Genomic DNA, 112,104 nt, shown 5'->3' on the forward strand with positions numbered 1-112,104 from the left:
TTCCAGCAGATCGTTTATCGCCTGCTGGGCGATCTGTTCAAGGCGATCGACGATCTCGACATCACGCCCGATGAAATCTGGGCCGGCGTCAATTACCTGAACAAGCTGGGCCAGGATGGCGAAGCGGCGCTGCTTGCAGCGGGCCTCGGTCTGGAAAAATACCTCGATATCCGCATGGATGCGGAAGACAAGGCCGTGGGTCTGGACGGCGGCACGCCGCGTACCATCGAAGGCCCGTTGTACGTGGCGGGCGCGCCCGTGCGCGAAGGCGTGAGTAAAATCGACATCAACGCCGATGCAGATGCTGGCCCGCTCGTGATTCACGGCACCGTGACAGGGGCGGACGGAAAACCCGTTGCGAATGCCGTGGTCGAATGCTGGCACGCCAATTCGAAAGGCTTTTATTCGCACTTCGATCCAACCGGTGCGCAAACCGATTTCAACCTGCGCGGCGCGGTCAAGACGGGTGCTGACGGCACCTACGAATTCCGTACGCTCATGCCCGTGGGCTACGGCTGCCCGCCGCATGGCGCGACGCAGCAACTGCTCAACAGCCTGGGCCGTCACGGCAATCGCCCGGCGCATGTACACTTCTTCGTCACCAGTGACAGCCATCGCAAGCTCACGACGCAGTTCAATATCGAAGGCGATCCGCTGATCTGGGATGATTTTGCCTACGCCACGCGCGAGGAACTGATCCCGCACGTCGTCGAGAAAACCGGCGGCGCGGAGCTCGGCCTCAAGGACGATGCATACAGGTCGATCGAATTCAATGTCACGCTCACGCCGTTCGTTCAAGGCAAGGACAATCAGATCGTCAATCGTCTGCGCGCTGCGGCTACGGCTTGACGCTTGAAGAGACGGCGGCGTGCGCATGACACGCCGTCGTTCGAACATGAGGAGACAATGGTGTCCAGCGACCTGCGCGGGCAAGCCGCGCGCGAGATTCATGCTGTACTGCCCGATCGCGCCGACGATCTGGCGCGGCTGCAACTGATCGCCGATGGCGGCGTGCCCGTCGTCACGGTGGTCGGCAAATACAATCACGGCAAAAGCAGCCTGCTGAACGAATTGCTCGGTCAGCAGGCCTTTGCCGTTTCGGACAAGCGCGAAACCGTGGTGCTTGCGCACAGCGTTCAACAGGGCGTGCGCTGGCTCGACGCGCCGGGCCTCGATGCCGATGTGGGCAGCGAGGATGACCGTCATGCGTTCGAAGCCGTATGGCTGCACGCGGATATCCGCCTGTTCGTGCACGCAGCGAAGGAGGGCGAACTCGATGCACGTGAGCGTGCATTGCTTGCCGATCTGCTCGACGATGACGAACGCAGTGCACGGCAGACTTTCTTCGTGCTCACGCAAGCCGATCAACTTGCTGATGACGAAGAACTTGATTGGGTTCACGCGGCACTGGCGGCACAATGCAAGGAAGTGGTGTGGCGTGCCGTTTCCTCCACGCGCCATCGTAAGGGACAGGAAGGCGGCAAGTCGCTGCTCGTGGAAAGAAGCGGTATTCCCGCTCTGCTGGCGTCGGTGCGCAACGCGCTCGATCGTGTGCCTCAGGCGCGGGCGCATGAAGCTGCGCGACTGTCGGATGGAATCCGTGCGGCGTTGAGCGAGCATCGCGCCGCACAAGCGGCATTGCTGGACACGCTGCGCGCGTCTCAACAGCGACAGCGTGCGGATTTCGATCGCGGCCTGAAAGTCGTAATCGGGAAGGCGGGCGTCGATATCGAAGCCATGTTGAACGCGCTCGGCACCGATCACGCCATCGTGCCGGACAGCGCGAAAGACCGATATGCGAGCACGGCGGGCAAGCGCGAACGCGCACACCTCCAGATCGCGTATTCGCGCGCCTGCATTGCCATAGACGGCTTTCTGGCGGGTCACGGCATCATCGAATTGCCGTCGGAACAACGCACCGCCGCGAGCAGCATCAATTCAGTGATGATTGCCGTGCTGGGAATTTCGGTGAAATTTCGCAAGGACCTGCGCAGAATGTTTTGCGAAGCGCCGGGCCGTGAGCGCATGCAGCGCGACTTTACCCACTACTACGAGTTATCCGTTGGCCGCAAGGCACTCTCGCAACGCATTATCGATGTGGACGCGGCGTTATCGGCAGCGGACAGCGCCCTTGATGCACTCAATACTCTGATTGCCAGTACATGAAAATGGACGTGAGCGACGAACAGCGCTTCATTGCTGAAATCGATGCGTTCGAATTTGGCGAGCGAAATGTCGGAGACGTGCTGGAAGCGCTTGAGGTGTGGCTCGATAATCTGCGCGGAAGTCTCCAGTCGCACCGATTCTGTACGGACGGTTTGCACGGTCACAGCACGCTTGCGCGTGAGGCTGTGGGGATCGACGCCGTGCTGCACACTCATGCGCGCGCGTGCGCGCAACCTTGGGCGTCGCTCGAAGCGGTGCAGTTTCTCTCGGACCTATTCGACCAGCGAGTCATGTTGCTCGTGTTCGGCAAGTTCAACGCGGGAAAAAGCGCATTCTGCAATTTCATCGCCGGGCGTTTTGTAGCGCAAGGCAAGACGGTGCGTTATTTTCACGTCGAAGCCGGACGCGTCGTGGAGACATCGGCAGCCTTCGAGGAAGGCGCGACGGAAACGACGGCTCGTTTGCAAGGCGTGTGTCTCGGCGACAAGCTCGTGCTGATCGATACGCCGGGACTGCATTCGGTCGTGCCGGAGAACGCCGCGCTTACCCAGCGCTTCATCGAAAGCGCCGATGGGGTGATCTGGCTGACGAGTTCGACCTCGCCGGGCCAGGTGCAGGAACTCGACGATCTAAGCCGCGAGCTTCATCGTAACAAGCCTCTGCTGCCGGTCGTGACGCGCAGCGACGAATACGAGGAAGATGAAGTCGATGGCGAGTTTGTCAGGCGCTTGTGCAACAAGTCCGAAGCACGACGCGCGCTACAGGAAGCCGATGTGCAGACGCGCGCACAGCAGAAGCTCGCCGCGATGGGCGTAACTGGCGCGTTGTTAAAGCCGCCGGTATCCGTGTCAGTGCATATGGCGCGTGTGAAGGGAGCGACGCCGCCCGGTATGCGCGAGGCGGGTTTTGAGCGCCTCTTCACGGCACTGCTTGAGATATCCGGCCCGGCGCTCGACTACAAGCGGCGCAAGCGCGCGGAAATCGCCCTGCATCATCTGGAGGAAAATGTGCTGGATACGCTGCATGCCAGCGTGTTTCCTTTGCTGGCGAAAACGCGTGCGTCCGCACAGCATACCGTAAATAAAATTGAAGCGCAGCAGACGCTATTGATCGACGCTATCTGCCAGCGTGTTTTGGCGGTTTTGCCGGAAATTCTCGATTCGCACGCAAGTGAACGCGATGTGACTGGAGTCACTCGCGCCGTCACTGGCGCGATTGATGAGGCTTTTCCTTGTTGCGTGCGCGAGTTCTTCTCCGACTACGATGTCTCTCACGAAAAAGGGCTGACGGTTCTGGATCTGGACGTCAGCGCTGGCTTCGAGGATATCGCGATTGAAATGGGCGACTCGGAGACTTGCGCGCGTGAAGTCGTTGGCGTGGGCTATCGGCGGCTTCATGGCGCTTTGAAACAAGCCGTTCACGCGGCCGTACGCAAGCTCTCACGCGAAGTGGCGAGTCAGGCGCGTGCTTCGATCAATCAATTGATCGTGCAGGCGGATCAGTTGCACGACACCTTGATCCAGCCGAAGGCGCAACTGACAGAACTAAAAATCCAGATACGTACGCGCGTGATGTAAGCGCTAATCCCTGTTTGATGCACAAAAAAGCGCCGTCAAAACACGGCGCTTTCCTTTCTGAATTGTCGACTTACTGCGTTATTGCACCGAGCTTCGCGGTGTCGACAACTCGATCCTTGGCTCTATCCGCTCCGGTTTGCTCGCGCGCAAGCGAGTTACGGTAATGCCGGCAGCCGACACCGAGCAGCACGACTGCCAGCGACGCCGCGCAGCCATTCACGATCGACACCGAATGTCCAACGGCAAGCGGTGAAGCAAAAACCTTATCGGTGAACAGTGCAACGATCGTTGTGCCCAGTCCCAGAGCGAGCAGATTTTGAACCAGCAGGAACAGCGCTGAAATCTGCGCACGAAGCTGATTCGGCGCGAGTGTCTGCATCGCGGCGGTGGAAGTCGGCATCGGGAACGACGCGAAGAACATCGCAACGACCAGCACGGCAAGCGAGCCGTGAAGATCGGGGATCTGCGTGAACAGTGCAGCCGGCACGAGCATGCACGCAGCGCCAATGCAACTTGCGCGCATCGGCGCGTCCTGATAGCCGCGCCTCAGCAACCAGTCGTTGAACCAGCCGCCACAAAACACCCCGGCGGTATTCGCCACCAGCAGCACCGTGCCGAGCGTGTAACCCGCCTGGACGGGCGTAAGGCCGAAATGGCGAATATAGAACGCGGGCGTCCAGCTCATCAGCGAGAACAAGGTCATCGCGTAGAAAGAGAAACCGAAGTAGTGACAGCCGAACGTGGCGCGATGCCGGAACACAAAGCGCAGGGCATCCGCAGTCGTCATCCGCGCGGCGGTGCCGCTGCCATCCTGCGCGAGTCCCTTGCGTTGCGGATCGCGCACGGTGAGCAGCACCAGCAGCGCGACGACAAGGCCGGGCAGGCCTACGATGAAGAACGTCATTTGCCACGGATGAATCTGCCCGAACAGCGGCACTGCGAACGCGGACGCGTGCTTGAGTAGCGCAATCACATAACCGCCGACGAGAAACGCCACACCGCCGCCGATAAACGAGCCGAGCGAATACACCGCAATCGCGCGCCCCAGTTTTTCCTTCGAGAAATAGTCCGCGAGCATCGAATAGGCGGCGGGTGAAAGCGCGGCCTCGCCGACACCCACGGCCATGCGCGAAACAAACATCTGCACGAAGTTCTGGCTGACCCCGCATGCAGCCGTTGCGACGCTCCAGATCGCGATGCCCACGGAAATCAGGCGCGGCCGTGCATGGCGATCGGCGAGAAAGGCAATCGGCAGTCCCATGAAGGCATAAAACAAAGAGAATGCGAAGCCGCTAAGCAGGCTGAATTGCGTATCGCTAAGCATCAGGTCGCGTTTGATCGGTTCGATCATGAGCACGAGCACCTGGCGATCGATAAAGGAAAACACATACGCGAGCATGCAGACGATCACGACATACCACGCGTAGGCGTTGGCTCGGCCGGGACGAGCGGCGGCCGCAGTAGTGTTCATACGATTTCTCCAAGGGGACTTTAAGGTGTCCGCTGCGGCGAGGCACGCGAACGGTATAGGCAAACGACAGCAATGTATCCAGCCAAAATCCCATTACAAATGGGGAGTGCCACTCGATCGATAGTGAGTTTCCCCCGGCAGGGTAAAGAAAACACCCATAGGAGCATCAATGAAACGCGTGCAAGTGCTTGTGGGAAAGGGATTCGCGTCAATCTGCGTATGGTGTCTATAAGCGTTATAGAGAGCGTTTAATCGACCCGGTAATTTGGTCTTCTTAGACTCGCTACGCAATGCAGATAAATGCCAGCCGGTTCGGTGGCGATGATTTCGGATCATTCAATAAAGACACAGATGAAACCTCACTCTCTCCAACGCATTTCGCGCGTGGCATGCGGCGCAGCTTTTCTTCTTCCAGCCGTCGCCCTCGCGCAATCGAGCATTACCCTGTATGGTCGCATCGACACCTCGCTCGAATATACGAACTTCGGCCCGAACCATGTTGTACGCATGGGAACTGGCAATCTGTTCGCGACCGAATGGGGCATGAAGGGGATCGAAGATCTCGGCGGTGGCTACGCGGCGATTTTCAAGCTCGAGAATGGATTTAACTCGGCGAATGGTGCTTTTTCGAACAACGGCGCAATGTTTGGCCGCGAGGCTTGGGTGGGCCTCACGAGCCCTTACGGAGGGATGCAGCTTGGCGAGCTTTATACGATTCTGCACACCGTGCTGGTCACCTACGCGCTGCCGGGTTATGGCGCGGGTCTCGAATGGGGCAATGCAACCAATAACTTCGTCGGGCCCGCTTATCTGCGCGTACACAACGCCGTGCGTCTGACTTCGGCGCAATGGAATGGCTTCATGCTGCGCGCCATCGCGGCGCGTGGCGCCAACGGCGCGAATGGTCAGCCGGCGACGCTCGGCGACAGTTATGGCGCGGGCCTCAATTACGCGCGTGGCCCGGTGTCGTTGGACGTCGCGTGGATGGAACAGAAATTCAGCCCGGTCGCGGCGGCCTCTCTGAATACGGAAAGTCCCACGGCGCAGGGAAATTATCTGGTGGCGGGTGCGTCGTATGATTTTGGCTGGGCCAAACTCGCAGGATTGTATTTGCGTCACCGCGGCGGCCCTGACGTACAGACGGCTGTCGATTCGCTGAGCGCCTATCCGCATCACGACGTCTACGAAATCGACGCCACGGTGCCGCTCGGGCGTGCGAAGCTGCTCGCCAGCTACGGCCACTATCGCAAGACCGGCGACAGCGACGGCAACGCCGACTCTTACGCGCTGCGCTTAGACTATCCGCTATCGAAGCGCACGGTGCTCTACGCGGGCGCGGCGATGGTGCGTAACGGCAGCCAGGCAGCTTTCACGATCAACGGTGCGGGCGGCGGCGGCGTGGCGGTGGCGAAGGCCGGCGCCACGGCGAGTTCGCTCGTGGCGGGCATGCTCGTATCGTTCTAGTCGTCCAGGTCGCTCACGTCGCCAGCATCGCCAACATTGGTGCACGGCGACGCGAGCCACGTATCGAATGGCTCGCGCTCGCCGATGCCGAATAGTTCCACCAGCAGCGCGCGCAGCCAGCGATGGCCCGGATCGACATCGAAACGCCTGTGCCAGTAGGCGTTCACGCTCCAGCTTGGCGCATCGGCGATTTCGTGGATCGCGCAGGGGTGCTGCGCCGCGAAGCTGAGCGCGATGGTGCGCGGCACGATGGCCGCATAATCGGCGCCTCGCAGAAGCGAAGGCAGCACAAGAAAATCCGGCAGCGACGCACGCACACGAGGCATGAGTTCGTGGCGCTCCAGCAGCGTCATTGACTGCGGATGTGACATCACGGCGACAAGACGCAGGCCAGCGGGCGCCCGCGCGTCGAGCACGAAGTCGTGTACCAGACCGAGCCGGCGATTCGCGGCTTCGGAGAGAATCAGCACGCAGCGTTCGCTCAGCAATTCCGTACGCTGAAAATGTTCGGAGGCCTGATTGAAATGGCCGATTGCGAAATCGATTTTTCCCGCTTCCAATGCGATATTGAGCTGTTGCTCATCCAGATGCAGCGTTTCCACGACGGCGCCAGGAGCACGCGCGTCCAGCGCCCCCAGTAACGTGGGCAAGCAGGCGCTCGCCGCGAAATCGTTCATATGCAGGCGAAACACGCGCTGGGTCGTCTCGGGCGTGAAGCTCGCGCCATCGTCCAGCACGTCCTGAAGGATCGCGAGCGCCTTGTCGACCGAGGCCGCGAGACGCCGAGCGCGCGGTGTCGGCTCCACGCCAAGTCCCGTTCGCACGAACAATGCGTCGCGAAACATGAGGCGCAGCCGCCCCAATGCGTAGCTGACCGAAGGCTGCGTCACGCCCAGGCTCAACGCCGCGCGTCCCACATGTTTTTCCTGATATACGGCGCGGAACGTCTTCAGCAGATTGAGGTCGAGATCCTGCACGCGTAGCGCGGCGGAATGCGACGGCGATACGCCCGATACGCCCGATGGGCTGGATGCAGATGTGGCCTCGTTGGTAGCGTGGCTCATGCGATGCGTCCGCGCGTGACCGAAGGTGCGTGACCGTAGCGGCGCACATAGGCCTTGGTGAAATGCCCAAAGCTCTGCACGCCGCAGGCAAGCATCGTTTGCGCGACGCTGGCCTGTGGTTCCCGCGTGAGCCTGGCGTGCACGGCTTCGAGCCGCCGTTCGCGTACATAGGCAGCGGGCGACTGGCCGACGAATTGTGCAAAGCCATTCTGCAAGGTGCGTGGCGAGACGCCCGCCACGCGCGCTAGAACGGCGAGCGTGAGCGGTGTGTCGAGATGCGCGTCGATATGGTCGCGCGCGCGGCGCACATGGGCGGGCAAGGGCGTGCGCGTGTCGCAGCGCATGAGCGCGTCGCTATACGAGTGCGGAAGCTGCGTGAGCAGCATCGTCATGAGCCATTGCGTGAGATCGCCGCCAAACAGCGTTGCGGTGCTCGCACCATCGCATTGTGCGTGCATCCGATGCAGATGGCCTAGCGTCTCGCGCACGACGCCGGCGCCGCGATGCGCGGCATTCACGCTCATTTCAAAGCGCAATGGCGCGCGCGGCGTCGCTTGCAGCAGGTCCGCGAGCTTGTGTTCCAGTGCGTTGCGCTCGATGCGCAGCAACAGGCTGCGGCAGTCGCTGCTCGTTTCAATGCGACTCGCTCGAGCGGGCGATGAGACGCTGATCGCGCCCCGCGTGACCGCCGCATGTTCCCGACCGGAACTTAATTCGCACGCGCCCGCGAGCGTGAGGCGAAACAGGAATTGCCCCGCATTACCCGCGAAATCGATACGCGTTGCACGTCCATAGCTCAGTTCCGCGAGGCCGCCATGTGCGAGGGCGACGTCGTAAAGCTCGGCGTTTAGCGGCTCACGTCCCTGCGCTTGCATGCTGTGCGGGCCAAGCAGACGCGCGACCGTGCGTTCGACATCGGCGCGCGCATGCGTGGCGTGAAGCAGATTGGCGTTCATGCGGGATATCGCGGAAGTCATGGACTGGTCTCTTCGATTCGTTGTGCTAGTGGGTTCAATGATCGGCGAGAAAAAAAGCGTTCGCAACCAGGGCTTGCCGGATTTTTACCGAAGTTGCGCGAATTGAAGCGACATGGCAGCGAGTGGCGCGTAATTTCATTCCCGTCAGCGCGCGAATTGGGACGGTTGTATTTCCCCGGTTCGCGTGCCCCATTCATGCAATCGAGGCGCTGGATGCGCGAAACAGGAGAAATAACAATGAAAGTCTGCGTTCTGGGTGGTGGGCATGGATGCCACGCTGCGGCTATCGACATGCTTGAAAAAGGGCATGAAGTGAGCTGGTGGCGGCGCGATCGCGAAGCCGCGAAAAAGCTGGGCGCGCTCGGTGAGCTGGAAGTGCACGATTGGCGCGGCACCCGCCGCGTGCCGCTTGCGTCGGCGCGTACGCCCGGCGCGATTTGTATCGTCGATGATCTCGCTCACGCGGTGGACGGTGCGCAATTGATCGTGATTCCGCTGCCTGCCATCACGCACGCGCCGCTTGCCGCGCAACTGGCGCCGCTGTTGACGGACGGCCAGGTGCTCTACCTGCCGCCCGGCACTTTCGGCAGCATGGTGTTTGCCGATGCGCTCGCTGCCGCAGGCAATCGCAGCCGTGTAGCGATCGCCGAAACCGGCACACTTCCCTATCTGGTGCGTACGCACGGTGCGAATCGCGTCGTGATTAGCGCCTACGCAACGCGCCTGCCGACAGGGATATTTCCCGCGAACGCAGGAAACTGGGCTTTCGACATTCTCGAAAGCGCTTATCCGGCGATCGAGCCTATCGAGGATGCACTGTCCGGTGCGTTGATGAACGCCGGTCCCGTTATTCACCCGCCGCTTATTCTGATGAACGCAGGGCCGCTCGAACACTTCGAGAGCTGGGATATTCATAACGAAGGCACGCAGCCGTCGATTCGCCGCGTGACGAATGCGCTCGACGCCGAGCGTATGGGGGTACGCGAGGCGCTGGGTTATGGCGCGCCGCATTTCCCGCTCGCCGATCATTATGCGAGCGAAGGCGACGAATGGATGTATGGACGCGGCGCGCACGGCAAACTCACCGATAGCGGCGACTGGCGCGAAAAGATCGATTTGCAGACTCATCGCTATATGCTGGAGGACACGCGGCTCGGACTCTCTTTCATCGTTTCGTGTGGGCGTTATGCGGGTGTGCCGACGCCGGTTGCGCAGGGCCTGCTTTCTCTGGGAAGCGTGGTGACGGGACGAGACCTGTACGCGCAGGGCCGCACGCTGGAAGCCTTGGGGCTTGCGTCATTGCCGCGAACGGAATTGCGCGCGCTGCTCCATAGCGGGGTGCGCACGTGAGCGCGGCACACGTGGCGCACGTGGCACAAGGCATCGAACGCGTACATACAGTGGGCGCGGGACGTATGGGCCAGGGCATCGCGCTGGCCCTCGCGTTCGCGGGGTTGCGCGCGACGCTGGTGGATTTCAAGGTGCGAACGAGCGCGGAGCACGATGCGTTTGTGCAGAAGTCGCGCGAGTCGATCGCGGATCAATTGAAATCGCTCACCGCGTTGGGACGTTTGACTGCCGATCAGGCGGGGCGAGTGCTGGCGCGCATCGAATTCGTCAGCCGTGAAAATGGCGCGGCGGCATTGCGCGAGGCGACGCTGGTATTCGAGGCCGTGCCCGAAGTGCTGGACGTCAAAGCCGAAGCATTGCGGTGGATGGAAAGCACGATCGGCGAGCGCGCCGTCATTGCTTCGACTACCTCGACATTCCTGGTCACGCAATTGCAGGCGTTCAGCGCGCGCCCAGGGCGAATCATCAACGCGCATTGGCTCAATCCCGCGCACCTGATTCCGCTCGTTGAAGTCAGCCGCAGCGACGCGACTGACGCCGATGCCGTCGCGCTCACGACGGAATTGCTCATGCGCATCGGGAAGCGGCCGATTGTCTGCACGCCATCCGCGGGCTATATCGTGCCGCGCATTCAGGCGCTCGCGATGAACGAAGCGGCGCGCATGGTCGAAGAGGGCGTGGCAAGCGCGGAGGACATCGACACGGCAATACGCACGGGATTCGGGCTGCGCTTCGCGGTGCTGGGGCTGCTCGAATTCATCGATTGGGGCGGTTGCGATATTCTCTTCTACGCTTCGCACTATCTCGCGCGGGAAATTGCGCCGCGCTTCGAACCGGCGCAGGCCGTCATCGACAATATGGAGCAAGGCCGCGACGGTCTGCGGACACGCAAGGGATTCTACGATTACGCCGATGTCGATGTGGCCGATTACGTGCATCGGAGGGTGCAATCGTTCGGCGCGCTGCTCGATCATCTGGGTCTTGCACCGGAATTCGACGGTGCATTACACAAGCGCGCTTGACACCCTGAAGCGCGCGACAGGAAAGCGCCCGTATGGGCGCTTTTTTCGTGCCGTCTATCGAGCAATCAAGCCGCCGCCGGGCGCGCAATCCGATGGAAATTCCGGCTGAAGTAAACCAGCCCGTCTCCGTCGCTACGCACGCGTATGCGGGTGGCTTCCACAAACATAACCGAATGCGACCCGACTTCCTTCATCTCCACGATGTTGCCCTCGATGCTCGCAAGCGCGTCGCGCAGAACGGGCACATCGGAATCTCCCTCGGCCCAGCCCGGCAGGGCGAAGCGCTCATCCATCGGCAGCTTCGTGATGCCCGCAAAATGTTTCGCCAGGTCTTCGTGCTCGCCGGGCAGCACGTTAATGCAGACGCGCCGGTTGCCCTCGAACGTCGAATGCATCGCGCTCGATCTGTTCAGGCAAACCAGCACCGTGGGCGGCGTGTCGGTGACGGAGCAGACTGCGCTGGCCGTGATACCGCAGCGGCCGAAAGGTCCATCTGTCGTGATCACATTGACAGCCGCCGGGAGGTGCGCCATGGCTTGCCGGAAGTTGGCGCGTGGGTCATCGTCGGGCGTGGGTACGTTGCGGGATGTTTGGGGCATACGTCGGTTCCGGAAACAGGTGTGAGCGATGCATTCAGATTAGGGCACGCGAATTTTGAAATGTATCGGCACGAATGCCTGCGCCATAAGCGCTTGCACGCATCGATCTAAAGATTTCTTCAGCGTGGCGCGCCGCTCATGGCAAGCATCACCTAAGCGCAATACCTGGTTTGCTGGCAGATTTTGATCGGATACGATAGTGCAGCAGCGGGAGGTATTTTCTACGCCTGCAACGCAATTGTCGGATGTGTCAGTCACGCGGGTCGAAGCCGCATTAAATTTTTGTGGAGAGAGCGGATGACGGTCCCTGCTCAGGTCGTTTATATCGTGGACGACGATAGTGGCATGCGTACCTCGCTGGCGTGGCTGCTCGACTCGGTGGGAATTCAATCGCAGGGGTTCGGCAGCGCGGCGGAATTTCTCGCCGCATTCGATGCAAAGATCCCGGCGTGTTTGATTCTCGACGTTCGCATGCCCGAGCGTAGTGGCTTTGATGTCCAGTTCGAATTGAACCGTCGCGGTGCAACGTTGCCGATTATTTTTGTGAGTGGACACGGCGATATCCCTATGTCGGTTCGCGCGATGCAGAACGGCGCGATCGATTTCGTGGAAAAGCCCTATAACTCACAGCAGATGCTGGACCGGGTCCAGCGCGCGCTCAAGATTGCGGGCCAGCGTCATGTTGTCGGGATGAAGCGCAGTGAACTGCGGCAGAGAATCGAGTCGTTGACGGCTCGCGAGAAAGAGGTATTGCACGGCGTGATCGATGGAAAGGGCAGCAAGCGGATCGCCGCCGATCTGTCGATCAGTGTGAAGACGGTCGATGTGCATCGCGCGAGCATCAAGGATAAACTCGGGGCCGAGTCGATTGCGATGCTCGTGCGCGACGTGGTCGCTGTGTGGAATCCGGACGAAGGCGATCAGAAGGTTTAATCGAAGGCGTTTGGCGAAATAATTAGCGCATGTAAAGGCCGCCGTTCACGTCCCAGCACGCGCCATTTGCAAAATAAGCTTGCCCGGATGCCAGCAGAATCGCCACATCGGCGACATATTCCGCGTTGCCCAGCCGCCCGACCGGAATGCCCGCAATCACCTTGTCGAGCTTGTCCGCAGGCACGCTCTCATGAACGATGGGCAAATCCAGCGGGCCTGGCGAGATGGCATTCACGGTCACGCCTTTGGCGGCGAGGTCGCGCGCGAACACTTTGGTCAGTGTCAGCGTGCCGCCCTTGGCAGCAGCGTAGTGCGCGCCGGTTGCGGAGCCGCCATTTTGCCCCGCCAGAGAAGCGATATTCACGATGCGCCCTTCGCCTCGATCGGCAAAATACTGGCCGAAAACCTGGCAGCCGAACAGCACGCTTTTCAGGTTGACGTTGATGACCTGATCGAATTGTTCGCCCGTGATTTCCATCACGGGGACGACTTTGGACGCACCGGCGTTGTTGATGAGCGCGTCTACCTGGCCCCAACGGGCAACGACGGTTTTCAGCGCGCTGTCGAAGTCCGATTTAGAGGTGACATCGAGCGGCACCGCAAATGCGCTCGTTCCATCGGGACTAAGCGACGCGGCGACTTCGCGCGCCGCGTCGAGCGCGAGGTCGGCCAATACGACGCGGTAGCCTGCCGCATGGAATTTCGCGGCAATGGTGGCGCCTAGCCCTCGGGCTGCGCCCGTCACGACGGCGACTCTTGTTGTCATACGGATTGACTCCAGAAAATTTTAGGCGTCGTTGTTCATGCAACGACTATACGGACAATGCCGCTTCGATGCGGGAGGCTACGGCACAGACGAGTTCGTCCGCTCCATGGCGGCCGATAATTTGCAGACCCGCTTTCAACGTCGTCCCACGAACGGGGACCGGCAGCGACAACGCCGGATGTCCGCTCAGATTGAATGGCCGGATAAGCGACGACATGGCAATAACCGATGTCCCGTTGCGCGCCTGTTCGAGCGTGATCGGAAAGTCCGGCAGCGTTGGCATTACCAGAACGTCCACGGCCTCCAGCGCTTGATCCACCGCCTGGGTAAAGCGCGTTCTCACACGCTCCGCGTTTTCTACGTCCAGATCGCTGGTATTGGCCGCCGCGCGCAATCGTGCTTCGAGATCGGGTTGAAGGTGGCCCGTTTCGACTAGCTGTCCAAACGCGGCCGAAGTTTCGCGATTGATAATCGACAGGCCGGCGGTGAATGCGTCGGTAAGTCCGGGCAGGTCGAGGAATGCCGGTGTGAAGTCCGCTTTGCGCACGGCCAGTTCAATGGCTTCCGAAATGTCTCGCCGAGCCTCGGCCCGCACGATGCCAACGCGCGCTACACTAACTGCGCCTTCGGCGATATGGTGATCGAAATCCCTGCAGATAGCAGACATGACCAGCACAATCGTGCGGATGTCGCGTGCGAACGGCCCGACGCAATCCAGCGTGCTGTGCGCGGGGGCCGCGCCGATTCGCGACACGCGCCCGAAAGTAGGCTTCAGCCCGATGACGCCGCAACATGCGGCCGGGCCACGTATCGATCCGCCCGTGTCAGTGCCAAGCGCGGCATCGGCCATATGATCGCCGACCGCTGCGGCGGAGCCGCTGGAAGAACCACCAGGAATACGCGTAGCGTCCTGCGGGTTAATCGGCGTTCCGGTGTATGCGTTGAGCCCCGTCATGCCGAAAGCCAGTTCGTGCATATTGGCTTTGCCAACGATATGCCAGCCGTGATCGAGCAGGCGTTGAACCACTTCGGCGTGGCGCGGTGCCGGGGCGACATCGGCCAGCGCGCGGCTCGCGGCGGTGGTTCGGAAGCCTGCGATATCGATCGAGTCCTTGATGACGATAGTGGGACTCGTGGCGCCATGGCCGCCCAATGAAAATTGCTGAAGCAAAGCGCTCATGCTGACAGTTCCTGATCTGGCGGAAGAAGGGCGGCGCGTGGATTGACCGACCACGGTGCATCGAACAGGCGCTCGGTGCGGAAATGCGCAATCAGCCAGTCGTGGCCGTTTGTCGATGGCACGAAATCGATCACGAGTCGCGCGCCGATCAACTCCGCGCTGCCATCGACATAGCCGGACGCCTGCATCATGATCCAGCGCCCCGTCGCGTGTTTGCCATCTATGCGAATGGTTTCGGAGGTGACGAAATGAACGTTGGTTGTGAAATGTGGCGTAGGCGGCAAATAGCGTGAAAGCATGGCGACGATCTGCATACGGCCAATCAATCGTCCAAAGGTGTGCGCATAGTGCGTGCCGACGCCTTCCCAGATTGCGTCTTCAGTGAAAAGCGCGTCCAGCGATTCGCCATCGAGCATGGTCGCGGGCACGTCGCACAGCGCCATGTAGCGCATGAACGTGTAGCGCACGGCGCGTTCCGCTTCGAGATCGGCCAGTCGTGTTTCAAGTGCTGCGATGCGCGCGTCAGAGTCGCTCATTTCATTGGCTCTCACGGTCTCACACGTTGGCAGCGGGCGGCACGACCAGTTCGCGCCCGACGCGCGCTTCGATCTTGCCGTAACGCCAGAGGTTGTATTCGCCGACTGCTGTTGTGCGATAGAGATTGCACACGGCGGTGACGGTGTCGAAGTCCACCACGTCGGCCATGATATAGAAGGTCCACGGCGCGCCGTCCGACTGGCCGACAGTGAGGCGGTCGTCGTCCATGATGCCGAGCACGCGTACGCCTTCCATTGCTTCGATGGCGGACAGCATTCTGCCGTAGGCCTGCCATACCGTACCGATCTGCTCGCGCGGCAGGTCGAAGAAGTTCTGCGTGACGCCGCAGCAAAAGAGTACGCGCAGGGGAAGTCTGGTCGCAGTGTTCATTGAATATGTCCTTGGTAGTTCGAAGTAAATTGGCGATGTGATTAATGCGCGCGTTATAGATAGCCCGGAATCGGCGGCACGCCGACGAATACCGCACCCGCGCCGTCGTAATTGCCTTCCGCAAGAAACGCGTGTTGCGTGACGACGATCGCATCGCGCAGAATGCGCTGGAGCGGGTGCGTGCGATAGATCGCCATCGTGCCGCCCAGGCGATAGGCGCGCATGACGACGTCGGCGCCTTCGCGTGCGACCTGGGTGGCCGCAAGACGCAGCAGGCTCACCTGGTCGGGCGTAGCGTTGTTGCCAGCGGCAATCGATTCCCACACGCTTTCCGTGGCCTCGTAGAAAAACGCGCGCGCGGAGCGCAACTGCGCTTCCGCCTTGGCCAGTTCGATGCGGTAATACGCGCGGTCCGCGAGTTGCGGCGCGCCGGTCGTCGTGCGGCGGCCGCCCGACATCTGGTTGGCAACGTCGAGTGCGGCGCGCGCGAGTCCCAGGTTCACGACAGCCAGCACCTGCGCCGCGTAAGCGACGGTCGGATAGCGGTAAAGCGGTTCATCGACGGTTGCCGGACCGCCGCGCACGAAGGTCCATTCGTCGGAGACCACATTGCCTTTGAGGCGCAGATCGTGACTGCCGGTGCCCTGCATGCCCACGACGCTCCAGTTCTCGACAATTTCGATGTCGGCTGCGCGAAAGACGGCCGTGCGAGGTTTGCCCGGCGCGCCGCCGTCTTTTGCGCCGGTATCGATGCCCACGCCCAGCCAGTCCGCGCCCTTGCAACCGCTCGCGAACTTCCACGTGCCTTCGACGAGCCAGCCGCCGCCTTCGGCGGGCTGCACTTTCTGGACCGGGAAGAGACCGGCGCCGAACGCCTGATCGGGGCCGCTTGCGTAAATTTTCGCCTGCGTTTCAAGGGGCAGCGCGGCGAGGTAGATATTCGCCGAGCCGAAACTCGCGACCCACGCGGCGGAGCCGTCGGCGGTCGCGATGCGCTCGATCATGCGCAGAAATTCGGCGGGCGGCCGGGCGTCGCCGCCGAAGCGTTTCGGCGTGGCGGCCCGGTAGATTCCCGCGCGCTTGAACATGTCGATCACATCGCGCGGCACATGCGAGAGCCGTTCGAATTCGTCACGGCGCGCAACGATGACCTCGACAAGCTCGTCCAACGTCAGATCGTCGTTGGAATCGGCCTGCAGCGAAGCCGGGTGATGGCCGGTCTGCGGCGCAATAGCGGTCGCGGTAGCACGCATGAAGTGTCTCCTGAAGGGTAGGGCGCCAGGTGGCTGGATTTGTAGCTCAGTCTAGAAACACCAAAAAAGGCCAGCAATTGGGGCGCAGACTCGAAAAATGGGTGAAATCCTGTGGCTCTCTAAAGAAATCTTCAGGTTCCAACGACGAAGGGCCGGTGATATCGTTTCGAATGAGCGATGCGGCTCTTTTAAGAGAACTGTGCATATGACGTCCCTGGTAGAAGCCGATTTCCATCGTCTGCTCGATGCGTTGACCCTTTGCGTACTGCTGCATGACGCGCAAAGCAAAGCCATCGTCTGGGCCAACCGGGCCGCATGTGAAGCGCTAGGCTTTAGCGTGGACGAATTGATTCCGCTGAAGGCGGGCGACATGACGCGGCCCGAGCCCAAATACGATCGCGCATTGGCGATTGCGGCGATGAACCGCTCGGCGACGGAAGGCCCGCAGGTCTATGAATGGTGTTACCGATCGAGGACCGGCAGCGACATGCTTTCCGAGGCGATTGCCACCACGGTTCACCTGGAAGAGCGCGATGTCGTGATGGTTCAGTTTCGCGACATCAGTGCGGAAGAAGGCATCAAACGCAAGCTGCGCGCGCACGAAACGCGGCTGCGCGAATTCATGCAGGATCTTGGCGAAGGCGTCGCGCTGCTCAACGAAGCCGCTGAAATCCAGTACATCAGCGAGTCGGGCAGGCGTCTGCTGGATCTCGCTGCGGGCGACGCGCCAGGCGCAATCGTCGATCACATCGGCGATGAGGAGGCGCAGCGCCTCTTGCAGCAACTCGCGCAGGCGCCCACCGATGGACCGTCCATCCCATGCCGTTATCGAAGCGCCGATGGCGAGCACTGGTTGCGCCTGACGTGCAGGCACATCGAACTCGAAGACGATTTGCGCGGCGTGCTGATTCACTTTCGCGATGTCACCGACGTGGTGCGAACCGAAGAGGCGCGTCGTGCCGAAGCCCGCTTGCTTGAATACGCAGGTCGTTACAACGCCATGGGCGAAATGGCCATGGCGATTGCGCACGAACTGAGTCAGCCGGTGGCGGCAATCCGCAATTTTGTGGAAGGGGCGATCCAGCGGCTTTCGAACGCGGCCCCGCTTGAATCGGTGATCTGGGGTTTGCGCGCGGCGGATCGCCAGGCCGAGCACGCCGCGACGATTATAAAAAGCGTTCGGGAATATGTCGCGCGGCGCGACCCGAATATTGCGGTCGTGGATTTGCGCACGATTCTTTCCGAAGCCGCATGGTTCGTGCAATTGCGTGCGCGCGAGGCCAATGTGAACGTTCATGTCGAACTATCCGACGCACCGCTTTTGATCGAATGCGAGCGCGTACTGATCGGCCAGGTCGTGCTGAATCTGGCATTCAACGCGATCGACGCGCTGGCTTCGGCGGAAAGCGCGCAAAAGGCATTGACCATCGGCGCTTGCATGAATGAAGGCCAGGCACTCGTTTTCGTACGCGATAACGGTCCGGGTATTTCGGAAGGGCACGAGCGCCTCTTCGACGGATTTTCTTCGTCGAAGGAGACGGGAAACGGCATTGGCTTGTCGCTCTGCAAAAGCATCATCGCGCGGCACGGTGGCGTGATTCGTGCGCTTCCGGTGACGGCGGGCGGGCTCGAATGCCGCTTCTGGTTACCGCTTGCTGGCGTCACGGCAGCGAATTGACGTGTCGGCGGAATTCAGCGGCCCAGCGATTTCGCCGTTTTTCCGCCAAGACCAAAATCCGTATTCGGAATGTCCTTGATCATCACGCGTGTGCAGTCGATCGGCGTATCCAGAACGCTGGCGCTCGTTTCGGATAGCGCTTGAATAAGCGCACGTTTCTGTTCATCGGTGCGGCCCGCTATCAGGACGGCGATGATGACGGGCAGCGAGGGCGGTGTGCCTTCGGATGCAGCCCGACCGCCAATGCCGTAATCGCTGGCGGGAAGCTCGCTCAACAGGATGCGGACCGATTCCGCCGGCGCGCCGATGGCGCCGACCGTGGCTTGCGTGAGCTGGCCGATCAGCGCAGCTTTGCACGCCTCGGCGTGACCCGAAGGCAAATACACTTCAAGCGTGGGCATAAGATAAACCGGAAGTGAGAGGGTCCCAATGCGGGATCGGGACCATTAGGGTTTAAACAGGGCTTTAAAGCAGGAAGCCAATAGCGTTCAGTGCATCCGTCGAATCGATCAACCGGATGACTTTCTGCGCGAGGCGCGGCTCGTCGCCGTCGAAGCGGATTCGATGCGTCAAATCCGCGGCGAAAATCGTCGGCACGGAGCGCTTGTAGGCCACGATGATCTGCGCCGATTGCACTTCGACGACATTCGCTTCGTCGCTCGCCAGCGTAAAGCGCGACACCGTGCGCACCGTGCGCGCCGCGTCCGACGCGGAAGCGGAGTAGCCCGATGTCATGCGCTCCACGCGCTTCTCGCGCATTTCCTGATCGTCATAGGCGTAGTTCAGCGTCGCGGCGAAATCGGTCGTGGCCGGGTCGATCGGCACGACGTAAAAGCCTTTGGTGTCCCACAACTGGAGCCACTCGCGATATTCGCGGCGATCGAGCATTTCGGCCTCGCGCCAGATGAAGCGAACCGCGCGTGAAAACGTATCCTGCGACATCAGCTTGTTGCGGTCGTCCATCATGCCTCCATCATCTTGCGCCATTGCGCATAAGCTTCGCGCATGCCGGTCTCGTCGGTTGCGTGCGCGGTTTTTTCGCCATTGGGTGCGGTGGTTTCGCGATTCAGGCCGCGATTGACGAGAATCGGTGTATTGGCACCCGCATGGGAGCCGCGCTGCACGCGCTCCCACGCTTCCGCATCATCGGGGCTGCCGAAACCGAACGGGCCCTGGAAGTGTTCGTGGATACGCAGGCGCACGCGATTGGCTTCTTCGGGACCGCCATTCATGGCGAGCGCAACGTGACGAATTTCAGTCTCGTCGGCAGAGATCGGCCGCAGGACGCGAAAGAACGCCATCGACAGCGCGAGATTGGGGAACAGGTTGAGATTGAAGCCCACGCCCATGAGCGAGCGCACGATACGGCGCACCTCTTCGGGCGAGTGCTTTTCGGCGAGTTGCGCGGCGAGATCGTCGAAACGCTCGGGCAGCGGCGCACCGTCATCCTGATCGAGATCGACGAGTTCGGGCACGAGCACGGCGAGGCTATGGCCGTTGCCAAGCGAGCGGCAGAAAGCCTGATCGCTGGTCATGAAGCTCGTGATGACCGCCGTGGTTTCTTCGTCGATCGACTTGAGCCACGACTTGTGCACGACCGGGAAGTGATAGAGATCGGTCGTGTTTTCGAGCTGGATCTTCCAGTTACCCTTGAAGCGGAATTTATGTTCGCCGTTCGCCTTGACCGGATAACCCGCGCCTTGTTTCATGAACAGATCGATCCATGGCTTCGCACCGCCGAGGAAGTCTTCGAGCGGTTCGATTTCCGCATTGAAGCTCGCGAAAATCAGGCCCTGATAAACGCCGACACGCAGCTTTTCCAGCGGCAGATCGCCCTTTTCGCAAACGCCTTCGTAGCCGTCGCCATAGGGCAGCGCGCGCAGCGTCCCGTCGAGCGCGTAGGACCAACTGTGATAGGGACACGTGAAGCCTTTCGCGTTGCCCTTGTGCTCTTCACATACCGTCGCGCCGCGATGGCGGCAGCGGTTTTGCAGGACATTGATGGCGCCCGTCTTGTCACGCACGACGATCACCGGCTGGCGGCCGATGGTGGTGGTGCGGAAATCGCCGGGATTAGGCAGCTCGCTTTCGTGCGCCACCCAGATCCACGTCTTGTAGAAGATGCGTTCGAGTTCGGCTTCGAACAGCGCCGGATCGTAGTAGAGAGACGGCGCGATGCGGTCGGCCTCTGCGAGGCCGTGCAGCGAGCTCGTGTCGATGCTTTGCCAGGTTTCGCTCATGATTGTGAGGGTATCGAGGTAAATGCGGGGTTGTATGCGGGGTTATATGCGTAAGTCGCGCGGATGAAGAGCACGTACTGGGAGTGTCGTCGCGCTCGTGTCATGCGTCAAATTGATCTAAAATTAGTCGATACATAAATCAGATGGATATCACATGCAAACGCTCGATGGCGTCGACCTGAACCTGCTGCGGGTCTTCCTCGCAATCGTCGAAGAGCAGAGCCTGACGAAGGCGGGCGAACGGCTCGCGCTTTCGCAGCCCGCGATGAGTTATTCGCTAGCGCGTCTGCGCGCCTTATTCGACGACCCGTTGTTTGTCAGAACGCGGCACGGCATGCAACCCACGCCGATCTCGCAGGAACTGGCCGTGATCGTTGCGCGCGCACTCGATTCGGTGCGCGAGGCGCTTAGGTATGCGGAGCGTTTCGAGCCGCAGGTGAGCACGCGGGCGTTCAGGCTGTCCTTATCCGATGCCGGCGAAATGGCCTATTTGCCGTCGATCTGCGAGGAGGTGAAGCGGCTCGCGCCGCGCATCAAGATTTGTATCGAGCCGCAACCGGTCGGCCAGATCGAGGAGGCGCTGCGATCGCGCAAGCTCGACTTCGCGATTGGCAATCTGCCGGAATTGACGTCGCGCACGCGCCATCAAGTGCTGTTCGAGGAGGGCTATGTCTGCGTGCGCCGACGTCGGCCCGAAATGGCGAAGCGCCACAAGCTCACGCTCGCGGAGTTCGTGGAAGGCTCGCACGTCCTGATCCGCTCGGTCGAGCATAGCCATCACGCCATCGACGACGCGCTGCGATCGAAGGGCGTGGCGCGCAACATCGGGCTGGAAGTGCCACACTTCGTCGCGCTACCGGGCGTGCTGGCCGTGACGGACCTCATTGCGACCTTGCCGCGCCGTCTGGCCGAACTGCTGGCGCGAGGCGGCGGGTTTGAGATTTTCGAATTGCCCGTACCCATCCCCTCGGCTGCGGTGACGATGCACTGGCACGAGCACTTTCACGAGGATGAAGGGATTGCCTGGATGCGCGACCTGCTGATGAATATCATGCGTCGCTTTGCTGGGCCGGCGGGCGCTGGCGTTAGCACGAGCGCCACTGCCAGAAAGAAACCTGCCGTCAAACGTCCAGGATCAGCACGGGCGAGCGCGAGCGAGAAACGCAGCAGCAAATAACCTTGTTTCCGGCGCGTTCGGCCTTGCTCAGGCAGTGGTCGCGATGGTCTGGATCGCCTTCGACCACGTCGATCATGCAGGTGCCGCACACACCTTCGCCGCACGACGTATCGATTTCGATGCCGATGGCGGCGAGCGCATCGACAATCGTCTGATCTTTTCCGACGCGCACGACCTGGCCGCTGCTCGCCACTTTGACGTCGAATTCGCCTTGCGCCGCGCCCATATCCACGGCGGCGGGATCGGCGCCGAAACGCTCCAGATGCACTTGCGTGACGGCGGGCATGGACTCGCCGACGGCCACGACTTCGTCCATGAACGGAGCCGGGCCGCAGGTATAGATGTGGGTGCCGTCTTGCACGCCATCCAGACATTCGCGCAACGCGGCCCCCAGATCGCCGCTGCCGACGCCGAAATGAAATCGCACATGAGACGCGAACGGCGCCTGCGAGAGCACGGGGAGAAAGGCCGCATGCGCTTCGCTACGCGCGAAGTAATGCAGTACGAACGGTTCGGAGCGCGCTGCCAGCCGGTATGCCATCGACAGCAGCGGCGTGATGCCGATGCCTGCACCAACCAGCACATGCGCGCGTGCTTCGGTGTCCAGGCGAAAGAGATTGCGCGGCTGTCCGACCAGCAGTTCGCAGCCGATGCCTACGTCGTCGTGCAGTGAGCGGGAGCCGCCGCGCGATTCGGGTTCCCGTTTGACGGCGAAGAGCTGGAAATCGCTGAACGCCGGGTCGCCGCACAGCGAATATTGTCGGGTGACGCCGGACGGCGCGGTGACGTCGATATGCGCACCAGGCTCATAAATCTCGAATGGCTTTCCATCGACGCGTGCGATGCGAAACGAACGAATACCGTGAGCTTCGTCGCGAATGCTATCGACGCGGACCTTGAACGTGTTGGCTTGCATGATGACACCGGCTGGGGAGGACGTTGACTGTGATGCCACGAAGGGCAGTGTGTGGACGCAGCTTATCGATTCCCCATCGATCCGGCAAATTGATGAAAATTAGGTTTATGAATTCATTCCATGGATATCTGGCGGACTGGCTGACACCCATCCGGCGCTGACCGGCGCTAGACGGTACGAAGATTTTGATTCATCCAGTCTCCCATCCCCTGAACGACAAGGCCGCGCTGCGCATTGAACGTACTCTCTTTGTCCCATGCCACGCCGCGTCCTTCGGCAAAGACGACCCGGTATTTGCGGATCGGGGCGTCTGGCGCTTCAGCCAACTCCTGTTTCAACGCCGGTACGCTCCATTCCGTGCGATGCAGTTTGACGTTCAACAGCGTGTCGAGCGCATCCGCAAGTCGGCGATAAGTCACCGTATCGCCCGCTACGTGCACGACCTGATTCACGATTCGCGGCTCCGAGAGCAGAATCTCTGCCGTCAATGCCCCGATGTCCTCCGACGTCGTCACCGTTACCGCATTTTCCCAGCTACCCAGGGCGTGCACGCTGTTTTCCTTTAGATTCACGACACCAAAAATCGGTTCGAACAGGAAGCTCATAAACATCCCCGTCGACACGATGACCCATTCGGTCTTCTCCTGCGAGCGCAGGAGCGCCCGCACGTCCAGTTGCTCGTCGAACAGATCCTGCGCGCTGCCTTTGCCAATCACGTCGTAGTCCACGCCGAATTGCCACGGGAAGTACCGTTGAACACCCGCTTCCAATACAGCCCGTGCGATCTTCATCTGTACGCCCGGACCGCCCACGAAACCGGTGCACGAAACGACGGTATCGAAGCGGGCGAAGATATCGGCTAGTGCAGCAACGGACTGCGCGGCGAGATCGCCTGGCACGATATCAACGCCGAGTTCGCGCAATGATTCGATATCCTTATGTTTGTCGGGATTCGCGGATGCGATAGTCGACGGACGCAGCAGTACCGAAATGGCAACGCCCGGCACTTTGCCCACGCGTCGAACGAGATTGCGCAGCACAGCCATGCCGAGTTCGCCTGCGCCTAAAACGAGAATTGCCTTGTCGTGATGCATGTGTGCCCCTGCAGGAAAACAGAATGTCGAAGGAAGAGTCGTTCGAACCCGGTTGCCGTTGCACCGGAAAGAACATCTCATGAACGATCCGCAGTGTAGTGGCACACACTCGTCACATTGTTCGCCGTGCCTGAATACTGAATGCAGAGTGGGGCAGTAACATAGCGGTTCTGCAAACGTCTGCCCTCAAACTCGCTACGTGGTCTGCTTATGGACAAACTTCAGGCAATGACAGTATTCGTCAGGGTCGTTGAGGCGCAGAGCTTCAGCAAAGCGGCCGAGACCTTGTCGATGCCCCGTTCGTCGGTCACGGCGATCATCAAGAACCTGGAGGCTCACCTGGGGACGCCTCTGCTCAGGCGGAGCACGCGAACACTGAGTCTGACCGATGCGGGCGCGCGTTACTTTGCGTCGTGTCAGGCCATTCTGTCCGAGATTGCGAGGGCTGAAAACGATCTATCGGTTGAAGTGGCGCAGCTACGCGGACGCGTGCGGGTCGATATGCCCGGACTGATCGGCCGGTCCATCGTGTTGCCGCGCTTGCGGGAATTCGAGGCGCGCTTCCCGGATATCGATCTGGTGCTCGGTCTAAGCGATCGTCCGGCCGATCTGATCTATGACGGGATAGATTGCGTCATCCGCACCGGCGAACTGATCGACTCGACACTCGTTGCGCGTCGACTCGGCCAGTTGAACTGGATCACCTGTGCATCGCCGCGTTATCTCAGTCTGCACGGCGAACCCGAGTCCGTTAGCGCGCTACAGGGTCATCGCGTCGTCAACTACATTGCGAATGCGACGGGTCGTCCTCTGGACTGGCGTTTTAGCGTCGATGGCGAAACAGTCGTCATGACGATGACCAGCCGGTTCGCGGTCAACGAAACCGAAGCCTATCTGCAGTGCGGGCTTGAAGGGCTAGGCCTGATCCAGTTATCGGAGTTCGCGGCCTTTCCCTATCTTCAAAGCGGGCGCTTGAAGGAAGTGCTGACGAACGCGAGATGTTTGCCCGTGCCGGTCTCCATTCTTTATCCGGATGGCCGAAACGCAACCGCTGCGCTCAAGGCGTTTGTCGGCTGGATCATCGAGATCACCGGGCCCGCCCTGTCGCGCTAAACCTCAGCGATGCCTCGCAGGCATACCTCCCAGCCAACAAGGTCTTTCTATTTCCCGGCCTGAATCGCTAGATTGCCTATCAGACGGCGCGGCGACGAACAGTCGCCTCCAAGGTCTCCGGGACATTGAGTGTTGCCCATGCCTTGAGCTGATCCCCGCGGATCGCGCGCTCCCTGTTGCGAAACTCTCAAGGAAAGACCATGGCACACTTGTTCACCCCGACGACGGTTGGCGCCTATTCCCTTTCGCACCGCGTCGTTCTGGCACCCATGACCCGCCTGCGCACGATTCAGCCCGGCGACATTCCCAGCCCGATGATGGCGGACTTCTACGGCCAGCGTGCGTCAGAAGGCGGCCTCGAAATCGTCGAAGGCGTCAGTATTTCCATGACGGCCCGCTCGTACCTCGGCGCGGCAAGCTTCTTTCACGACGGCCAGGTCGAGGGCTGGAAGGCGATTGCCAATGCGGTTCACGCCAAGGGTGGCCGCGTGTTCATGCAACTGATTCACGGCGGACGTCAAAGCCATGTCGACATGACGGGCGGCGTCGCGCCGGTCGCGCCCTCGGTCGTGCCGTTCGACGGCGTGGCGTTGACGAAGGAGGGTTTCGTGCCGGCTTCGCCGCACCGTGCGCTCGGCATCGAAGAGATTCCCGGCATCATCGAGGAGTTCCGCGTCGCCGCGCAGCGCGCGTTGGACGCGGGTTTTGACGGCGTCGAATTGCACGGCGCGAATGGCTATCTCGTGGACCAGTTCATCCAGGACGGCACCAACAAGCGTACCGACGCCTACGGCGGCCCGATCGAAAACCGCGTGCGCTTCCTGCGCGAAGCGGTCGAAGCGCTGATTTCCGTGTGGGGCGCGGACCGCGTGGGCGTGCGCATTTCCCCGTCGGGTGAATGGGGCGGCATCTCCGATAGCAATCCGGAGGCGACGTTCAGCCACGTGGCGAAGGTGCTCGACGAATACAGAATCGCCTACCTGCATGTTATCGAACCGCGCATCAAGGGAGACGACACGCTTCACGAAGGGCAGGCGCCCGTTGCAACGAAGTATCTGCGCGCGCACTTCTCGGGCCCCATCATCGCCGCCGGCGGTTTTGACGGCGACAGCGCGCAAGCCATCGTGGCGTCCGGCGACGCCGACCTCGTCGCGTTCGGGCGGCACTTCTCGTCGAATCCCGATTTGCCGTATCGTCTCAAGCACAACTTGCCGCTCACGCCGTATGTTCGCGAAGCATTCTGGGGCGGCGACGAAAAGCATTACTCGGATTTCCCCGCTTATCACCCGGTTCCGGAAGCCGTCGCAACGGTCTAGGCCGGACGTTGTCCCATCCTCAATCAACGCAGGAGTGTGTTATGTCACGGACTGTCAAGTTTGCCAAGGCCGGTGGACCGGAAGTGCTGGAATTCGTGGAAGCAGCGGTACCCGCACCGGGGCCGGGCGAAGTGCGCATCAAGGTGAAAGCCATCGGCATCAACCGCGCGGAAGCGATGTGGCGCGCTGACGCCTATATCGAACCCGTCAAGTTCCCGGCTGGGTTGGGGTACGAGGCCGCAGGCATTGTCGATGCCGTGGGCGCGGATGTCGCCGGCATTGCACCGGGCGATGCGGTCAACGTGATCCCGTCGTTCTCGATGAATCAGTACTTCACCTACGGTGAAACGATCATCGTGCCCGGATACGCGGTGGTCAGGCATCCCGCATCGCTGTCGTTCGCTGAAGCCGCTTCGGTCTGGATGATGTTCGTCACGGCCTACGGCGCGCTGATCGAAGACGCGAAAGTGACCCACGGCGACTTCGTCGTGGTGCCGGCAGCGTCGAGCAGCGTCGGTCTCGCGGCGATCCAGATCGCCAACTACGCGGGCGCGACGTCCATTGCGGTAACGCGTCACGCCAGCAAGAAACAGGCGTTGCTCGACGCCGGCGCCGCGCATGTGGTGGTCACCGACGAGACCGATCTCGTCGAGGAAATCATGCGGATCACGAATGGTCAGGGCGCGCGCGTGGCGTTCGATCCAGTGGGCGGGCCGAACTTCGCGAAGTTGATCTCGGCGCTGTCCTTCAAGGGGATAGCGTTCATTTACGGCGCGCTCGACGAGCGGGAAACGACGCTGCCCGTGCTGGAGATGATCGCCAAAGTCATCACGGTGAAGGCTCACAATATCTGGCTCACGAGCGGCGATGAAACGCGCCGCAAGGCGGCTGTCGAGTTCGTGCTTGGCGGCCTCGAAAGTGGCGCGCTGAAGCCGGTCATCGACCGTACCTTCGGGTTCGATGAGATCGTGGATGTGCACCGCTACCTGGAAACCAACGGGCAGTTCGGAAAGATCGTGGTGACCGTGTAGCCGCCAGCGAGTGCGTTTGGGGAAGCGTCGCGTTAGCCGCTGAAGCCCGGCAGCGCGACGCCAAACGTCTGAAGCAGCAGAACGCCGTTCAGCAGCAGAATGAGGACCGTCGCGGCAATCGCTGCGAGATCGGTCATCGGTCCGTTCGCAAACTCGCCCATGATGTCGCGGCGGCGCGTGAATCGCACGAGGGCCACCATCGGCACGGGCAGCGCGAACGACAGCACCACCTGACTGACGATCAGCGCCTGCGTTGCGTTCACGCCGAGCGCTACGACGACGAACGCGGGCGCCATCGTGACGAGTCTGCGCAGCCAGACCGGAATGCGCAAACCGATGAAGCCCTGCATGATCATCTGGCCCGCCATCGTGCCTACGACCGAGCTGGAGATGCCGGAACTGAGCAGCGAAACCAGAAAGAGCGTGGCGGCGCCCGCGCCGAGCAGCGGCGTAAGCGTTTGATACGCAGTGCTGATTTCCGTGATGTCCTTGTGGCCCGTATGAAACGCAGCGCTCGCCATGATCACCATGGCCATGTTCACGAGTCCGGCGATGGAGAGTGCGACGATCACTTCCAGATTCGAAAAGCGGATCAACATGCGGCGCTCGCGCGCATTGCCGATGGCTATGCGGTCCTGGGTCAGCCCCGAGTGCAGGTAAATCGCGTGCGGCATCACGGTTGCGCCGACGATTCCGGCGGCAAGGATCAATGCGCCGCCACCAGGCATCGACGGCACGATCGTATGCCGGGCCACTTCGGGCCACGCGACCGGAGCGATGAACATTTCGGCGAGATAGCAGAGACTGATTACGCCGACGAGCGCGCCGATCACGATTTCCATCGGGCGGAAGCCGTTTTTCTCGAAGAGCAGGATTGCGTAGGTGACGGTTGCCGTGATCGCCATGCCCGCGATCAACGGCAGCTTGCAGAGCAGCGCAAGCGCAATCGCGCCACCGAGAAATTCGGCGAGATCGGTCGCCATTGCCGCCACTTCGCTCACGCCCCACATCGTGTACACCGCTGGACGCGAAAACTGCTCGCGGCACAGTTCGGCGAGATTGCGGCCGGTGACGATTCCCAGTTTCGCGGACAGCGCCTGGAGCAGCATCGCAACGAGATTGGCGGCGAGCACGACCCACAGCAGCGCGTAGCCGAACCCGGCACCGGCCTGGATGTTGGTCGCGAAATTGCCGGGGTCCATGTACGCGATCGACGCAATGACCGCGGGGCCTGCAAACAGTAGCAGTGAGCGCGGCCCGCGCGGGCCGCCAGCGAGCACTTCGCGGATCGCTGTCGTCGCGCGTCCGGTGAGCGTAGCTCTGTCTGTCACCGTGTTCATCGAAACCTCCCGCGCGACTCAAGGTGTCATGCGATCAATGCTTGATTCGTAGTCCAGATCATAAAATCGATCCGATTGTCTGATAGCCGCTTGTGTTACCCGCGTGCGGCTATGTATCGGCGGGCGACTTCCTGCCAGTCAACTACGTTGTAGAAGGCGCCGATGTATTCGGGCCGGCGGTTCTGGTACTTCAGGTAATAGGCATGCTCCCAGACGTCCAGCCCGAGAACCGGGGTATTGCCCGACATAAGACCCGCCATCAGCGGACTGTCCTGATTGCCCGTGCTTTCCACGACCAGCTTGCCCTGGGCGTTCACGCTCAACCACGCCCAGCCGCTGCCGAACCGCGTGAGCGCGGCCTTCGTGAAGGCATCCTTGAACGCCTCGAAACCACCCAGATCGGCGTCGATCGCGGCACCGAGCACGCCATCAGGCTGGCCACCGCCGCGTGGCGACATCACGGTCCAGAACAGGCTGTGATTGGCATGGCCACCGCCATTATTACGGACTGCCAGGCGCAGGGTTTCGGGAAGCGCCTCAATTCTGGCGATCAGGGTTTCGACCGGCAGATCCTGATATTCAGTGCCCTCCAGCGCGGCGTTCAGATTGTTGACGTAGGTCTGGTGGTGCTTCGAATGATGAATCTCCATCGTGCGGGTATCGATGTGCGGTTCGAGCGCATCGAGCGCGTATGGCAGGTCCGGTAAGACATGGGGCATCGGGAGGCTCCTTGCGGGTTGATTAGTGATGCGTTGGGCCGTCGACGTTGAGCACCAGGCAGCCCATGCGCATGACACGGGTGATGAGCGGATGCGGCCCGTGGGCCGCCACATGCGAGACCAGTGCGAGGTGCGTTGCCCGGCTCTGGCGCAACGCTGCCTGTCGTAGCGAGGCGGTCCGATCGGCGTCGAGGATGAGCGAGATCAGCGTCTCATGCGCCCGGCAAAGATAGCTGGCGGCGGCGTCCGCGTCGCCGTGCTCGATGTGCAGGTCGGTGAGGTTGTGGCAGGAGACGACCAGCGCGGCCACGCAATCCTCCGCGCGGCCAGGTGGCGGGGCGACGAACAACTGGCGCGCGATCGACAGCGCCTGTTCGTAGCCCGCGAGGGCCGCGCCGACCCCGGTTTCGCGCGCGACGGCAATCGCCTGGCGCGTGACAGTCTCCCACTGGGACAAGCTTGGATTTCTGACCGGCGAGCCGCCAGTAGCGAGCGTGGCAGGGTAATGCATGATCGAGCCTCCTGTTTGCGCCCTTTACGGCGATGAAGTGTCTACGTCATCTTACTCTGTAAATGATAACCATTATCATTTGATAGTGTTGGAATAACCGGAACGACAGTCGGGGCAAAGACTTGCGGGACGTCCTTGCCAGATATGAAGTTAGACTTTGCAGTTTAACTTCACATTATCTAGAATGGGCGCATGACTTCCCTCATCCCACACCCCGAGGCCGAACCCGTTTCCGCTCAAGCCGATGCGCTCGCGGGCGATCTGCGCGCGCTGGTCGGCAAGCTCAAGCGGCGTCTGCGCGAGCAGGCGAGCGCCGGCGATTTCACGCCTTCGCAACTGGCTGTCCTGCAACGCCTGGAACGCGATGGTCCCGCCACGGTATCGAGCCTCGCGCGCGCCGAAGGCATGCGCCCGCAGTCGATGGGCACGGTGGTGGCGGCACTCGAATCGGCCGGGCTGCTGACCGGCGCGCCGGACCCCGCCGATGGCCGCCAGACGCTCTGGTCGCTAACGGATGCCTTCGCAAACTGGATGCGCGAAAGCCGCGCAGCGCGCCAGGACTGGCTCGCGCGCACGATCGAAGCACGCCTGACCGGCGTCGAGCAGCAGGAACTCGCGCACGCCATCAAGCTGCTCCAGCGGCTCGTGCAGCCATAAGGACGAGAGGCCAGGCATGAGCGATTCCGCCACCGGTATGTTCCGTTCGCTGCGCAGCTTCAACTATCGCGTGTGGTCAGCGGGCGCGTTGGTGTCCAATGTCGGCACGTGGATGCAGCGCACCGCTCAGGACTGGCTTGTCCTGACGGGCCTCACCCACCATAGCGCGGCGGCGGTGGGCGTCGTGATGGGCTTGCAGTTCGGGCCGCAGTTGCTGTTTCTGCCGTGGTCGGGCTATGCGGCGGATCACTTCGATCAGCGCCGTCTGCTGATGTTCACGCAAGCCATGCTCGGCGTGCTCGCACTGATGCTGGGCCTGCTCACGATCACGGGCGTCGTGCAGCTCTGGCACGTCTATCTGTTCGCGTTTCTGTTCGGCTCCACGACGGCGTTCGATTCGCCGGTGCGCCAGACCTTCGTTTCCGAACTGGTCGGCGATGGCGATCTCGCCAATGCCGTCGCGCTCAACTCGACTTCGTTCAATGCCGCGCGCATGGTCGGGCCGGCCGTGGCGGGCATTGTGATCGCCTCGGTGGGCGTGGGTTGGGCATTCGTCCTCAACGGGCTGTCGTTTGTCGCCGTGCTGGTGTCGCTCACGCGGCTGCGCTCGCACGAGTTGCGTATGCGAGCGCGGGCCAAGCCCGCCAAGGGCAACCTGGTGGCGGGCTTTCGCTACGTGTGGTCGCGCCCGGACCTGAAGGCGATCGTGGTCATGCTGTTCCTGATCGGCACCTTCGGCCTGAATTTTCCGATCTTCATCTCGACGATGGCCGTGCGCGTCTTTCACGCCGACGCAGGCGGCTTTGGTCTGCTTTCGTCGCTGATGGCGGTGGGCACGGTGTCGGGGGCGTTGTTCGGGGCGCATCGCAGTAACCCGCGATTTGCTTCGTTGCTGATTGCTTCGGCGCTGTTCGGCGTGGGCTGCCTGCTGGCCGCGATTGCGCCCAGCTATGGCTGGTTCGGCGCGGCGCTGGTGGTGATCGGCGTGGCGTCGCTTACGGTCATGACGGAAACCAACAGTCTGATGCAGCTTTCCACCGAGCCTTCAATGCGCGGACGCGTGCTGGCGATCCGGCTGGCCGTGGCGCTGGGCGGCACGCCCATTGGTGCGCCGATCGTCGGCTGGATCGCCGACCATTGGGGGCCGCGCTGGGCGCTGCTGGTGGGCGCGTCGTCAGGATTCGCGGCCGCCGCGGTCGCGATCTGGGTGATGACGCGCGGGCGACTGAACCGCGCGGAGTGATTACGCGCAGAGCTTCGCGCTAACCAGACGGTTGAGGCTCACGCCTTCTTCCGTGGCCTGGATCACCAGAGTGCGATGCGCAGCCGGCGGAATGCGCACCTTGAAGATGCCGCTATAGCTGCGGTCCGCGATGGGATCGGGCACTTTCTCGCCGCTGGCGGTCATTTCCTGCACGACTTCGGCGACCAGCCGACGGATACCGGCCAGCGCGCCCTCCGGCGACTTGTCGAGCCACGACAGCGAGGGAAACTCCGCGCACAGCCCAACATGCTCCCCATCTTCCGGGGACCACGAGATGCGATACGTAAAGTGGTCGTGCTTCATGATTGCCGCTCCTTGAGCTTGTCGATCGCTTCGAGAACCTGGCGTACCTGGTACACCTTGGCCTTGCCGTGATCGTTCTGGATGTTCACGCGCGGGTCGCCCGGCCAGGGCATTTTGAAAACCGCATGGCTGGAGCCGGACTGACGGGCTGTGCCGAAGTACGTCTCGCAGACCTTGAACAAGTCGTTGAATCGCACATTGGCGGGCTCGCCGCGCATCTGTTCGATGATTTTTTGTTCGTGTCTCATGGTGTCACTATTGGCACCAATCGTCAAGCGATGCACGCCGGTCGTGTGACGCGGGTTTGCGCCTTGTCATGCCTGGCGCTTGCACGGCGGAGTGTCGAATGGTGGCGAAGCGGGAAAGGACTGCAGGCTCGAGTCCGACGCTGAAATCTTAAGAAGGCGCACGGGCGCGCAACACCTGGCCGGATGGCCAGCAATGAGGCCGTGGGACGGGTCCGCTACGCTTTGCTTCACTTCACTGGCGAGTGAGATCTTCTGGAGCCTGCTCACGTTCTTCGACCCGCCGGCCGCGCTGATAACGAAGCGAAACCAGCCAATTGGCCCCCGTCATGCAATATTTTGTGTCGCCGGGACAGGCGGATACGTTGGGATACAAAGCGTCGTTGGCTTCGCGCTATAAAGCTTCCATCGCAATCGAATCCATCGAGGAGAGCGTCCATGAACGCCGAGGTCCTGCACGGATCGTGTCACTGTGGCGCCGTGCGCTTCGAAGTCCGCACCGCGCTCACGCCCGCTTCGCGCTGCAACTGCAGCCTGTGCCGCCGCAAGGGCGCGCTGATGTCGCCGCCGTTCGCGGCCAGCGCACTCACCGTCACGAGCGGCGATGGGGACCTCACGCTCTATCAGTTCAACACCCGCGCGGCGAAGCATTATTTCTGCCGACACTGCGGCATTTATCCGTTTCATCAGACACGCAAAGATCCCAAACTCTGGCGCGTGAATCTCGGCTGTCTCGACGGCGTGGACATCTACGAACTCGAAGCCGGCCTGAACGACGGCGCACGCCTTTCCGTGGTGGCGCACGCATGAAGCGGCTCTTTGCGATGCTTGCGCTGCTCGCAGGCGGTCTCGCGAACGAGACGGTGCATCCGCTTGTCTGCACGCTGACCACAGCCGAGCGCCGCGAGCGCTTCGAACCTGACGACGAACCAGACGACGGACGACGCCACGGCGCGCGTCGGCCGGCACAGCGCGGAGTATGATCGGCGCATGGAAAAAATCGACCACATCCTGATCGTCGACGACGATCGTGGCATCCGCGAACTCATCGCGGATTACCTCGAAAAGAACGGCATCCGCGTGTCGCTCGCCGCCAATGGCCGCGAGATGCGCGCGGCGCTTGAGAACGGCGCGCCGGACCTGATCGTGCTCGACCTGATGATGCCCGGCGAGGACGGCCTCGTGCTGTGCCGCGACCTGCGCGCAAGCCGTTTTCGCGCAGTGCCGGTGCTCATGCTCACGGCGCGCAGCGAGGAAACCGATCGTATCGTCGGCCTCGAAATGGGCGCCGACGACTATCTTTCCAAACCCTTCGCCGTGCGCGAACTGCTCGCGCGCATCCGCTCGGTGCTGCGTCGCACGCGCATGCTGCCGCCCGGCATGCAGGTCACGGAAACGGCGCCGATGCTCGGCTTCGGCGAATGGCGCCTGGACACCACGGCGCGTCATCTGCTCGACGAGGAAGGCACGCTCGTGGCCCTCTCCGGCGCGGAATACCGCCTGCTGCGCGTGTTTCTCGACAACCCGCAGCGCGTGCTCACGCGCGATCAGTTGCTCAACCTCACGCAGGGGCGCCAGGCGGATGCGTTCGACCGCTCCATCGACCTGCTGGTGAGCCGCCTGCGCCAGCGACTGCGCGACGGCGCACGCGAGCCGCGCTATATCAAGACGCTGCGCAACGAGGGCTATGTGTTTTCGGCGACGGTGAGCGCGGTCGAGGGTGCGCCATGAATGCCGCGACTCACGCTGCGCCGACGGCTGCCATGAGCGAAGGCGCGGCGCGTCATCTATTGCGCTGGCCTCGCACGCTATTCGCACGGCTCGCGTTGATCCTCTGCATTGGCCTCGCGCTTGCGCAGACCCTGTCGGTCTGGCTCACGCTTACCGAGCGCGACGAAACCACGGCCAACATGATGATGGATTACGTTGAACGCGAAGTGGCCAGCTCCGTGGCGCTGCTCGACAATCTGCCGCCCGCCGAACGCGCTGCCTGGCTGCCCAGACTCGCGCGGCGCAGCTACATGTTCGTGCTGGGCGAGGGCGTGCGCGGCGTCGCGCCCGACGCGCAATTGTCGATGCGCTACGAGGCGGCGATTTCGAAGGGCATCGGCAAGCATTACGCGATGACGGCCAACGCGATTCCTGGCAATAGTGAGCACTTCCAGGTGCATCTGCGCCTGAGCGACGGCACGCCGCTCACGATCGACGTGCGGCCGCAGCATGCGCTGCCGCTCTCGCGCTGGCTGCCGCTGGTGCTGGCCGGGCAACTGATCGTGCTGGCGGTCTGCTGCTGGCTTGCGGTGCGCGTGGCGACGCGGCCGCTGAAGGTGCTTGCCAAGGCCGCCGATACCCTGGGCCCGGACCTCAAGGCCGAGCATCTGGACGAAAGTGGCCCGTCCGAAGTCGCGCGCGCCGCCCGCGCATTCAACGCGATGCAGGCGCGTATCGCCGGTTATATGGCCGAGCGCATGCAGATTCTCGCGTCGATCTCGCACGACCTGCAGACGCCGATCACGCGTATGCGCCTGCGTGTCGATGTGATGGACGACGACACTCAGGGCGCGCGGCTGCGGCAGGACTTGCAGGAGATGGAGCAACTCGTGAAGGAGGGCGTCGCCTACGCGCGCACGCTGCATGGCGCGGCCGAAGTGCCGGTTCGGCTCGACCTGGACTCGATGCTCGACAGCATCGTGTGCGATTACATCGATGCGGGCAGCGACGTGCGCTACGACACGCGCGCGCCGCTGGCCGTGGTGACGCGCGCCCAGGCGCTCAAGCGCATCGTCGGCAACTTTGTCGATAACGCGCTGAAGTTCGCGGGGGCGGCGGAGATCGCCGTGGTCAAGGGACCGGGCGATGGCGAGGTGACGATTTCGGTGATGGATCGCGGGCCCGGCATTCCCGAAGAATCGCTCGAAGCCGTGTTCGAGCCGTTCTACCGGCTCGAAACGTCGCGCAATCGCGGCACGGGCGGCACGGGCCTTGGACTGGCGATCGCGCGGCAACTGGCCGTGGCGATGGGCGCGCGGCTGTCGCTGCACAACCGTCCCGGCGGCGGCCTGGAAGCGCGACTCGTGCTGCAGCGCGCTTAAGCCGTCGATCACCGCCGACCGGCTTTCTTAAGCCGGGGTCGTCACGCAGGCCCAGATCAATCCTTCTCGCTCGCACGCCGGATAAACCGTGGCGTCGTTGGCGCTCATGCAGCGCGGCGACGCCACCGTCAGCATCCGCACCTGCTGGCCGTTCACATCGAAGCGCCAGCCGTGCGAGGGGCAGGTGAGCAGACCGCCGTTCACGCTGCCGCCCGAAAGCGGATCGCCGCGATGTGGACAGCGGTCGTCCCAGACGTGGATGTCGCCTTCGCCGTCGCGCCAGACGACCAGTCGCGCGGCGCCGAGCGTCACGGCGCGCGTCGTGCAGGCAGCCACCTCGTCGCTCGCGCAGATCGCCGACCAGTCCATCGCGTCTTCTTCAAACTGCCGTACAGCGCTCGCGCTCCGTCCCGAAAGTGGCATACCTGTCGATCCATTCAGAAAGCATCAAAAAAACCTATCTTACGGCATCGACGGACGATCTGGGGACAGCGCTGGGTTTAGGTCGCCGGCACCCGCACGGCGGGATCGGCGAGCAGCTTGCCGAGCGTGCGCATCGCGGCCTCGATGGTTTCACTCCATGGATGGCCGAAGTTCAGGCGAATGCAGTTGCGAAAGCCGTGTTCCGGCGAAAAGATCGGGCCCGGCGCGAGACTCACGCCGCTTGCGATGGCGAGCCGGTGCAAGGCCATCGCGTCGATCGCCTCGGGCAATTCGAGCCATACGAAATAGCCGCCGCCCGGCCGCGCGTAGCGCACGCCGCGCGGCAACCAGCGCCGGATGGCGCGCTCCATTTCGCCGAGTTGCGCGCGTAGCGCCGCGCGCACCTTGCGCAGATGGCGGTCGTAGCTGCCGTGCTGCAGGTAATCGGCCATGCCCGCCTGCACGGGAATGCTCGCCGAGAGCGTGGACATGAGCTTGAGCCGCTGCACCTTCTGCGCGTAGCGTCCCGCTGCGGTCCAGCCGATGCGGTAACCCGGCGCCAGCGTCTTCGAAAACGAACTGCAGTGCATGACGAGCCCATGCGTATCGAAGGCGAGCGCGGGCAGCGGATAGTCGGACTCGAAATGCAGCTCGCCATAGACATCGTCTTCGATGAGCGGCACGCCGTGACGTGCGAGCAGATCGACGAGCGCACGCTTTTTCTCGACGCTGAGCGTCACGCCGGTGGGATTCTGGAAATTGGTCATGAACCAGCAGGCGCGAATCGGATGACGCTCCAGCGCAGCGGCGAGTGCATCGAGATCGAGGCCCGTGACGGGATCGACGCGAATCGGCACTGCGCGCAGATCGAGCCGTTCGATGGCCTGCAAGGCCGCATAAAAGCCCGGCGATTCCACGGCCACGCAGTCGCCGGGCCGCGTGACGGCCATCAGGCAGAGATTGAGCGCTTCCAGCGCGCCATTGGTCACGACGATTTCGTCCATGGGCTGGGCAATGCCCATTCCCATGTAACGCAGCGCGATCTGCTGACGCAGTGCCTCGTTGCCGGGCGGCAGATCGACGACCGTGCTCCATGGATTGAGATTGCGCGACGCGGTGGCCAGCGATTTCGCAAGCCTCTCCAGCGGGAAAAGTTGTGGCGAGGGAAATGCGGAGCCGAGCGGCACGATATCGGGTTCGCGCGCGGCATCGAGCACCGAAAACACGAGATCGCTGATATCGACCTTGCCCGCGCTGGCGAGCAGCGTGCGCTCCACTGCCGTGCCAACTGTTTGACCGGCGGTTACACCCGCGCCAGGCGCGACGTAATAGCCCGAACGCTCCTGCGCGCGCACGAGCCCCCATTCTTCGAGCAGGTAATAGGCGCGCGTGGCCGTGGCCTGGCTTACGCCGTGTTGCGCGATCACGTGGCGCAAGGACGGCATGCGCGCGCCCACGGGAATGCTGCCGGAGCGGATCTCTTCGGCCATGGTGTGCGCGAGGGTTTCGTAGCGATGCATCGTTGGCGAGGCGATAAAACCTGCATCCTACGATGGTGCGTGCAAATCTGCTATGGAATCCTCATGTCCGGACCATGTCTGGATTCCTTGAACGTGCGACATTTTGCGCGCTGCTGCGATGGCGGTGCGTGCAACTGCTTCTATACGTTGCATCGGCCAGCTTGAATAATGACGCCAGTGCCCGATGCTTCTTACATCCAATTCGACGACATCGGGCATCAGGATTACTGCGCGAGTGCCTGGGTCATCACCCCTTAAAACCCGCAGAGCTTGCAGCCCTTTCTTTTGCCTGTGGCGTGGCAAGCACTCAGCCCCGGCGTGTCGACGCGCCGGGGCTTTTTTACGTCGATTTGAAGCGGAATTCGCATTGGGACGCTTCATTCCGGTGCGCCGGCCGTTCTGGTCGAAGGCTTCCGGCCGCGCGTGGCGGTTGTGGGCGCGGTTTGCGGGGATCGCGCCGCCTCGCGCGGCGATATCATTTGTCGCCCGCGATGGCGAATTTCCTTGCTGAATTCGAGGCAAGTCTGCGTCATGAGATCGGTCGAGCGATAGACCATATAGACGTCGTAATCCGGTAACTCTTCGCGGATCGGCAGCGGTTTGAGCGCATTGGGATTGAGTGCGAGCGGGCCCACGTCGCCATAAAACACGAAATCCGACCAGACGCTGATGAGATCCGTACGCGTGGCCAGTTGCAGACCGAGCAGATTCGAGCTGCTTTGCACGACGTCGCGTGGCATTTCCAGGCGATGCAAGCGCATCAGGCTTGCGAGCGGACTGCCGGGATCGTCGAGCGGATCCAGCGTGAGCCATTGCGCCTCGGCTAGCGCACGGACGCGCGTGACGCCTCCAAGCGGGTGGCCCGGACGCGCCGCCACGATCATGCCCACGGAAAAGAGCGGTTCCCACTGGAACGCGCTGGTGCCGGGGCCGCTATTGGTGGAAATGAGCGCGACATCAAGATGGCCTTCGCGTAGCCCTTCGAGAATTTGTTGCGGACGCAACTCATACGCGCGGATCGCGACGGACGGAAAGCGCATGCGAAACGCGGCGATGGCTTCGGGCAGCGGGCCGCTGGAGGCCACGGCCGAAAAGCCGATGTTCAGTTGCGCCTCGGCGTGACCACGCATCGACTCGATGTCTTCCAGCGCGTGACGCAATTCGTGTTCGACGACGCTCGCGCGTTTGACGAGTGCGCGCCCGTAGTTCGTGAGGCTCACGCCGCGTACGGAGCGCGAGATCAGCGTGACGCCCAGCTCGCGCTCGAGTTCGGCGACCGCCTTGGAAAGCGCGGGCTGCGAGACGTGCATGCTGCGCGACGCCTCATGCATGCTGCCGTGCTGCGCGAGCGCGAGCAGCACACGCAACTGGTGGAGTTTCATCGGATCGGGTCCTCGAGGCGGGGAAGCGACGATGATTCTACCGGGCAGCGTGCGAAAAACGTGAGCGGCAGCCGCGCATACCCAACCTCCCTCCAAACAAACCCTGGTTTGACCCGTCCGGTGTTGCGTGTTGCCGATTTGTGCTGCCGGTGCGCATTTTTGGCCTTCTACATTGCCCTCGAAGCGCGATGCCGCGCTGACGCACCGATCCGCCGGGTCTCGCGCGCATGCGACAGATAGGTACAGGCATGTCGTGGACTTCCACTCACGCTAAATTCGATTCAAAAAACGATGAACAATAAATTGACCGGCCAGGCATTAGCCATTCTTTTCATGGGCATATCGGGTGGCGCGTGGGCGCAAAGCAGCGTCACGCTCTACGGCACCGTGGATGCGGGCCTGATCTATTCGACCAACCAGCAGACGACGAATGCCGACGGCTCCGTTCACGGCGGCCACGCCGTGCAGATGAGCGGCGGCAATCTCGTGCCGTCGCGCTGGGGCTTGATGGGCAGCGAAGATCTGGGCGGCGGCCTCAAGGCGAGTTTCGACCTGGAAAACCAGTTCCTCACCGGCACGGGCGCGATGCTGCAAAGCGGCTCGCTGTTCAATCGTCAGGCGTGGGTCGCGCTGGGCGACGAGCGTTACGGCACGCTCTCCGCTGGGCGCCAGTACGATTCGTATTCGGATTTTCTCGGCGTCTACGCTTCGAGCAACAATTGGGCGACGCTGTACGGCTCGCATTTCGGTGACATCGACAACCTGAACGAAGCGTTCAACTTCAATAACGCGCTCAAGTTCACCAGTGCGAATTTCGGCGGCTTTACATTTGGCGGCACGTTCAGCTTTGGCGGCCAGGCCGGCGACTTCGCGGCGAAGCGTGGCTATGCGCTTGCCGCGGCCTTCAATCAGGGACCGTTCTCGCTGAGCGCCGGTTATCTGTCGCTGAACCAGCCGCTCGATGCGGCGTTGGGCAGTTCGAGCGGTTATATCGGCGATCTGGCTTGCTCCAATACGGATGCCTCCTATTGCCAGTTGCAGAACGCGTCCTCGATGAAGGCGTGGGGCGCTGGTGGCTCCGTCGTCATCGACAAGGCGACGGTGGCCGTGGTCTATACGCACACGCGCCTGGAAAACAGCCAGTATTTTGCGAGCGGCGCGAATCCTGCCGGGTCCGACGTGTCGTTCGATATCGCCGAACTGAACGCCGTGTACACGGTGACGCCCGCATGGACCATTGGCGCAGCCTATATCTTCAACGATGCGAAAGTCAGCGGGGGCAGCTCGACGCGCTTTCATCAGATCAACCTCGGCACGAACTATTCGCTCTCGAAGCAAACGGCGCTCTATGCGGTGGCGATTGCGCAGAAGTCCTCGGGCGCGGGGCTTGGCATCGATGCGCAAACCGGCGCGAGCGTGAATTACGCGCAGATTCCGAATCTCGTCAACAGCAATTCCGATCGACAACTGGCCATCATGGCCGGTATCCGGATGAACTTTTAACGCCGCCGTTTCGAAAGCATGCACGCAATGACAGCGATCCATCGGGCGGGTGCGGGAAGCGACATGAGCCGCGACGAGCTAGGCATCATGCACAGCATTACGGGCAGGATGAACGGGTTCCTGTATCGGCAACTCAACGACGCGACCTATACGGTCGTTTATGCAACGCCTTCAGTTGCCGCGCTTACAGGTTATCCGGCGTCCGATTTCATTCATAACGCCGTGCGTACCTTGCCCTCGTTGACCGAACCGGAAGACGAAGTCTATGTGCTCGACGTCGTGCAAAAAGCGCTCGCAAAGCGCGAATCCTGGACGATCGACTATCGCATCCGGCCCGCGCGCGGCGAGCCGATCTGGGTGCGCGAAGTCGGCGGCGGGGTGTACGCGGAGACGGGCGAACTGCGCTTTCTCGAAGGGCTGGTGATCGAAGTGCAGGGCGAGCGCGCCGCCCAGCTGGCGGCGCAGCAGCGCCTCTCGGCAATGACCGCCGCCACCAATCCGATTCTCGCGGATGTCGATGAAATCCTCAGGACGATCCGAACGCTGTCGATTCTCTCCTTCAACGCACGGGTCGAAGCGGCGCGTGCGGGCGATGCCGGGCGTGGCTTCACCGTGGTTGCCTCGGAGATGAAGCGGCTCGCCGACGACACCGACAAACTCGCGAAACGCATTTCCGAACGCGTGAAAGTGGCGCGTCAGGTGCTTGCCGGCCCCGTCTCCGGCTAGGCGGGGTGCGCGAGTCGTGATTTTCCCTGGCGTCACGACACCTTGCCAATCTGTGCTGACGCTCGCGGTTTTTGGGCACTTAAAGTCGTTCAAACCTGATCGGAGAGAGAGTCGATGTACAGCATTAAACCTGACGAAAACGTGCCGGAAATGGAAGAGCTGGGCACGGTCGCCGACCTTGGCGCGACGATTCTGGAAGGCGAGGTGAAGGTGTTCGGCCGGCTCACGCACGGTTCACCGACATCGCCGGTGAGTGCCGGCTGGTTCGGCTGCACGCGGGGCCGCTTCGACATGGTCTATCCGTTCACGGAACAGGCGACGGTCGTTACAGGCGAAGTCACGCTGCGCAACGGCCTGACCGGCGAAGCCGTGCGTTATCGCGCGGGCGATAGCTGGTTCGTGCAGAAGGGCACGCCGGTGACGTGGGAGATTCATACCGGGCGCTTCGTCAAACATTACCTCGCGGTGGCCTGAAGGCCGCCAAGGGCTGCACGGGAGTACGCGTTGCGGCTCCGCTTGATTAACGACATACGCTTTGACGGTGCAATGCGCCAGCAGGATTTACGATGCACACAGACGAAACTGCGACGTACTACACGGCGACGAAGAAATACGAATTGAGCTTTCCGTCGCTGGAAAACGATATTCAGGCCGAGGTGGTGATTATCGGCGGGGGATTCTCCGGCATTCACACCGCGCTGGAACTTGCCGAGAACGGCGTCACCGATACGGTGGTACTGGAGGCGCGTTACCTCGGCTTCGGCGGCACCGGGCGTAACGGTGGTCAAGTGATGGCGGGCATCGGGCACGATCTCGATGCGATCAAGGCGGATGTGGGCGAAGACGGCCTGCGCACGATTTTCGCGCTGAGCGATCTCGGCCCGCAGATCATGCGCGAGCGCATCGAGCGTTACAACATCGACGCCGATTTCTGCAGCGGCTATGGCTATCTGGCCTACAACGCGCGCCAGGCCAAAACGCTGCGCAGTTGGGAAAAGGATTTCAAATCGCTTGGCAGTCCACACGAGATCCGCTATGTCGAAGGTGCTGACGTCAAGCAGATCATCGGCTCGGATGTGTATCACGCGGGCCTGCTGCATATGGGCGGCGGCCACGTGCATTCATTGAATCTGCTGCTTGGCGAAGCGAAGGCCGTCTCCGAAATCTACGGCGTGCGCATCTTCGAATACAGCCCGGCGCTGCAGATCAGTTACGGCGACACGGTGCATGTGCGTACGGCAAAAGGCAGCGTGCGTGCGAAGAAGATCGTGTGGGCGTGTGATGGCTTCAACAACGGCATCGAGCCGGAACTGCACAAAAGCACCATCAACGTCTACGCGTACAACTCGATGACCGAGCCGCTGAGCGACGAACTGATCAAACGCATCAGCCCGATTCACGGCGCGTACAGCGATATCCGCCCTGTCATCAACTATTACCGCGTGACGAACGAGAACCGCTTGCTGTTCGGCTCGTCGACGTCGCTCGTCGAGCATATCCCGAGCGATCTAAAGGCGTGGAACCGCAAGTTGATGCTCGAAGTTTTCCCGTATTTGCAGGACGTCAAAATCGATCTCGCGTGGGGTGGTCCGATGGCTTCGACGCTCAATCTGTTCCCGCAGATCGGCACGCTGCCGGACCGGCCGAATGCGTATTTCGTGCAGGGCTATTCGGGTTTCGGCGTCACGCCCAGCCAGATCATCTGCAAGATTCTCTCTGAAGGCATTCTTGGCGGCTCGGATCGCTATCGGCTCGTGAGTTCGATTCCGCGCGCCAGCATTCGCGGCAAGGATCAATATCGCGCGCTGCTCGTCACGCTCGGCAAGGTGATGCACCAGACCTCGGGCTACTGGCACGGTCGTCGTTGATCGACGCCCATTCAATTCATTGACACGGAGTATTCAATCGTGAGTCTTACCGCAATCCATCAAGGCATCCAGCTTTCCGAACTCGACGCATGGGGCAAACTGAGCGACCTCGGCGCGCAGATTCTCGAAGGCGGTGACATCGGCGCGTTCGGCAAGATGACGCACGGCGCGCCGACCGATGCCGTATCGGCCGCTTATTTCGGCACCAATCAGGGTAAATTCCGCCTCGTCTATCCGTTTTCCGAACAGGCGACCGTGGTGCAGGGTGAAGTGCGTCTGACCGACGAATCGACGGGCGAAACGCGCACGTTCAAGGCCGGAGATTCGTGGTTCGTGACGAAGGGCACCTCGACGGTGTGGGAAGTGTTGTCCGATGGTTTCGTCAAGCATTACCTTGCGTTTGTCTGAATGGCATCGGCGAATTGAGGCATAGCGCGCGGGAGAATGGGAATGGAATTCAGGGTTCGCGCATTGTCCGATGTGCACGATCATTCGCTGGCGGTCAACGGCTGGGAGCAGGTTTATAGCCAGCTCACGCCGGGACGCTTCGAAAGCGTCGTCATGCAGGCGCAGGCATCTGATTTCCTGTTCTTTCGCGAATCGACCAATCGAAGCGTGGCGCAATCGGGCATTGCGCCACGCGGTTTTGCGTCGATCGCTTTGCCGCTCCAGCGGCCGGTGTCGGGTACGTTTCAGGGATGCCGGCTGGAGGGTTACGCGTTATGGTTGCTTGGTCCTGGCGAGGAATTTCGTTTTTATACGCCCGAAACGATGTACTACCTCGGCGCAAGTATTCCCGCCGATGAAATGCGTTCGCTAGCTTCTTGCGTGCTGGGCGATCGCGCTGCTGCGTTGCTCGATCGCAATCTGCTGCCCGTCGACGTGGACGAGGGCGAGCGCGTGGGCACGGAGTTGTCGCGATTTCTCGATGCTTTCAGGCAGCAGCCGGCGGCATTCGATAATCCGGTCGCGAGCAAGCGTTTCAGGGACGAAGTTCTCAGTATGCTGCTGGAGCTTTTCAATCCGGAGCACGCAAAAAAGCGCGATCTGACGCACGCGACTTACGCCGAAATCGTATCTCGTAGCGAGCGCATTCTTCAACAGCGTGCAGATGAACCGCAGACGGTGCTCGATCTGTGCGTCGCGCTGCGTTGCAGCCGCCGCACGTTGCAGACGAGTTTTCAGCGGGTTGCCAATGTGTCGCCGATTGAATATCTGCGGTCCGTGCGTTTGAATGGCGTGCGCCGCCTGTTGCGTTCGACGCAACAGGACGAGTTGATGGTGGGCGACGCGGCCGCGCAATGGGGATTCACACACCCGAGTTATTTTGCGCGCGAATATCGCGGGTTGTTTGGGGAATTGCCTTCGCAGACCTTGCGCAAGGGGTAAGGGTGGGGCGCGTCCTGGTGTCTCGCGCCTATCCTCCGGACGCCTGCCGTTATCGATTCGGACTCAAGCAACCTTGAACACGCTGACGGCCTCGCGCAGCGCGTCGGTCTGTTCGGTCAACGACATCGCCGCTGCCGCCGCTTCTTCCACGAGCGCGGCGTTCTGCTGCGAAACCTGATCCATCTGCGAAACCGCGAGATTGACCTGTTCGATGCCGTCGCGCTGCTCTTCGGACGCGTGCGCGATCTCGGTCATGATGGTCGTCACGCGGCCAATCGATTCGCCGATCTCGGTCATCGTCGTGCCCGCCGAGCGCACGTATTGCGCACCAGACGCAACATGCCCGACCGATTCGCCGATCAAGGTCTTGATGTCCTTTGCCGCCGCCGCCGAGCGCTGCGCGAGCGAGCGCACTTCGCCCGCGACCACGGCGAAACCACGGCCTTCTTCGCCCGCGCGAGCGGCTTCGACCGCCGCGTTGAGCGCGAGGATATTGGTCTGAAACGCGATGCCTTCGATGATGCCGGTGATTTCGGCGATCTTCTGCGAGCTGCGGTCGATGCGGTCCATCGTCTGCACCGCGTCGCCGACCACCACCGCGCCGCGCTCGACCACTTCCTGAGCGCTCCCCGCGAGCGATTGCGCCGTGCGCGCGTGTTCGGTGTTCTGCTTAACCGTGGCGGTCAGTTGCTCCATGCTGGCGGCGGTCTGCTGGATCGACGCGGCCTGTTCCTCGGTGCGCTGCGAGAGATCGTCGTTACCGGCGGCGATCTGGCGCGTCGCGGACGCGATCGACTCCGAGCTATGCGAGACCTTGCGCACCGTGCGCGCGAGCTCATCCTGCATGGTCTGCAAACCGGCGGCGAGGCGGCCCATTTCGTCCTGCGAGCGCACGTCGAGGCGCGCGGTCAGATCGCCGGCGGCGATGCGCTGCAACGCGCCGAGCAAGTTCGCCAGCGGCGCCGCGATCGCGCGATGCAGGCCGATCGCACAGACCGCCGCCACGCCAAGACCCAGGGCGATCAGCGCGATGCTGCCTGCGCGCAAAGCGGCGTAGAAGTCCGTCGCGCCGTCGAAGGTCTGCTGGCCGTGCGCTCTTTGCCATTGTTCGAGCGCCGTCGACGCCTTCGTGAGCGCGACCGACAACGGCGGAACGCGTTTCATCGCAATGTCGTCCTGCGCCGCGCGGTCGCCTTGCTTCACGGCGGCCATGAGCGGTTGAATGCCTTGTTCTAGCATCGCGCCCAGCGCGGTCTGAACCTGCTCGGCAAGCGCCTGCTCGTCGGCGTCGTGAGGCAGCGCGCGATAGCTTTCCCATGCCTTGCGCGAGGTGTCGAGATAGGTCTGCGCCTTGTCGAGCAGTTGCGGGGCGTCGGGCGAATCGGGATGCAGCAGGATGCGGTCGAGCGTGGTGCGCGCGATCGTCAGATTGAGATTCGATTTGCCGATGTCGATTGCGGCGGCAAGCTGGTTCGAATAGGCATAGCCGAGCGCCGCATTCGAATGCGACATGCCGATCAGACCGGCAAGGCCGGACGCGACGATCAGCACGGCCAGCACGCCGACCGCGATGCGCAGGCGAGCGGAAATAGAGAGTCGGGCAAACACGACGTGAGCTCCAGACGCCCTTATGGGGCGACATTGTCGAATACTGGGGATGGGTGGTCTTGACGGGAACGCGTACAGCGGCTGTGCGCCCCCTACTGGTTAACGGCGGGCGAGGGCGGAACTGAACCAGCAAGCGTCTGGAACGCAAGCGGGGCGGCTTTTTCCGGGAGCACAAAACGAAACGCCCGTCCGGCGAACCGGAAGGGCGTTTTTAAAAGTGCGATCGGCCAGGCTACCGCTCCAGCGTGCCTCAGTCGAGTGCCGGCTCCGAAAACCGCTCGATCCAGAGCGCCAGGCGGTCGGCCGCGAAACTCGCAGCGCGTGCGCCGGCACGGCAGACGATGGCGTCGCCTTCGCGTACAAATTGCAGGGCGCCACCCGCTTCTTCCAGCCACAGCAGGCCGGCCAGCCACGCCGCGTGTTCGGCCGATACGGCCTGACCGACCGGCCGGGTGAGGAATTCGCTCAGCGTGGCGGGCGTGGTCCAGATCAGCGCATCGCCACCGCCGCGAACGGTGGCGCCGAGCACGTCGGTGAACACCTGCACGGCATCCGCCGCGCCGCGTCCCGCATTCTGCGTGCGCAACTGCGCGAGGCGCGTGCTGACCGCGTGGCCGAAGCTGCCGCTGCATTCGCTTTCGGCGCGCACCAGGTCGGCGTAGTCCATGCGATGCCAGTCCGGCTCCACATTGCGCGTGCCGGCCAGTTGGGCGCCGGCCAGCCACGTTTCCACCGGCTGGAAGCGGCCCGGACCGATCAGGCTTGCGCACAGCGTATGCACGATGCCGATGCGGGTGGCCACGGTCTGCGTCTGCAGCACGCCGAGCTTTTCGCGCACGAGCTGGTCGCGTTCCTTGCGCAGTCCCGACAGCTCCAGCGCCTGCTTCATCTCCATGCGCAGTGCGGCGATGTCCCACGGCTTCTTGATGTAGCGATGAATCTGGCCTTGATTGACGGCCTCGACGGTCTGGTCCAGCTCCGAGTAGGCCGTCGTCAGGATGCGCACGATATGCGGATAGCGCTCGCGCGCATAGCGCAGAAGCTCGTTGCCATACTCGCCCGGCATGCGCTGGTCGGACACCAGCACGGCCAGACTGCCGGCGTGGGCGTCCAGCAGCGCCTTGCCATCCTCCACGGAGGCGCCCGTCACGACCGGCGCGATCGAGCCGATGGCGCGCTCGAAGTATTTGACCGCCGTGGCTTCGTCATCAACGAACAAAATCGCCGGGGGCGGTGTCTGGTTGGCAATTACATTGCTCATTGGTAACTCCTGTACTTTCGATCCTTGAATTTTTGGGAATTTCTGCGCCACGGTCGTGCCGGCGACGGAACTGGGGCGGTCAGCCAGTGTCAGCCAGCGCTGCATCAGCCTGGGCGCAATCCCGACGCCGCTACCGCTGCTGCCAGCACTTCGCGAACCTTGCTCACGCCTAGCGGCTTCTCCAGAATCCGGAATATCTCGCCAGAATTACCCGCTTCCTGCAGCGCGTCCTTATCGGCGTAGGCGGTCACCAGGATTCGCACGATATGCGGATACGCCTGCGCGACCTGCCGCAGCAGGTCGCCGCCATGGCGGCCCGGCATGCGGAAGTCGGTCAGCAGGACCGCCACCCGTGCGCCTTCGCTGCGCAGGATCGACGCGGCCTCGTCCGCGCTGGCGGCGAGCAGCACCTCATAGTCGCTGCCGGCCGAGCGCGCAAAGTACTTGCGGGCCAACTCCTCGTCATCGACATAGACGACGGTGTACGGCGCTTGCTGGTTCTCGCTCATCTCGACCTCACTCGGCACGCGGCAGATCGAAGTTAAACGCGGTCCACTCGCCCAACTGGCTTTCCGCGAACAGCGTGCCGCCGTGTTGCTCAACCACCGCATAGCTGATGGACAGACCAAGGCCGAGACCCTGGCCGACTTCGCGCGTAGTGAAGAACGGTTCGAACACCCGCGCCAGATTCTCCGGGGCGATCCCCGGGCCGTTGTCGCGCACATTCACGTGCAGCCGGCCGTCCTGCCAGTGCGCCTTGACATGGACCCGCGGCGAGACGGTGCCGGCCTTGTGCATCGCCAGCGCGGCATTCGAGAACAGATTGATGAGCACGCCGACGATGGCGGCTTCGTCGCCCTGCACGAGGGTGTCGCTGGGCAGCTCGCGCGTGACGCTCACGCCGCGCAGCTCGTGGGCGTCCAGCCGGATCGACGAGTCGAGCGCCTTCTCGAACAGGAACGGCACGTCCTCTTGCGTTGTGCCGGGCTTGCGGTAGGCAAAGGTCTTCAGGTCCGACACGATATGCTGGATGCGCTGCATGCCCTGTTTGGCGTCCGTCAGGCACTCCTGCAGCGAAGGGCTGTCCTTGACCTGTGGTTCCTCCATGGCGATTTCGATCGCCATCAGGCAGAAGTTCACCGGGTTGTTGACCTCGTGAAGCAGCCCCGCCGACAACGTGCCGATTGCCGCCATTTTTTCCTGCTGCAGCAGTTGGCCCTTGATTTGCGCGAGGTTCTCATTCGAGCGGGCGAGCTGGGCGTTTTTATGCGCGACCTCGTCCTTGAGCCGGAACAGCTGGAAACGGCCCTTCTCGTTGAAGAAGGTGTAAACGGAACTGGCCAGCGCGCAGAAGAAGATCAGGATGAGCTGGAACTGAAACTTGCTCGGGTCCTGGATGCCGCCCGGATGCGCCGTGCAGGCGATGTAGTAGAACACGACCGTGGCGACGCCGAATGCAAGCGTCTGCCAGTAGCCGGAGGCGAACAGAATCCCCACCGCAAAGATCGTCAGCGTCAGCCCGGCGTAGAACAGCGACTGCTCGCCCTGAGTGGCGTAAATCATCCACGAGATCATGGCCTGCGGCAGCAGCAGCCAGGAAAAGGTGATGACCTGTACGTGGCGCTTGCCCGCTTCGGTGTAAAGCGAGAGCAACGCCAGGCCGATGGCGGCGCTGGTCAGCACCCGCAGGATGGCAAAGCCTTTTTGCTCGGCCGGATACACGACGTAGTCCATGGCCGCGCCCATCAGCACCAGCACGATCACGGTCAGGCCGCCCGCCTTGCTGCATAGCAGCCGGTAGTCGCGCAGCTCTTCGCGATAGGTCGACTGCAGCCCCACCAGGGATGTCGTCATTTCAACCTGCTTGTTGCTGGCCGATTGTTACCTCGGCGAACACATTCACCCCGGTCGGGTCTGTGTACAGACGCGGCTCACCAGTGTTCTCCGGCATGATCGCGGCCATCTGCGCCTCGTTGCGATAAATCAGGTACCACTCCAGCACGTGCTCCATGCTGAAGCGTTCGGGGTTGTCGGCGTGGACGTTGGTGACCAGCAGGCGGCCGCCCCGTCGGGTGCGGCTCGCGAAATACTGGCACAGGCGCGCGCAGACCTTGTCCGACAGGTAGTCGAACAGACCGGCGCAATAGACCGCGTCGAACTCGCGGGCGTCCGGTGCGTCCGCGTCCATCCGGCGCTTGAGCAGATGGTGCACCGAATCGTGCGTGTAGCTGATGGCCATGCGCTTGGACGTTTGCTGAGCGATGGACCCCAGGCGCTCGCGTGTCCAGTCCAGTGTCTCCTGGCTGAAGTCGAGCAATTCGAACGACAGCCATTGCGGCTCGTCGTATTCGTGCATGAAACGCTGGATCTCCTGAGCGGGGCCGCAGCCCACGTTCAGCACCCGGGCGGGTCGCCCCGCGGCGCGTGCATCGTTGGCGACGCGCGTCAGGTAATCCACCAGCAGATCGATGCGATTGCGGTGCGCGCGCGCCACGGCCGTTTGCAGGAAGGACGCGTTGACGATCTGGAAATACGTGCTCGGGCCCTGGCGGGGATCGTCGAGCATCTGGTTGACCATCTGATAGTCGCCGGCGTAGCCCAGCGGCTTCGTGAAAGTGCGGAACACGAACGGCGAGCGCAGCAGCAGCGGATGAAGCGCAGCCTGGGCAAACGCGCGATGGGCCGGAGCCAGTTCTTCATCGACCCGGCGCGCTTCGCCTTCGAATTCGTCGAAGAAGATCTTGGTCCTTTGCATCAACGGCGTTGCCAGTTCGAGGAAGAAGTCCTCGCGCAGGCTTTTGCCGTCTTTCGGCAGCGTGTTGGCCAGGTCGGCCTGTTCGACCCAGCGCGACATGTCGGTCAGAAAAGCGCGAATCTGGTTGACGGCGATCTGATAGTCGCGGCGGATCTGAAAACGCTCGGCCCAGTCCTGCACGAAGCGGCGGGCTTCTTCCCCGACCGTGCTCGCCTCCAGCGCGTCGCCGCTCAGCTCGCGCCACTCGTCGATCAACGTCACCGAGACAATAGCGGTCAAGCCGGTGTTGACCATGCTGATCACGACCGCCTTGCCCGAATAGGCGTGTTCGACGCCCATCTTGACCGACAGCTCGCTCAACACCTCGCTGACCTGGACAATCGAATAGGGGTTATAGACCTCCATCACCAGGGACTTGCGCTGGAGATTGATGATCGTGCCCCGCACCTGCTCGCCCTGGGAGTTGCGGAAGCTCACTACCGGATCGATTTGCGTTCTGGAATACACAGTATTGCGGCCAGGTAAGTACTGACGAGAAAGCCAGGAGTTTTGCGCGACGTTTTATGCACTACCCGGACCGACCCGTTCAACGCCGATCGTTTCCCAGGCCCCGCGCGATAAAGCGTCGCCATCGGTAATTCAGTTCGAACTGCATCGGCCGGACAAGCCTTGGTGGTTAGCCAGGTGCTTTCCTTGCTCGTATCGCCTTGCGACTGCGCCTATGCCATTGGCATCGTGAACCGGGCGTCTGGTTTCGAAACAATACGACCTTTGCGATTGCAGCATTCTACTGAAAAATGAAGATAGTGGCCGTTTGCCAATTTCATCGGCGAAACGGCTGGCGGGCGGCCGCTACCGGGACCGGCCTGGGTTGTTGGCCGTAAGGCCATCGAAGAAGTCCACTGCGTGCTGGCGGTTGGACATGGACATGAGCGTGGCCGCCGGGTCGAGTCCCGCGTCGTTCGCCAGGCTCTTCAGCAGATCGGTGAGCGGGCGCGCGAGGTGGGTGGCGATGGCGGATTGTCTATCGGCCCGCCGAAAAACTGCGCGGCAAACCTCTGACCGGCGATGCAAGGAAGGTTTCCGGGTATGCACTTTGCGATTCCGGCTCTCCTCGAACGGAAGCATGAATCTTATTTATGGAGGCCGGGATGCGTTCGATATTTACCGCTTTTGCGATTGCCGGTTGTCTGGTCGGCGTTGCCGGACCCGTTTGGGCGGAGGGATGCCTGAAGGGCGCCGCCGCCGGTGGCGTCGTGGGGCACGTCGCTGGCCATCATGCAGTGGTTGGCGCGGCTGGCGGCTGCGCCATTGGCCACCATGAAGCGAAAAAGAAAGACAAGGCCGCCGCAGCGCAGGGTGCGAGCGGCACCAGGTAATTGCGTAATACCGGGATGACCCATGCGGTCAATCTCACATCTGCCCACGACGCGAGCAAACCGAAACGATCTGTGCGATCGCAGACGGCTCTCGCGCACCGGGCAGATACTGCAAGATACACAGGTTGTAATTTCTCTCACGCGGCAGGAGCATCTCGCCGTTTTGATAGAGCGCGTAGCATGAGCGCTTAATAAGCTGGGACGTGGCCTCATTGCGACTGTCGCGCAAATTACTGAGCAAACAATCCTCATAGGCCGACTGCGAGTCAGACAACGCAGCGTGTGCGCCCGGCACGCCGAGCAAGCCAATCAAAGTCTGTAACGCCAACGTCAGTATTAGATTCTTTCCCATTGCTTGAAGTCTGTCTAAGGCGGCGTTTAAAAAGAAATTATTTTGAAAATAGGGTGCGTATATCGAGAATAATATGGTGGAATTTACCGTATCAGCCGATACAGCGCTTGAAACGTGCTCCAGCAGACTTTGAGGAGATAAAGAGTTGAGCGGAAGATAATCCGCAGCGCCATCGCCGGGGAAAAGCATGGATATGTCGGGTCTGAGCGTAGTGTTGCGCCGTGGTGTGCGGGCTGAGCAACGGCGCGCTCGATGCGTACAGGTGCTACGTGTGCTTTTCGGCAAGCAAACGATCATCCTCGCCGAAAGTAACGAAATCCCAGGAACTCCAGTCACGACCTGAATCGCGCCCCCGAATATCCTTAGACCGACTGGCCACTATCCTGCGGCGCAAGGAATCGGCTGACCAAAAGCTCGAGATAGTCAGCGCTGTCGCCCTTGCCCAGCTTGGGATCACGGATCAGCATGCTCCGCGCCCCATCGATGATCGCCATCAGGATAGCGGCCGTCATTTCGGCATCGAGTTCCGCATCGATTCGCCCTTGTTCCTGTGCTTTGCGCAGGAAATCTGCCAGCAACGCGCGCAAGGCGAGTGTATGCCGGCGCAGGATGTCGGCGAGTTCGGTGTTGCGGCCGGCCTCGGCCAGCACGTCGAACACCAGCGATTCCTTGATCAAACCGCGTTTCGTCTTTGTGCTTTCCGCAATGAAGGCGCGGATGGGATCGGGGCTTTGCATTATCCGCTCGAAATGCTCGGCCGCTCTCGCCAGGCCACCTTCAGTCATTGCACTGACGATGGCCTCTTTGTTGGGAAAGTAGTGATACAGATGGCCAGCGCTCATCCCTGCTTCGGCGCAGATCTCCGAGATACTGGCCCCGCGGAAGCCGTCGCGGGCGAAGCACAGCGCAGCAGCCTGCAGGATCTGCTGCCGTCGTTCCTCGTGCTTGTCTGGGTCAACTTTTCGCACTACATCGCCTCTTGGTTAGAGCGATCATCCTAACATATCTTGACGGGGTGCCATAGGGACCATATTATTAGATTGATCGTTCTATCTATTAATGTTGGTAGGGTACCCATGCGTAAAAAACTGCTTGTCATTGGTTGCATCCTGCTAGCCGGGTGCGCCAGTACCGCACCGGTACCCCACGAATCATTACCGTCTTCTACGCAGTTGCAGACCAATCCACAGGACAAGGATGGGCGGGTTCCGTATGTCTATGCCGTACCGGGAGTCGAATGGCGGCGCTATACGAACGTGATGGTCGATCCGGTAGCGATCTATCACGGCACCGACGCACAATTTAAAAGCACCACCGAAGCAGACCGGGACGCCATCGCCGCCTACATGCAGGGCCAGTTCACCGATGTTCTGAAAGGCCACTACACCATCGTGCAGGTCGCGGCCCCCGATACCTTGCGCATCCACCTGACGCTGACCGGCATCGCAACTAGCACTCCGGTTCTGGCAGCGCTCACGAAGATTTCCCCTGCGGGCCTTGTGATTAACACCGTCAATAACCTGCAAGGCCGACCCGCAATCCTGACTGGTTCGGTGAGCTACGCCGTCGATATCTATGACAGCACCAGCAGTCGCCTGTTGCGAGCCTATACCGCGTGGCAGTATCCCGGCGCCGAAAACATCGCCGCCAGTTTCGGTGCGCTGGGTGCTGCCAAAGCCGGTGTCCGCAACGGTGCTCAATCCCTGCTAGCGCAGTTGCAATAGATCGAGTTGCGGACATGAAGTCGCTGTCCCCACGAGAGGCAACGGGCCGCTTCGCCCTCGTCCCGATCATCAAAAGGAAAACACCGTGACCGTGACCACCCTCGATCCGACGTCCGCGCTCGTTGTCATCGATCTTCAGAAAGGTATCCTTTCACTTCCGGCGGTGCATCCCATGGACGACGTGGTAAAGCACGCCGGGGCGTTGGCAGAAGCCTTTCGTCAGCGTGGTTTGCCGGTCGTGCTGGTCAATGTCGCCGGAGGTGCGCCGGGCCGGACGGAGCAGCCACGAGTCCATCGGGAATTGCCGGCAGGCTGGACCGATCTCATCCCCGAGCTAAATCCGCAACCGCAGGACCATCTCGTGACGAAGCACACGCCGGGGGCCTTCACGAACACCGGTCTTGAATCCCATCTGAGGTCGTTGGGAGTCACGCAGGTCGTGATCGTCGGCGTCGCCACCAGCAATGGCGTCGAGGTCACCGCGCGCCAGGCCTATGAACTCGGCTTCAACGTCACGCTCGCGACGGACGCCATGACCGACCTGCAGTCCGATGCTCATACCTACAGCATCACGCGCGTTTTTCCAGGGATCGGCGAGACCGGCGCTACACAAGAAATCATGACCTCATGAAACGGAGCGCTTAACCATGAATTGGCTATACAACGTGTCCTACTTTTTCGGTGGCGCTCTTCTCGCGAACGCCATTCCGCATTTCGTCAGCGGCATGATGGGGCGGGCTTTTCAGAGTCCATTCGCCACACCTTCTGGCGTGGGTCTTTCATCCTCGACCGTGAACGTACTCTGGGGGTTTGCGAACTTCGTATTCGCCTGGCTGCTCATCGCTCGTGTGGGAACTTTCGATTTGCTCGCGGTGGATAACGCCATCGCCGTGGGTGCCGGTGTTCTGCTGATGGGTGTGATCTCCGCGCGTCTGTTCGGACAGTTTCATGGCGGCAATTCGCCCACGGGCTTGTGACGCCTTGGCCAAGGGCACATTCCGTTCGCTGAAGGTCTTCAACTATCGTGTCTGGGTCATCGGCTCGCTTGTCTCCAATGTCGGAACGTGGATGCAGCGCACCGCCCAGGACTGGCTGGTGCGCACGGAACTCACCTATCACAGGGCAAGCGCCGTCGGTATCGTCACGCAGGCAGTTTCAGCTTCAGGATCCATGGCGGCGCTCGTCGCGCTCGTCTACATCATTGGCCGACGACAGACCCGGACTCGATGGAACAGGGGGATCGTTGATCTCACCTTCTCAACAAGTTAGAGCCGAGATAAATCCTTGATAAATGCTTCCGATAAAACACAAGAGCTCGCCATCGAAGTGCAGGTCTGGTCAAAGCATTCAGAAGCCGACGCTGGACGAAGTGTTTCTGACCCTGACGGGTCAAGACGTGAAGGTAAAAGGAGACCCGTTATGACCGGTACGGAAACATTCAAACCTGTGATGCCTCCTGCTGCTCGACACATGCTAAGGAACCGCCGCAGCCTGCGTCAGTCGATCCACGATTCGACGGTCATGGCTTATCGGAGCCTGCTCAAAATGCGCCGCACGCCAGAACAGTTTTCGACGTAACGCTTCAGCCCATCGTCTTCACACTGATGTTCATCTATCTCTTCGGAGGCGCGATCTCCGGTAATGTGCTGGGCTATCTGCCCATCATCATTCCGGGCATCCTCGTTCAGACTGTTCTCACCACGTCGTCGAGCACGGGCGTGCAGTTGCGCGAAGACATGGACAAAGGCGTGTTTAACCGCTTTCGCACACTGCCCATCGCCCGAATCGCGCCGTTGGCCGGAGCCTTGCTCGCAGACACCGTCCGCTTTGCCATTGCCGCTGTGCTCACCTTGATCATGGGCTACATCATGGGCTATCGGCCCCATCCTGGCGGCATCGTGGTCGGTGGTTTGCTGGTGATGTTTGCCGCCTGGTGTATCAGCTGGATTTTTGCGCTTCTTGGCGTGATGGCTCACAGCGCTTCCAACGTGAACGGCATGGCGACGCTCGTGCTGTTCCCGCTAACTTTTCTGTCCAACGCCTTCGTTCCGGCAAAGACTTTGCCCGGTTGGTTGCAGGTGTTCGTGCATTTCAATCCTGTCTCGCACCTTGTCTCGGCGGTACGAGATCTGGCGGGCAATGGCGTGATCGGACTGGACTTCTGGCTGACCCTACTCGGTTCCTTGATTATCGTGGCGATCTTTGCACCTCTCACTGTGCGCGCATATATGCGCTATTCCTGATGGGTCATTGCCTCCGAACGGCGCGTCCTTCGATAATGCGAGGCGAGCCAGGTCGCCTTGAAGTGGCCCGCAACGGGCTTGCCGTCTTCGTAGATCCGCGCTCGGGCTCGCTGACGCCGGGCGAACGACGCGGCAGGAAAGTCGTGCCGCGCGATGAACCGGCGGAGCAGGGCACCGCACGCCCCCGCCGAACATCTGCCATTCAGGCGCAGCGTGCGGGCCGGTGAACTTACCCGCATCTAGTTCCCCTGCTTGACGCGCCGCCACGCCAATCGCAGGACAGGATGTGCGGCGCGCACGATGGCGTCGATATCGCGTTGTGTGACGGCAACCGAAGCATCCCCGTCCCGCAGACGGAACACCACGTTGTCAATGTGGCTGCACAGCGTCCGGTGCGCCGGCTCGTCCGGATTTGTCAGCAATCTGATATTCCAGAACAGCCACACGAGTCGCTCGTACTTCGCCGCGAGTCCCGGGTCGCTGGCCTGTGCCGCGTGATCTCCGGGCCAGTCGCCGTGCAGCCGTTGTTTGTGCTGGGTGAGCGTGGCGACGAGAGAGGCCAGTTCGGCCAGCGCCTCGCGCAGCGAGGCCATCCACTTTTCCCGATTGGTCGACAGTACGCTGGCATTGAACTGGCGCTGCGAGGCGCGAAGGGTGACGAGCGGCGCCAGGATAGCCGTGATGAGTGCCGCGCACGCCATCACGAAGCTGACATGAATGGCGCTCATGACTGCGTGACCTGCGTGCGGCCCGTCGCGGATGCGCGCACGGGTTCACTATGGTCGAGCCGTTCCCCGTGAACGGTCACAGGTTCGCCGAGCGCAACCGCGTATTCCCAGGGATTGTGCGCGCTGAACACGCGAATCTCGGGATGGGTGGACGTGAGGGCGCGAAGCCGTGCCTGGTTGCGCAGACGCTCACGCCTCACGGTCTGGACGGCGGCCTGAAACAGGCCCACCAGCCACGCGCATTGCCGCTGGGCGCCATGAATCTCGCGCGGATCGAAGTACGCATCGCCCGCGTGCAGCATCCATCCTCGCGCATCCTGCACGGCCACGCCGCAATGCCCCAGCGTATGCCCGAACAGCGGAACGAGCAGGATTTCGGGCGGCAGGCCGCGCAACGCGCGGATGGCCTCGAAGCCCATCCACGGGTCGCCTTCTTCGCTATACGTTTCATAACGTGGCTGATGCGCCCACATGGCACGCAGATAGCGATGCTTGTCCTTGAAGGAGCGGCGTGCGGTGCAGGCTTCCAGTTCCCGGCCATGCAGATGGACGCTTGCATGGGGAAAATCCGCAAGTCCGCCGACGTGGTCGAGATCCATATGCGTCATCACGATATGGCGCACGTCACGCGGATCGAAGCCGAGTGCGCGAATCTGCGCCACCGCCGAAAGCGTCGGATCGCGCCGGGGATTCGCATAGAGATGCGTGAAGGCAAAGCCGAGGCGTTTCACCGGGTCGAGCAGATCCTGGGTGCCCAGTCCCGTATCGACGAGAACGAGGCCGCTGGACGGCGTTTCAATAAGCAGGCAGTGGCAGGCGAGTTGCCGCCCGTGGATGCGCAGGCGCTGAATGCAGGCGCAGTTGAGATGATGGACCTTGAGCGCGTTCGAGCTGGCCATGAACTGTCTCCATAAAAAGGAATGAACATTCCTTTATGCTAGGAGATGCCTCCGAAAAATCAAGGAATGTTTATTCCTTTTTCCTGCTAGACTAGTTCCATGCCCAAAATCTCCGATGCCCACCGGGAAATGCGCCGCGCGCAGATTCTCGACGCCGCCTGGCGCTGCTTCTATCGCGAAGGCGTCCAGGCCACGACCATGGAGCAGATCATCAAGGAGGCGGACATGTCCGCCAGTGCGATGTATCGATACTTTGGCGGCAAGGACGACATCATCTTCAGCGCGATCTCCGCTTCGCTCAGCGCAGTGGCCAGGCTGCTGGAACTGATCGTCGCGCGTGACCTCGGGCCGGCCGCCCTTGTAGCGCGCGTGACTGCCGACATCGAGGCTTTTAGTCAGCGCGAGAACTACAACCTCGCCGCCATTGCCATGCATGGCTGGAGCGAGGCGCAGCGTGATGAAAGGGTGCGCGAGCTGATCCGCGGATTCTATGAGGGCTTTCGCGAGCAACTCGTCGCGCGGGTATTGCGGTGGCAGGCGCAGGAGGAGGTCGCGCCGGACGCCGATGCGACCGAGGTGGCTAAAGCGCTCCAGTCGATCATTCTGGGGTACGTGGTGCAGATGTCCATCATGCGGGACGTCGATCCCGCCGGGCATGCGCGCGGACTGGCTGCGCTTCTCGGAACGCGTGCCGGTGATCTGGAGTGAGTGAAGGGCGTTGCCCATGGACGGTGCATGGGCGGCTGTTCCAACTACTACGTACTACCAATCCCGGCATGCCCTCGTAATTTGCCGGGGCCCTTTCCTGTCCATCGTTTGAGTGCACGCCGGAAGTTGGCCGTGTCACTGAAGCCCAGCAGCATCGCAATATCGTCGGTGCTCAACGGCGTGGTCTTGAGATACTCGAGCGCAAGGGAGCGGCGCACGTCATCGAGGATGGCAACAAATGAGGTTTCCTCGGCGAGAAGACGCCGGCGCAGGGTGCGTGTGGTCAGGTGCATGGCGTTCGCGATCTCATCCATGCCAGGAAACACGCCGGGCTTGCTCATCAGGATCTGGTAGACCTCGCCGGCTACGCCGACCGACGTTTTCGCCTGTCCGATCAGGCGGTCACAGGTTTCCTGAAGCAGCGTGGCCGTGAGCTTGTGCGCGAGTTGCGGCTTCTGGTCGAGAATCGCGCTGTCGTAGACCAGCTCGCATTGCGCCTCGTCGAAGAAGCACGGGCAGCCGAGATATTCGCCATAGAGGTCGGCGTGCGGCGGAGCCGGATACGAAAAGCAGGCCTTCACGGGAGGACAGCCCCGTCCTGCGACGTCCTGCAAATGCGTGACGTGCTGCATGTACTGCTGCTCGATGATGAACGCGCCCAGCTCGCGCGAGGGGCTCGAAACGAAGGCATCGGGGAACGTCCACACCATTCTGTCCGGGTACTCGGTCCAGTCGATCGTGACCGTGGGGGTCGCGAGCCGGTGGTATTTCACGCCCAGCTTGAAGTAATCGCGCAGCGACAGGCAGGACATCAGCGCATAACCGTACATGCCATAGGCGGCAAGATGCAGGCGGCCGCCGACCTTGAACGGGGTAGCCGGGTCGCACGACAGCGCAACCGCATTTCTGCACACGGTCGCGTACTGGCCGATCGAAGTCATGACGGACGCGTCGTAGATTTCGTCGATGCCGACGCCCGTGCCCTTGAGGCTCTCCTCGGGCGAGATCCCCTGTTCCGACAATACCTCCACCAGCGCGGCGATCTTGTACGGCGCGTAAATGCGCTCGTTCAGCGGGGGCCGGGTCGATGCCATGTCAAAGCCTCAATTTGTCCTCGAGAGACGGCGAGGTGTCCGAAAATGACCTTACCGGCGCGATCCTACCTGACTACCATCGCTATCACAAGACAAGCCGTATTGAACAAGGAGACACCATGAGCGACATGGGCCGAAAGGTCATCATTTCCTGTGCCGTGACGGGCGCGACGCATGTTCCGTCGATGTCCGAGCACCTTCCGCTCACGCCCGCGTCGATCCGCGAGCAAGCCATCGACGCGGCGCGCGCCGGCGCGGCGATCATTCATCTGCATGCACGCCATCCCGAAGACGGCCGGCCGACGCCGGACCCCAGGGTGTTCGCCGAATTCGTCCCCGAAATCGCACAGGCCACCGACGCCGTCATCAACATCACAACCGGCGGCAGCACCCGCATGACGCTCGAAGAGCGGCTCGCCTATCCGCGTCTGCTGAAGCCCGAAATGTGCTCGCTGAACATGGGGTCGATGAACTTTTCGATCCATCCGCTCGCGCAGAAGATTTCGTCGTGGCGCTACGGCTGGGAAAAGGATTACGTGGAAGGCATGGAGGACATGATCTTCCGGAATACCTTCCGCGACATCAAGCACATCATGCTTGAGCTTGGCGAGCACGGCACGCGCTTCGAGTTCGAGTGCTACGACCTCGGCCATCTGTACAACCTCGCGTATTTCGTCGACGAAGGGCTGGTGAAGCCGCCGTTCTTCATCCAGTCGGTCTTTGGAATTCTGGGCGGCATGGGCCCGGATCCCGAGAACATGACGGTCATGCGCTCGACGGCCGACCGGCTCTTCGGTCGCGACAACTACCAGTTTTCGGTGCTCGGCGCGGGTCGTCACCAGATGCCGCTCGTGACGATGGCGGCCATCATGGGCGGCAACGTGCGCGTGGGGCTCGAGGACAGCGTCTATCTCTCGAAGGGCGTAAAGGCCGAATCGAACGCGCAGCAAGTCGCGAAGATCCGGCGGATTCTGGAAGAGCTTTCGTTCGAGATCGCAACCCCGGCAGAAGCGAGAGCGATGCTGGGTCTGAAGGGCGCCGACAAGGTGTCCTTCGACGCCGCGCTGGCTTGAGCCCGCACGGCGGCCCAGGGGCGCGCCGCGCGCCCTTCCCGCTGACGACAACAAAAAGAACCGACTCATCAGGAGACACTCATGAGGACTGCTTCAGGCACTGAAAGCGCCGATGCGCTGCATCGGCTGGCGACGCGCAAGGCAATGGCACGGCTCATTCCGTTGATGTGCGCGATCTATTTCATGTCCTTTCTCGACCGCACCAACGTGGCACTCGCGAAGGCGCAGCTCGCGATTGACGTGGGCATCAATGCGGCCGCATATGGGCTTGGCGCCGGCATCTTCTTCATTGGCTATGCGCTGCTCGAAGTGCCGAGCAATCTCGCCGCGCACCGCTTTGGACCGCGTCGCTGGATTGCGCGCATCGCCGTGAGCTGGGGCATCCTCTCGACACTCATGATGTTCGTGCAGGGGCCGTGGTCGTTCTACGTGCTGCGCGTGCTGCTCGGTATTGCCGAAGCCGGGCTCTTTCCGGCGCTCATGTACATGGTTACGCTGTGGTTCGCGCCGCGGGACCGGCCTGTTGCCGTCGGCTGGATCTATACCGCGCCGGCGCTTGCGCTCGTCATCGGCAGCCCTCTTGGCGGCGCGCTGATGCAGCTCACCGGCCTTGCGGGCCTGCACGGCTGGCAATGGATGTTCATGATCGAAGGCTTGCCCAGCATCGTTGTCGGCGTGCTGCTCTACTTCAAGCTGCCCGACCGGCCCGGCGAAGCGCGCTGGCTCTCGCCCGGGCAGGCGGCTGCCCTCGAAGCGCGCGCGGTCGTCGATGCGCAGGGACATCCGGAGCTGACTTCGGCCGACTGGATCGGCGCACTCAAGCGTCCGAGCACGGTGCTCATCGGCCTCATCTATTTCCTGAATCAGGTGGCGTTCGTCGGCCTGTATTTCTTCGCGCCCGCCATGATTCACCAGATGAACGTGCAGTCGCCGTTCATCGTGGGTCTGCTTTCCGCGAGCGTGGGGATCGGGTTCCTGTTCGGCGTGCTCGTGCTGCCGCGCATTCACCGGCGGCTCTCGAACGACTGCGCCTGGCTCGCGTGGCTCACGGCCGGCGCGATCGCGGGCGCCTGCGCTTACATGAGCGCGGCGAGTCCGCCGGCCCGTATCCTCTGCCTCACGGTCACGGCGTTCTTCGGTGGCGGCGTGCTGCCTTCGTACTGGTCAATCGCGATGAAGCGTCTGCAAGGCATCCAGGCTGCGGCGGGGCTCGCCTTCATCAACACGCTGGGCCTGCTGGGCGGATTTGCCGGACCCTATATGTTCGGCCTCGCGGAAACGGCGTCGGGCCGCAGCGACGCGGGCTTTACTGTGATTCTCGCCGCGTCGGTCGCGGGGCTCGCGCTCGTGCCGCTGCTCGCCAGAGCGATGCGGCGCGAAAGCGGCACGCTTTCGGCGGCGGTGCCGGCCACCGGAACGAATCGTTGAAATCACATTCATCAGCCACATCGAAAAAGGAAAAACGGGAATGAGACTGAAGGGAAAGGTCGCCATCGTCACGGGCGCGGGGCAGGGGATCGGCGCGGCGACGGCGCTCAAGTTCGCGCGCGAAGGCGCCGTCGTTGCGGTTTGCGACCTGAATGCCGAGGCGGTGGCGCTCGTGGAGGGCGCCTGCCGCGAGGCGGGCGCGCAGGCCCACGGCTACGTGCTCGACGTGGCGAAGCGTGAAGCCGTCGTCGCGATGATCGCGGACGTGATAGCGCGGCACGGTCGAATCGACGTACTCGTGAACAACGCCGGCATCACGCGCGACGCGCGCCTGCAGAAAATGACGCTCAAGCAGTTCGACGATGTGATCGACGTGAATCTGCGCGCCGTGTTCAACACCACGCAGGCCGTTGCCGACATCATGGTCGAGCAGGGTTCGGGCGTCGTGCTCAACGCGAGTTCAGTGGTCGGCATTTACGGCAACTACGGGCAGACGAACTATGCGGCCTCCAAGTTCGGCGTAATCGGCTTCACGAAAACCTGGAGCCGCGAACTCGGGCCGAAGGGCGTTCGCGTCAATGCGGTCGCGCCCGGATTCGTCGACACGCCGATTCTGTCGACTGTGCCCGATACGGTTCTCGACAAGATGCGCGCCCAGGTGCCGCTCGGCCGCCTTGCGCAGCCGGAGGAAATCGCCAACGTCTACGCGTTTCTGGCGAGCGATGAGGCGAGCTATATCAACGGAGCGGTGCTTGAAGTATCGGGCGGCATGACGCTGTGATTCTGGCTTTTCCGGGCCGCATGAATTCGGGAAACGAGCAAGAGCGAGGTAATCGATGAGTACATTGGATCTTCTAAAGCCGAGACCCGGTTTGCGGGTTCTCGTTACGGGCGCGGCGGCCGGCATTGGCGCGGCGATCGCCGACGCGTTTCTCGAAGCGCAGGCACAAGTCTATGTCTGTGACGTGGACCCGGTAGCCGTCGAAGCGGCGCAATCGCGCCATCCCGCGCTGCGTGCCAGTGTGGCCGACGTCTCGAAGCGCGAGCAGGTGGAGCGCGTGGTGGACGAGGCGGCGGCCGCGCTGGGTGGGCTTGACGTGCTCGTCAACAACGCGGGCATTGCCGGCCCGACGGGCGGTGTCGAGGACCTCGATCCCGAGCAGTGGGAACGCACGATATCGACCAATCTCGACAGCCAGTTCTATTTTCTCCGGCGCGCCGTGCCGGTGCTCAAGGAATCGTCGGACTGCGCCAGCATTATCGCGCTCTCTTCGGTGGCGGGGCGCCTCGGCTATGCGTTCCGCACGCCCTACGCCTCGACGAAATGGGCGATCGTGGGCCTCGTCAAGTCGCTGGCGGTCGAGCTTGGCCCGAGCGATATTCGCGTCAATGCGATTCTGCCCGGCGTGGTCGAGGGCGAACGGATGAATCGCGTGATCGCCGCGCGCGCCGAGGCGCTCGGTCTGCCCTTCGAGACGATGCGTGAGGAGTACCTGAGGAAGATCTCGCTGCGACGCATGGTCAGCGTCGACGATATCGCCGCGACGGCCTTGTTTCTCGCTTCGCCCGCTGGTCGGAACATCACCGGCCAGGCGATCAGCGTTGATGGGAATGTCGAATACCTGTGAGTGCCTGCTGGCGGGACACGGGTGCGCGTGAGGGGAGCGGTCGCCTGCGCGTACCCGTTGGACGACTGGCCTCTCGCTTTGCCTCTCGACGTGCACTCCATTTTTTCGGAAACAGTGCGGTAGTTTCGCGGTTAGCGCCTTGCGACTGACGGAACCACCGGCCAGGAAGACCGCATCGGCGACGGGTGCCGTTGAGCCGTAACATGAGCGCCAACCCGATGTTCCCAACGTTTAGGTGCGATTGGTCAAACCCGCATTCCAGCATGTAGGCAGACCATACCGTCTGCTACATCCGCGTAGAACCTGGCGCGGTCTTGGTCGAGGTTGCTAAGGTCGTTCACGTCAGCGTTTCTTTGCATTGCGATGTGAGTTGAGTATAGGTTCATCGTCCTATGCTCCCATTCCAGCCACTGATATGACATGACTTGCATCGTCACGTAGCGCAAGTCGTAGCGGTATCCAGCGCCTGGATTACACACATTGCTTCTTGATCGCTTCTGTGTGACGAGGCATTCCGGGGCTGCCACGACGGGCACAGCGAATGCTGAACAGTCGAGGCCATCCATACCAGGGAAGGGAATTTCACCAGCCATTTCGTGGGGAGGAGGGGCCGGGCACCCGACGACCAGGCATGGACCTACGTCCTCGCCGTCGTCCGCTTTGACCTACGGCTATGAACCTTCCCGATCCCGGGTGAGGGTTGTGCGTGCGCAACCCTCATCACGAAGGATCGTATCGCGCCGGCCACCGGAGAAGCGTCATGTTTATCCATAACAAACGTCTGCAATATACCGTGCGGGTTGCCACACCCAACCCAGGACTCGCCAATCTGCTGCCCGAACTGCAATCCGGCCGACAACTGCGGAGGTAGCATGCTTGCCGTCATTATCCCCGCGCACAACGAGGCGCATCTTATCGGCCGTTGTGTGCGCTCGGTCGTACGGGCATCGGGCCATCCCGAACTTGACGACGAAGAGGTCAGGATTTTTGTGGTCATGGACAGTTGCACGGACCAGACGGGGCCCATAGCGGCGTCGCTGGGCGCGCAGGTCCTGTCGATCGACAGGCGTAACGTCGGCGCGGCGCGCGCGCTGGGCGCGCAGGCGGCTGTGACGCAGGGGGCCCGGTGGCTGGCCTTCAGCGACGCCGATACCATCGTCGAGGTGGGCTGGCTGGCACAGCAGCTTCGTTGCCGCACCGACGCGGTGTGCGGAGTCATCGGCGTCGAAGACTGGTCGTGCCATAGCGCGGCAGTCCGCGAGGATTTCGTCGCGACTTACCGCGACCGGGACGGGCACCGTCATATCCATGGCGCGAATCTGGGGGTATCTGCGCAGGCCTACCAGGCGGTTGGCGGGTTCAGGCCGCTGGAGTCCAACGAAGACGTTGCGCTGGTCGAAGCGCTGATCGCCGCCGGGGCCTCCGTCGCCTGGAGCGCTGCGACGCGGGTGGTGACCAGTACCCGACTCGATTCCCGTGCGCCGCGCGGTTTTGGCGCTGCGCTGCGAGCCGCCGGGCTACGTCTGGCCGCGCAGGAGGGAACGGTCGATGAAGGCGGTCCCGCCATCGCGCTCTAAGCGCGCGCCGCCGCTCTTCGGGGTTTCCCCGTTGTGGACGATGCGGTGTGCAGTTACGCAAGACTGCTAACCGTTTTGACCCGAGCATTTCTGCCATGCCGGTCCGGCGCCGAAGACGAACGGGCCGCGAACTCGCCGGCCGCCGTGTTGGGAATGGGTATTGCGGGCAAGCATGGATAGCGCGGACTCCGTCATAGGGGATACATGGCGCATCGTCCGGCCCGATGATCTCCCGCGTATGGGCGGATCAATGACGGGTGCGCCGTCGAATCCCCGTACTGCGGAGCTCACATGGAATCCAACCTCACGCCCTCGACCGCACGGGACGGCGCGGCCAGTCCCTGGCTCGAGAAATTAGGCCCCGGGCTGATCACCGGCGCAGCCGACGACGACCCGAGCGGCATTGCCACCTACTCGCAGGCGGGAGCGGCGTTCGGCTTCGACATCCTGTGGACGATCCTGCTCACTTACCCGCTGATGGTGGCCATCCAGATCATCAGCGCGAGGATCGGTCGCGTGAGCGGCCACGGACTCGCGACCAACCTCCGGCGTCACTATCCCGTGTCGCTTCTGTACGGCACGGTGCTGCTGCTGCTCGTGGCCAATACGATCAATATCGCCGCTGACCTCTCCGCGATGGGCGCGGCCGTCAATCTTGTCGTCGGCGGCCCGGCGCGCCTTTACACGGTGGGACTGGCCGTGCTTTCCCTCGGCCTGCAGGTTTTCATCCCCTACAAAGCCTACGTGCGGGTACTCAAATGGCTCACCCTTGCGCTGTTCGCCTATGTGGGCGTCGTCTTCGCCGTCAAGATTCCATGGGCAACCGTTGCGATCCGGAGCGTGCTTCCTCATCTGTCGTGGAGCAGTATCTATCTCACCACGGTCGTCGCGATGTTCGGTACGACCATCAGCCCCTACCTGTTCTTCTGGCAGGCTTCCGAGGAGGTCGAGGACTTGCGCGCAGACGCGCGGCAACACGCATTGAAGAAGGCCCCCTGGCAAGCCGCGGTGAATCTCCGGCGGATTGGCTCCGATACCCGGATCGGCATGGCCTTCTCGAATGTGATCGCGTTCTTCATCATTCTCACCACGGCGGCGACGCTGCACGCGCATAACGTGACCGATATCCAGACGTCGGCGCAGGCCGCTTCGGCGCTGAAACCCATCGCGGGGCAATTTGCATTTCTGCTCTTCAGCCTGGGCATCGTCGGTACCGGGCTGCTTGCCTTGCCCGTTCTTGCGGGGTCGGCTGCTTATGCGATGGCGGGGGCGTTCAGGTGGAAAAACAGTCTCGAACTCGACCCCCGGCTTGCGAAACGGTTCTACGCCATCATCGTTCTTGCCACGGTGGTGGGTCTTGCGTTTGGGTTTACGTCGATCGACCCAATCAAGGCGCTCTTCTGGAGTGCCGTCATCAACGGCGTGACGGCGGTGCCGATCATGGTCCTCATGATGAAGATGGCTGTGCGTGAGGACGTGATGGGAAAATTCATCGTGTCGGGCAGCCTCCGGCTCGTGGGCTGGCTCGCCACCGGCGTGATGGGTATTGCTGTAGCCGGAATGTTTATTCTTATGCTGGTGTAGTCAACGGTTCGGACTGCCTATCCGTATCCGTCCAGGCTCGGGCGCAACGGTCGTTATTCAATATTGAAGTGGGCGTCACGCCCCGGGGTTTATCGCAATCGCTGTGGGGGCGCGATCCCTTCCTGTTCAATGAAAAATGAGGTACAGGATGATGAGTACGACCAGTGGTACGCCCAGAAGCCAGCCGAGCAGGTAAGGCATGATGTGTCCTTCGTTTCCATGCGAACCGAAGCACTCGGGTGTGAGTCTCCGGTCCGTGTCGTGATGCGCATACAACCGCGCAACGCGCGTGACGCGCGCGGGTTATACGTCTTCGGAGGGGCGATCGCGCGGCAACGATCCGGGTACATCGCTAACGGATGCCCCGACTGCGGGTTGCCAGTAGGGCTGGCGATTGTAGTATTGATGCAGCTCGCTACCCCATTTCGTGTCGCCCATCGACGGCCAATGGTCTTTGTCGAACCCGGGGTCGTCCTTGATGCGCTGCGCGCTCAAGTCCACCCGGAAGCACTTTTCGGCAGTGTCGAGCGTCAGCGCGCCCCACGGAATGGCGTGCAGATGATTGCCGATGCCGAGAAAGCCGCCCTCCGCCAGCACGGCATAAGCCACGCGGCCGCTCTGGACGTCGAGCATGATGTCCGAGATTTTGCCGACGTGTTCGCCGTCGGAAGAAATGACCTTGTTGCCATCGAGCGTGGCGGCCGCCATGATCTCGGGGCCCGGCCCATCGCCGGTTCCGCCGCCGATGATGTGCGTGCCGCCCGTGGAGGGGCGGGAATCTGGTGTAGTCATGGTCGACTCCTGGTGGGTTGGAGACCTTGGTAGCGCATTTGCCGTGCCGCTGCGCGAGCGTGACCGGCATGGACCGCTCCGTGCAGCCGGGCACACCCCGAAGCGGCGACTTCCGCTGGCGCAGGCGACGCGTCGTCCGGCAGGAGTCAGTGTTCGATCGACCACGACGCCTTATCGTGCAGATGGGCGACGAGGCCCGACAGCGCCGCCTCGACGCGCGCGTCGCCGGGGTGTGCCCGCCAGCGCACCTCGAAGCGGGCATCGAGACGATCGTGGGGCGTGTCCGTTTCCGTGCGGCGCGCGAGACCCAGCCGCAGGATGCGGCAGTCGTGGGGGCGCAGGGCGTCGGCGAGGCGGCGATACGCGTCGTCGCCGACGTCATGACCGATCGTCACGCTCGCACGACGTCCGCGCGGCATCCGGCGCTCCAGGTACTCGAGGCTTTCCAGCACGACGAGGCCGAGCACGGTTCCCGCAATGGCCAGCGTCATCTGGCCGCCCCCCGCGCAGAGTCCGATCACGGTCACATACCACATCGTCGCCGCTGTCGTGACACCCCGCACGAGACCGCCGCGGTGCAGGATCGAGCCAGCGCCGATAAAGCCGACGCCGGAAAGGATGCCGAGCGGCAAGCGCATGAGATCGAGCTCGACGAACGAGCCCGCCGCTTTTCCCTGCTGCAGTAACAGCACGTTCACCTGAAGCATGGCGAGGCAGGCGGCGAGGCATACGAGCAGCGTCGTGCGCAGGCCTGCCGCATTGCCTGATTCGCCCCGATCAAGCCCGATCAGCAGGCCCGCTACGAGCGCGACGGCAACGCGGCCCGCAAGGTCGCCCCATGTGAGCAGGAGTGGCATCGGACTCATGGCGGCAGGCTTCCGGTGAACAGGCGGCGACGCGCGGGTTCAGACGAGCGGCGTGCCGCCTGTGAGCGCGAGCCGTCCCGAACCGCGATAGCGGCGCCCGCCGCGATCCGGCTGCGGAGGCACGAGGCTCGTGTAACTGGGCGTGGCGTTCTGTTGCTGGTCGGGCGTGGGCGGAGTGAGGCGGGCAGTCGACATGGCGGGATCTCGTTCGCTGGAGATGAGGCGACAGCCAACTGGGAGCAAGGCGCATGCCATGGAGGTAGTCACTCGAAGTCGCGTTCCGATTGGCGCCCGGCCCTACACGTGCGGAACGGACGAGCCATGCCCGGGAAAGAGGCGTACCGGCAACGTGGCGGAACGGGAGTTGCGAATAACCGGCTGCGCGCGGGATGACGAAATCGGCTCGCGTACGCCGGTCGGATTCCACAGTAGACGCGATACATCCTAAGGAGAACGACGCATGAAAATGCGCCGAACATGCCCGGCTCAGACGCGAGCAGCGATAGCAATGGGAATGGACGACGCCGGAGCCCGACGCGGCCCGCAGGTGCGCCGCTTGCTGCGGGCGAGGGCGTGACTCAATACAGCGGGGGAAGGCCATGACGACTACCGTTAGCGATTTCATCGTCGAACGCTTGTACCAATGGGGCGTGCGCCGCATGTACGGCTATCCGGGCGACGGCATCAATGGCATGTTCGGTGCCCTGCAGCGCGGCGGCGGCAAGATAGCCTTCGTGCAGGCGCGCCACGAGGAAATGGCGGCGTTCATGGCGAGCGCGCACGCGAAGTTCACCGGCGAGCTGGGCGTATGCATCGCTACTTCGGGGCCCGGTGCGTCACATCTGCTGACGGGGCTATACGATGCGCGCCTCGATCACATGCCGGTGCTCGCCATTGCCGGGCAGCAGGCACGCGCGGCGCTCGGCGCACACTACCAGCAGGAGATCGATCTTGCCGCGATGTTCAAGGACGTCGCTGGTGCGTTCGTGCAGCAGGCGAGCGTACCGGCGCAGGTGCGGCACATGGTAGACCGTGCCGTACGCATCGCCTTGTCGCGCCGGACCGTCACTGCGCTGATCCTGCCCAACGATCTGCAGGAACTCGAATATGAGCCGCCGGCCCGCAAGCACGGCACGGCGCATTCGGGCGTGGGCTACAGCGCGCCCGAGGTCGTGCCGCGCAGCGCGGATCTCGAGCGCGCGGCGGCCGTGCTCAACGCGGGGCGCCGCGTCGCGATGCTGGTGGGCGCGGGCGCCCTGAATGCGACCGACGAGGTCATCGCCGTGGCCGGGCGCCTCGGCGCGGGCGTGGCGAAGGCGCTGCTCGGCAAGGCCGCCGTGCCCGACGACCTGCCGTGGGTGACGGGCTCGATCGGTATGCTCGGCACGAAGCCCACCGACGAAATGATGTCGGCATGCGACACGCTATTGATGGTCGGCTCCGGCTTTCCGTATGCCGAGTTTCTTCCGAAGGAGGGCGACGCGCGCGGCGTGCAGATCGACATCGACGCGGGCATGCTGAGCCTGCGCTATCCCATGGAGGTCAACCTCGTCGGCGATAGCGCGGCCACGTTGCGCGCGCTGCTGCCGCTGCTCGAACAGAAGGATGCGCATGGCTGGCGTGAGCGTATCGTCCACGCGAACGGCCGCTGGCAGCGCGTGCTCGACGAACGCGCGCGTGCGCAGACGGGCGGGCGCGTGAACCCGCAGCGCGTTTTCACGGAACTCTCGCCGCGCCTTCCGGACGATGCGATCATCACGAGCGATTCGGGATCGTGCGCGAACTGGTACGCGCGCGACCTCAAGATCCGGCGCGGCATGATGTGCTCGCTCTCGGGCGGCCTCGCCTCGATGGGCGCGGCCGTGCCGTATGCGATCGCGGCGAAGTTCGCACACCCGAGCCGCCCCGTCATCGCGCTCGTCGGCGACGGCGCGATGCAGATGAACAACATGGCCGAACTGATTACCGTTGCGAAGTACTGGAAGGAATGGAGCGATCATCGCTGGATTTGCGTGGTGCTCAACAACGAAGACCTCAATCAGGTCACGTGGGAACAGCGCGTGATGGAGGGCGATCCGAAGTTCGAGGCATCGCAGCGCATTCCCGACGTGCCGTATCACCGCTTCGCAGAACTGATCGGACTCGCCGGTCTTTATGTGGACGACGCGCAACGGCTAGGCGATGCCTGGGACGAAGCGCTCGCGGCCTCGCGTCCGGTGGTGCTGGAAGTGAAGACGGACCCTGAGGTGCCGCCGCTTCCGCCGCATATTACGCTCGACCAGGCGCGTCACTTCGCGCGCGCGCTCATGAAGGGCGATCCGGCCGAAGGCGGGGTCATCGCGAACACGGCGCGTCAGGTCATGGCGACCGTGTTGCCGGGCAAGAAGTCATAAGCCGGATCGCGAGCGGCGGGTCGTCGAGGCAGTCAGGGGGATACCGGGAGTAATAACGATGGCGAGTGAATCGAGGGAAGGCCGTAAAGGGCAGGCGCTCACCCGGCCGCGAACGCCACGCTATCTCGTCGTCTCGCCTCATCTCGACGATGCGGTGTTTAGTTGTGCCTCGCTGCTGGCTGCGCGGCCCGGCACGATCGTATGCACGATCTTCGCCGGCACGCCGAAGATTCCGCAGCGCACCGGCTGGGACGACGCGGCGGGGTTCGTCGACTCGACGCAGGCCATGCAGGGCCGCCTGCGCGAAGACAAACTGGCACTCGACGTCTGCGGGGCGCATGCGATCAGGCTCGACTTCCTCGATGGACAGTACGGCCCGCTACCCGATGCCGATACGCTCGCCGCAGCACTTGGCGATGAACTGGAGCGGCTGCCCGACCTCGAACTGGTCGTGCCGTTGGGCCTTCGTCATCCTGACCACGTGCGCGTGGCCGAGGCGTGGGGCATCCTGTTTCGCGCGCGGCGCCTGAAATCCTGCGTGGTTTACGGGGAGGCGATTCATCGGACGGCGCGCGGCGCGGCGGCGGCCCGATTGGCCGAACTCGGTGCGGCGGGTTTGTGCGCGCACTCGCTTGACGAGACATGGTTGCCGGAACGCCTCGGTGCGCGTGCGCTCGACGTCAAGCGGCGCAGTGTGCGCGCCTATGCGAGCCAGTTGCGCGCATTTGGCGAGCGCTTGCCGGCCGACATCGCCAAGCCCGAGCGCTATTGGCGACTCGGGTGGGCAAGCACGGCGAGCGCGCTGCGTGCGTTGCGGCGGAACTGCGCCACGGCCGATGGCGCCAGGACCCGAACTCACACCGCCTAAGCCTGGCGCTCGCGGCGCGCGACGCTGACTGGATCGCGACTCCACGTGTCGAGTGAGAAATCGGCGTCTTCCATATGCACCACGCGGTGCAGCGACGCGCGCAGCGCGGCTGCCGCGAATGCCTGCCCGACCGTCGCGCCGTCGAGCATCCACGACTCGCCGCCGTGCCGCCAGTGGCAGCAGAGCAGGGTGCCGTCGGCGTCGAGTGCAGCGCAGGCACGGTCGGCGAGCGCGTGGCAGGCGTCGTGGTCGAGGTAATAAGCGATCTCGCTGACCACGACGAGATCGAAGCGTTGCGAGGGCCAGTCGTGCGGCATGACGAGCGCTTCGACCTGGACGTGCGGAAAAGGCTCGAGACGGCGGCGCGCCGCGTCGATCGCATGGGGCGCGAAGTCCGCGCACAGCAGACGCTCGCAGCGCCGCGCGAGCGCGGCGGAAAGCTCGCCGGTCGCGCAGCCCGGCTCAAAGCCGTAGCGATAACGCGCGCGCGGCAGCGCGGCTAGCGTGAGCGCGCGTTTGCGCGCCTCGTACCAGCTCGTGCGGTAACGCCAGAGGTCGATATCGTTCGCGAACTGGGCGTCGAAATACGCGGCGCGCGAGTCGGGTTGCCGTGCCATGAAATCGCGCTGGATCAGAGTAGCCAGACTTCGTCCGCCGCCACCGCCGCGCCGAGGGCGGCGAGATCGGCTTCGGCATGGCTCTGGCGCACGAATACCGGCAGATCGGCGGCCATACGCGCAAACCACGCGTCGCGGCACAACGGGGCCGCGCCAAGGCCGCGCGCGCAGGCCCGCAACGTGGTGTCCACGGCGCTCTCGACGGCGGCGCGCACGCGCAGCGCCAAAACGTGGGCGTCGGCTCGAGGGGCGGCGTCGATTGCATGGGCCGCCTCGCGCAACAGCGCACGGGCCGCGCAGAGCGCCGCGTCGGCCGCGCCCAGATGCGCGCGCAGGTGCGGATCGTCGCGCCGTTGCGCCGTGTCGCGCAGGTACATGGCAAGTGCCGCGGCCGCGCCGTACCAGCATGCCGCGACGCCCGCGCCGCCGTGCCAGAAGCCGGGGCGTCCGGTATACGTTCCGCTCGCACCGATCAGCGTGGCGCACGCGCCGTCGAGATCGATCTCGACGCTTCGCGTGATCTGCATACCCACGGCCTCCCAGCCACGGACGCTTACCTTCACGCCCGGTTGATCCATCGGCAACGCGGCGAGCCAGTCGCAGCCTTCGTCGTCGACGCACGTCACCAGCGCGTGCGTGACGAACGCCGCACCCGAACACCATGCTTTCGTGCCCTTGAGCGTCACCTTCGGCATGTCGTCGCGGCGGGTGATGCGCAAGTCGTTGCGCGGCGCGCGGGCGGCCCAGACTGCCCATATTTCGACCGGTTCGTCGTGGCTCGCAGGCCGGCGCGGCGCATCGAGTTCGGCCAGTATCGCCTGCGCGTCGGCATGCGCTTCGTAGATCTTCGCCAGCGAGACGTCGAGCGCGGCGAGTGCGGCGAGCCGCTGCCAGCGCACGAGCGTCGAGCCGCCGCCGGGTTGCGGCAGCGACGGCTCGGCCCCGATAAGACGCCGGGCCGCGTTGGCGAGAGAAGGGCTGTCGAGCGGAAATGTCAGCGCTTGTAGCGACGCGGTAAAGTCGGCGTACGGGGCGGCGGTTTCGTGCCCCGGTGAGCCCGGGCGTGCCTCGGCTGGGGAGGTCGCACCGGAGCCTTCGCTTTCGCGGGGCCAACGTGCCGATTCCGTTCTCGATCCGGTGCGTAGCGTGACATTCATCGCGGTGTTCCGCCTCGTCATTTCGTGCTCCTCGCCAGCAGACCCGATCGATTTGCGCAAGCGGCGTGCCGGACCGGAAAACGCTGCCGCTTCCAATCTTCGCTGATAGTGCACATCGTGCGAGTGAGGTTAGTGACAGTTGACGCGTTCGCCGACGCATTCGCTGCGATAGAAGGGTTTTGTGTCTAAAGCGGTATTGAGCGCCTGGGGGCGCTCAAATGTGATAGTGGTCCTGATAAGACGTCGGGATAATGGAGAGCGTCGCGTTGACGGCTTCGCACGAAATTCAAGCATCCGTCGCAATCGCCTCGAACAGTACTGTTCCCAGAGAACCATATCGCTGTCTAACTCAAATCCATATCGCTCTCTAATTGAAAGCCCCATCCAAAGATACCCCCCAGTAAACACATTGATTCCCTCCAGTTATCAACATGAAAATTTCTCACTTCTCTCAAAAGCCCGCCTGGCCTGAATATCGTTTCGCGCCAAGCCTTTCGCGCACCTCGCCTCGCACGAACGCGACGTTCAACCTTGCCCGCGGAGATCCGCCATGAATGACGTTACGCTCGACGCTGCCGCCGCCGTTCCCACGCCTGCGCGCCAGAGCCAGTTTCGCCTGATCGCCGCGTGCTCGATCGGCAATGCGCTCGAAATGTACGACTTCACCGTCTACAGTTTCTTCGCTATCCTGATTGGCAGACTCTTCTTTCCCTCCGATAGCCCCTATGGCTCGCTGCTGCTCGCCGTGGCGACCTTCGGCATAGGCTTCGTGATGCGCCCGCTCGGCGGACTCGTGATCGGCAGCTATGCCGACCGACGCGGCCGCAAGGCCGCCATGACGCTCACCATCGCGCTGATGGTGGTCGGCACGCTCTGCATCGCGTTTGCGCCGACCTACACGCAGGCCGGCGTGGCCGGTTCGCTCGTGCTGCTGGCGGGCCGTCTTTTACAGGGCTTTTCGCTGGGTGGCGAGATCGGCGCTTCCACGTCCATGCTGATGGAGTCGGGGCCGGCCACGCAGCGCGGCTTTCGCGTGAGCTGGCAATTGGGTAGCCAGGGTATTTCGGCGCTGCTTGGCGCGCTCACCGGCGCATTGCTCTACGCGACGCTCACGCCCGCCGCACTGGAAAACTGGGGCTGGCGTTTGCCGTTCCTGGGCGGCCTGTTGATTGCACCCGTGGGCCTCTATATCCGCTCGAAACTCGACGAAACACACGAGGCCGAACCCGACGCACCCAGTCCGCTCGGCACGCTGATGCGCGAGCACGGCAGCAAGGTGGTCAAGGGCATTCTCGCGGTCACGGCTGGCACTGTCGGTATGTATCTGGTCGTGTTCTTCATGCCGACCTACATGATTCGCGTGCTCAAGATGCCGCCGTCTCTCTCGCTGCTTTCGGGTTGCGCCACGGGCATCACGATGTTGATCGCCTCGCTCGTGTCGGGCCGTCTCGCCGATCGACTCACGCGCCGCAAGCCGCTCGTGATGGCCGCGCTCGTGTTCAATCTGCTGGCGGTAGTCCCTGCGTTCTGGCTCATGACGCGCTTTCCCAGCGTGCCGCTCGTGCTGCTGCTTTCCGTGATCCTGACGGCCGCTTCCAATCTCGGTTCCACGCCCATGTTGCTGGTGCTGATGGAAATGCTGCCGATCTCGGTGCGCGCAAGCGGGCTTTCCGTGATTTATAGCGTCGGCGTGACGGTATTCGGCGGCAGCTCGCAGTTCATCGTTACCTGGCTGATCGCGAAGACCGGCAATCCGCTCGCGCCGGCGTTGTACATGCTTGCGTGTGGGTTCGTGACGCTGCTCGCCGTCTGGAGCATCCGCGAACGCCGCATCAGCTAATTCCATCGAGACACTCAAGGAGGAGCCCCACACATGAAGCGCGAACCCACGCTCACGCCGTTCCAGCTTTTGCCCACGCTGCTGCCGGAAATCGAAATCGATGCTGAAGAATTTGTCGGCATTCGACGCCAGATTCATTCGCATCCCGAATTAGGATTCGAGGTGGGCGCCACCTCGAAGCTCGTCGCGATGCTGCTGGAGAAATGGGGCTACGAGGTGCATACGGGCATCGGCCGCAGCGGCGTGGTGGGTCAACTGAAAGTGGGTGCGGGCACGCGGCGGCTCGGTATCCGCGCGGACATGGATGCGCTGCCCATCGTCGAAAACACCGGCCTGCCGTATGCGAGCCGGAATGCAGGCAAGATGCACGCGTGTGGACACGACGGCCATACCGCGATTCTGCTCGCGGCAGCGAAGCGTCTCGCACAGCAACGCGATTTCAATGGCACGCTCAATCTGATCTTTCAACCTGACGAGGAGAATCTGTGCGGCGCGAAGGCGATGATCGATGATGGTCTGTTCGAGCGCTTCCCCTGTGATGCGGTTTATGGCCTGCACAACATGCCGGGCGTGCCTGCGGGCACGTTCCGCGTGCTGGAGGGGCCGGTGAGCCTTTCGTCGGATGTAGCCGATGTCACGCTCAAGGGTGTAGGCGGTCACGGTGCGATGCCGCATCGTGTGAAGGATCCGGTCGTTGCGGCGGCGGCGCTCGTGACGGCGTTGCAGACGGTGGTGGCGCGCAACGTCGCGCCCGACGATACCGCGGTCGTTTCGGTCGGCTTCATTCGCGGCGGGGCCACGCATAACGTGATTCCGGAAACCGTCACACTAGGCCTGAACATCCGAGCGGCGCGTCCCGAGACACGCGAGCTGGTCGAGCAGCGTGTGCGCGAGATCGTCACGCTGACGGCGCAGGCACATGGCGTCGAGGCGCTGATCGACTATCGTCAGCTCACGCCGCCAATGGTCAACACGGCGCAAGAAACGTTGCTGGCGCAACAGGTTTGTGCGGAACTGGTAGGGGTGGAAAACGTCGTCGTGCAGGCGCCAAAGGGCTTGAACGGCAGCGAGGATTTCGCGTGGATGCTCAAGGAGGTGCCGGGCTGCTATCTGCTACTGGGCAATGGCGAAGGCGAATTGGGCGGCTGCATGGTGCACAACCCCGGTTACGATTTTAACGATCAGGTGTTACCGCTGGGCGCGGCGGCATGGGTGAGGCTCGCCCAGCGATTCCTCGTGGCGTAAGGATAAAGGCTACAGAGTACCAACAGGCGGCTTTCAGAAATCGGCGGTAATACGCGGGGCAGGTCGATGTACGGCACTTAAGCTTCTCTTCAGCGAGGCTTCGCTAAGATCAGCGTGCCGTTCCCGCGTATGGAGTCCACCCCGCCATGAAGCCGCCGATCTTCGCCCAGCTGCACGCGGACCTTGCCGTTATCGCCGCAACGGCGATAGTCATTCAGGCAGCGGTATTTATATCGATCGAATGGTTGCGTGTGCCGCAGCACGATTTCGCGACGCCCGGTTTCCGCTACGGCGTGATCGCGGTCGTGGCACTGATGGTGCTGGTTGCGCGCTGGTTCGAGCGGCGCGCGGCAATGGATACGATAGATGCGATGGATTCGCGTCCACGTTGGTAAACGTAGTGTCAGCGTCGTACGCTTCAGGCCGTACCCTGCCTACTTCTTTCGTTGCTTTCGATTTTCATATCGACGATGCGACGGCCCTCGCTAAATCCTCCCATCAATGCCTCCGCTTCGGACGCGAAAACGCGTTCCGTCGTGCGTTCTATGCGCAGCGGGCCCTGCATCGGCACAGCGTTGGATTCGTCTGAGTAAATCGTCAGGAGAGCGACGTAGTCGGGCACGGCGCAGGGGTTGTCCTGCGTTGGATAGGCGGGACATTGAGCTTCGACGCTGACGTCGATCGCATGGCCGCGATGCTGATAGAGGCGTTTCATGACTGAGGCTGAGGTCGCCGATGAATGCGGCGGGTTGCGCAGGCCTCGATTATGCGTGCGGGCAACTTAGGAAACGCTTAAGAACTCACGCTGGCGCTTGGACAAAAGCGCCGGCGTGATCGATCCCGGTTCAAGCGATTTAAACGATTCCAGCGTCAAGCGACCGCGTGCGCAAGCTGGATCGCTGCACCCGGCGGCTGGCCGGTCTGTTGGCGCGAGCGGCCCGAACTCAGATACGCGGCGATCGAATCCTGCGTGATTTCGCCGATATAGGTGCCCTCGGCATCGAGCACCGGCATCCACGACGCGCTGAACTGGTACATCTTCGAGAGCACCACGCGCAGATTGTCGTCCACTGAAACGCTCGCCGGGAACGGCGTCACGCGATCGCCACAAACGCCATCGGCGGCACGCGCCGCGCGGCGCGTCACGAAGCCGAGCGCATGGTCCGCATCGTCGAGCACGGTCAGATAGCGGGTGTCCGCTTCGTCCATCACGGCGAACGCGTGCGCGAGCGGCGTATTCACGCGCGCCGTCTCCGGCTGCGTGGCGGCGTCGCCGGACTTCACGAGCAGGAGGCGCTTGAGCGTGCTGTCCTGGCCCACGAACTGCGCGACAAACTCATCGCGCGGGCGCGCGAGCAGCGTGTCGGGATGATCGTATTGCACCAGTTGGCCGCGCCGGAACACGGCGATTCGATCGCCCAGCTTGATTGCTTCGTCGATGTCGTGGCTCACCATGATGACGGTCTTCTTCAGTTGCCGCTGCATCTGGAAGAACTCGTTCTGGATGGCCTCGCGATTGATCGGGTCCACTGCGCCGAACGGTTCGTCCATCAGCAGCACGGGCGGATCGGCGGCGAGTGCGCGAATCACACCGATACGCTGCTGCTGGCCGCCCGAGAGTTCACGCGGATAGCACTTCAGATACTGCTTCGGATCGAGCGCGACCATCGACATCAGCTCTTTGGCACGCTCCGCGCAGCGCTTCTTGTCCCAGCCCAGCAGGCGCGGGACCACGGTGATGTTTTCCTCGATCGTCATGTTCGGGAACAGGCCGATCTGCTGGATCACATAGCCGATATGGCGGCGCAGATCGACCTCGTTCAGTCCCGTGGTGTCCTCGCCATTGATCAGCACGCGGCCCGAGGTAGGCTCGATGAGCCGGTTGATCATCTTGAGCGTGGTGGTCTTGCCGCAGCCCGAGGGGCCGAGAAACACGCAGATTTCCCCTTCCTGGACCGAAAGGCTCACTGCATCGACCGCCTTCACGGGCTGCCCGTCCTTCTGCGTGAAGGTCTTGGTCAGTTGGTCGAGTTCGATCATGTCTTCTGTACTCCTTTCGGTGTCAAGGCGCGCTGCAGCATCTGCAGGAACAGATCCGCAACGATGGCAAGGATGCTCACGAGCACCGCGCCCAACAGCAGCTTCATCATGCTGCTCTGGCCGATTGCGCGCAGGATCAGCGTGCCGAGTCCACCCGCGCCGATCACGGCGGCGATCGTCATCACGCCGATATTCACCACTACCGCAGTGCGCACGCCCGCGAGAATCACGGGCACCGCGAGCGGCAGATCGACGAGGCGCAGACGTTGCCACGAAGTCATGCCGATGCCGGTGCCGGCTTCCTTGATGCCTGCATCCACGTTGCGCAGCGCGAGGTAGGTGTTGCGCATGATCGGCAACAGCGAATAGAGGAGCACGGCCGTGATCGCGGGCACGGGGCCGATGCCCTGGCCAAAGCGCGAAAAGAACGGGATCATCAGCCCGAATAACGCGATGGATGGCAGCGTGAGCACGATAGTGGCGACGCCGAGCAGCGGCCCCGCGAGCCATTCGTGACGATTGATCAGCACGCCCAGCGGCACGCCCACGACGATCGCGCAGCCCACGGCGATACCCACGAGGTAAATATGCTGCAACGTGAGCTGCAGCAGATCGGGCCAACTCGAAGCGAGATAGTCGAATACGCTCATACGGTCTCCTTCATGGCAGAGGATGCGCGCGCAGGAACGCCTGCGCCACTTCGCGCGGTGGTTTGCCGTCGAGATCCACGGCCTTGTTCATGTCCTGCATCACCTCGTTGCTGAGTGCAGCCGACAGCGCGTTGAGTTGCGCCGCCAGCTTGGGGTTCTGGTCGAGCGCGCTCTTGCGCACGACGGGCACCGCGTTGTACGGCGGGAAAAAATGCTTGTCGTCGTCGAGCGGCACGATGCCGAAGCCCTTCACGCGCCCATCGGTGGTGTAGACGAGGCCGATCTTCAACTGGTCGTTATGCAGCGCCGTATAGACGAGCCCCGGGTCCATCTGCTTCACCTGCGAACGCTTGAAGTGCATGCCATAGGTGTCGAGCAATGGTTTGAGACCATCTGGACGATTGGCAAATTCCGCGTCCATGCCGAACACCACATGTTTCGCGGCGGGATGGGTTTTCAGATAATCGGCCAGCTGCGAAACCGTTTTGATGCCCGAGGTCTCTGCGAACTGGCTTGGCAGGCCCAGCGCATAGGTGTCGTTGAGCGACGAAGCGTTGAGCCAGACAAGACCGCGCGGTGCGTCGAGCGCCTTCACGCGTTGATACATTTGCTCGGGGTCGAGTTTTTCGGTGATCTTGTCGTAGACCAGCGCCGCCGTGCCCGTGTAATCCCACACCAGATCGAACTGGCCGTTTTCCAGCGCGCTGCGCATGAGTGTGCTGCCCAGACCCGAGCGGACTTCCACGTCGTAGCCGCGCGAGCGCAGATATTGCGCTGTGACTTCGGCCAGCACGTATTGCTCGGTGAAGTTTTTCGCGCCCAGCACAATTTTGGCGGCGAAGGCGCTGCTGCTCGCGGCGGCGCAGAGCACGCCAATGGCGCACAGTCCCGCTAGATGTTTAATCGTACTGCGAAGCATCATGCAACGCCTCCGTGACGAAGGTGCCACTGGCGACTGCCTGTCGCGACGATGCCATCCAGCACGAGCGCGAGAATTGCGGTGAATGCCGCGCCCAGCAACAGCAGCGGTTCGTTGTCCAGGTAAATGCCGGGGAAGATCAGCGAGCCGAGACTGTCTGCGCCGATCAAATAGGCCAGGGGCGCGGTGCCCACGTTGATCGCCAATGCCGTGCGAATGCCGCCTACGATAATCGGCAGCGCATTGGGCAGCTCCACGCGTATGAGCGATTGCCAGCCCGTCATGCCGATGCCTTTCGCGGCCTCGCGCAGCGAAGCGGGCACGTTTTTCACGCCTTCATAGCTGTTGCGCGTGATCGGCAGCAGCGAAGCGAGGAACAGCGCAACGATCGCCGGGATATTGCCGATGCCGAAAATACCCAGCGCAATCGCCAGCACGGCAAGCGAGGGAATCGTATTGCCGATGTTGAATATCTGCATGAAGTGTTCGGCCTGACGCTGGAAGCGTGGCCGGCTTAATAGCACACCGGCGGGCACGCCGACGAGGATGGCCAACACCATCGAATAGCCGACCAGCAGCATGTGCTGGCCTGCGTAATACGCGAGATCTCCCGCATGACTGCGGAACGTATCGGCGGCGATGCCGCGGGCCAGCGCCCAGGCAATGACGGCGATGGCGATCAGGCTGCCCACTAGCTGGACAGTACGTCGATTCATGAAGATACGCCTCCTCAAACTCGGTGCGGCGCGCAAAAGACAAAAGACGGCACGCCGCGAAGACGCCAGATGGCGCCGCGAATGGAAGTTCGTGATCCCGGCAAGGCCGCGATTGAACTGACGGAAACAGTCCTCGCCAGCCGCAAAAGGCGCAGCCGGCAGTCGAGTGAACGCGAATGGCGTTCGTCTGGTTGTCATGTTCAGCCGGGCGTTGCGAACAGCTTGCCCGGACAAGGCGTCGTCCCGGTAAAAGACGACATGAATGCGGTGAAAGCCGGTATCGATAACCTCGGACCGGATTTCAAAGCCGCAGGAGCCGGAGGCCCCTTTGAGGTGGCGAAACGGATGCGCGCGAGCGTAGCGCGAACTTGCATTCCGTTTCGCACAAAAGCGTGCGTTTTGTAATGAAGTTGAACCGAGTATAGAGCAATCAATTAAGCGCGTCTACCATAGGGATCGATCATAATGAATTGCATTCGGTTGAAATATGGCTATAAATGCGCCACATTGCGTCATATCGGGTTGTTGATATGGATGCCGAAATAAATAAGATGGGTATGATTTTCCGGATCAAGGAATTGTTTGAGAAACGGGAAAGAAAAAAGCGGTGCGCCGAAATGTAGCACCGCCTTTGGGGTTGAATTCAGCGAGAGCGCTTGCTCATCAAATTTCACCGCCCGGCACGATCGGCATGCCCGGCGCGAAGCGTTCGAGCGAGAACGGCGCCAGATCCACGCCGGCGTTGCGCCCGATCGCAACATCGGCGGCGGCGCGTCCCGCTGCCGGGCCGATGCCGAAGCCGTGCCCGGAGAAACCCGTCGCCACGGTCAGACCGGGAACCGTTGCGCACGCACCGATATACGGAATGATGTCGGGGGTGACGTCCATATAGCAGGCCCATTCCTGAACGACCTGTGCGTCCCTGAAGGCGGGAAAGAGCCGCGCCATGCTGGCCATCGCAGCCGATACGCCGCGCTGCGATGGCGCGGGATCCATGGTGCGCGTGCGCTCGAACGGGCTGCGCTCAGCGGCATTCCAGCCGGGGCGGTCCCGAAACTCGCGAAATGCCGCAGCGTCGAAACGCGGACGGATCGAGCGCCAGTTCTGCTTGAGCAGCGGCGTGTATTCGCGCAGAAAGCGCAGGCTATCGGGGCCGACCGGCGTGTAGCGATGGCCGCTGTAGCCGATCGTATAGCCACCGTCCAGACGCTTGCGATAGCCGATATCGCCGAGCCAGCCGCAAGTGGCCGGACCATTCTCGACCGGCGACGTGCGCAGCACCGTGCCCAGCACTTTCAGCTGCGGCAGGCGTACGCCTTCGTGCGCGCAGAAGAGGCTCGACCACGCGCCGCCTGCGAGAATCACGGCATCGCATGCTATGTGGCCACGGCTCGTCACGACGCCCGAGACCCGGCCCGCCGAACGTTCGAGCGCGCGCACCGAACAATGTGCAACGATGGTCGCGCCGCGCGCCTGCGCGGCCCGTGCCAGGGCGGGCACGGCGCGTTGCGGTTCGGCGCGGCCATCGGTTGGCACGAAGAGGCCCGCGCGAAACGCGCGCGAAGCGCCGGGCAGCAGCCTGGCCAGCTCGGCGCCTCGGACCATTTGCGCACCGGTGTCGTAGCCGGCGGCATCGTCGAACCACTGCTGGAAGCCAGCCTCATCCGCTTCGGACTCGCCAACATACAGCACGCCGCATTCGCGAAAGCCCACATCCGCGCCCACCGTATCGGCCATCGCACGCCAATGGCGCATGCTTTCGGTGATGAGCGGCATCTCGCGCATGTCGCGGCCGGCCTGGCGGCACCAGCCCCAGTTGCGGCTCGACTGCTCGCCGGCCACATGGCCTTTCTCGCAGAGCACCACGCTCACGCCTTGCGAAGCCAGATGCCACGCCGCCGATACGCCGATGACGCCGCCGCCGATAATCACCACATCCGCGCGCGCGGGCAATATCTCGGCCGAAGGCACGGCGTCCACATACGGTCCCATCCTGTCTATCCTTTTTTGCGTGCGACGCGCATTTCAGGCGCGCCGCCATGTTTTTACCGGAGCCAGGAAGTATAAGGTCAGGGACTCGCAAACAAGCGCTTAACGCGCAGGCTCGGTCGCCACGGCGCGGCGCGCCATGCCCCAGTAGAACAACGCGGCACAGCCTGCGATGGCACCGCCGATCACGAAGGCGAGCGTGTACGAGCCGGTGCGATCGACGATGAAACCCGCCACGACCGGCGAGAACGCTCCGCCAAAATAGCCGCCAAAATTCTGGATCGCGCTGACCGACGCGATCATCGAACGCGGCGCGATATCGCCCGCGAGCGCCCACGCATTGCCGATGGTCGCCGCGATGCAGGCAAGACCGAGCGTCATGAGCGTGATCGTGGCGCCGATCGTCTGGACGAAGGGCAATGCGATGGCACACAGCGCCGCGCCGAGCGAACAGATCACGATCAATACGCGCTTGGCGACCATCGGCGAGGCGATGCCGCGATCCACCAGTTTCGCGGCGATGAAGCCCGCAACGATTTCGCCCAATGCGCCGCCGAACCACGGGATGCTCGCATAGACGCCGAGTTGCACGAGCGTGATATGAAAGCGATCGATCAAATAGAGCGGCAGGAATACCAGAAAGAGATTCCACAGCCAGATCGCGCAAAAATAGCCGAGGATCATGCCCCACACGCTCTGCGAGGCGAACAGCGCGCGCCACTTGATCGGCGCGCTATCCAGTGAGTGTTCATGACCGCCGCCGCCTGCTTCGATATAGGCGAATTCCTCGCGCGACAAACGCTGGCTGTGCGACGGATTGCGATAGAACAGCATGAACAGCACGGCGAATACGATGCCGATCATGCCCGTCACGTGAAAGAGCGAGCGCCAGCCGAACGCGATCATCAACGCAACGAGTACGGCAGGCGCAAGCGCAGGGCCCCATTTCGACGACGAATCCCAGATGCCCGTCGCGAAGCCGCGCTCCTTGGCGGGAAACCACGCGGCGGTGATTTTCGCCGACGTGGGCCAACATGGCGCTTCGCCTACGGCGAGCAGTACGCGCATGAGCACGAGCCCGGCGACCGAACCCACCACTCCCGTCAGCAACGTGGCCACGCTCCACCAGATCATGCCGATTGCGTAGACGCGCTTCGCGCCGAAGCGGTCGATGATCCAGCCCGCAGGCAACTGCATGACCGCATAGGTCCACGAAAACACCGTGCCGAGCAGGCCGATCTGGGTGCGCGTGAGTCCCAGGTCGTGAATCATGCCGGGGGCGGCGATCGCCAGATTGGCCCGATCGAGATAGTTGATGATGCCGCCGATCAGCAACCAGGCGAGCACATGCCAGCGAAAATTGGCGCGTGTCGTGGCGGGTGCAGCGGTAGAAGCAGAAGCGTTCGCAACCAGCTTGTCGTCCATCTCGTCTCCTGGTTTTTCTGTATTCGCCCAGAGTGTGGGAAATGCGCGCGTACGACAGTTTCATGCGGGCACTTCATTCTGCGCCTTTGTTCGGGAGGCGAAAAGTAGGGCGGTAAATCTCGTTGTGTGGGAGAGGGAATTCGCAAAGAACTGGAATTATGTGAATAGGATGCCGAAATAAACGGGGGCGGAAAGTACGTAGAGACCACCCGCGCTCGTGAGACGCAACGTGATGCAGTCGTGCTGGAGCAGATCCTGCGGTGACTTTGGCGTTTTCTGCTTCGCAAGGTAAGCGGGCGCGCCGACGATCACCATCTTCAGATCCGGCGCGATCCGCACGGCGATCATGTCCTTCGCAACCTGGTCGCCGGTACGCACGCCGATATCGAAACGATCGGCCACGATATCGCGCAGCCCGTAATCGACGCTGATTTCGACCTTGATGTCTGGATACGCGGGCAGAAAATCCGTGAGCTTCGGCCAGATTACCGTATCGACGGTATGGTCCGTCGCCGTGATGCGGATCGTGCCTGCGGGCTTGTCGCGCAGGAGGTGGCGCAAATCCTATCATCGGTATGGCGCGGGGCGGCACCTGCTTTCTTTGCGGCGAGGGCGCAGGCGCGGCTCAAATATCAGCGTCAGCGCTGTGCGTCTGCCGGCCACCGTGGCGCGATCCGGCTAGAATCGGGCTTTGCTTCGATTACCGTGATTCGCGCCATGAAAACTCTCTTCGCCTCGGCTCTTGCCGCGCTTGTTGTCGCTGCCAGCCCGCTCGCGCAAGCCCAGTCCGCGAGCGACGCCGCCGCCTCGCAACAGGAATGCTCGATTGGCCGTGTGAGCGGCGTGGCCGGCGCTGCGGCCAGTATGCGCGAATACCTCGCATTGCCAGAGCGCGACCGCTACCGCTATTTCTCGGATCATCAGATCGACTGCCAGGTGGGCGACGATGGCCGCGCCACGCGTTGCGTCGGCCTGGTCAATCTGCGCAAGGATAAGGTTAGCGTGTACGACGACAGCGACCCCGTGACGACCACGGTGGTCGCGCGCGTCGAACTCGAACACGGCACGTATCCGGTCATCATCGTGGTGCGCAAGCAGGACATCACCTGCGACGAATGAGGGCGCGGGCTTTTCATGCCCGGCTTCGCCTTGTTGTGCTTTCGTGCGTCCTGGGCCTGTCGGGACGATGAAGGGCGTGCGCTGCCCATCCGACGTGCTAGCGCACGCGCGCCGCCTGCCAGTCCGAACCGCGCGCGAGATCGACGAACGCGCCCAGATAGTCGATCGACGCGTCGGCCTCGCGCGTGCCCAGAAAGATCTGCTTGGCGATGCCTTGTTTGCCGAGCTTCACGCTCACCACCGGCATGCGCTCGGCGTATTCGTCGGCGAGCCAGCGCGGCAGCGCCGCCACGCCGCGATCGCTCGCCACCATCTGCAGCATGATGTCGGTGGTCTCGATCGTCTTGTGACGGCGCGGGACCACGCCCGCCGGACGCAGAAACTGGTTGTAGATGTCGAGCCGGTCGGTCTCGACGGGATAGGTGATGAGGGTTTCGTCCATCAGCTGCTCGGGCTTCACGTAGCGCGCGGTCGCGAGCGCGTGACGCTCCGAAACCACCAGCACCTGTTCGTAGTCGAACACGGGCTCGAAGCGCAGGCCGGGGCGCATGAGCGGGTCGGGCGTCACCAGCACGTCGATGTCGTAGCCGAACAGCGCGCCGATGCCGCCAAACTGGAAGCGCTGCTTCACGTCGACATCGACATCGGGCCAGCGCGCGAGATACGGCGACACCACCTTGAGCAGCCACTGATAGCACGGATGACATTCCATGCCGATGCGCAGCGTGCCGCGCTCGCCGTCGGCGTACTGCTTCATGCGCGCCTCGGCGTGCTCGAACTGCGGCAGCAGACGGTTGGCGAGGGCGAGCAGATAATGTCCCGCCTGGGTGAGGCGCAGGCTGCGCCCGTCACGGTCCCAGATGGGCGTGCCGAGCTGCTGCTCGATTTTCTTGACGGTGTGGCTCAGCGCCGACTGCGTGAGAAACAGCGCGGCGGCGGCGGCAGTCAGCGAGCCCTGGCGCTCGACTTCGCGAATGATGACGAGGTGGATGCGTTCGAGCATCGCCGGGACCTTATTCGTCCATCAAGCGCGCACGCACCTTCTTGCCCTTGACCTTGCCCGCGTTGAGCTTGCGCACGGCGTCGCGCGCGATGCTGCGCTCCACCGCCACGTAGGTCGAGAACTCCGTCACGTTGATCTTGCCGATCTGCGCGCCCGTGAAGCCGGCCTCGCCCGTGAGCGCGCCCAGCACGTCGCCGGGACGGATCTTTTCCTTCTTGCCGCCCAGAATCTGCACGGTCTCCATCGGCGGCAGCAGCGGTTGGTTGCTGGCGGGCGTCAACTCCGACACCGGATGCCATTCGACTTCGCGCTTGAGCGCCTGCTCGATGCCGCCCACGCGGCCCATCTCGTTCATGGTCGCAAGCGACAGCGCCCAGCCGTCCTGATCGGCGCGGCCCGTGCGACCGATACGGTGCACATAGACCTCGGGATCGGGCGTGACGTCGACGTTGATGACGGCTTCGAGCTGCGCGATGTCGAGGCCCCGCGCGGCCACGTCGGTCGCCACCAGCACCGAGCAGCTACGGTTGGCGAACTGGATCAGCACCTGGTCGCGCTCGCGCTGGTCGAGCTCGCCGTGCAGTGCGAGCGCGTGAAAGCCCTGCGCGCGCAGCACGTCGAGCAAATCGCGGCATTGCTGCTTGGTGTTGCAGAACGCGATCGTGCTGACCGGGCGGAAATGGTTGAGCAACTGGCCGACCGTGTGCAGGCGGTCGGTATCCGCGACTTCGTAGAAACGCTGGCGGATCTTGCTGTCGTCGTGCACCTCTTTGAGCTTCACCTCCTTCGGGTTGCGCAGGAACTGCTGGCTCAGCTTGGCAATGCCGTCGGGGTAGGTCGCCGAGAACAGCAGCGTCTGACGATCCTTCGGGCACTGGCGCGCGACCTTGGCGATATCGTCGAAGAAGCCCATGTCGAGCATGCGGTCCGCTTCGTCGAGCACGAGCGTGTTGAGCGCGTCGAGCGAAAGAATGCCGCGCTCCAGGTGATCCATGATGCGGCCAGGCGTGCCGACGATGATGTGCGCGCCGTGTTCGAGGCTCGCGGTCTGCGGGCGCATCGGCGTGCCGCCGCATAGCGTGAGCACCTTGACGTTTTCTTCGGCGCGCGCGAGGCGGCGGATTTCCGTCGCGACCTGGTCGGCCAGTTCGCGCGTGGGGCAGAGAATCATCGCCTGGACGTCGAGGCGGCGCACGTCGAGTTTCGCGAGCAGTGCGAGCGAGAAGGCCGCGGTCTTGCCGCTGCCCGTCTTGGCCTGCGCGATGAGATCGTGACCGGCGAGCGCGATCGGCAGGCTGGCGGCCTGGATCGGCGTCATCTCGACATAGCCGAGCCGGTTGAGGTTCTCGAGCGTGGCGGGGGCGAGCGCAAGCTCGCTGAAGGGCGTAGCGGTGGGTGTATTCGTCATGCTGGGTCTCGCGCCCCGGGTGGGGCGGATGCCGCGCGAAGGCGGCAGGAATGGATCGGGCGGCGCTGCCAGACGTGCTCAAAAGCGTGCTGAACAGGCCGCGCGTGGCGCAATTTTAACGGATAAGCGCGGCAACGCCGCCAGATTGCGTCCGCGCGGTCTGCAAACCCTAGCCGCGCGCGTGCTCGGCGCCCAGTTCTTCGAGGTCGAGATCGTGTTCGACCTCGTGCAGCATCTCGTCACTGATGAGGCCCGCGCGGTGCATGCGCAGGATTTCCGCGCGGCCCGCGCGCACGGCGGCGAGCACGACATCGTAATGCGCCGTGCGCAGATCGATGGGCAGGCTCTGCGCATGTTCGAACTGCTGCGAGAGCGTGGCGCGGTAGCTGTACTGCTCCAGCAGGCGTGGGTGGATCACGCTGCCATCCGGTCCGTGCACGAGCGGCTGGATCGTTTCGAACTGCACGGCGAGCAGGCGCGCCCAGACTTGCGGCTCGGTGAGGTAAGCGGCGCCGGCCTGGGCGTCCTGGAGCGGGCGCACGAGCCGGATCAGCGGGCCGATCGTCACGCCTTGCAGCAGCACCGTGAAGAGAATCACGGCGAACGAGGCGAACAGGATCAGGTCGCGCCCGGGCAGGCTCTCAGGCAGCGTGAGGGCAATCGCGAGCGTGACCACGCCGCGCATGCCCGCCCAACTGACGACCGCCGCCGCGCGGAAGTCGGCGTCCAGCACCCGGCGCGGCGCGAGTCGATGCATGACGGCGCGGATGGACTCGATGCCGAACGTCCAGGCGCAGCGCGAGAGCACCACGGCCACGACCACGGCGAGCGCGGCCGGGCCGAGTTGCGCGAGCGCTTCGCCCGCGCCGCCGAGGCGCACGATCACGCCGCGCAGCGACAGCCCGATCAGCACGAACACCAGCGCCTCCAGCACGAACACGAGCACCTGCCAGAAGGCGGTGCCGCGCATGCGCACGCGCGCGCTCAGCACCTCATGCTGATGCCAGCCCAGATACATGCCGCAGGTGACGGTGGCGATCACGCTCGACACGCCCGCCATGTCGCCCGCGATATAGCTGAACCAGCCGGCGCACACGGCGACGGTGATGATCAGATAGTCGTCTTCCAGCAGGCGCAGCAGGTTGACGGTGAGATAGCCGATCAGCCAGCCGATCACGATGCCGCCCAGCGCCAGCCCCGCGAAGCTGAGCAACGCGCCCGACGTGCTGAATGCGCCGGTGAGCGCGGCGGCCACGGCGAAGCGGAACAGCACGAGACCGGCGGCGTCGTTGAGCAGGCTTTCGCCTTCGAGCAGCACCATGATGCGGCGCGGCAGCGCGAGCCGTTCCAGCACGGCGCGTGCGGCGACGGCGTCGGGCGGCGAGACCACGGCGCCCAGCGCGAAGCACACGGCCCACGGCAGCGTGGGCGCGACCCAATGCGCGACGAGGCCGACGGCCCAGGTGGTGAACGCGACCGCGCCGATCGCGAACAGCAGGATCGGCGTGATGTGCCGCTTGAAGTCGGCCCAGACGAAGAAGTAGGCGCCGTCCATGAGGAGCGGCGGCAGGAACACGATCAGCACGAGATCGGGATCGAGCACGACGGGCGGCAGGCCCGGCGCGAACGCCATGGCCGCGCCGCCGACCAGCAGCGCGGCGGCGGGCGGCAGGCGCAGCCGCCGCGCCAGCAGTTCCAGCGCCACGATGGCGATGAGGGAAAGCAGAACGAGCTTGAAAGCCGAGACGGCGGACATGGTGGTTTCCCGGTTTCTTGTGTTTATCGCCTGTCGCGGCTCGTGCGGTATTGCTGCCTGGCTGGGCGCCCGGTCGTCCCTCAACCTTCCTGTTGCGGCTCCGACAGAATCTGCCGGATCGCGTTTTCGAACGTCTCGACCGGCTGGCCGCCGCTAATCAGATACTGCTGGTTGAACACGATCGCGGGCACGGACTGAATACCCATCGCCTGCACCTGGGCTTCTTCGGCGCGGACTTCATCGGCGTAGGTGCCGTTTTCCAGCACCTTGCGCGCTTCATCGGCGTTCAGACCGGCCGATTGCGCGGCCTGCACCAGCACTTCGCGCTCGCTCACGTCCTGGCAGTCGCCGTGATACGCGCGCAGCAGCGCGAGCTTGAGCGCCAGTTGCTTGCCTTCGAGACCGGCCCAATGCAGCAGGCGATGCGCGTCGAAGGTGTTGTAGACGTGCGTGCGCGGGCCGAACGTGAAGCCCACGCTCGCGCCGCGCTCGCGGATCGCCTCCTGGGTTTCGGCGATCTGCTCGGGCGTGCGGCCGTACTTCTTGCCGAGATATTCGACGAGCGAGGCGCCGCCCGCGGGCATGTCCGGACTCAGTTCGAAGGGATGCACGGCGATGCGGGCGTCGACGGCGTCGCCCAGATTGTCCAGCGCGCGCAGCAGCGACGAAAGCCCGATTGCGCACCACGGGCAGGCGATATCGGAGATGAAATCGATTTGGAGCGGGGTCGCTTGAGTCATAACGGTTCCAGAAAGGGGGCGCTGTGCGGGCACAGCGCGGATCGGCCGATTCTCTCATGTCGCTGCAAAGCGCGCGGTTAGTGGGTTGATGCGTGAGTTGCGTGCGGCCATCCGGACATGCGAAATCAGTTGCGACCCTGATAAAGTACAAACCGGATTCAACAAGGCTCGAACTTGCGCCGATCTTGCGAATAGCTCCCTGTAAACCCGGCTTTTCGATCGATCAAGCGACACAGGCTTCCCCGACAATCTGTCGTATTGCGGGGCGAGACTGCGCCCACCCCAACTCATTCACTGATCGACGAATGGTCTTCGTCACCCTACTTACGCGTTATTGAGGCTGATATGTCTAGCAACAACATTGCGATCACCGATGAACTCGTTGCTGAAATCGCGGACCGCATGGCCGAGGAAGGCCAGCCGGTGTCGCCCGTGGCCATCTGGTCCGAAGTTCATACCGGATCGGTCGTGTCGGTCGCCGCGTCGCTGCGCAAATGGCGCGAAGCCCGCACGCCGCGCGTGCCGCAGGTCGTCGAGCGCCCCGCCTTGCCTGACGCCGTGACCGACACGATGCGCGACGCGCTCGACCGCCTGTGGTCGTCGGCGCAGGACGAAGCCGAGCGCGCGGTCGCCCGCCGCCTCAGCACGATGCGCCAGCGCGTGGACGATGCCTCCAACGAACGCGACGACGCGCTCGCGGAACTGCAGAACACGGTGCAGGAACTGGACACGCTGCAGGGCCAGCTGGATCGCGTGACGAGCGCCTACGAGGCGAAGGTCGACGTGGTCGCAGGCCTCGAAGAGGACATCGCCCTCGCGGTGCAGCGCACGGACGCCGCCGAAAAGCGCGTGCAGGAACTCGCGGATCGCGTCGCCGCGCTCGAAGCCGAGCTTGAAACCGCCATGGCGGAACTGACCGCGGAGCGTGAAGCGCGTGCCGCCGCCGAGGCACAGGTTGCGCCCGCAGCGGTCGAGGCTGTCGAGGCCGTCGAAACTGTCGAGGCACCTCAGGAAGAGTCGGCGGCAGACGAGCCTGCCGCCGTCGAAGCCGCTGACACCGTCGATCACGAAGCGCAACGCACGGCGCTGGAAGCCGCACATGCGGAAGCGGTCGCCCGTCTTGAAAGCGAAGTGGAAGCGATCCGCGCCGCGCTGCAAGCCGAGCAGGAAGCACACGCCGCGCAGCGCGAGGAAGTCAGCGGCGCGCAGGCCGCACGCGACGCCGCCGCGCTCGAACTGCGCAATGTTCAGGCGCAACTCGCGAGCCTCGCCGACGAGCGCGATGCTGGCGCCAGCGAGATCGCCCGTCTGTCGGCGAGCCTGACCGAGGTGCAGGAGCACGCCGCCGAGCTCGCGCAGAGCGTGGCTGCCAGCCAGACGAAGGAAACGGAAGAAGCCGCGCCGGCCGTGCATGTCGACGAAGAGGCGCTTGAGGCGCTCAAGGCCCAGCTCGCGCAGGAAGCGCAAACGCACGCCGCCGCACTGGCCGAAGCGCACGACAACCTGAAGAAGTGGTCCGACTACGCGAACGGCCTGAAGCAGCAACTGGTGCAGGCCAACGAACAGATGATGCTCGTGCATGCGCGCGGTGTCGGCGAAGCGTCGCTGAGCCGCCGACTGGCTGCGGAACTGGTCGAACTCAGCCCGGAAAACGAACTGCTGCGCAAGGAAGCGCAACAGCGCGTGATCGTCGAAGCCATGAGCGCGCAGCTGGCCCAGCAGGGTTATCACTACGACGTGGCCACGGGCGCGGTCACGAAGTTGAGCACCGAAGGCGCATCGGCCTGATGCTTGTAGCGTAGCGATCCGGGCGTCTGTGCGAGGTCCGGAGAAACGAAAACGCGCGGTCGATAGCCGCGCGTTTTTGCTTCTGGCCGCGATTCAATGCGCTTCGTGAAGCGCCGGGCCGCCCGATGTCGACGAATAGCCGTCGTTCAGCGTTCTCATGAACGCGGCAAGGTCCTGAATATCGGCTTCGTTCAGCGGGGCGGGCTCGCCGGGGTTGTGATTGAGGAAGGGCGGATCGAGCCGGTCGATGTTGTCGCGATACTTCGGCGGCAGATCGTCGTAGCGCACCAGCTTGCCGTTCTTCTTCGGATACCACTTCTGCGGGGCGGTGTCGCGCTCGGCGTAGAAGTGCAGCACCTCGTCCAGCGTATGAAAGCGGCCGTTGTGGAAGAAAACCGATCGCGTCGCCACGTTGCGCAACGTCGCGTCCTTGAAGAGGCCGCAGAAATCGGTCTCATCGGCCAGATCGTGACGGTATGGACCACATAAACCCATGTCGTAATACTTAGGATTGCGATTCGCTGGAATATCCGCGTTACGCGGCACGCCCAGCGCCGCATACTGGAAGTCCGAGAATTGCGCAGGACGCCCACCGGGACCGGGCTGGTCGAAATGACATTTCGCGCAATTGCCCTTCAATGGATTGTTGAACAATTGATAGCCGCGCAGCTCCTGGGCGGTGAACAGCGCATTGCCCGACATCACCGAATCGAACTTGCTCGTATAGGGGTGAAAGCTCGCGTCCTCGGTTTCGAAGGCCTGCAAGGCCATACCGATGCTGTCGAAAGCTTTGTCCGCATCCGCGAAAATCTGCGCGCCGAAGACCTGGCGGAACGTGTTCGCATACGCGCCGCGCTGGACTTTATCGACGACGACGGCGCGGCTAGTATTGGCCATCTCGTTCGGGTCGAGCATCGGGTGGCCCGCCTGTTCGTGCAGCGAGGCAATCGAGCCGTCGCGCATGAAGCCGCCTGCCGGGCCTTCGTCCTCGGTGTCTTCGGAGCCGGGGAAATAGTAGTGCCGCGTGAATTCCGGCGTGAAGGTCATATAGCGCAGCGTGGGCACCGCACGCGTGCCGGGCCGCTTCAGATCGGGGCCGCCGAGCTGCACGGCGAGGCCGTTGGGCGGCCCGTAGGCGTGCTCGGGACTGTGGCACGACGCGCAGGCCATCTTGCCCGACGCGGAGAGCGTGGCATCGAAGAAAATCTGCTTGCCGAGCGCAGCCTGCGGGCTCAGTTGCGCGGGCACGGCCGGATAGCGGACCCAGCGGCGCGTAGGCAATTGCATGGGCGGCGGGCCGGACACGCGTGGCGTATCGGCGAGGCTGGGCAGGGAGATGAAGGCGCCAGCCACGACGCCGCCAACCAGAAGCATCGCCAGCGCCATCCAGCCGGCGCGGTATGGAAGACCGTTTCGAATCATCGGTATAGAGCGGAAAGCAGAAAAGATGCGCGCGCCGGCCGGCCTTGCGGCCTGACCGGCGCGGCATCGAAGCGTCAAATCATCAGAACGCGAACATCGTCATCAGATCGCCGATGGCCGGCGTGCCGTTGGCGGGCACGTACGAGACGGCCTGCATCGACGGGTTCGGCAGACGGTCGCGGCTGCGCGAAGACAGAGCCGCGAGACGCCAGTTGCGCTCGATGAACTTCAGGATCGACGCGTGATCGTTGTACGTGTGATCGACGGACGCCTTGCGCGCATAGGGTGAAATCACCAGCATCGGAATGCGCGGGCCGTCGCCGAAGAAGTCGAGCGACTGGATCGGGCCGGTGTCGAAGTGGCCGCCGCCTTCGTCGGTCGTCACGAGAATCGCGGTGTTCGACCATTGCTTCGATGCGCTCACGGCCGCCACCACCTGGCTGAGCCACTGCTCGTAGGCCGCCGGCGACGAGAAGCCCGGATGGCCGCTGAACGTGTTCGGCGGCACGACGAACGAGACGGCCGGCAGATTGCCCGACTTCGCGGCGGTGACGAATGCCGTGAGGTCCTGCAGATTGCCCTTGAGCGACGACGTCATCACCTTTTGCGAGCCCACCAGCGGATCGCCGATGTTGTTGTACTCGGCCTGCTGCAGCAAACCGGCGAGGCTCGGCGCGAGCGCCGTGCTGCCGGTCAGGCTGGTCGCAAGCGAGTCGGCTTGCGCCTGCACGTCGGTCGTGTCGCGCGCGGTGGTGTACCAGCCCCACGACAGCCCCTTGGCGGCGAGCGCCTCGGCGATCGTCGGCACGCTCTGCGGCGGATAGTTGTAGTTGTTCGCGCCGATCGGCTGCGTGTTGCCGCTCAGGTCGTAGCCGGGGTTGTAGTTGTTGACCAGATAGTATTTGCCGGCGTCGCAGTTGCTCGCCACGTGCTTCGACGACAGAAAGCCGAGAATCGCGCCCACGCCCGGTTGCGTGCTGTCCGAGCAGTTCACCCACGAGCCACCCTGATAACCGTCCTGGGTGTAGAAGTTGGTGGTGCCCGCGAGCGGCTCGGGATTCTCGATCTGGTTCGCGGGCGGCGTGGCGATCGCGCCGTTGCTGTTGAACCAGGGCAGGTCGCCGGTGGCGATCGAGAAGAAGTTCATGCCGGTGCCGCCCATCACCGCCTGGTGATAGTTGTCGCTCAGCGCGTATTGCTGCGCGAGCGATTTCAGGTAGGGCGCGTCGCCCGCCGACATGTTCATGAAGCCCATCAGCTCGCCGCCCTGGCCGGGATTCGTCGGGCTGACCTGCGGGCCGCCGGGCACGTTCTCGACGGTGTCGCCGCCCTGGCCCGCCGTGGACGCGACCCACGTGAAGAGGTCGAGCTTCGCGTTGTCGCCGCCCGTTTGCTGCCACATCTGGAAGAAGCGGTGCACCGGGTCGCCCGTCGTGGCGACGAGGCCCAGCGATGAATAGAGCGTGTTGAGCGTCGCGAAGCCGGCATTGGTCGCCGCGGTGCCGACCAGCGCGACCACCGGCTGGCTGTAGTTGACGAGCGACGCGCTGGCGGCCGACGAGGTGATCTGGAACGGCCCGTTCTTCAAGCTGACCGGAAAGTCTCCATCGGCCGCGCCGTAAAGATAGGACGTGGGCGCGGCGCCCGGCGTCTTGCCCTGCGCGACCGAACTGATATACGCGGGCAGATTGTTCAGCGTGAGCATGCCGGTGTTTTCCGGCGAGGGCAGCGTGCTGTATGCGCCGGTGCGGGTCGGATTCAGCGTATAGGCGCTCGGCGCGGCGGCCTGGTTCTGCGCCGCGAGCGCGAAGTTGGGGCCGGGCGAACCGTCCGCGTTGATGATGCCCTCGGACAGCAGGTTCTTCACCGTCTGCCCGGACGGCGGCGCATAGGCGCCGAAGAGGCCGTCGAACGTCTGGTTCTCGCCGACGATCACCACGAGATGCTGGATCGGCGTGGTCGTCGCGCTTTGGCTCTGGGCGAGGGCGGCGGCCACCGGGCCGCTCGAAAGCGGCGCCGGCATCGCGCCGGTCAGGGGCAATTGCAGCGACTGGAAGCTGGCGGAATTCTGCGTCGGCGCGCCGTTGTTGTTGCCCACGTTGACCGTGGCGTTGTGCACGGTGAACCGTGTGTTGTCGAAGACGCTGTCGAGCGCATTCGATGAATTCGCCTGGTAGGTGGCCGAGCCGATCGGGTCAGCAACGAGCGCGGACGGCACGTTCATCGCAGTAAACAGCGGCTGCAGCACGGTATCGACTGCCGCGACCGCCTGGCTGATGCTCGCGGTGCTCACGTTCGCCGAGCTGATCTGCGAGGCCGTGGGAGCCGCCGTGAGCGCCGCGCCGAGCGCGCGCTGGGTAATCAGCGAAGTGAGCGGATTCAGATTGACGTTGAGCGTCTGCGTGCCGCCGCCGGTCGTGGGATCGATGATCGAGGACAGCACGGCCGGCGTGCCGTCCGCATCGGTGACGGGAACGGTCAGCACGAACGGGGCGTGGCCCGAGACCGCAACGGAGAACTGCCCGTTGGAATCGGTGACGGCGGACTGCGTGACAGCGCCGTTGCGATCGGTCACGGTGACGGGCACGCCGACCACTGCGTTGCCCTGGCCCGCCACGCCCGAAATCTGCAGGTGCGCGGTGTCGCTGATGCTGCTGCCGCAAGCCGCAAGACTTGCCGCGATCCCCGAAAAAGCCAACCTGCAGGCGAGCGTCATGGCGCGCGTTTTCATGTCAGGTTCCTGTAATTGTTGTGGAGTCGAAGGTGTGGTGCGTCGATTGCAGCAGACTGCAATTCGTTGCGGACGCAATCGATCGCGACGTGATGATGTCGGATCGATATGACATGCCTATGCGAGGGCGATGGGAAAAACAGAGCAATGCTTCTACGGCGCGGGTGCGTGGAATGGTGAAAAGCTTCGCGTTCGTTTCTGCGCGATTGCGCTTTTCGAGGAACGGCGCGTCGAAACCTGCATGCGTTGCGCACGCATCGACGCTTTTATCGCGCCAGCTTCCTGCTCACCAGCGCCCGAAAATCCAGCGGCGTCATGTCGTAGGTGCGCCGGAACGCGCGCGTGAAATCGGATGCGCTTTTAAAGCCAAGCCCATATGCGATCTCGACGACCGCGAGGTGGGGATGCCGGATCAGATCGTCGGCCGCGCGGCGCAGCCTTTGGTGGCGGATATAGGCGTTCACGCCGCCCTCGTGCTGAAACAGGCGATAGAGCGTCGGGCGAGGGAATTCAAACGCGGCCAGCACGCTTTCGGGAGAGAGTTCGTCCTCGCTCAGGTGCGCCTGGATATAGCGGCGAATCTGCCCGAACGTCGCCGCCCGGGCTGCCGCGCGCGTGTCGCCGCTCAGACGGGCCTGCCGGCCGAACGCAGCGACCAGCAGCCTGCCCGCCGCGCGAATGGCGTCGTCGGCCTCGGAGGCCTGCATGTCGGCGATGGTCTTGCTGAGCGCCGCGACGTGCTCGACGATGAGCCGTTCCAGCGGCAACGAACCATCGAGCCAACGCCCGTGGATCGCCTCGGGATCGGGAAAAACTTCCTGCACCAACGCACCCGGCACGAAGAACGTGATGACCCTGCATGCCTGTCGTTGCATGCGAAACGGCTGATTCATATCGAGCGCGAGGATGCGGGCGCAAGCCGCATTGGATTCGCGCGACGCGGCGCGTACGGCAATGTTGTCGACGCCGCCTTCCAGAAACACATGAAACACGAAATCGCGGACCCGGTCTGTCGAGATCCGGGCGAGCGAGCGATCGAGCACCATCAAGTCCGAGCGGCAATCGGTAAAGACCAGTTCGCCGACCTGAAAGCGGTCGATCGAAGCCTGAAACGGTGTTTCCAGAGCGGCTCGCGAAGGCAGCACGTCGACGATATGACCCACCCGGTCGCGCCAGGCAAGCAGGCGGCGTAGCGGCGCTTGCGCCGCTACGCTGAAACGACTATGGGCGATGTCGCGCGCGGGCGAAGCGAGGACATCGAACGAGGGGACGCCGGAGTTCATGGGGAACGCGCTGTGTGGGAGTCGACGCCCTGAAAATGTAACCGAAATATCGCCTGCGGTGGTTTCAGCAAAAAAAGGAGCCGCCGCGAATTGCAGACGCTGACGGCTCCGTTAAATGCGGGCTCATCGATTCACATCGACAACAACACGTCCACGCACGTGTCCATCCAGCAGATCGTGCGCGGCGGGAATAGCGGCATCCAGGCCGATTTCCCGCGTGATGGTGTCGAGCGCGCCCAGGTCGAGCGTGTCGGCCAGCGCCTGCCAGGCGTGCTGACGCTCAGCGAAAGAACGCGTGACGCTGTTGATGCCCAGCAGGCTGACGCCGCGCAGAATGAACGGCGCGACCGTGGCCGGAAAATCCATGCCTTGGGCGAGGCCGCAGGCCGCCACCGCGCCGTCCGCGCGCAGGCTCGCGCAGACGTTGGCGAGCGTATGACCGCCCACCGAGTCGATGGCTGCCGCCCAGCGCTCCTTCTGCAACGGCTTGCCGGGCGAGCCGAGCGTGGCGCGGTCGATGACCTCGGCCGCGCCCAGTTGTTGCAGCCACGCGGATTCCTGCAGCTTGCCCGTCGACGCCACCACGCGATAGCCGCGCCGCGCGAGCAGCGCGATCGCGAGGCTCCCCACGCCGCCGCTTGCGCCTGTCACCAGCACGTCGCCGTGACTGGCGCCGATGCCGTGCCGCTCCAGTGCGAGAATGCAGAGCATCGCCGTATAGCCCGCGGTGCCGACGGCCATCGTTTGCCGCGCCGTGAGTCCCTTGGGCAACGGGATCAGCCAGTCGCCGCGCACGCGCGCCTTTTGCGCGAGACCGCCCCAGTGCTGTTCGCCCACGCCCCAGCCGTTGAGCACGACCGCATCGCCCGCGGCATAGCGCGAGTCCGCGCTATGCGCGACCGTGCCCGCGAAATCGATGCCCGGCACCATCGGAAAGCTACGCACGACCGGGCCTTTGCCAGTGATGGCGAGCCCGTCCTTGTAGTTCAGCGTGCTGTACTGCACGTCGACGAGCACGTCGCCGTCGGGCAGGCGTGCTTCGTCGATGTCGCTCACACGCACCGAATATGTTTCGGATTCCTTCTCAATTAGAATGCCTTTAAACATGATGTGTGTCTCGCTGTGGATGTTTGTGGCCGATCTATTGCGCCGAAGGCGTATGGCCGAGCCCGGCAATGAAACCGTCGAAAAACGTCTGCAATGGCGCACCGTCGCGCACGACGCGCGCGCGCAGCACCGCGCCTTCCCAGCCGATCCAGAAGAACGCGGCCAGCGCGTCGAGATCGGCGTTTTTTGCCACGCGGCCCTCGCGCTGCGCGTCGGCAAGACAGGCGCGCACGCGCGTCTGCCAGCCCTGCAGCGCAGCTTCCAGGCGTAGGCGGTAATCCTCGGGCAGGATGCCCACCTCCAGCCCCAGATTGCCGACCAGGCAGCCACGCGTGTAGTCGTAGCGCGCCATGCCGGTTTTGGCGTTGTCGACGAAGGCGGCGAGGCGCTCCAGCGCGAGCTGCGTGTCGTCGGTCAGCCAGCGGTCGAGCATCGCGCAGAAATAGGCGTCGTAGGCGTCCATCAGCGCGTGGCCGAAGGCTTCCTTGCTGTCGAAGTAGTGATAGAACGAGCCCTTGGGAATGCCGGCGAGCTTGAGCACGGTATCGAGGCCCGTAGCGGCGAAACCCTGGCTCGTCAGCAGTTCCAGGCCCGCGCGGATCAACGTGTCGCGCGTATCGCCGTGCGCGCGCGGATCCTTGGGCGGGCGGCCGCGACGCGGCTTTGGGGTGGGAGATGTATCCATACCGTGATATTAGACCGATCGTCTCAGAAATTCAACAACCTTGTTTACGCGGCGTGAAAATGGGGAGGCTGGGATACATTTTGTGCCTGCGGTACAAACAACTCCCAGGCAGTCCATATTGTTTTTCGTAAAACTGGTTTCGATGCCGGATTGATCGAGGTAGGCGCGAGCAGACATGTGATCGCGGTCGGCGGACCAGCAGCTTGATGGACCGCGTTATCTGGCGGGCGATAGGTTCACGCTCGCCAATGCGTATTTGTTTGCGCTGACTGGATGGGGAAAGGCGGGGAGGATGAAGTCGGTCTACAACGCCGATATCGATTTGAACAGCTTTGGGAATTTTCGGCAGCGGTATGAACGCGTACGGGCGAGGCCGTGCGTTCGAGCGGCACCGTGCGGGCCATGCCGCACGGCTTGCCATGCAGATCAACCCTGCGGCGCCACCACAAAAAACACATACTCACGCGCCGCCAGTTCACGGCCCCAGGCGTGCTTGTGCACGCTCACCGGCTCGGGCTCCTCGCCGCTGATCCAGCGCGCCTGCACGATGCAATGCACGTCGCCCATACGGCAGACGAACAGCGCGCCGCGCTGGTCCAGTCCTGCGAGATGCAGCCAGGGCGTCGTTTGCGGCTCGCCCATATTCCAGTACTGCGTCTGCCCGCGGCTATAGAACGCCACGGACTGCGCCTCGTGCGGCGACCCCGCCACGGCAGGGACATCGTGGCCAAAGCGCTGATTCCACATGCCTTGAGCCGCGGCGGCGAGTTCGGCGCGTGGCTCGGCGGCGTCGTCGCTGTTGCGGCGCGCACCCAGGTAGCCGATCGTCGCCGTCACTGCGAGCACGATGAGCCAGTAGCCGCCCAGCACGCGCAGCGCGCGTGCGGGAACGAGCGCGATTCCCGCGCGGTCCAGCACGGCGAGCCAGAGCGGCGCGATGGCGAACCATTGCGCCATGCCCCAGACCGATGCCATCTGCGTGCGCGCGGCGCAGGCGATCAGGCCGACGGCGAACAGCGGGCCGAGCGTGAGCCACCAGAGATCCGGGTTGAGCGAGGGCTTGACCAGACTCGCGGCCATCAGCCTGGCCGCTTCGCCGCGGCGCTCGCGCACCATCAGCAGCATGGCGGCAAAGCTCAGCGCGAGGTAACCGATCTGCGCCAACGTGTAGATGCCGAAGCGCCCCAGCGCCGCGCCGATCGATCCGCCCGTGCGTTTGTCGGCGTAGGCGAAAGTCGGGAAATGATTGACCACGAGCCAGTGCACATGCGGCGCGAGCGCGGCCGCGAAAGCCAGCGCGACGAGCAGCGTGCGGCGCTCGATGAGGCGCGCGCGCCAGGCCGGGCGCGCAAGCGTCGCGAAGACCAGCGCGGCCAGCAGCACCACCGAGAAATATTTGCCCAGCACGGCAGCCGCCGCGAATACGCCCAGCGCGAGCGCGGCGCGCGCTTCGCGCGTCTGCATGTAGCGCACGAAGAAGTACGCCGTCCACGGCCAGACCGATAGCAGCACCGAATTCGCGTTGAACTTGATCGCGAGGTTGGAGTAGAGCGGCGAAATCGCCATCGCGACGCCCGCGAGCAGTGCAAGCCGGCGAGGCACGAAGCGCCCGGCCAGTGCGACGATGCCGAACAGTCCCGCCATCGCGTTGAGTGACGACAGCGCGAAATACGCGATATCCGTATGCGGAAACACGCGGAACCAGCCAGCCGTGATCCATGCGAAGAGCGGCGGATGCTTGGCATAACCGGCCTGCCATTCGATGCCCCAGACGTAGTTCTCGACCATGTCGCCCGGCGTGTCGAGATTGCTGCGCGAGAGCCAGGCCGCAAGCGTCCAGACGAGCGCGTGCAGCGGCAGCAGCCAGAACAGCTTGCCGGTCTCGTTCGATTCGCGCATGCGCGCGGCCGCGATTGGCGGCTGGAGTGTGGTGGTGTGTGACATGGGTGATGCGGTCCGCTAAAAAATAGGCCGGAAGTGTGCCAAATCCCTGGCGCTCAGGCGCGGCGGGTCTGGAAGGTCCAGAGCGAATTCGCGCTGTAGGTCAGGATCAGCACACAGGCCGTGGTGATGCATTGGGCCAGCAGCCAGCCGGTCGCGAAGCGGTGGATCAGCCCATACATGAGCGCGCTGTTGAGCGCGACGCCCACCGCCGCGACGGCGAAAAAGCGCGGTGCGGCTTCGCGGTGCGAGCGTGTGGCGCGGAAGGTCAGGCGGTAGTTCAGGACGTAATTGACGATGGCCCCGGCGACTGCGCCTGTCGCCGATGCCGCCACCGCGCCGCACGCGTGCACCAGCACGAGCGCGCTGAGCACGCCGTACTGCACGGCGGTCCCGGCTGCACCGACGCAGGCATAACCGGCAAAACGCCGGATCTGGGCCAGCTTCATGCGCCGCGCCGTAGGAGCGGGCCGCTCATCGGGACCGCTGCGGTGTTGTTTTGAAGCTGCACGGCGAGCGACAGCCGCAAACGTGCAAGGGGATCGTGGTTCACTTTTTTCTCGGGCAGGGTCGGACGCCCTTTTTCTGGCCATCCGGCGCGGCGGCGCGCTGGACGGCAACCTTATGTGGCACCCATATGTCGGCTGGTTTGCCGCAATCTTTAGATCAAGCGCCGGAATTCTACCCTGGGGTGCTCCCGATTACGTTCGCTTCATCGAATGAAAAAACGCTTTCACGGCATCCATCGATGCACGACCACGCTTGTGCCGTTGTAATTGTCCTTGGTGATCACGTACTCGCCGTTGGAGCGCAGATACACGCGCAGCCCGTACATCGAATCGACATCGTTGCCCACGTCCACGTTGCCGGGATTCGCGTTGGTGAGCGTGGTGACGAGTTGGCCCGTTGTAAGGTTGTAGATGTCGATATTGGGCACCGTATGCACGTAGCCGACGAAAAGATAGTTACCGGCCGCGGCGATCGACTTCGGGTTCGGACTGGTGAGCGTGATGACCGGGCCGGGTTTGCTGATGTTGCCCGCGGCCCAGCCGTGATAGACCTGGATCGTGCCGTTCATGGCGGTCCAGTCCCAGTTGCCGGCCAGGCCTTGCGCGAGAATCATCGTATCGCTTTCCGGCTGATAGACGATGCGCGCGGTGGGCCGCACGCTCTCGGGCGTCGAGATCGTCGAAGCCGCGCCCCACGACGGCTTGCCGGTGCCGTCGAAACCGTTGAACGGGTAGTGATAGATGTGGTTGGTGCGGTCGAGTCCGGCCCAGATATCGCCACGGCTGTCGAGGCAGAAGCCGCCCGTCACCTGCAAGGTCGTGTTGAATGCGGAGCCGGGCAGCGAGGCGTCGGGAATGGCGATATAGCCGCTCGCCGTATTGAAGTGATAGAGGTAGAAAATGCCGGGATTCTGGCCGGACGCGACCAGAATGCGGTTGCCGCCCACCGTGACGAGCTGGCCGAAGTGCTCGTCGCGCTGCGTGTCGTTCATGTTCAGGCGCGGGTCGTTCGGGTAAGTGAACGGGTCGACCGTATTGGCGACGAAGGTGCCGCCCGCCGTGCCCGTGAAGATGTCCGTGCCGCTGTAGAAAAGGGTGGAATCGGTGAGCGGATCGGGCGCGGCCACGCCTTCGAAGTTGAGCGCCTGCAGTTTGTAGAGCAGCGTGCCGGCGGCGCTGTAAGCGTGGATATCGGTGCCGCCGTTGCGGCCCAGATCCCAGCCGCCGCCCCACGGATTGTTGAGCACATAGAGATTGCCCGCGCTGTCCTTGCCGATGCCGGTGATGCGCGTGAAGCGCTTGTCGCCCACCTGGCCCTTGATGCCGCTCGTGGTGTCCAGGTAGCCGCCCGTCACGCCGAAGGTGCCGGTGAACGTCGGCGTGCCTGCGAGGCTATAGAGCTTGATGTTCATGTCCGGCCCTTCGTCGCCCACCATCAGCAGGCCGGTGGACGCATCGAAGTAAAGCGCCGAGGGCTGCGCGCCCGCCGCCATCTGGATCGTCTGCAAGGGCGCGCCCGCCGCGCTGAATTCGTTGATCGTGCCCGTGCTCTTTTGCGCCACCCAGAGATTGCCCGCGCTGTCGAGCGCGAGCGCGCCGGGGCTTTTAAGCGCGATGTCGCGTTGCCAGACGCCGTCGGTGGTGAACACGCGTACGCGGTTGCCGAAGAAGTCACTCGCATAGAGCAGATTGCCGGCGGTGGCGAGGCCCGTGATGGCGTCGGCGCGGCTCACCTTGTTCCAGACGCTCACGTTGATGGTGAAGTCGCGCGTGCCGTCCGCGCGCCGGTAGCGCCCGACCGTGCCGCTGCCGTACGAGGTGCCCGATTGCAGCGCGGCGAAAATCGAGGTGGCGTTGCCGGTGATCGCGCCGCCCTGGAACTCGTCGTGAAGGCCGATCGAACCCAGGCTCTTGCCGTTCTGATAAATGGCGACGCCGCCTTCGTTCTCGTCCCAGAACGAGGCCGTATAGATGACGCCATCGGGCGAGACCCACATCGAGCGCGCGCCGTTGCCGACATGCGCGGCGAGCGTGCCATAGGTGTTGGCGAGCCAGTCGGTGGTGTACTGCTGTGCCGACGCGGCGGGCGCGAAGCAAGCGAGGGCTGCGGCGGACAGCAGCGTGAGCGGGAGGGCGCGCGTGCGCTTCGTGAACATGGGACAAAACTCCTGATGCACTCGTGCAGAGAGGCGATGAGGCTGGTTGAAAGGATAAAAACCGTCGTGCGACGCGTTGTGCGGCCCGTGCGCGCGCAATCGCCATGCCACCATGCCATGCGAATGCAAACGTTTGCGCTGCAAGAAATGCGAAATAAATCGATATGCGCGGCCATGCGGCTTCGTTCATGCGCGGTGGATCGAAATATTTTGTTTGCTCTGTCTGGGGATGGCGGCGTTTGACGGGTTTGCGCCCGCGTCGTGGAATTATTCGTCAACGCAACGCTCGTTTTTTGTGCGGCTTCTTGCGCGCTTGCGCCTGTCACCCGGATGTCATCGAACGGTGCAAATTGACAAGCATGACTAACGAATGAAAGCGTGCTGATTTTGTGGTTTCACACGGCTGTCGTATGCTGTTCAGCACGATGGCGGCCGGGCAGCGTATATTCGCCAGTTGCGCCGGCGTGCGACGGCCAGCGAACGGGCGGCGGTGCTCACGAAACCGCACCCTTCACCCGTTCCGATGCACAATGCCTTCTTTGCTTGCTTTAGCGACGTCCGGCCATAGCTATGGAGCCTATGTCTGGAAACCAGGGACAGCATGCCAGTGAAAACGGAATTCATCGAAGCGAGCAGTGCCCGCCCGGAATTGCTCTGTTATCTCGTGGCGATCGCCGCGTCGTCTTACGCGCTCACGCAGGAATGGCGCATCGATCATGTCGTGTCGTGCTGCCGCGAGTGGCTGCACAAGGCCGATGCGACGATGCACTGGCTCGATCGCGTGCGTCTGGGCCAGCTCGCGCTGAAGATTGCGAGTCGCGACCTGCTGGGCGCGGGGATCGCCGTGCGCCTGTCGAGTGTCTCGGCCCTCTTTACCAGTGAAATGGAACTCAATGAGGCATCGACGATGGTTCAGCGGATGATGTCACTGTGCCAGGAAGCGCTGTAAGCCTTGCCCGATCAGCGGGCGGCGTGAAATTCTCGAGCCAGTTCCACGGGTAAATGCCCCGGTCGTGGCCATCGCTGAAAACGAGTTGCACGCCGTAGCCCATAGGCGCAATGCCGGTGAGCGTGAGATCCAAAGGGATCGATCCGGCCAGATCCATGCCACGCAGGCGCGCACCGCGACAGGGCCCGCAGGGACAAGCGGCCCGCAACGCGGTTGCAGACAGGCGCTGCCAGCCGCCGTCGGGCCAAATCAGCACGAGTGCCGCGCCTTCGGCGCGCAATTCCACGGGAACGTTCACGATGCGGCGCCTTCGAGCTGCTGCAAGGCGATGCGCACGGCCTTGCGCACTTCGGGGTCGCGATCTTCCAGCGCCGCCTGCAACGGCGCGATGCTGTGGGCCGAACCGAGTTCGCCCAGCGCGAGCGCTGCCTCCTTGCGCAAATTGCTGATCGAATGGCTGAGCAACGCGCTGACCGCAACCGCCGCCTGCGGGTCGGCGAGGCGGCCAAGCGCACGCGCCGCGCGCAGGCGCACCTGCCAGTAATCGTCGTCGAGCGCGGCCACGAGCGCATCGCGCGCCGCGTGGGCGCGCAGCTTGCCGAGCGTCGTCGCGGCTTCCTCGCGCACCTGCCAGTCGGCGTCGTGCAGGGCGTGCAGCAGCGCGGGCGCTGCGTGCTCATCGTCGGCGGCTGCAAAGCCAAGCGCCCCTGCCGCCGCGCGCCGCACCGCGCCGTGAGCATCCGAGGCCAGCAACGCGGCGAGCGGCGCGAGCGCGCGCGAGTCCTTGAGCCAGCCGAGCACGGCCACGGCTTCGAGCCGCACTTCGGCGTGCGCATCGTCGAGCGCGGCGCGTGCAGGTTCGAAAGCGGCGGCGTCACGCAGCTCGCGCAGTCCGCGCAATGCGGCGCTGCGCGCGAACGGCTCGGGCCGCGCCGCCCAGCGCCGCAGCACGCTCGCCGACGCCGCATCCTTGAGTTCCGAAAGCGCCTGCTGGGCCGCTTCGCGCACGGCAGCATCGGCGTCCAGCAATGCAGCGCACAGCGCTTCCACTACGTCTTCCTGTTCCCACGCGGCCAGCACGGCCGCCGCCTCGCGGCGCACTTCGGGCGCGGTGTCGCCGCGCAGCGTCGCGACCAGCGCGGGGATCAGCGCTTCGTCTTCGAGATCGGCGAGATCGAGCACGGCGATGCGGCGCACGGCGGCGTCCGGATCGTTGAGGCGGGCGAGCGCGTTGGATTCAAAAAAATCAGTCATTTTGAAATCGATAGGGAATGCGAATTATCGTGACGCGCTGGGGTGCATCGAAGCCACGACGATTCAGCGCAGCAAGTAGGGAATTTCGACCTTGACCGCGCCGGTCGGGCAATCGCGCTCGCAGGGCATGCAATACCAGCATTCGTCGAACTGCATATACGCCTTGCCTTTGGACATGTCGATTGCGAGCAGATCGAGCGGGCATACATCGACGCAAACGGTGCAGCCTTTGTCCGCGATGCAGCGGTCCTCGTCGATGGTGACGGGCGCACTGCTGCGCTGGAAAATATCGTGGGGCTTGAAGGACGTAGGGGACGTAGAGGACATGATGTTTTTTCTCCGGGCTTTTTCAGTCAGCCAGTTCAGTGCGCTTCAGCCAGTTCCTGCGCGGGCCGGATGCGCATGCGGCCATAGGCGTTTTGCTCGTCCGCGCCGATCGGCACGACATAGGGCTTGACGGCGCGTTTTTCGCAGATCATGTTGCCGCTCGCGTTCTTGCGCAGATCGGTGTGGCAGAACCAGTTGGCGTCGTCGCGCTGCGGATAATCGACGCGATGGTGATAAAGCCCCCAGCGGCTTTCGGTGCGATACAGCGAGGCGCGCGCCGCCATTTCCGCGCAATCGCGAATTGCCCGCACTTCGGCGGCGCGCATCAATTCGTGCGGGTGATTGGCCTTGATGGCCTCGATATCTTCGGCGATGGCATCGAAGCGTTGCAGGCCGATTTCCATCTTGCGCGTGACCTTGGGCGGTTGCAGATAGTCGTTCACCATGCGGCGCAGCTTGTATTCGACCTGCGCGGGCGCGAGACCGTCCGTGCGGGCGAACGGTGCATAGATGCGTGCGCGTTCGGCGGCCAGTTGCGCCTGGTCGAGCGGCGCGTGTTCGCGGCCCGCCACGTAATCGGCGGCGTCGTGGCCCGCGAACCAGCCGTAGGTAAACGCGCCCAGCATGTAGTTGTGCGGTACGGCGGCCATATCGCCGGCGGCATAAAGACCTGGCACGGTCGTGCGCGCGCGGGCATCCACATAGACGCCCGAAGCGCTATGCCCGCTACAAAAACCGATCTCGGAGATATGCATTTCCACCATCTGCGAGCGGTAGTCGGTGCCGCGTCCCGCATGAAAGCGTCCACGGCTCGGGCGCTCATTGGTGTGCAGAATCTGCTCGATCGTCTGGATGGTCTCCTCGGCGAGATGGTCGAGTTTGAGGAACACCGGACCGTTGCCGCTTTGCAGTTCCTGATAGAACTCCCACATCATCTGGCCGCTCCAGTAATCGCATTCGATGAAGCGTTCGCCCTTGCCGTTGGCCGTGAAGCCGCCCAGCGGGCCGGTCACGTAGGCGCAGGCCGGACCGTTATAGTCCTTGATGAGCGGGTTGATCTGGAAGCATTCGAGATTGGTGAGCGCCGCGCCTGCGTGATAGGCCATGGCATAGCCGTCGCCCGCGTTGGTGGGGTTTTCGTAGGTGCCCATCAGATAGCCGGAGGAGGGCAAACCGAGCCGTCCGGCCGCGCCGCAGCAAAGAATCACCGCCTTCGCGCGCACTACTACGCTGTGTGCCGTGCGGCAATCGAAGCCGATCACACCCGACACGGCGCCTTGTGCATCCGTGAGCAGACGCGTGGTGACAACGCGATTGGTGATATCGATACGCGTGCGCTTGAGCTGGCGGTACAGCACTTTCTTGATGTCGTGGCCTTCGGGCATGGGCAGCACGTAGGCGCCCATGTGATGCACCTTCTTGACCGCATAATCGCCGTTGCCGTCTTTTTCGAACTTCACGCCCCAGCGATCGAGCTGTTCGATGGTGGTGAAGCTGTGCTTCGCATACGCATAGACGGCGTCCTGATCGACGATGCCGTCATTGGCGATGGTGATTTCACGCGTGTATTGCTCGGGCGTGGCATGGCCCGGAATCACGGCGTTATTCAGGCCGTCCATGCCCATCGAGATCGCGCCGCTGCGCTTCACATGGGCCTTTTCGAGCACCAGCACGCGCAGCGCGGGATTGCGCTCCTTCGCCTTGATGGCCGCCATCGGCCCGGCCGTGCCGCCGCCCACCACGACGATATCGTACTCCAGCACTTCGGTAGGGATCGTTTGCATATTCATTACGTCATCCTTATGGATTGGCTGTATGCGAAGCGTTTTTGTCGCGATCCACGCGCAGGCGGTACTGGAACGCGTCGCCGCGAAAGTAGAGATACTCGTAGTCGATCGGCGTGCCGCCGGCGTCGTGCGTGGTGCGCTCGATGCGCAGTACCGGGCTGCCTTCCTGCACGCGCAGCGCATCGACGATGTCGTCGTCCGCGAGCATGGCGTCGATCGACACGTCGGCATGACCGAGCGCCACGCCGCAGTCGTTTTCCAGAATCAGAAAAATGTCGCGCGCCACCAGATCGGCGTTGGCCAGTCGCTTGCCCAGCGCCTCGGGCAGCCAGGTGAGTTCGAGCGAGACCGGTTCGCGGTTCAGCAGGCGCACGCGATGGATCTCAACCACGTTCTCGCCTTCGGCCAGCTGCAGCTTTTGCGCAACGTGACGGCTGGCCTTCACGACGCGAAACGAGCGCAACTGATTGACGATCTCATAGCCCATCGACGACATGGCCTCGGCGAACCCTTGCAAAGAGGTCACGTTCTGGAACGCCTTGGGCTTGGACACGAAGGTGCCCTTGCCATGCAGGCGAAACACGAGGCCTTCCTTTTGCAGGTCGCCCAGCGCCTGGCGCACCGTGATGCGGCTCACGCCGAAAAGCGCGCAGAGTTCGTGCTCGGACGGCATCTGGCTGTGCGGGGCATAGGTGCCGTCCAGAATACGTGCGCGCAGCGTGTCCTTGATCCTGGCGTAGAGCGGTTGAGGCGGCAGGGCGATGAGCTTGTTCTGGGACATGGCTAACTTGTTATAACAAGATGGAGCCAAGCTTAATCAGCGTGCGCGGCGACGTCAAAGAAGGATTTCTGCTATCGACGTTCCATGCAGCGCTTAAGCGATGTGTGCCTCGTGCGTGAGCACCTTTCATATTCATTCGCGCAATCCTTGGTAGGCGCGACGGCGCGCATCGTCCAGAATGGGGCGGTTTGGCTATCGATACACCGCAGGATTCGCGATACGGCGATACGAAAAAAGGAGCACCATGGTCACCCCTATCCGCAGTGAAATCGACTTCGACGCCACGGGCCGTCACACCGGCTATCTGCGTCTGCCGCATTCGGTGCATCGCTCCGCTTACGGCTGGATTCCCATTCCGGTCGCGTCGATCCGCAATGGCTCCGGCCCAACCGTGCTGTTGATGGGCGGCAATCACGGCGACGAATACGAAGGGCAGATTCTCGTTTCGCAATTGCTGCGTGAGATCGAGCCTCAATATGTCCAGGGCCAGTTGATCTTCCTGCCGATGGCGAATTTCCCCGCCGCCGAAGCGGGTCTGCGCACCTCGCCGCTCGATGGCGGCAACCTGAACCGCAGCTTCCCTGGCAACCCGCAAGGCGAGCCCACCACTGTTATTGCGGACTATATCGAGCACACGCTGCTTTCACGTTCGCAATATCTGCTTGATTTCCATTCGGGCGGCAGTTCGCTGATTTATCACGGTGCGAATATGCTGGCGATCGAGCCGCGCGATGCCGAGGAAAATACCCGTTTGAGGACTTTGCTTGCCGCCTTCGGCATGCCGCGCGCTTTTTTGCATTCGGCTAATCCGTTGCATTCGGCCAGTGCCGCGCGTCGCCAGGGTGCGCTGTCGATCGTCACGGAACTGGGTGGAGCGGGGATCGTACAGCCGCAATTACTCCATGAGGCCCGCGCAGGCGTGTTGCATCTGCTGGGCAAGATCGGCGTGCTGACGGGGCCGCTCGTGCCCGCCGCGCCGCCCGGCGATACGCGCTTCTATCGTGTCTCGGGCGCGTCCCACTATGTCTATGCGTACGAGCGCGGCGTGTACGAACCGCTCGTGCAACCGGGTCAATGCGTAAGTGCAGGCCAGCCCGCGGCGCGCATTCACTTTCCCGATACGCCGCTGCGCGAGCCCGTGACGGTTGCTTTCGAAGCCGAAGGTGAAGTCGTGTGCCAGCGCGCGATGGCCGCCGTGCAGCGCGGCGATTGTCTTTTCCATCTGGCGCAACCCGTATAACGCGCAACACAACGCCACTCGAAGCTAATCGAATGGCGAAAAACGTGCTCTAAAGGATGAAAATCCGGCCAGCATAAACAGCGATACAAGCCATAAAAGGGATTCGATAAAGATATTAGAAATGCTTGGTTAATCTGCATTCGCTGAAAGGCTAATCTTGTCGCGTACACAACGGTCGTCAAATTTACCGGCGACGTTGCGATAACAGAAAAATGACGGCGGCTTCGGATAAGGCATCCAGCAAGCTATCCAATGCGCCGCCGGATATTGGCCCATTACGAATGCAACGACCATGAGCTACCGCATTTTCGACACGTCGCCGCTCGACCCCGTCGCGCAGCCTTTGATCGACGCGCTCAAGCAGGAATACGCCACGCGCTACCGCGATTTCCGCGCCGATAGCGATGCATCCGCCGCAGCGGAACTGGCGCGTTATCCGGCTGAATTGTTCGCGCCGCCCGAAGGCGCTTTCATCGTGGTCGAGCGCGACGGCGAGACCGTCGGCGGCGGCGCATTCAAGCGCTACGACGCGCAAACCGCCGAACTCAAGCGCATCTGGACGCGCGAAGATCAACGCCGCCAGGGGCTCGCGCGCCGCGTCGTGGAAGAGCTTGAATCGCGTGCGCGGCTCCTGGGTTATCGGCGCGTCTATCTCACCACCGGTTTCAAGCAGCCGGAAGCATGGGGCCTTTATATCGATTCGGGCTACACGGCGCTATTTGACCGCGCGATTGCTCCCGAAGTGCACGTGCATCTGCCGTTCGCCAAGGATCTCGTGACGCCGCACGCAATCGACACGCTCCACGACCTGCGCCCGCGCGAGCCGCTGGGCGCGCAGCACTGAATACGCTTTCCCGTCTCCAGACCCGCCTGAATCATCGCCATGAAACTCAAACGTACACTTGTCACCCTCGCGGGCGCGCTCACGCTGGGCGCAGCCAGCCTCGCACTCGCCGCGACTTCGTTCGACCTCAGCCCGGAGCAGCATGGCCGCGTGCGCGCGAGCGCCGACCCGGCGATCATCAAGGCCGTGCCGACGCGCTTTAACTTCGTCGACAAGGACACGCTCACCATCGGCATCGTGCCCGCGCTGCCGCCGATCAGCACCTACGCCACGGACGCAAAGACCGTCGTGGGCTTCGACGTCGATCTGTCCCAGGTGGTGGCCGATAGCCTGGGCCGCAAGCTCAAGCTCGTCGTCCTCGCGTGGCCGGACTGGCCGCTCGCGCTGCAGTCGGGCAAGGTCGATGCGGTGGTCTCCAATGTGACCGTTACTGAGGAGCGCAAGGAGAAGTTCGACTTCTCGACCTATCGGCGCGATGAAGTCGGCTTCTATGTGCGCAAGGACAGCGCGATCAAGGCGATCCACGAGCCGAAGGATATCGCGGGCCTGCGCATCATCACCGATGCGGGGACCAACCAGGAGAAGGTGCTGCTTGAGTGGGACAAGGAGAACGTGGCGCACGGCCTCAAGCCCGTGAGCGTGCAGTATTACGACGACGATGCGGTACGCACGCTCGCGCTGCAATCGGGCCGCGCCGATGCGATTTTCAGCGTCAATGCCGTGCTCGCGTGGCAAGCGGCGACGCAGGGCAAGACGCGCCTCGTGGGCACCGTGAGCGGCGGTTGGCCGCGCACCGCCGAAGTCGCCATCACCACGCGCAAGGGCAGTGGTCTCGCCGATCCGCTCACGCAAACCCTCAATGAATTGATCCGCGACGGCAAGTATCGCCAGGTGCTGGATCGCTGGAATCTGGATTCGGAAGCGATCGAGCGCGCTTCGACCAATCCGCCGGGCCTGCCGAAGACCTGATGCAGCACGCGTGCCGTAATGACCTTGCACGGCGCGGTTTACAAACAGTTTGCAGTCCATAGAAATAGAAGGAGCGCTTCATGTCGGACTCAGTGGTCGTCGCGGGCAAGTGGGCAGCGCGCCCGCGGCAATACGGGGCGCGCAGGCAGGGATCGGCGCGCCGCTACGCCGGTATCGTCGCCGTGCTGCTGTTGCACGTCGTATTCATCTGGGCCCTGCTCAATGGTCTCGCGAGCAAAGTGGTGCAGGTCATCCAGAAGCCCGTGGAAGTGCGGATTCTGGAAACGGTAAAGCCGCCGCCACCGCCGCCCATCCCCACCGTCAAGCTGCCGCCGCCGAAGCCCGTGGCGCCGCCCAAACGCGTGGCGCTTTACGTGCCGAAGCCCGAGGTGCCCGTGGTGGCGCCGCCTGCGCCGACCATCACGCATCAGTCGGAGCAACCGGCCCCGCCCGCGCCGCCCGCTCCCGTCGCGCCGCCGGCTCCGCCCGCG

At 63.0% G+C, this 112,104-nt stretch carries 110 protein-coding genes and 4 pseudogenes (1 of these 114 only partly in view); 52 read left to right on the forward strand and 62 right to left on the reverse strand.

Features of this window, described 5'->3' with window-relative positions; translation table 11 throughout:
* From catA to B0G62_RS24315, 3 genes are all read left to right on the forward strand, one after another.
* Positions 1-849 (forward strand): catechol 1,2-dioxygenase (gene catA / locus B0G62_RS24305; protein WP_103706766.1); only part of this gene is annotated, 849 nt, incomplete at its 5' end.
* Positions 850-906: 57 nt separating this feature from the next.
* Positions 907-2,166 carry a GTPase gene (locus B0G62_RS24310; protein WP_103706767.1) on the forward strand — a complete coding sequence of 420 codons (1,260 nt, stop codon included), beginning with the start codon at positions 907-909 and terminating at the stop codon, positions 2,164-2,166.
* Positions 2,167-2,168: 2 nt separating this feature from the next.
* Complete coding sequence (locus B0G62_RS24315) at positions 2,169-3,743, forward strand: dynamin family protein (RefSeq protein ID WP_244193362.1); 1,575 nt, start codon at positions 2,169-2,171, stop codon at positions 3,741-3,743.
* 70 nt (positions 3,744-3,813) lie between these two features.
* Here B0G62_RS24315 and B0G62_RS24320 read toward each other — a convergent pair whose 3' ends face one another.
* Positions 3,814-5,214: a spinster family MFS transporter gene (locus B0G62_RS24320; RefSeq protein ID WP_103706769.1), complete on the reverse strand. Its 1,401-nt coding sequence runs from the start codon at positions 5,212-5,214 to the stop codon at positions 3,814-3,816.
* Between the two features lie 351 nt (positions 5,215-5,565).
* Between B0G62_RS24320 and B0G62_RS24325 the strand changes: the two genes are divergently transcribed.
* Entirely contained in the window at positions 5,566-6,678 is a 1,113-nt protein-coding gene (locus B0G62_RS24325) for a porin (RefSeq protein WP_103706881.1), read from the forward strand.
* Here B0G62_RS24325 and B0G62_RS24330 read toward each other — a convergent pair.
* Together B0G62_RS24330 and B0G62_RS24335 are read right to left on the reverse strand one after the other, a co-directional pair.
* Positions 6,675-7,742, reverse strand: coding sequence for a LysR family transcriptional regulator (locus B0G62_RS24330; protein ID WP_103706770.1), 1,068 nt, complete (start codon positions 7,740-7,742; stop codon positions 6,675-6,677). The two genes, B0G62_RS24325 and B0G62_RS24330, sit on opposite strands and share 4 nt — an antisense overlap.
* Positions 7,739-8,719, reverse strand: a complete 981-nt coding sequence (locus tag B0G62_RS24335; RefSeq protein ID WP_103706771.1) for an AraC-like ligand-binding domain-containing protein — start codon at positions 8,717-8,719, stop codon at positions 7,739-7,741. Before B0G62_RS24335 ends, B0G62_RS24330 begins: the two co-directional genes overlap by 4 nt.
* Before the next feature lie 237 nt (positions 8,720-8,956).
* On the opposite strand from B0G62_RS24335, the gene B0G62_RS24340 reads away from it, so the two are divergent.
* Both B0G62_RS24340 and B0G62_RS24345 read left to right on the forward strand, forming a co-directional pair.
* Complete coding sequence (locus tag B0G62_RS24340) at positions 8,957-10,069, forward strand: NAD/NADP-dependent octopine/nopaline dehydrogenase family protein (RefSeq protein ID WP_103706772.1); 1,113 nt, start codon at positions 8,957-8,959, stop codon at positions 10,067-10,069.
* The gene (locus B0G62_RS24345; RefSeq protein ID WP_279629765.1) at positions 10,066-11,091 is read left to right on the forward strand and encodes a 3-hydroxybutyryl-CoA dehydrogenase; all 1,026 of its coding nucleotides are present in this window, start codon (positions 10,066-10,068) and stop codon (positions 11,089-11,091) included. The genes B0G62_RS24340 and B0G62_RS24345 overlap by 4 nt, the downstream gene beginning before the upstream one ends.
* A gap of 65 nt (positions 11,092-11,156) precedes the next feature.
* Here B0G62_RS24345 and hpaC read toward each other — a convergent pair whose 3' ends face one another.
* A complete protein-coding gene (gene hpaC / locus B0G62_RS24350) occupies positions 11,157-11,690 on the reverse strand; it encodes a 4-hydroxyphenylacetate 3-monooxygenase, reductase component (RefSeq protein ID WP_103706773.1) in 534 nt (177 codons plus the stop codon).
* A gap of 297 nt (positions 11,691-11,987) precedes the next feature.
* Between hpaC and B0G62_RS24355 the strand changes: the two genes are divergently transcribed.
* Entirely contained in the window at positions 11,988-12,623 is a 636-nt protein-coding gene (locus B0G62_RS24355; RefSeq protein WP_103706774.1) for a response regulator transcription factor, read from the forward strand.
* A gap of 22 nt (positions 12,624-12,645) precedes the next feature.
* Here the strand turns inward: B0G62_RS24355 and B0G62_RS24360 are convergent, their stop codons facing one another.
* From B0G62_RS24360 to B0G62_RS24380, 5 genes are read right to left on the reverse strand one after another with little or no spacing between them, the layout of a single operon-like run.
* Positions 12,646-13,389, reverse strand: a complete 744-nt coding sequence (locus tag B0G62_RS24360; protein ID WP_103706775.1) for an SDR family NAD(P)-dependent oxidoreductase — start codon at positions 13,387-13,389, stop codon at positions 12,646-12,648.
* A 46-nt stretch (positions 13,390-13,435) separates the two neighbouring features.
* The gene (locus B0G62_RS24365) at positions 13,436-14,569 is read right to left on the reverse strand and encodes an amidase (RefSeq protein WP_103706776.1); all 1,134 of its coding nucleotides are present in this window, start codon (positions 14,567-14,569) and stop codon (positions 13,436-13,438) included.
* Positions 14,566-15,105 (reverse strand): nuclear transport factor 2 family protein, encoded by a 540-nt coding sequence (locus tag B0G62_RS24370; protein WP_103706777.1) that lies wholly within the window; start codon positions 15,103-15,105, stop codon positions 14,566-14,568. The genes B0G62_RS24365 and B0G62_RS24370 overlap by 4 nt, the downstream gene beginning before the upstream one ends.
* A gap of 19 nt (positions 15,106-15,124) precedes the next feature.
* On the reverse strand, positions 15,125-15,496 hold the full coding sequence (locus tag B0G62_RS24375) for a hypothetical protein (RefSeq protein ID WP_103706778.1): 372 nt from the start codon (positions 15,494-15,496) through the stop codon (positions 15,125-15,127).
* Positions 15,497-15,549: 53 nt separating this feature from the next.
* The gene (locus tag B0G62_RS24380; protein ID WP_103706779.1) at positions 15,550-16,749 is read right to left on the reverse strand and encodes an acyl-CoA dehydrogenase family protein; all 1,200 of its coding nucleotides are present in this window, start codon (positions 16,747-16,749) and stop codon (positions 15,550-15,552) included.
* A 205-nt stretch (positions 16,750-16,954) separates the two neighbouring features.
* Between B0G62_RS24380 and B0G62_RS24385 the strand changes: the two genes are divergently transcribed.
* A complete protein-coding gene (locus B0G62_RS24385; protein ID WP_103706780.1) occupies positions 16,955-18,427 on the forward strand; it encodes a PAS domain-containing sensor histidine kinase in 1,473 nt (490 codons plus the stop codon).
* Positions 18,428-18,441: 14 nt separating this feature from the next.
* Here the strand turns inward: B0G62_RS24385 and B0G62_RS24390 are convergent, their stop codons facing one another.
* The 3 genes from B0G62_RS24390 to B0G62_RS24400 form a co-directional block, all read right to left on the reverse strand.
* A complete protein-coding gene (locus tag B0G62_RS24390; RefSeq protein ID WP_103706781.1) occupies positions 18,442-18,828 on the reverse strand; it encodes a tautomerase family protein in 387 nt (128 codons plus the stop codon).
* Between the two features lie 64 nt (positions 18,829-18,892).
* Complete coding sequence (locus tag B0G62_RS24395; RefSeq protein WP_103706782.1) at positions 18,893-19,393, reverse strand: aromatic-ring-hydroxylating dioxygenase subunit beta; 501 nt, start codon at positions 19,391-19,393, stop codon at positions 18,893-18,895.
* Positions 19,390-20,667, reverse strand: a complete 1,278-nt coding sequence (locus B0G62_RS24400; protein WP_103706783.1) for an aromatic ring-hydroxylating oxygenase subunit alpha — start codon at positions 20,665-20,667, stop codon at positions 19,390-19,392. The genes B0G62_RS24395 and B0G62_RS24400 overlap by 4 nt, the downstream gene beginning before the upstream one ends.
* Before the next feature lie 154 nt (positions 20,668-20,821).
* On the opposite strand from B0G62_RS24400, the gene B0G62_RS24405 reads away from it, so the two are divergent.
* Complete coding sequence (locus tag B0G62_RS24405; protein WP_103706784.1) at positions 20,822-21,844, forward strand: LysR family transcriptional regulator; 1,023 nt, start codon at positions 20,822-20,824, stop codon at positions 21,842-21,844.
* On the opposite strand, the gene B0G62_RS24410 is transcribed toward B0G62_RS24405, so the two are convergent.
* Together B0G62_RS24410 and B0G62_RS24415 are read right to left on the reverse strand one after the other, a co-directional pair.
* On the reverse strand, positions 21,789-22,760 hold the full coding sequence (locus B0G62_RS24410; RefSeq protein ID WP_103706785.1) for a PDR/VanB family oxidoreductase: 972 nt from the start codon (positions 22,758-22,760) through the stop codon (positions 21,789-21,791). The two genes, B0G62_RS24405 and B0G62_RS24410, sit on opposite strands and share 56 nt — an antisense overlap.
* 167 nt (positions 22,761-22,927) lie before the next feature.
* Complete coding sequence (locus B0G62_RS24415) at positions 22,928-23,854, reverse strand: aromatic alcohol reductase (protein WP_103706786.1); 927 nt, start codon at positions 23,852-23,854, stop codon at positions 22,928-22,930.
* A 210-nt stretch (positions 23,855-24,064) separates the two neighbouring features.
* Between B0G62_RS24415 and B0G62_RS24420 the strand changes: the two genes are divergently transcribed.
* The 3 genes from B0G62_RS24420 to B0G62_RS24430 all read left to right on the forward strand — a co-directional run bounded on the left by B0G62_RS24420 (position 24,065) and on the right by B0G62_RS24430 (position 27,314).
* Positions 24,065-24,967, forward strand: coding sequence for a LysR family transcriptional regulator (locus tag B0G62_RS24420; protein WP_103706787.1), 903 nt, complete (start codon positions 24,065-24,067; stop codon positions 24,965-24,967).
* A gap of 200 nt (positions 24,968-25,167) precedes the next feature.
* Positions 25,168-26,283, forward strand: coding sequence for an alkene reductase (locus B0G62_RS24425; RefSeq protein ID WP_103706788.1), 1,116 nt, complete (start codon positions 25,168-25,170; stop codon positions 26,281-26,283).
* A 41-nt stretch (positions 26,284-26,324) separates the two neighbouring features.
* Positions 26,325-27,314, forward strand: coding sequence for a zinc-dependent alcohol dehydrogenase family protein (locus B0G62_RS24430; RefSeq protein WP_103706789.1), 990 nt, complete (start codon positions 26,325-26,327; stop codon positions 27,312-27,314).
* Between the two features lie 32 nt (positions 27,315-27,346).
* Here the strand turns inward: B0G62_RS24430 and B0G62_RS24435 are convergent, their stop codons facing one another.
* The 3 genes from B0G62_RS24435 to B0G62_RS24445 form a co-directional block, all read right to left on the reverse strand.
* Positions 27,347-28,654, reverse strand: a complete 1,308-nt coding sequence (locus B0G62_RS24435) for an Nramp family divalent metal transporter (protein WP_103706790.1) — start codon at positions 28,652-28,654, stop codon at positions 27,347-27,349.
* Between the two features lie 95 nt (positions 28,655-28,749).
* A complete protein-coding gene (locus tag B0G62_RS24440) occupies positions 28,750-29,373 on the reverse strand; it encodes a superoxide dismutase (protein WP_103706791.1) in 624 nt (207 codons plus the stop codon).
* A 22-nt stretch (positions 29,374-29,395) separates the two neighbouring features.
* A complete protein-coding gene (locus B0G62_RS24445) occupies positions 29,396-29,884 on the reverse strand; it encodes a DUF2753 family protein (protein ID WP_106346940.1) in 489 nt (162 codons plus the stop codon).
* Positions 29,885-30,076: 192 nt separating this feature from the next.
* On the opposite strand from B0G62_RS24445, the gene B0G62_RS24450 reads away from it, so the two are divergent.
* On the forward strand, positions 30,077-30,541 hold the full coding sequence (locus B0G62_RS24450) for a MarR family winged helix-turn-helix transcriptional regulator (RefSeq protein ID WP_103706793.1): 465 nt from the start codon (positions 30,077-30,079) through the stop codon (positions 30,539-30,541).
* A 16-nt stretch (positions 30,542-30,557) separates the two neighbouring features.
* Positions 30,558-31,784 (forward strand): MFS transporter, encoded by a 1,227-nt coding sequence (locus B0G62_RS24455; protein WP_103706794.1) that lies wholly within the window; start codon positions 30,558-30,560, stop codon positions 31,782-31,784.
* Here B0G62_RS24455 and B0G62_RS24460 read toward each other — a convergent pair whose 3' ends face one another.
* Together B0G62_RS24460 and B0G62_RS24465 are read right to left on the reverse strand one after the other, a co-directional pair.
* A complete protein-coding gene (locus B0G62_RS24460) occupies positions 31,785-32,108 on the reverse strand; it encodes a type II toxin-antitoxin system HicB family antitoxin (RefSeq protein WP_103706795.1) in 324 nt (107 codons plus the stop codon).
* Entirely contained in the window at positions 32,105-32,383 is a 279-nt protein-coding gene (locus B0G62_RS24465; RefSeq protein WP_244193363.1) for a toxin HicA, read from the reverse strand. The genes B0G62_RS24460 and B0G62_RS24465 overlap by 4 nt, the downstream gene beginning before the upstream one ends.
* A 408-nt stretch (positions 32,384-32,791) precedes the next feature.
* On the opposite strand from B0G62_RS24465, the gene B0G62_RS24470 reads away from it, so the two are divergent.
* From B0G62_RS24470 to B0G62_RS24480, 4 genes are read left to right on the forward strand one after another with little or no spacing between them, the layout of a single operon-like run.
* Positions 32,792-33,163, forward strand: coding sequence for a GFA family protein (locus tag B0G62_RS24470; RefSeq protein WP_103706797.1), 372 nt, complete (start codon positions 32,792-32,794; stop codon positions 33,161-33,163).
* Positions 33,160-33,336 carry a hypothetical protein gene (locus B0G62_RS31790; RefSeq protein ID WP_167401331.1) on the forward strand — a complete coding sequence of 59 codons (177 nt, stop codon included), beginning with the start codon at positions 33,160-33,162 and terminating at the stop codon, positions 33,334-33,336. The genes B0G62_RS24470 and B0G62_RS31790 overlap by 4 nt, the downstream gene beginning before the upstream one ends.
* 7 nt (positions 33,337-33,343) lie before the next feature.
* Positions 33,344-34,084, forward strand: coding sequence for a response regulator (locus B0G62_RS24475; RefSeq protein WP_103706798.1), 741 nt, complete (start codon positions 33,344-33,346; stop codon positions 34,082-34,084).
* 32 nt (positions 34,085-34,116) lie between these two features.
* Positions 34,117-35,445 carry an ATP-binding protein gene (locus B0G62_RS24480; protein WP_103706799.1) on the forward strand — a complete coding sequence of 443 codons (1,329 nt, stop codon included), beginning with the start codon at positions 34,117-34,119 and terminating at the stop codon, positions 35,443-35,445.
* A 27-nt stretch (positions 35,446-35,472) separates the two neighbouring features.
* Here the strand turns inward: B0G62_RS24480 and B0G62_RS24485 are convergent, their stop codons facing one another.
* From B0G62_RS24485 to B0G62_RS24495, 3 genes are all read right to left on the reverse strand, one after another.
* The gene (locus B0G62_RS24485) at positions 35,473-35,868 is read right to left on the reverse strand and encodes a Rieske 2Fe-2S domain-containing protein (RefSeq protein ID WP_208624245.1); all 396 of its coding nucleotides are present in this window, start codon (positions 35,866-35,868) and stop codon (positions 35,473-35,475) included.
* Between the two features lie 77 nt (positions 35,869-35,945).
* Entirely contained in the window at positions 35,946-37,388 is a 1,443-nt protein-coding gene (locus tag B0G62_RS24490; protein ID WP_103706801.1) for an aminotransferase-like domain-containing protein, read from the reverse strand.
* Between the two features lie 377 nt (positions 37,389-37,765).
* Positions 37,766-38,770, reverse strand: coding sequence for a LysR family transcriptional regulator (locus B0G62_RS24495; protein ID WP_103706802.1), 1,005 nt, complete (start codon positions 38,768-38,770; stop codon positions 37,766-37,768).
* A 291-nt stretch (positions 38,771-39,061) separates the two neighbouring features.
* Between B0G62_RS24495 and B0G62_RS24500 the strand changes: the two genes are divergently transcribed.
* The 6 genes from B0G62_RS24500 to B0G62_RS24525 all read left to right on the forward strand — a co-directional run bounded on the left by B0G62_RS24500 (position 39,062) and on the right by B0G62_RS24525 (position 44,256).
* Positions 39,062-40,273, forward strand: coding sequence for a porin (locus tag B0G62_RS24500; protein ID WP_103706803.1), 1,212 nt, complete (start codon positions 39,062-39,064; stop codon positions 40,271-40,273).
* A gap of 63 nt (positions 40,274-40,336) precedes the next feature.
* A complete protein-coding gene (locus tag B0G62_RS24505) occupies positions 40,337-40,999 on the forward strand; it encodes a methyl-accepting chemotaxis protein (protein ID WP_167401332.1) in 663 nt (220 codons plus the stop codon).
* A 114-nt stretch (positions 41,000-41,113) separates the two neighbouring features.
* Complete coding sequence (locus tag B0G62_RS24510; protein ID WP_103706805.1) at positions 41,114-41,473, forward strand: cupin domain-containing protein; 360 nt, start codon at positions 41,114-41,116, stop codon at positions 41,471-41,473.
* Between the two features lie 92 nt (positions 41,474-41,565).
* The gene (locus B0G62_RS24515; protein ID WP_103706806.1) at positions 41,566-42,867 is read left to right on the forward strand and encodes an NAD(P)/FAD-dependent oxidoreductase; all 1,302 of its coding nucleotides are present in this window, start codon (positions 41,566-41,568) and stop codon (positions 42,865-42,867) included.
* 39 nt (positions 42,868-42,906) lie between these two features.
* Positions 42,907-43,275 (forward strand): cupin domain-containing protein, encoded by a 369-nt coding sequence (locus tag B0G62_RS24520; RefSeq protein WP_103706807.1) that lies wholly within the window; start codon positions 42,907-42,909, stop codon positions 43,273-43,275.
* A 42-nt stretch (positions 43,276-43,317) separates the two neighbouring features.
* Positions 43,318-44,256, forward strand: coding sequence for a helix-turn-helix domain-containing protein (locus B0G62_RS24525; protein ID WP_103706808.1), 939 nt, complete (start codon positions 43,318-43,320; stop codon positions 44,254-44,256).
* Between the two features lie 63 nt (positions 44,257-44,319).
* Here B0G62_RS24525 and B0G62_RS24530 read toward each other — a convergent pair whose 3' ends face one another.
* The 5 genes from B0G62_RS24530 to B0G62_RS24550 all read right to left on the reverse strand — a co-directional run bounded on the left by B0G62_RS24530 (position 44,320) and on the right by B0G62_RS24550 (position 50,387).
* Positions 44,320-45,864: a methyl-accepting chemotaxis protein gene (locus tag B0G62_RS24530; RefSeq protein WP_103706809.1), complete on the reverse strand. Its 1,545-nt coding sequence runs from the start codon at positions 45,862-45,864 to the stop codon at positions 44,320-44,322.
* A 250-nt stretch (positions 45,865-46,114) separates the two neighbouring features.
* Positions 46,115-47,125 (reverse strand): response regulator, encoded by a 1,011-nt coding sequence (locus tag B0G62_RS24535; RefSeq protein WP_103706810.1) that lies wholly within the window; start codon positions 47,123-47,125, stop codon positions 46,115-46,117.
* Between the two features lie 104 nt (positions 47,126-47,229).
* Positions 47,230-47,634: a response regulator gene (locus tag B0G62_RS24540; protein ID WP_103706811.1), complete on the reverse strand. Its 405-nt coding sequence runs from the start codon at positions 47,632-47,634 to the stop codon at positions 47,230-47,232.
* 7 nt (positions 47,635-47,641) lie between these two features.
* A complete protein-coding gene (locus tag B0G62_RS24545; RefSeq protein ID WP_103706812.1) occupies positions 47,642-48,979 on the reverse strand; it encodes a sensor histidine kinase in 1,338 nt (445 codons plus the stop codon).
* Position 48,980: 1 nt separating this feature from the next.
* Positions 48,981-50,387, reverse strand: a complete 1,407-nt coding sequence (locus B0G62_RS24550) for a class I SAM-dependent methyltransferase (protein ID WP_103706813.1) — start codon at positions 50,385-50,387, stop codon at positions 48,981-48,983.
* A 644-nt stretch (positions 50,388-51,031) separates the two neighbouring features.
* Here B0G62_RS24550 and B0G62_RS32315 point away from each other — a divergent pair.
* A complete protein-coding gene (locus B0G62_RS32315; protein ID WP_103706883.1) occupies positions 51,032-51,259 on the forward strand; it encodes a hypothetical protein in 228 nt (75 codons plus the stop codon).
* A 34-nt stretch (positions 51,260-51,293) separates the two neighbouring features.
* On the opposite strand, the gene B0G62_RS32320 is transcribed toward B0G62_RS32315, so the two are convergent.
* Positions 51,294-51,800 (reverse strand): VF_A0006 family four-cysteine protein, encoded by a 507-nt coding sequence (locus tag B0G62_RS32320; RefSeq protein ID WP_244193364.1) that lies wholly within the window; start codon positions 51,798-51,800, stop codon positions 51,294-51,296.
* Positions 51,801-51,973: 173 nt separating this feature from the next.
* Positions 51,974-52,579 carry a TetR/AcrR family transcriptional regulator gene (locus B0G62_RS24570; protein ID WP_103706816.1) on the reverse strand — a complete coding sequence of 202 codons (606 nt, stop codon included), beginning with the start codon at positions 52,577-52,579 and terminating at the stop codon, positions 51,974-51,976.
* 108 nt (positions 52,580-52,687) lie between these two features.
* On the opposite strand from B0G62_RS24570, the gene B0G62_RS24575 reads away from it, so the two are divergent.
* The 6 genes and pseudogenes from B0G62_RS24575 (at position 52,688) to B0G62_RS24595 (ending at position 55,578) form a co-directional block, all read left to right on the forward strand.
* Complete coding sequence (locus tag B0G62_RS24575) at positions 52,688-53,335, forward strand: DUF3313 domain-containing protein (RefSeq protein WP_103706817.1); 648 nt, start codon at positions 52,688-52,690, stop codon at positions 53,333-53,335.
* An 85-nt stretch (positions 53,336-53,420) separates the two neighbouring features.
* Positions 53,421-53,966, forward strand: a complete 546-nt coding sequence (locus B0G62_RS24580) for an isochorismatase family protein (protein ID WP_103706818.1) — start codon at positions 53,421-53,423, stop codon at positions 53,964-53,966.
* 16 nt (positions 53,967-53,982) lie between these two features.
* Complete coding sequence (locus B0G62_RS24585; RefSeq protein WP_103706819.1) at positions 53,983-54,312, forward strand: hypothetical protein; 330 nt, start codon at positions 53,983-53,985, stop codon at positions 54,310-54,312.
* Positions 54,284-54,478 (forward strand): annotated as a pseudogene (locus B0G62_RS24590) (hypothetical protein); the annotation flags it as partial. The gene B0G62_RS24585 and the pseudogene B0G62_RS24590, both read left to right, overlap by 29 nt.
* A gap of 276 nt (positions 54,479-54,754) precedes the next feature.
* Complete coding sequence (locus B0G62_RS31965) at positions 54,755-54,913, forward strand: hypothetical protein (RefSeq protein WP_208624246.1); 159 nt, start codon at positions 54,755-54,757, stop codon at positions 54,911-54,913.
* Positions 54,914-54,924: 11 nt separating this feature from the next.
* A complete protein-coding gene (locus tag B0G62_RS24595) occupies positions 54,925-55,578 on the forward strand; it encodes an ABC transporter permease (protein WP_279629767.1) in 654 nt (217 codons plus the stop codon).
* A gap of 239 nt (positions 55,579-55,817) precedes the next feature.
* Here B0G62_RS24595 and B0G62_RS24600 read toward each other — a convergent pair whose 3' ends face one another.
* Positions 55,818-56,306, reverse strand: a complete 489-nt coding sequence (locus tag B0G62_RS24600) for a hypothetical protein (protein WP_103706820.1) — start codon at positions 56,304-56,306, stop codon at positions 55,818-55,820.
* A complete protein-coding gene (locus tag B0G62_RS24605) occupies positions 56,303-57,205 on the reverse strand; it encodes an MBL fold metallo-hydrolase (protein ID WP_103706821.1) in 903 nt (300 codons plus the stop codon). The genes B0G62_RS24600 and B0G62_RS24605 overlap by 4 nt, the downstream gene beginning before the upstream one ends.
* 99 nt (positions 57,206-57,304) lie before the next feature.
* Between B0G62_RS24605 and B0G62_RS24610 the strand changes: the two genes are divergently transcribed.
* Positions 57,305-57,913 (forward strand): TetR/AcrR family transcriptional regulator, encoded by a 609-nt coding sequence (locus B0G62_RS24610; protein ID WP_103706822.1) that lies wholly within the window; start codon positions 57,305-57,307, stop codon positions 57,911-57,913.
* Between the two features lie 47 nt (positions 57,914-57,960).
* Here B0G62_RS24610 and B0G62_RS24615 read toward each other — a convergent pair whose 3' ends face one another.
* The gene (locus tag B0G62_RS24615; protein WP_103706823.1) at positions 57,961-59,007 is read right to left on the reverse strand and encodes an AraC family transcriptional regulator; all 1,047 of its coding nucleotides are present in this window, start codon (positions 59,005-59,007) and stop codon (positions 57,961-57,963) included.
* Between the two features lie 119 nt (positions 59,008-59,126).
* On the opposite strand from B0G62_RS24615, the gene kce reads away from it, so the two are divergent.
* The 7 genes and pseudogenes from kce to B0G62_RS24650 all read left to right on the forward strand — a co-directional run bounded on the left by kce (position 59,127) and on the right by B0G62_RS24650 (position 66,297).
* Positions 59,127-60,080 carry a 3,5-dioxohexanoate:acetyl-CoA acetone transferase gene (kce, locus tag B0G62_RS24620; protein WP_103706824.1) on the forward strand — a complete coding sequence of 318 codons (954 nt, stop codon included), beginning with the start codon at positions 59,127-59,129 and terminating at the stop codon, positions 60,078-60,080.
* An 81-nt stretch (positions 60,081-60,161) separates the two neighbouring features.
* Positions 60,162-61,508, forward strand: coding sequence for an MFS transporter (locus B0G62_RS24625; protein WP_103706825.1), 1,347 nt, complete (start codon positions 60,162-60,164; stop codon positions 61,506-61,508).
* A 40-nt stretch (positions 61,509-61,548) separates the two neighbouring features.
* Positions 61,549-62,289: a 3-oxoacyl-ACP reductase FabG gene (gene fabG, locus B0G62_RS24630; protein WP_103706826.1), complete on the forward strand. Its 741-nt coding sequence runs from the start codon at positions 61,549-61,551 to the stop codon at positions 62,287-62,289.
* Between the two features lie 55 nt (positions 62,290-62,344).
* On the forward strand, positions 62,345-63,136 hold the full coding sequence (locus B0G62_RS24635) for an SDR family oxidoreductase (RefSeq protein WP_103706827.1): 792 nt from the start codon (positions 62,345-62,347) through the stop codon (positions 63,134-63,136).
* Between the two features lie 760 nt (positions 63,137-63,896).
* Positions 63,897-63,995 (forward strand): annotated as a pseudogene (locus tag B0G62_RS31440) (manganese catalase family protein); the annotation flags it as partial.
* Between the two features lie 13 nt (positions 63,996-64,008).
* On the forward strand, positions 64,009-64,713 hold the full coding sequence (locus B0G62_RS24645; RefSeq protein ID WP_103706829.1) for a glycosyltransferase family 2 protein: 705 nt from the start codon (positions 64,009-64,011) through the stop codon (positions 64,711-64,713).
* Positions 64,714-65,004: 291 nt separating this feature from the next.
* Positions 65,005-66,297 (forward strand): NRAMP family divalent metal transporter, encoded by a 1,293-nt coding sequence (locus B0G62_RS24650; protein ID WP_103706830.1) that lies wholly within the window; start codon positions 65,005-65,007, stop codon positions 66,295-66,297.
* A gap of 303 nt (positions 66,298-66,600) precedes the next feature.
* Here the strand turns inward: B0G62_RS24650 and B0G62_RS24655 are convergent, their stop codons facing one another.
* From B0G62_RS24655 to B0G62_RS31795, 3 genes are all read right to left on the reverse strand, one after another.
* Positions 66,601-67,089 carry a PRC-barrel domain-containing protein gene (locus tag B0G62_RS24655; protein WP_103706831.1) on the reverse strand — a complete coding sequence of 163 codons (489 nt, stop codon included), beginning with the start codon at positions 67,087-67,089 and terminating at the stop codon, positions 66,601-66,603.
* A 146-nt stretch (positions 67,090-67,235) separates the two neighbouring features.
* Entirely contained in the window at positions 67,236-67,955 is a 720-nt protein-coding gene (locus B0G62_RS24660; RefSeq protein ID WP_103706832.1) for an MgtC/SapB family protein, read from the reverse strand.
* Positions 67,956-67,994: 39 nt separating this feature from the next.
* Positions 67,995-68,150, reverse strand: a complete 156-nt coding sequence (locus tag B0G62_RS31795) for a hypothetical protein (RefSeq protein ID WP_167401333.1) — start codon at positions 68,148-68,150, stop codon at positions 67,995-67,997.
* A 404-nt stretch (positions 68,151-68,554) separates the two neighbouring features.
* Here B0G62_RS31795 and B0G62_RS24665 point away from each other — a divergent pair, with 404 nt between their 5' ends.
* Together B0G62_RS24665 and B0G62_RS24670 are read left to right on the forward strand one after the other, a co-directional pair.
* The gene (locus B0G62_RS24665) at positions 68,555-70,348 is read left to right on the forward strand and encodes a thiamine pyrophosphate-requiring protein (protein ID WP_103706833.1); all 1,794 of its coding nucleotides are present in this window, start codon (positions 68,555-68,557) and stop codon (positions 70,346-70,348) included.
* Positions 70,349-70,406: 58 nt separating this feature from the next.
* Positions 70,407-71,216 carry a PIG-L deacetylase family protein gene (locus B0G62_RS24670; protein ID WP_103706834.1) on the forward strand — a complete coding sequence of 270 codons (810 nt, stop codon included), beginning with the start codon at positions 70,407-70,409 and terminating at the stop codon, positions 71,214-71,216.
* Here the strand turns inward: B0G62_RS24670 and B0G62_RS24675 are convergent.
* Together B0G62_RS24675 and B0G62_RS24680 are read right to left on the reverse strand one after the other, a co-directional pair.
* Entirely contained in the window at positions 71,213-71,833 is a 621-nt protein-coding gene (locus tag B0G62_RS24675; RefSeq protein WP_103706835.1) for an SAM-dependent methyltransferase, read from the reverse strand. The two genes, B0G62_RS24670 and B0G62_RS24675, sit on opposite strands and share 4 nt — an antisense overlap.
* 14 nt (positions 71,834-71,847) lie before the next feature.
* The gene (locus B0G62_RS24680; protein ID WP_146055351.1) at positions 71,848-73,011 is read right to left on the reverse strand and encodes an acyl-CoA dehydrogenase family protein; all 1,164 of its coding nucleotides are present in this window, start codon (positions 73,009-73,011) and stop codon (positions 71,848-71,850) included.
* A gap of 529 nt (positions 73,012-73,540) precedes the next feature.
* Here B0G62_RS24680 and B0G62_RS24685 point away from each other — a divergent pair.
* From B0G62_RS24685 to B0G62_RS24695, 3 genes are all read left to right on the forward strand, one after another.
* Positions 73,541-74,830 carry an MFS transporter gene (locus B0G62_RS24685; RefSeq protein ID WP_103706837.1) on the forward strand — a complete coding sequence of 430 codons (1,290 nt, stop codon included), beginning with the start codon at positions 73,541-73,543 and terminating at the stop codon, positions 74,828-74,830.
* Positions 74,831-74,863: 33 nt separating this feature from the next.
* Positions 74,864-76,075, forward strand: coding sequence for a M20 aminoacylase family protein (locus tag B0G62_RS24690; RefSeq protein ID WP_103706838.1), 1,212 nt, complete (start codon positions 74,864-74,866; stop codon positions 76,073-76,075).
* A 146-nt stretch (positions 76,076-76,221) separates the two neighbouring features.
* Positions 76,222-76,470, forward strand: coding sequence for a hypothetical protein (locus B0G62_RS24695; RefSeq protein ID WP_103706839.1), 249 nt, complete (start codon positions 76,222-76,224; stop codon positions 76,468-76,470).
* 23 nt (positions 76,471-76,493) lie between these two features.
* On the opposite strand, the gene B0G62_RS24700 is transcribed toward B0G62_RS24695, so the two are convergent.
* The 8 genes and pseudogenes from B0G62_RS24700 to B0G62_RS24735 all read right to left on the reverse strand — a co-directional run.
* On the reverse strand, positions 76,494-76,790 hold the full coding sequence (locus tag B0G62_RS24700) for a hypothetical protein (protein ID WP_103706840.1): 297 nt from the start codon (positions 76,788-76,790) through the stop codon (positions 76,494-76,496).
* A gap of 155 nt (positions 76,791-76,945) precedes the next feature.
* Complete coding sequence (locus B0G62_RS24705; protein WP_103706841.1) at positions 76,946-78,115, reverse strand: osmoprotectant ABC transporter ATP-binding protein OsmV; 1,170 nt, start codon at positions 78,113-78,115, stop codon at positions 76,946-76,948.
* Entirely contained in the window at positions 78,112-78,765 is a 654-nt protein-coding gene (locus B0G62_RS24710; RefSeq protein WP_103706842.1) for an ABC transporter permease, read from the reverse strand. Before B0G62_RS24710 ends, B0G62_RS24705 begins: the two co-directional genes overlap by 4 nt.
* 10 nt (positions 78,766-78,775) lie before the next feature.
* Entirely contained in the window at positions 78,776-79,687 is a 912-nt protein-coding gene (locus B0G62_RS24715; protein WP_103706843.1) for a glycine betaine ABC transporter substrate-binding protein, read from the reverse strand.
* Positions 79,684-80,400, reverse strand: coding sequence for an ABC transporter permease (locus tag B0G62_RS24720; protein ID WP_103706844.1), 717 nt, complete (start codon positions 80,398-80,400; stop codon positions 79,684-79,686). Before B0G62_RS24720 ends, B0G62_RS24715 begins: the two co-directional genes overlap by 4 nt.
* Positions 80,401-81,063: 663 nt before the next feature.
* Positions 81,064-82,392, reverse strand: coding sequence for an NAD(P)/FAD-dependent oxidoreductase (locus tag B0G62_RS24725; protein WP_103706845.1), 1,329 nt, complete (start codon positions 82,390-82,392; stop codon positions 81,064-81,066).
* Positions 82,393-82,491: 99 nt separating this feature from the next.
* Positions 82,492-83,814, reverse strand: coding sequence for an MFS transporter (locus tag B0G62_RS24730; protein WP_103706846.1), 1,323 nt, complete (start codon positions 83,812-83,814; stop codon positions 82,492-82,494).
* 198 nt (positions 83,815-84,012) lie between these two features.
* A pseudogene (locus B0G62_RS24735) lies at positions 84,013-84,360 on the reverse strand (LysR substrate-binding domain-containing protein); the annotation flags it as partial.
* Between the two features lie 171 nt (positions 84,361-84,531).
* Between B0G62_RS24735 and B0G62_RS24740 the strand changes: the two are divergent.
* A complete protein-coding gene (locus tag B0G62_RS24740; protein ID WP_103706848.1) occupies positions 84,532-84,933 on the forward strand; it encodes a hypothetical protein in 402 nt (133 codons plus the stop codon).
* A 97-nt stretch (positions 84,934-85,030) separates the two neighbouring features.
* Here the strand turns inward: B0G62_RS24740 and B0G62_RS24745 are convergent, their stop codons facing one another.
* From B0G62_RS24745 to B0G62_RS24760, 4 genes are all read right to left on the reverse strand, one after another.
* Positions 85,031-85,936, reverse strand: a complete 906-nt coding sequence (locus B0G62_RS24745) for a LysR family transcriptional regulator (protein ID WP_103706849.1) — start codon at positions 85,934-85,936, stop codon at positions 85,031-85,033.
* Between the two features lie 10 nt (positions 85,937-85,946).
* Positions 85,947-87,344: an ATP-dependent RNA helicase DbpA gene (dbpA, locus tag B0G62_RS24750; RefSeq protein ID WP_103706850.1), complete on the reverse strand. Its 1,398-nt coding sequence runs from the start codon at positions 87,342-87,344 to the stop codon at positions 85,947-85,949.
* A 169-nt stretch (positions 87,345-87,513) separates the two neighbouring features.
* A complete protein-coding gene (locus tag B0G62_RS24755; protein ID WP_103706851.1) occupies positions 87,514-89,100 on the reverse strand; it encodes a Na+/H+ antiporter in 1,587 nt (528 codons plus the stop codon).
* Positions 89,101-89,180: 80 nt separating this feature from the next.
* Complete coding sequence (locus B0G62_RS24760; RefSeq protein ID WP_103706852.1) at positions 89,181-89,840, reverse strand: DsbA family oxidoreductase; 660 nt, start codon at positions 89,838-89,840, stop codon at positions 89,181-89,183.
* 345 nt (positions 89,841-90,185) lie between these two features.
* Between B0G62_RS24760 and B0G62_RS24765 the strand changes: the two genes are divergently transcribed.
* Positions 90,186-91,628, forward strand: a complete 1,443-nt coding sequence (locus tag B0G62_RS24765) for a DNA-binding protein (protein WP_103706853.1) — start codon at positions 90,186-90,188, stop codon at positions 91,626-91,628.
* A 93-nt stretch (positions 91,629-91,721) separates the two neighbouring features.
* On the opposite strand, the gene B0G62_RS24770 is transcribed toward B0G62_RS24765, so the two are convergent.
* From B0G62_RS24770 to acuR, 5 genes are all read right to left on the reverse strand, one after another.
* Entirely contained in the window at positions 91,722-93,002 is a 1,281-nt protein-coding gene (locus B0G62_RS24770) for a cytochrome-c peroxidase (RefSeq protein ID WP_244193365.1), read from the reverse strand.
* A gap of 130 nt (positions 93,003-93,132) precedes the next feature.
* Complete coding sequence (locus tag B0G62_RS24775) at positions 93,133-95,781, reverse strand: alkaline phosphatase family protein (protein ID WP_244193366.1); 2,649 nt, start codon at positions 95,779-95,781, stop codon at positions 93,133-93,135.
* A gap of 266 nt (positions 95,782-96,047) precedes the next feature.
* Positions 96,048-97,064 (reverse strand): AraC family transcriptional regulator, encoded by a 1,017-nt coding sequence (locus B0G62_RS24780; protein ID WP_103706855.1) that lies wholly within the window; start codon positions 97,062-97,064, stop codon positions 96,048-96,050.
* 123 nt (positions 97,065-97,187) lie between these two features.
* Entirely contained in the window at positions 97,188-98,171 is a 984-nt protein-coding gene (gene acuI, locus B0G62_RS24785) for an acrylyl-CoA reductase (NADPH) (RefSeq protein ID WP_103706856.1), read from the reverse strand.
* Between the two features lie 34 nt (positions 98,172-98,205).
* Entirely contained in the window at positions 98,206-98,856 is a 651-nt protein-coding gene (gene acuR, locus B0G62_RS24790; protein WP_103706857.1) for an acrylate utilization transcriptional regulator AcuR, read from the reverse strand.
* Positions 98,857-99,049: 193 nt separating this feature from the next.
* Here acuR and B0G62_RS32325 point away from each other — a divergent pair.
* Positions 99,050-99,241, forward strand: a pseudogene (locus tag B0G62_RS32325) (glutathione binding-like protein); the annotation flags it as partial.
* Positions 99,242-99,282: 41 nt separating this feature from the next.
* On the opposite strand, the gene B0G62_RS24795 reads toward B0G62_RS32325, so the two are convergent.
* The 3 genes from B0G62_RS24795 to B0G62_RS24805 all read right to left on the reverse strand — a co-directional run bounded on the left by B0G62_RS24795 (position 99,283) and on the right by B0G62_RS24805 (position 103,462).
* Positions 99,283-100,800, reverse strand: a complete 1,518-nt coding sequence (locus B0G62_RS24795; RefSeq protein WP_103706858.1) for a glycosyltransferase family 39 protein — start codon at positions 100,798-100,800, stop codon at positions 99,283-99,285.
* Positions 100,801-100,853: 53 nt separating this feature from the next.
* Positions 100,854-101,246 carry a GtrA family protein gene (locus B0G62_RS24800; RefSeq protein WP_103706859.1) on the reverse strand — a complete coding sequence of 131 codons (393 nt, stop codon included), beginning with the start codon at positions 101,244-101,246 and terminating at the stop codon, positions 100,854-100,856.
* Positions 101,247-101,530: 284 nt separating this feature from the next.
* The gene (locus B0G62_RS24805; RefSeq protein WP_103706860.1) at positions 101,531-103,462 is read right to left on the reverse strand and encodes an NHL repeat-containing protein; all 1,932 of its coding nucleotides are present in this window, start codon (positions 103,460-103,462) and stop codon (positions 101,531-101,533) included.
* A 601-nt stretch (positions 103,463-104,063) separates the two neighbouring features.
* Between B0G62_RS24805 and B0G62_RS24810 the strand changes: the two genes are divergently transcribed.
* Entirely contained in the window at positions 104,064-104,411 is a 348-nt protein-coding gene (locus tag B0G62_RS24810; RefSeq protein WP_103706861.1) for a hypothetical protein, read from the forward strand.
* On the opposite strand, the gene B0G62_RS24815 is transcribed toward B0G62_RS24810, so the two are convergent.
* The 5 genes from B0G62_RS24815 to B0G62_RS24835 all read right to left on the reverse strand — a co-directional run bounded on the left by B0G62_RS24815 (position 104,353) and on the right by B0G62_RS24835 (position 108,560).
* A complete protein-coding gene (locus tag B0G62_RS24815; protein ID WP_103706862.1) occupies positions 104,353-104,709 on the reverse strand; it encodes a DUF971 domain-containing protein in 357 nt (118 codons plus the stop codon). The two genes, B0G62_RS24810 and B0G62_RS24815, sit on opposite strands and share 59 nt — an antisense overlap.
* On the reverse strand, positions 104,706-105,665 hold the full coding sequence (locus tag B0G62_RS24820; RefSeq protein WP_103706863.1) for a HEAT repeat domain-containing protein: 960 nt from the start codon (positions 105,663-105,665) through the stop codon (positions 104,706-104,708). The genes B0G62_RS24815 and B0G62_RS24820 overlap by 4 nt, the downstream gene beginning before the upstream one ends.
* Positions 105,666-105,728: 63 nt before the next feature.
* A complete protein-coding gene (locus B0G62_RS24825) occupies positions 105,729-105,992 on the reverse strand; it encodes a 4Fe-4S dicluster domain-containing protein (protein WP_103706864.1) in 264 nt (87 codons plus the stop codon).
* A 35-nt stretch (positions 105,993-106,027) separates the two neighbouring features.
* Positions 106,028-107,776: a fumarate reductase/succinate dehydrogenase flavoprotein subunit gene (locus B0G62_RS24830; protein ID WP_407671239.1), complete on the reverse strand. Its 1,749-nt coding sequence runs from the start codon at positions 107,774-107,776 to the stop codon at positions 106,028-106,030.
* Between the two features lie 16 nt (positions 107,777-107,792).
* Positions 107,793-108,560, reverse strand: a complete 768-nt coding sequence (locus B0G62_RS24835) for a GntR family transcriptional regulator (RefSeq protein ID WP_103706865.1) — start codon at positions 108,558-108,560, stop codon at positions 107,793-107,795.
* A 244-nt stretch (positions 108,561-108,804) separates the two neighbouring features.
* On the opposite strand from B0G62_RS24835, the gene B0G62_RS24840 reads away from it, so the two are divergent.
* From B0G62_RS24840 to B0G62_RS24855, 4 genes are all read left to right on the forward strand, one after another.
* A complete protein-coding gene (locus tag B0G62_RS24840; RefSeq protein ID WP_103706866.1) occupies positions 108,805-109,800 on the forward strand; it encodes a succinylglutamate desuccinylase/aspartoacylase family protein in 996 nt (331 codons plus the stop codon).
* A 292-nt stretch (positions 109,801-110,092) separates the two neighbouring features.
* Entirely contained in the window at positions 110,093-110,644 is a 552-nt protein-coding gene (locus tag B0G62_RS24845) for a GNAT family N-acetyltransferase (protein WP_103706867.1), read from the forward strand.
* Positions 110,645-110,683: 39 nt separating this feature from the next.
* Positions 110,684-111,613, forward strand: coding sequence for an ABC transporter substrate-binding protein (locus B0G62_RS24850; protein WP_103706868.1), 930 nt, complete (start codon positions 110,684-110,686; stop codon positions 111,611-111,613).
* Positions 111,614-111,693: 80 nt separating this feature from the next.
* Positions 111,694-112,104, forward strand: the 5' portion of a protein-coding gene (locus B0G62_RS24855; RefSeq protein WP_103706869.1) for an energy transducer TonB. 285 nt of this gene lie beyond the right edge of the window; 411 of the gene's 696 nt are visible here — the first part of the coding sequence; it begins with the start codon at positions 111,694-111,696; its stop codon lies beyond the right edge, outside the window.

It is taken from the genome of Paraburkholderia eburnea, assembly GCF_002917095.1.
GTDB lineage: Bacteria > Pseudomonadota > Gammaproteobacteria > Burkholderiales > Burkholderiaceae > Paraburkholderia > Paraburkholderia eburnea.

Coding starts and splice junctions, on each gene's coding strand:
- B0G62_RS24310 (WP_103706767.1), top strand. CDS start 907: ATGGTGTCCAGCGACCTGCGCGGGCAAGCCGCGCGCGAGATTCATGCT.
- B0G62_RS24315 (WP_244193362.1), top strand. CDS start 2,169: ATGGACGTGAGCGACGAACAGCGCTTCATTGCTGAAATCGATGCGTTC.
- B0G62_RS24320 (WP_103706769.1), bottom strand. CDS start 5,214: ATGAACACTACTGCGGCCGCCGCTCGTCCCGGCCGAGCCAACGCCTAC.
- B0G62_RS24325 (WP_103706881.1), top strand. CDS start 5,566: ATGAAACCTCACTCTCTCCAACGCATTTCGCGCGTGGCATGCGGCGCA.
- B0G62_RS24330 (WP_103706770.1), bottom strand. CDS start 7,742: ATGAGCCACGCTACCAACGAGGCCACATCTGCATCCAGCCCATCGGGC.
- B0G62_RS24335 (WP_103706771.1), bottom strand. CDS start 8,719: ATGACTTCCGCGATATCCCGCATGAACGCCAATCTGCTTCACGCCACG.
- B0G62_RS24340 (WP_103706772.1), top strand. CDS start 8,957: ATGAAAGTCTGCGTTCTGGGTGGTGGGCATGGATGCCACGCTGCGGCT.
- hpaC (WP_103706773.1), bottom strand. CDS start 11,690: ATGCCCCAAACATCCCGCAACGTACCCACGCCCGACGATGACCCACGC.
- B0G62_RS24355 (WP_103706774.1), top strand. CDS start 11,988: ATGACGGTCCCTGCTCAGGTCGTTTATATCGTGGACGACGATAGTGGC.
- B0G62_RS24360 (WP_103706775.1), bottom strand. CDS start 13,389: ATGACAACAAGAGTCGCCGTCGTGACGGGCGCAGCCCGAGGGCTAGGC.
- B0G62_RS24365 (WP_103706776.1), bottom strand. CDS start 14,569: ATGAGCGCTTTGCTTCAGCAATTTTCATTGGGCGGCCATGGCGCCACG.
- B0G62_RS24370 (WP_103706777.1), bottom strand. CDS start 15,105: ATGAGCGACTCTGACGCGCGCATCGCAGCACTTGAAACACGACTGGCC.
- B0G62_RS24375 (WP_103706778.1), bottom strand. CDS start 15,496: ATGAACACTGCGACCAGACTTCCCCTGCGCGTACTCTTTTGCTGCGGC.
- B0G62_RS24380 (WP_103706779.1), bottom strand. CDS start 16,749: ATGCGTGCTACCGCGACCGCTATTGCGCCGCAGACCGGCCATCACCCG.
- B0G62_RS24385 (WP_103706780.1), top strand. CDS start 16,955: ATGACGTCCCTGGTAGAAGCCGATTTCCATCGTCTGCTCGATGCGTTG.
- B0G62_RS24390 (WP_103706781.1), bottom strand. CDS start 18,828: ATGCCCACGCTTGAAGTGTATTTGCCTTCGGGTCACGCCGAGGCGTGC.
- B0G62_RS24395 (WP_103706782.1), bottom strand. CDS start 19,393: ATGATGGACGACCGCAACAAGCTGATGTCGCAGGATACGTTTTCACGC.
- B0G62_RS24400 (WP_103706783.1), bottom strand. CDS start 20,667: ATGAGCGAAACCTGGCAAAGCATCGACACGAGCTCGCTGCACGGCCTC.
- B0G62_RS24405 (WP_103706784.1), top strand. CDS start 20,822: ATGCAAACGCTCGATGGCGTCGACCTGAACCTGCTGCGGGTCTTCCTC.
- B0G62_RS24410 (WP_103706785.1), bottom strand. CDS start 22,760: ATGCAAGCCAACACGTTCAAGGTCCGCGTCGATAGCATTCGCGACGAA.
- B0G62_RS24415 (WP_103706786.1), bottom strand. CDS start 23,854: ATGCATCACGACAAGGCAATTCTCGTTTTAGGCGCAGGCGAACTCGGC.
- B0G62_RS24420 (WP_103706787.1), top strand. CDS start 24,065: ATGGACAAACTTCAGGCAATGACAGTATTCGTCAGGGTCGTTGAGGCG.
- B0G62_RS24425 (WP_103706788.1), top strand. CDS start 25,168: ATGGCACACTTGTTCACCCCGACGACGGTTGGCGCCTATTCCCTTTCG.
- B0G62_RS24430 (WP_103706789.1), top strand. CDS start 26,325: ATGTCACGGACTGTCAAGTTTGCCAAGGCCGGTGGACCGGAAGTGCTG.
- B0G62_RS24435 (WP_103706790.1), bottom strand. CDS start 28,654: ATGAACACGGTGACAGACAGAGCTACGCTCACCGGACGCGCGACGACA.
- B0G62_RS24440 (WP_103706791.1), bottom strand. CDS start 29,373: ATGCCCCATGTCTTACCGGACCTGCCATACGCGCTCGATGCGCTCGAA.
- B0G62_RS24445 (WP_106346940.1), bottom strand. CDS start 29,884: ATGCATTACCCTGCCACGCTCGCTACTGGCGGCTCGCCGGTCAGAAAT.
- B0G62_RS24450 (WP_103706793.1), top strand. CDS start 30,077: ATGACTTCCCTCATCCCACACCCCGAGGCCGAACCCGTTTCCGCTCAA.
- B0G62_RS24455 (WP_103706794.1), top strand. CDS start 30,558: ATGAGCGATTCCGCCACCGGTATGTTCCGTTCGCTGCGCAGCTTCAAC.
- B0G62_RS24460 (WP_103706795.1), bottom strand. CDS start 32,108: ATGAAGCACGACCACTTTACGTATCGCATCTCGTGGTCCCCGGAAGAT.
- B0G62_RS24470 (WP_103706797.1), top strand. CDS start 32,792: ATGAACGCCGAGGTCCTGCACGGATCGTGTCACTGTGGCGCCGTGCGC.
- B0G62_RS31790 (WP_167401331.1), top strand. CDS start 33,160: ATGAAGCGGCTCTTTGCGATGCTTGCGCTGCTCGCAGGCGGTCTCGCG.
- B0G62_RS24475 (WP_103706798.1), top strand. CDS start 33,344: ATGGAAAAAATCGACCACATCCTGATCGTCGACGACGATCGTGGCATC.
- B0G62_RS24480 (WP_103706799.1), top strand. CDS start 34,117: ATGAGCGAAGGCGCGGCGCGTCATCTATTGCGCTGGCCTCGCACGCTA.
- B0G62_RS24485 (WP_208624245.1), bottom strand. CDS start 35,868: ATGCCACTTTCGGGACGGAGCGCGAGCGCTGTACGGCAGTTTGAAGAA.
- B0G62_RS24490 (WP_103706801.1), bottom strand. CDS start 37,388: ATGCATCGCTACGAAACCCTCGCGCACACCATGGCCGAAGAGATCCGC.
- B0G62_RS24495 (WP_103706802.1), bottom strand. CDS start 38,770: ATGAAACTCCACCAGTTGCGTGTGCTGCTCGCGCTCGCGCAGCACGGC.
- B0G62_RS24500 (WP_103706803.1), top strand. CDS start 39,062: ATGAACAATAAATTGACCGGCCAGGCATTAGCCATTCTTTTCATGGGC.
- B0G62_RS24505 (WP_167401332.1), top strand. CDS start 40,337: ATGAGCCGCGACGAGCTAGGCATCATGCACAGCATTACGGGCAGGATG.
- B0G62_RS24510 (WP_103706805.1), top strand. CDS start 41,114: ATGTACAGCATTAAACCTGACGAAAACGTGCCGGAAATGGAAGAGCTG.
- B0G62_RS24515 (WP_103706806.1), top strand. CDS start 41,566: ATGCACACAGACGAAACTGCGACGTACTACACGGCGACGAAGAAATAC.
- B0G62_RS24525 (WP_103706808.1), top strand. CDS start 43,318: ATGGAATTCAGGGTTCGCGCATTGTCCGATGTGCACGATCATTCGCTG.
- B0G62_RS24535 (WP_103706810.1), bottom strand. CDS start 47,125: ATGAGCAATGTAATTGCCAACCAGACACCGCCCCCGGCGATTTTGTTC.
- B0G62_RS24540 (WP_103706811.1), bottom strand. CDS start 47,634: ATGAGCGAGAACCAGCAAGCGCCGTACACCGTCGTCTATGTCGATGAC.
- B0G62_RS24545 (WP_103706812.1), bottom strand. CDS start 48,979: ATGACGACATCCCTGGTGGGGCTGCAGTCGACCTATCGCGAAGAGCTG.
- B0G62_RS32315 (WP_103706883.1), top strand. CDS start 51,032: ATGCGTTCGATATTTACCGCTTTTGCGATTGCCGGTTGTCTGGTCGGC.
- B0G62_RS32320 (WP_244193364.1), bottom strand. CDS start 51,800: ATGCTTTTCCCCGGCGATGGCGCTGCGGATTATCTTCCGCTCAACTCT.
- B0G62_RS24575 (WP_103706817.1), top strand. CDS start 52,688: ATGCGTAAAAAACTGCTTGTCATTGGTTGCATCCTGCTAGCCGGGTGC.
- B0G62_RS24585 (WP_103706819.1), top strand. CDS start 53,983: ATGAATTGGCTATACAACGTGTCCTACTTTTTCGGTGGCGCTCTTCTC.
- B0G62_RS31965 (WP_208624246.1), top strand. CDS start 54,755: ATGACCGGTACGGAAACATTCAAACCTGTGATGCCTCCTGCTGCTCGA.
- B0G62_RS24600 (WP_103706820.1), bottom strand. CDS start 56,306: ATGAGCGCCATTCATGTCAGCTTCGTGATGGCGTGCGCGGCACTCATC.
- B0G62_RS24605 (WP_103706821.1), bottom strand. CDS start 57,205: ATGGCCAGCTCGAACGCGCTCAAGGTCCATCATCTCAACTGCGCCTGC.
- B0G62_RS24610 (WP_103706822.1), top strand. CDS start 57,305: ATGCCCAAAATCTCCGATGCCCACCGGGAAATGCGCCGCGCGCAGATT.
- B0G62_RS24615 (WP_103706823.1), bottom strand. CDS start 59,007: ATGGCATCGACCCGGCCCCCGCTGAACGAGCGCATTTACGCGCCGTAC.
- kce (WP_103706824.1), top strand. CDS start 59,127: ATGAGCGACATGGGCCGAAAGGTCATCATTTCCTGTGCCGTGACGGGC.
- B0G62_RS24625 (WP_103706825.1), top strand. CDS start 60,162: ATGAGGACTGCTTCAGGCACTGAAAGCGCCGATGCGCTGCATCGGCTG.
- fabG (WP_103706826.1), top strand. CDS start 61,549: ATGAGACTGAAGGGAAAGGTCGCCATCGTCACGGGCGCGGGGCAGGGG.
- B0G62_RS24635 (WP_103706827.1), top strand. CDS start 62,345: ATGAGTACATTGGATCTTCTAAAGCCGAGACCCGGTTTGCGGGTTCTC.
- B0G62_RS24645 (WP_103706829.1), top strand. CDS start 64,009: ATGCTTGCCGTCATTATCCCCGCGCACAACGAGGCGCATCTTATCGGC.
- B0G62_RS24650 (WP_103706830.1), top strand. CDS start 65,005: ATGGAATCCAACCTCACGCCCTCGACCGCACGGGACGGCGCGGCCAGT.
- B0G62_RS24655 (WP_103706831.1), bottom strand. CDS start 67,089: ATGACTACACCAGATTCCCGCCCCTCCACGGGCGGCACGCACATCATC.
- B0G62_RS24660 (WP_103706832.1), bottom strand. CDS start 67,955: ATGAGTCCGATGCCACTCCTGCTCACATGGGGCGACCTTGCGGGCCGC.
- B0G62_RS31795 (WP_167401333.1), bottom strand. CDS start 68,150: ATGTCGACTGCCCGCCTCACTCCGCCCACGCCCGACCAGCAACAGAAC.
- B0G62_RS24665 (WP_103706833.1), top strand. CDS start 68,555: ATGACGACTACCGTTAGCGATTTCATCGTCGAACGCTTGTACCAATGG.
- B0G62_RS24670 (WP_103706834.1), top strand. CDS start 70,407: ATGGCGAGTGAATCGAGGGAAGGCCGTAAAGGGCAGGCGCTCACCCGG.
- B0G62_RS24675 (WP_103706835.1), bottom strand. CDS start 71,833: ATGGCACGGCAACCCGACTCGCGCGCCGCGTATTTCGACGCCCAGTTC.
- B0G62_RS24680 (WP_146055351.1), bottom strand. CDS start 73,011: ATGACGAGGCGGAACACCGCGATGAATGTCACGCTACGCACCGGATCG.
- B0G62_RS24685 (WP_103706837.1), top strand. CDS start 73,541: ATGAATGACGTTACGCTCGACGCTGCCGCCGCCGTTCCCACGCCTGCG.
- B0G62_RS24690 (WP_103706838.1), top strand. CDS start 74,864: ATGAAGCGCGAACCCACGCTCACGCCGTTCCAGCTTTTGCCCACGCTG.
- B0G62_RS24695 (WP_103706839.1), top strand. CDS start 76,222: ATGAAGCCGCCGATCTTCGCCCAGCTGCACGCGGACCTTGCCGTTATC.
- B0G62_RS24700 (WP_103706840.1), bottom strand. CDS start 76,790: ATGAAACGCCTCTATCAGCATCGCGGCCATGCGATCGACGTCAGCGTC.
- B0G62_RS24705 (WP_103706841.1), bottom strand. CDS start 78,115: ATGATCGAACTCGACCAACTGACCAAGACCTTCACGCAGAAGGACGGG.
- B0G62_RS24710 (WP_103706842.1), bottom strand. CDS start 78,765: ATGAGCGTATTCGACTATCTCGCTTCGAGTTGGCCCGATCTGCTGCAG.
- B0G62_RS24715 (WP_103706843.1), bottom strand. CDS start 79,687: ATGATGCTTCGCAGTACGATTAAACATCTAGCGGGACTGTGCGCCATT.
- B0G62_RS24720 (WP_103706844.1), bottom strand. CDS start 80,400: ATGAATCGACGTACTGTCCAGCTAGTGGGCAGCCTGATCGCCATCGCC.
- B0G62_RS24725 (WP_103706845.1), bottom strand. CDS start 82,392: ATGGGACCGTATGTGGACGCCGTGCCTTCGGCCGAGATATTGCCCGCG.
- B0G62_RS24730 (WP_103706846.1), bottom strand. CDS start 83,814: ATGGACGACAAGCTGGTTGCGAACGCTTCTGCTTCTACCGCTGCACCC.
- B0G62_RS24740 (WP_103706848.1), top strand. CDS start 84,532: ATGAAAACTCTCTTCGCCTCGGCTCTTGCCGCGCTTGTTGTCGCTGCC.
- B0G62_RS24745 (WP_103706849.1), bottom strand. CDS start 85,936: ATGCTCGAACGCATCCACCTCGTCATCATTCGCGAAGTCGAGCGCCAG.
- dbpA (WP_103706850.1), bottom strand. CDS start 87,344: ATGACGAATACACCCACCGCTACGCCCTTCAGCGAGCTTGCGCTCGCC.
- B0G62_RS24755 (WP_103706851.1), bottom strand. CDS start 89,100: ATGTCCGCCGTCTCGGCTTTCAAGCTCGTTCTGCTTTCCCTCATCGCC.
- B0G62_RS24760 (WP_103706852.1), bottom strand. CDS start 89,840: ATGACTCAAGCGACCCCGCTCCAAATCGATTTCATCTCCGATATCGCC.
- B0G62_RS24765 (WP_103706853.1), top strand. CDS start 90,186: ATGTCTAGCAACAACATTGCGATCACCGATGAACTCGTTGCTGAAATC.
- B0G62_RS24770 (WP_244193365.1), bottom strand. CDS start 93,002: ATGCTTCTGGTTGGCGGCGTCGTGGCTGGCGCCTTCATCTCCCTGCCC.
- B0G62_RS24775 (WP_244193366.1), bottom strand. CDS start 95,781: ATGAAAACGCGCGCCATGACGCTCGCCTGCAGGTTGGCTTTTTCGGGG.
- B0G62_RS24780 (WP_103706855.1), bottom strand. CDS start 97,064: ATGAACTCCGGCGTCCCCTCGTTCGATGTCCTCGCTTCGCCCGCGCGC.
- acuI (WP_103706856.1), bottom strand. CDS start 98,171: ATGTTTAAAGGCATTCTAATTGAGAAGGAATCCGAAACATATTCGGTG.
- acuR (WP_103706857.1), bottom strand. CDS start 98,856: ATGGATACATCTCCCACCCCAAAGCCGCGTCGCGGCCGCCCGCCCAAG.
- B0G62_RS24795 (WP_103706858.1), bottom strand. CDS start 100,800: ATGTCACACACCACCACACTCCAGCCGCCAATCGCGGCCGCGCGCATG.
- B0G62_RS24800 (WP_103706859.1), bottom strand. CDS start 101,246: ATGAAGCTGGCCCAGATCCGGCGTTTTGCCGGTTATGCCTGCGTCGGT.
- B0G62_RS24805 (WP_103706860.1), bottom strand. CDS start 103,462: ATGTTCACGAAGCGCACGCGCGCCCTCCCGCTCACGCTGCTGTCCGCC.
- B0G62_RS24810 (WP_103706861.1), top strand. CDS start 104,064: ATGCCAGTGAAAACGGAATTCATCGAAGCGAGCAGTGCCCGCCCGGAA.
- B0G62_RS24820 (WP_103706863.1), bottom strand. CDS start 105,665: ATGACTGATTTTTTTGAATCCAACGCGCTCGCCCGCCTCAACGATCCG.
- B0G62_RS24825 (WP_103706864.1), bottom strand. CDS start 105,992: ATGTCCTCTACGTCCCCTACGTCCTTCAAGCCCCACGATATTTTCCAG.
- B0G62_RS24830 (WP_407671239.1), bottom strand. CDS start 107,776: ATGCAAACGATCCCTACCGAAGTGCTGGAGTACGATATCGTCGTGGTG.
- B0G62_RS24835 (WP_103706865.1), bottom strand. CDS start 108,560: ATGTCCCAGAACAAGCTCATCGCCCTGCCGCCTCAACCGCTCTACGCC.
- B0G62_RS24840 (WP_103706866.1), top strand. CDS start 108,805: ATGGTCACCCCTATCCGCAGTGAAATCGACTTCGACGCCACGGGCCGT.
- B0G62_RS24845 (WP_103706867.1), top strand. CDS start 110,093: ATGAGCTACCGCATTTTCGACACGTCGCCGCTCGACCCCGTCGCGCAG.
- B0G62_RS24850 (WP_103706868.1), top strand. CDS start 110,684: ATGAAACTCAAACGTACACTTGTCACCCTCGCGGGCGCGCTCACGCTG.